The sequence below is a fragment of the Anaerovirgula multivorans genome (genome assembly GCF_900188145.1).
In the GTDB taxonomy this organism is placed as follows: Bacteria; Bacillota; Clostridia; order Peptostreptococcales; family Natronincolaceae; genus Anaerovirgula; species Anaerovirgula multivorans.
The window spans coordinates 1-84,670 of record NZ_FZOJ01000021.1; the positions used below are offsets into that span (position 1 = coordinate 1).

The window sequence follows — 84,670 nt, forward strand, 5'->3', positions numbered from 1 at the left end:
ATTAAGGTAGTTTATCTTTTTTCTTTATTTTGAGCTTCCAGATTTCGTTATATTCTTATGCAATTTTCAAGGAGCTTATTAAGTTGATGACAGTGAAAGATATACACAATATATTGTGGGTAATGGGGATAAAAACACAAGATAGACAAAAAATGTGGATAAACAACTGCATAGTGAATTGTAGAAAGACTTTTTCAACAATGCATTGGATAAGAATAGAACACACATCTAAATAAACTGGCAAATTTTGCCGATATAAAAAATAAAAGGGTGTGTGTAGAAGATGATTAACTCAATAACCTCAATTACGCAGGTGCCTACTGTAACACATGTGGAAGACAAGAAAAAGTCTCAAGATAAAAAAACAACAATAGAGATGGAAAAACAAGACAGCTATGAGGCAAAAGAAGAAAAACAATTGGAAAAGGTTACCTATGATAAGCCAAAGGGGACAGTAGATACAAAGACAATAGCTGCATTAAAAAAGGAAAGCGAGAAGGCTCATGAGCAATTAAAGGAATTAGTGGAGCAATTACTAAAAAGACAGGGATACACTTGGGATAAAATTATCCAAGGAGATTTTGATGACATAAAGGTAGACGATATAGCTGTTGAGGAAGCAAAGGCTCTCATTGCAGAGGATGGACCCCTAGGGGCAGAAAAAACCAGTGATAGAATTGTAGATTTTGCTATTGCTATTTCTGGTGGTGATAAAACAAAGCTTGAGGAATTAAAAGCTGCTATCGACAAAGGCTTTAAGGAAGCTGAGAAAATACTAGGGGGTCTACCGGAGGTTTCAAAAAGAACCTATGATCTTGTGATGGAGAAGTTAGATGAATGGTGCCAGGAAAATGAATAAATAAAACCTCCAGAATCTTTATAAATTGTCCTGCACAAAGGGTACATTTTATTAGGTTCTGGAGGTTTTATTTTTCTAATGTTATTTAATTTTGGAATAAAAGGCTTTGTTTAGTAACCATACAAACCCAATACCGTAAAATCCTAAGACAACTATCATCATAATAATTGATTCTGTAGACATTTTATATTCCTCCCTAAGGGTATCTCTTTACAGTTCCTTGGTAATATCTCGACCTTCTTTAATCCTGTTGGCAAGCCAGTTGTTGGTTAATAAAGCAAAGGTGATAACGATAATAAATTGGAAAATGATTGTACCAAAGCTAGAGACTTCGAAGGGCTTCCACCATTCTCCAGGATACCATGTAATGGCTTGCCATAACCACCAACCAGTGATGACAGCAAAGAAACCTGGGAATAAAAATACAAAAACACTCCACCATTTACCAATTTTAAAATCTGCCCATTCCGTATTGATGACTGTATTTCTTGTTTTTTCTAATCCGAATTTCATTAAAGCAAAAGCAACAAACAATCCGCTTACCAGTAAGCCTATCCCCCAAACCCAATCTTGATTGTCTAAGATATTTAGGCTATAGGCTGAAGGAATACCCAATAAAAATCCAAAAACTATAATCAACAACGTGGATTTTTTGCGTTCAAAACCCATATCCATCAGGTTTCTTACTCCGACTTCAATCATTGGTAGTAAAGAGGATAAAGCTGCAATAGCCATTGCCAAGAAGAAAATTGTTGCTAATAAACCGCCAGCAGGCATTTCGGTAAACAGTTGAGCTAAGTAAATAAATGTAATCCCAGTATTACCAGAAGCAAGGGCTTGGCTAGCAAACTCCTCTGTAGGAGACAAGGCATAGATTGCCGGTAGAACCGTCATACCAGCAATAAGAGCACCTAAATTATCTCCAAAGCCCATAATAAGACAGTTGCCTCCAATATCTTCTTTTTGCTTTGTATAAACAGCGTAGGTGATAATAAAGCCCCAACCAGCTCCTGTCGACCAAGCAGCCTGTGTAAAGGCTTCTAGCCAAATCCTTGGATTACCTAACATTTCTAACTTAGGACTAAAGAGGTACTCCAGCCCTTGAACAGCTCCAGGTAAAGTTAAAGAACGTATAACTGCCGCTATAAGTAATATGAAAAGGGTAGGTATCATGATTTTGCTAGCCTTTTCTATTCCATTAGTAACTCCCTTATAAATAATATATCCTGCTAATAGCATGGAGACAAAGTGAAAGAAAATTGTCTGAGAAGGATTAGTTGTAAAGGTATTCCAAATGGCTTCAGTAGCTTGTGTATCCATTCCTGGTTGAAAAGCACCTGATAAAGCTAAAGTGAAGTATTTAACACACCATCCCATAATAACAGAATAATAAAACATAATACCTAAGCATACAACCATAATCCAAGTTCCCATCCAAGTATACTTACGACCTACAAAGTCTCGGAAAGCACCTATGGTACCTAACCCAGTTTTTCTACCCATTACCATTTCTCCCATAAGCAATGGAATTGCCCATACAAATAATGCAATCGTCCATGCAATGATGAAGGGTCCTCCTCCGTTGGCGGCAGCAACCCTAGGAAATCTCCAAATATTTCCTGTGCCTATTGCCATACCAATAGATGCAGCAATAAATCCCCACCTGCTGCCCCACTGTTCTTTATTTTGACTCATTGGCATCTAACCTCCTTAATAAATTTGTTCTTCAATATTTCACGCCAGTTAAGGCCCACTACTTTTTCTATAAGTAGGCGTTGAATCAGGTGAAGTAGAGCCTCCAACCGATTCTTGATGTTCAGCTTTACACTGAACAAGTTCACTATGTAGAAATTATTGAGTTCAAGAACTTTAATACTTAATATAATAACATATTTTTAACAATTATGCATATAGATATGTGTTTATAAATTTTAATACACAAGAACAATGATGAAGATAAGAAAAAAACAACTAAAAGTAGTTGAAAGAAAATAAGCTTTGTGGTAATATGTTTTTTATACGAAAACAATTGTATGCATATCGGAAACAAAAAAGGAGTGATGACATCATGGAATCTGATGGGACTACTTATTATATTGTAAAATCAGAAGCGCTACCAGAGGTTTTTTTAAAGACAATGGAAGTGAAGGAGCTATTAAAAAGAGGAGAAGCATCTACCATCTTTGAGGCTGTAGAAAAGGTAGGTATTAGTAGGAGTGCCTACTATAAGTATAAGGATTACATATTCCCCCTCTATGAGATGAATACAGGAAGGATGATTACAATTGCTCTTATGCTAGGTCACTCACCAGGAGTTTTGTCAGAAGTATTAAATCAAATTGCTCAATCTGGGGCTAGTGTATTAACGATTAATCAAAACATACCTGTACATGGGGTTGCTAATGTAACCATATCCTTAGAACTTAAAAATATGATGATTGATATAGATAAATTCATACAAACCTTAGAGAAAACTAGGGGGGTAAAAAAGGTAAATATATTGGCAAAAGAATAAATCAAGGGGGACAATCTAAAAATGAAAAAAGTAAAAATTGCACTATTAGGAATAGGAACTGTAGGAGGTGGTGTATGGGAGATTTTCCAAACAAATAAAGAAGAAATCTCTAATAATTGTGGCTGCCAAATAGAAGTAGCAAAAATCTTAGTAAAGGATCCTGCAAAAAAGAGAGACGGATCTATTCCCCAACATCTATTCACCTCTAACTTTGATGACATTATAAAGGATAAAGAAATAGATATGGTGGTAGAGGTAATGGGAGGCATTGAACCTGCTAAACAATATATATTAACTGCTATTGGAGAGGGAAAGCATATTGTAACTGCTAATAAAGCTTTATTAGCCAACCATGGAGATGAATTATTAGAGGCCGCTAAGAATAAAGGGGTAAAATTATATTATGAAGCCAGTGTAGCAGGAGGCATCCCTATTATACATGCTATAAAAGAAAGCTTGGCTGGAAATAAGATTCAACAAATTATGGGGATTTTAAACGGTACTACCAATTATATCTTAACAAAGATGACCAAAGATAAGGTGGACTTTTCAGAGGTTTTAAAGGAGGCACAGGATAAAGGTTATGCAGAGGCGGATCCTACTGCCGATGTTGAAGGCTACGATGCTGCCCACAAGCTTACTGTATTGGCTTCTCTAGCCTTTGGAGCATCCGTTGAGTTTCAAGAGGTCTATAGGGAAGGAATTTCTAAAATAACGCCTATTGACATAGAGTACGCACAAGAATTAGGATATGCCATTAAGCTGCTAGCCATTGGGAAGGAGAAGGAAGGGGTAATGGAGCTAAGGGTGCATCCCACATTTATTCCAGAGAGTCACCCTTTAGCTTCTGTTAACGACTCCTTTAATGCTGTATTTGTAAAGGGAAATGCAGTAGGAGATTTGATGTTCTATGGTAGAGGAGCAGGAGATTTACCTACTGGCAGTGCAGTAGTAGGGGATATTATAGCGATTGTTAAGGATATTGAAAACGTGAAGATAAATGGATACTATGCGCATAAAAAGCTAGAAAAAAAAGTGAAACCTATGGGGCACACAGAGGGAGAATACTATATTCGATTGATTGTGAAGGATAAACCGGGAGTGTTGGGTGCTATTGCAAGCCTTTTTGGTAAGAACAATGTTAGCATATCCTCTGTTATTCAAAAGGGAGAAGGAATACCCGAAGTATCCTTGGTTTTTATTACCCACTTTACTAAAGAAGAAAATGTACAGGCAGCTATTAACGAAATAACCAACTTTCAAGCGGTAGTAGAATTGGCAAATCTTATTCGAGTAGAAAATGGCAAAAAGAGAATGGGGGCATAATCATGTGGAATGGAATTATTTCAAAATATAAGGATTTTTATGATATAAAAGATGGAGAAGCTATTGTTTCACTTAATGAAGGGAATACTCCTTTAATTGTGGCAGAAAATTTAAGCAAGATGCTGGGAGGTATAAAGCTTTATTTGAAATATGAGGGATTGAATACTACAGGTTCCTTTAAAGATAGAGGGATGACCATGGCTGTTTCTAAAGCAGTACAGGAGGGAAGCAAAGCCATCATCTGTGCATCTACCGGGAACACTTCAGCCTCTGCTGCTGCCTATGCTGCTAAGGCAGGGATAAAATGCTTTGTTCTAATTCCCAACAACAAAATAGCTTTAGGAAAACTGGCACAGGCTATACTTTACGGTGCAGTAATTATTCCTGTAAATGGAAACTTCGATGATGCATTAAGAATTGTACGAGAAATTGCTGAAGAAGGAAAGGTTACTTTGGTAAATTCTGTTAATCCTTATAGACTATTGGGACAAAGATCTGGAGCCTATGAGGTATGTGATCAACTGGAGGGTAAAGTGGATTATCTGTCTATTCCCGTGGGCAATGCTGGTAATATATCTGCCTATTGGGCAGGGTTTAAAGATTATTATAAGGCAGGAAAAATTGAACAATTACCTACTATGTTGGGCTTTCAAGCGGAAGGAGCTGCTCCTATCGTAGAAAACAGGGTCTTCGAAGAACCTGAAACAGTTGCCACCGCCATAAGAATAGGAAACCCTGCTAGCTGGGATAAGGCGGTAGCTGCAAGAGATGAATCAAAAGGATTGATTGATAAGGTAACAGATGAAGAAATACTACGAGCACAGAAATTACTGGCATCGAAGGAAGGTATCTTTGTAGAGCCCGCTTCTGCAGCAAGCGTTGCAGGGGTAATAAAACTATATGGAAAAGGATATTTTCAACAGGAGGATAAGAATGTTGTATGTGTGTTAACTGGAAACGGTCTAAAAGATCCTTCAGTGGTATCGCCAGATGAAGAACTAAAAGTCTATAGTGTAAAGATAGATGAGATAAAGGCTATCATTGACAAAAGTCTGGGAAGTGGCCAAAATGGTTAGGGTTACAGTACCTGCCACTACTGCAAATATTGGGCCTGGTTTTGATTGTTTAGGTATAGCACTTTCACTATACAACGAAATTGAGGCAGAGGAAATTGAAAAGGGATTGCTTATAGAGGTAGAGGGAAGAGATAAAGAAGAGATAGAAACTAATGAAGGCAATCTTATCTATCAAAGTATGTTAAAAACCTTTGATAGAATAGGATGGCACCCAAAGGGACTAAGAATAAAGCAGTATAACCGCATTCCTGTATCGAGGGGATTGGGCAGTAGCGCTGCCTGCATTGTGGGAGGTATTATGGTTGCCAACAAACTAAAAAATTCTCCACTTAGCAAGGAGGAAATGTTGAGATTAGCCGTAGAGATCGAGGGACATCCTGATAATGTAACACCAGCGCTATTTGGCGGAGTAGTAGTTTCCTGCCAAGATCAAGGGGAAACCAACTACGTAAGATTCCCTGTTCATGAAGCCTTAAAATTTATTGTAGCCATTCCTGAGGTGCAGTTGAGCACCAAAGCTTCTAGAGGGGCCTTACCAGAGTTCGTACCCTTTAAAGATGCTGTTTTAAATGTTGGAAAGTCTTCTTTATTGGTGGCGGCTTTAATGTCAGGAGAATTAGAAAAGATTTCCTGTAGCTTAAAGGATCGTCTACATCAACCCTATAGAATAAGTTTAATAGATTCTTTGAAAAATATTTTTCAAGAAGCTGAAAAGCAGGAGATCAACCAATTATTTCTAAGCGGAGCGGGACCTTCCATTGTATATTTAACCTGGAATCAAGAAAAGGAAGAAAAGGAAAAGATATTTTATCGTATAATAGAAGGTATGCCGGAGGAGTGGAATATTGTTACTCTAAAAGGGGATAACGAAGGGGTAAAATAAAGGGACTAGCTCAGCTAGTCCCTTATTTTACGTAATTATATCTTAAATTTTTTAACCCCTTGATTAAGTTTTTCGGCTAAACTATTTAAGTCCTCTGCAGCTTTGGCTACTTCTTCAACGGCACTGGCGGTCTGCTGCATGGAGGCTGTTACCTCTTCAGAAGAAGCAGCTGTTTCCTCTGATACTGCAGAAATATTTCCAATAACATTTACAATTTCATCTTTATCCTTGGACATAGACATATCCCCCTTATTGTGGCTTAGTGATGCAAGTATCTTATTTTATCATCTAAAATAAATGAGCATTAACATATTCTACAAGTATTGACAATATCCTCTGAAAATACAAAAGTTTTGTATGAATTATTAAAAATTTTGTAGACTTCATTAAAATAGAGAAAACATCTAAAAAGTGAAAAAGACTCTCTAATATGATGGATGTCCTCGGTTAATTTCAACGATTATAGGAAAAACTATCAAATAACAATTGATAAAGAGGGTGAAACCGTTGAAAAGAAAAAGCTATATTTTAATTATAATCATGCTGATAATAGGAGCTCTAATAGGCTGCAACAGCAATCCCCAGGAGAAAAACAATTCCAATAAACTTCAACAAGTAGAAGAAATTCAAGGGTTTACTTCAATTAATGGGTATAAGGTACAGGAGAGTAGATTTCTTTTTACCGCTGTGAAGAAGAATGAATGGAATATCTTAAGCCTTGATTTAGAAAGCGGAAATATAAACAGTGTTCACCAGGATGTAGAGAAATACGATTTATATATTGCTATAGGTGAAACCGGGGCTGTATACATTGATCTAGAAGGACAGCTTTTCCATAGAATGGAAGGAAAAGAGAGAAAGATAGATGAAAATGTAGTGGGAGTACATCGACCTAATTTGTTACTATCTCCTAAGCAAAATGCTGTTTTATACACAAAGGGAGCAGGAAAAGAAGCAGATGTATATGTATACTTTTTTCAACAGGAAAAGCCAATGCTAATAAAAGAGAACATACCGGAAGATGCTTTTGCTAACTTTTCCTTTACAACTCAATGGAGCAATAAGAAGAACTATTTTATTTATAATAATGAAGAGGTATATAATGATAAAGGAGAACTGTATGACACCATTGAAGCAACCAGTGCCCAATGGTCACCAATGGATCAGCATATAGTGTTTATTAAAAAGCCTGATGATCTTCAACAGAAGGAGATCATGATTGGAAATTGGAGTACCTACATAGGAGAGGAATTGGTATTATTGAATATAGAGAAAAAAAAGGAGGAAATCATTTATGAAAGCCCCATGGGGCTTATTGATCCCATAGATAGTATACAATGGAGTAAAGATGGCTCTAAGGTAGGTGTTTCAGTTGGAGAGATAACAAAAGCTCCCCATGGAGAGTTGGAAAGAGTTAATTATGAGAAGGTATTTGTCTATGATGTTTCAACGAAAGAGGGGGTAGAGATGGAAGAAATGCCTTATAATTATTATGAGATTTTATTTGATAATTACCTGTATGGCAGTTCACTAGGAAGAAGAGATGTACTGGAAATAGCTGCAATTTACCATGAAGACCGAAAAAAATATGAAACTCCTGTATTGTTAAATAGCAAAGATATGTTTGTCATATCCTATGAGGAAGAAGGGTATTTTCTAGATGGAAACAATTTGATAAAAATCACATCAGAAGGGAAGACAGAGTTTCTAATAGAGCTGCCTTGGGAAGTGAATGAAATCTATCTGGAACCAAAAACAAAAACCTTTATCATTACCAATAGAGATATGGAATTGTATCTTTTGAAGCAGTAGGAGAATGAAAAAAAGAATATTCAGTAAAAAAAGGTGCTTAGCTAAAAGAAAAAAGGGTAATTAATTATAGTAGGTTTAAACAAAATCGAGGTGAATAGATAATGGAATACGAAAAACAAGTGGAGCGCATCGCTGAATTTATAAAAGGTGGCGAGAAACCTGAAAATCTTTTTAAAATAGGGGTAGAGATAGAACATATTATAGTGAGGAATGAGAATCTTCACTCTGTTACCTATTATGAGGAAGATGGAATAGAAACCATTTTGAAGAGGTTGATGAATAAGGGATATAAACCTAAGTATGAAGGAGAATATTTAATAGGATTAGAAGGAGTAGAAGGAACGATTACCTTGGAGCCAGGGGGACAATTGGAAATTAGTATTAGACCCTGTTCAAGCCTGCAGGAGGTAGAAGAGATTTATTTGGATTTCCTTAAAAAAATTATTCCTATTTTAGAGGAACAAAATCAACTATTGATGGCCATAGGCTACCATCCGAGAACCTCTATTAAAGACATACCCTTTAATCCTAAAAAGCGATATCGTTATATGGCAGAATACTTTGAAGCTAAAGGTATATATGCCCACAATATGATGAAGGGAACTGCTTCCTTACAGGTAGTAATTGATTATCGAGATGAAGAGGATTTTATTAAAAAGTTTCGGGTAGCTAATTTTTTATCTCCTCTATTCCATTTAATTACAGATAATGCACCGATTTTTGAAGGAAAGATTTATGAGAAAAATAGTATTAGAAGCCAGATTTGGGAAAACACTGATAAAGACCGAAGTGGTGTTATTATGAATTCTTCAGAAGGCCCCTTTGGATACAAGAATTATGCTAAGTATATACTAGATACCCCCCCTATATTGATCATAAAAGATGGGGAAATTATTGGTACTAAGGATAAAAAAGCTAAGGATTTGATAGATATTAATACCACCACAGATGAAGAAATTGACCATATCTTATCTATGGTTTTTCCAGATGTTAGAGTGAGAAGATATATTGAGATTCGTATGGGTGATGCCCTGCCTTATCCTCTAAATCTAGGATATGTAGCCTTAATAAAAGGAATTTTTTACAATGATATTGTTTTAAAATATTTATTTGAAATGACAAAGGGTGTGGAGGAAGAAAAGGTTCGTTTAGCAAAACAAAGTATTGAGGAAAAAGGTTTTGAAGGAAGATTTAAATGTAAATCTGTTAATGATTTCATACCTATTTTATTTGACTTAGCTAAAAAAGGATTAGATGAAGAAGAAAAGAAATATTTAGAGTCATTAGAAAAGCTTACTTTAGCCAAAAAAAATCCGGCTCTTATGATGAAGGAAGAGATACGTCATGAGGGGATGGAGGTTTTAAAGCAGTTTGCTTTAAATGACTATGGGAGGGAAAAAACGGATGGCCTCAATGCATACAATTTATTCTCAATATCAACAGAACATTATAAGAGATAAAGAAGCCTATTTAAAAGACTATAAAAACATTTTTCAAGAAGTGGAGAAATCTCCTGCTAAATATAAGGGAAAGCCTGTGGAATTTTTATATCAGCCAATGTTCTTGGATAAGAAGGATTTTTCCAAGTTTCAAGAGCTAACCAGCCAATTACTGGCTATTTTAAACAAGACGATAGATCATTATCTGCAGGAGGAGGAATTTAGAAAACATTTTGGGTTTTCCCCACTCCTAGAAAAAATGATTTTAAAGAATCCAGGATATGATAAATCTGTACCGATGGGGAGATTTGACATTTTTTATCATTACGATGGCAGATTTCAATTTTGTGAGCTAAATGCAGATGGATCTTCAGGTATGGTGGAGGCTAGAGAGCTGCAGCAAATTATTGGACAGTCCTTAGCCCTAAGGGAGCTAGAAGATCAATATGATTTCACCTCCTTTGAATTATTTGATACATGGGTAGATGCGCTACTTGAAAATTATCAACAATTTAGTGGTAAAGAGGAAAAACCTAATATTGCTATTGTAGATTGGGTTTCTACCACAGTACCTAGTGAGTTTCTAGAATTTCAAAAATCCTTTGAAAAAAAAGGATGTTCCACCGTAGTAGCAGATATTCGAGAATTAGAATACAAGGAGGGAAAGCTTTATTATAAGGACTTTCCTATTGATTGCATTTATCGTAGAGCAGTAACATGGGAAATCATTGAAAACCAAGGAGAAGTGAAGGATTTTATCAATGCCTATTTAGATGGAGCTGTATGTGTGGTGGGGCCTATTCGATCTCAAATTATTCATAATAAAAATATCTTCAGCATTTTACATGATCCTTTAAAAACTCCTTTTCTATCAGAGGAAGAAAGACATTTTGTTGAAGAACATATTCCCTATACTACGATGTTTGACAGCAGCAATAAAGAATTGGTGGAGTTTACTATAAACAACAAGGATGAATTGGTTTTAAAGCCGATGGATAAATATGCTTCCTGTGGTGTATACATTGGAAGAGATTTTACAGAAGAGGAATGGATAAGAATTATAAATCATGATGCTAGACAAGACTATTTATTGCAGCAATTCTGTCATGTGCCTAAAATACCAATGGCAATGTTTACTGATGAGGATGTAGGGTTTATAGAAAATAACTATATTATAGGATTGTTTATGTATAATGAAAAACTACAAGGGGTATATACACGGGTAGGAAGGCAAAACATCATCGGCAGTGTTGTAGAATGCTTTACCATTCCAAATTTTATAATAGAGAAAAAACTCTAACTTATGATTTTTCATAGGTTAGAGTTTTTTTATTTAGTCAATACTATTAGATAAGCAAAATCTTTGATCTTGTTCTTAGGATTCAAGTTAGAGTTTAAGGAAAGGAGATTATAATTTTTAGATGAAGGATTATTACATGGTGTTTTTAAGAATTATAAGCATTATGCCGCTAACAATATTGTTCACGATATTTGTTATGGGAAAGCGGCCAATTGGAGAAATGCCGGTATTTGACTTTTTAATCATTATCACGATGGGGTCAGTAGTAGGAGCTGACATTGCAGATCCCAGTATACATCATTTACCTACTGCATTTGCTGTCATTGTGCTAGCCTTGTTTCAAAACCTAGTTAGTAGATTGACTTTAAAATATAGGGGCTTTGGTCGATTTATATCCTTTGAACCTACTTTGATTATGGAAAATGGAAGATTCATTGTAAAAAACATAAGGGATATTAAATATTCTATTGATGAAATTCTCATGATGCTTCGGGAGAAGGATGTATTTCATTTTAAAGAAGTCAAATATGCTATTATAGAATCCAATGGTAAATTATCCGTATTGAAAAAATCAGAAGTGAAGCCTTTAACCCCAAAGGATATGGCTATTGCTGGTGAGGAAGAAGAGATTCCCTCTGTGGTTATTTTGGAGGGAAGATTAGACAAGAAAAGCATTGCAAAATTAAACATGACAGAAGATCATGTTATAACTATGGCAAAGCAACAGAGTTATCGGATATCAGATATATTTCTTGCCAACTATTCTCCTAAAACGGGTTTAACGATATCTCCCTATAGGGGAGAAGAACCACCAATTAATATTGAACATTAATTCATATTTTACAAAAACAATATTCGACTAATTTTATGAATAACGATAGCCGAATACTGCAAAATCATGTATAATAAAATCTAAAGCAACACTTTAAATGGGGGTGAGGTTTATGAAAGTCCAATGGGATAAACAGTATCTAAAGTATTCTCTATATGCTAGCTTAGCAATTATACTTTCAATTATGTTTTTTCAAGTGCTTGACAATCTAAGTCCTATATTGGACAATGTAACCGGCAGCTTTGGCTGGGTGAGAAGAGTTTTAAGCCCCTTTATTATAGGTGGTTTTATTGCGTATATTTTAAATCCTGGTGTTAGATGGTTTGAAACAACGCTTTATAGTCAAATAAAATTTGTTGCTGAGAGGAAAAAGCTTCATAGAATGATTAGTGTTTTAACGGTATATGCTATTTTAATTAGTTTAATTACTATGTTAATCATATTTGTAGCTCCACAAATCAGCAATAATATCAGAGACATGTTAAGACGGTTTCCTGAGTATGTAAATATAACTAGTGATTGGCTGGAATACTGGTCAAATGATGTAGGCTTAGAGAATCTATATAACGTTACAGATTATATAGAGAAAAATATAAGAGAGATCTTTGATACCACTAGTCAAGTATTGCAATACCTTGTAGATAATATCTTCATCAGTGTTATAAGTATAACATCCGGGGTCTTAAACTTCCTGCTAGGACTAATCATTTCCTTCTATATGCTAGCAGATAAGGAGTCCTTCAAGGTAGCTATCGAGAAGTTTTTAAGAGCCACCGCGAAGGATGATACAGTGGACAAACTGAAAGACTTTGGTAGAGAAGCTGATGATCTCTTTGGAAAATTTATTATAGGAAAATCTCTAGATTCTTTTATTATAGGTCTTATTTGTTTAATAGGTTTAAGGATTATGAACATTCGGTATATCCTATTATTAAGTGTGATTGTAGCAGTTACCAATATGATTCCTTACTTTGGACCTTTCATTGGGGGCGTACCAGTTGCTATCATTACCTTTTTTGATAGTCCTATGAAGGCCCTTTGGGTAATTTTATTTATCCTTGGACTACAACAATTTGATGGTCTAATTTTAGGGCCAAAAATATTGGGAGATAGCGTGGGCTTGAGACCCTTCTGGATTATTTTCGCCATCGTCGTAGGGGGTAAACTAGCAGGAGTATTAGGAATGTTCCTAGGGGTTCCAGTGTTTGCCATTATCAGGCTACTAGTTATCCGTTATATTGATAGACAGCTGGAGAGAAAAAATATAAAAAAACTACAAAATAATGGTAATAGTACAGGATAAAACTTAATGAGGAAAGAAGAAAATAAAAACTTTTTCTAAAAGAGAAGCCTTATTGGCATTGATTCCACAAAAATGGAGCTAATGACAATAAGGCTTTTTTCTTTGCGTCACACCCACTGTATGTGTGCAGGAGAAGAGGTATGTATCTCTATTCGCCCCGACAGTTTGGAGATGGATGAAAAAGGACAACTGGAGGGAATGGTGAAGCAATTCACCTATACAGGAGAAGCCATTGATGTAGTAATTACGGTGACAACATCTCTAGGAAAAGAAGAAGACCTATTGGTACATGTCCATCCTGAGGAAAATGTAAATATAGGTGATGTTATAAGATTTAAAGTTCTTCCAAACTTTGTTGCAGTAGTCAAAAATGATTAACTTCCTAAAATTTTATTAGGAAGTTTTTTTTGTGCCGACAATTCATCGTATTATGCTGCAGTTTGTCGAAGATTTATCCAAGAATTCATAACAGATGGTTTATAATAAAAGAAACCATGGAGAGTTGAATCAAGAGAAAGATGAAACGCTCAATAATTAATAAGAGAATATATATTCATGGCTAAAAGGGGGACAAATATGTATGCAGTAAAATTAGAAAGGCTAAAATCGCATAAGAGAAATCTTGAAGCATATATAGAGAGGGATACAATAAAGCTACTTGAAATGTCTCCAGAGTACAGGGATACTTATGATCCAAAGACTGGGAAAATTACAATTGTTAAAAAAATACATAAAGGAACCTTAAAGCATGTACTGAATTGCATTGATATTGTTTATCAATTAAATGAATTAGAGATGTTTCAAAAATTTTCAATTGATAGAGAATTATTGATGAAAGCTTCCATACTACACGATATTGGAAAGCAACAACCAAAGCTGAAGGTAGGAGAAGTAATTGATCCTAAAAGTGCCTTTGAAGATGGAAAGATTCATGCAGCAAAAAGTGCAAAAATGGCCTTGGAAAAATATAAAATTAGTGAAAGGCTTTATTGGATTATCTATTATCACCATCACATGGAAACGGAATTGCAATGGAATGCTGTAGTTGAAGATAGTCAATGGTTGTTACACTATAGACTATTTAAAATGATTGATGGATTATCGGCGGCATTAACTAGAAGAGATGCTAATATAAATATCAGTTTAGTAGAAGATGGACTATTGGTTTTTGAGGATAATAGAAACCAAGACTATAGTGGCACATGGCACTATAATCTTCATACAGGAAGTAGAGAGAAAATAAATCCCTTCTCTAAATAAACTTTTAAATCAGTATCTAAAATATAACGAAAAAAAGAACCTCAATTTTATGGAAAAGAGGTTTTTTTCGCTAATGCTTTATAAAGTACTAGATAACATACAAACAATAATAAAAATAGTTAAAACCTCGAGGCTGCAAAAGCTAGAAGCTATAGCTTTCCCCTAACTTTAATATCACAACATCAGCATCTAATACCTTAGCTTTAAAGGCTTCCGCTGAAGCGCTAATAATAGGAAAAGTATTATAATGCATAGGAATTACAGTCTTTGGCTTCATAAACTCTACTGCCCTTATAGCATCGATGACATCCATAGTAAAATTTCCACCGATAGGTACAAGTGCAACATCGATTTTCTCTGATGAAAGCAATTGCATATCCATTGTTAATCCAGTATCACCAGCGTGATGGAGCTTTTTTCCCTGCACTTCAATCAGAAAACCACAGGGATTGCCTCCATAAATTATACCATTTTCGGTCTCGATACCTGAACCATGAAGAGCTGGAGTCATTTTGACAGTACCAAATTCCAAGGTAACACGACCACCTATGTGCATAGGATGAACCTGGATACCTTGCTTTTGTAGGTACATACAAATTTCATAATTTGAGATAACAGTAGCACCAGATTTTTTTGCTAATTCAATAGTATTTCCAAGATGATCTCCATGACCATGGGTTACAAAAATATGGGTTATTTCATCTTCTGAGAAATCTAAGGTCTGAAGCTCTTCACTAATAAAAGGATCAATTAAAGCCTTTAAAGTGGAAGTCTCTAAATAGAAAGCAGAATGTCCTAAATATTGAATCTTCATAGAATCCCTCCTTAAAAATATAGTTAGTATTATTATACCAGAAAATGGTGATTTAAGTACTAGTATCTTCCACTACTTCTTTTTTTATGCTTCAGTGTTAGCCATAAAGCTTGTAACCAATATCCTAAGAATTTGGATTGTGATGGTTGAGGGGTATAGTAATCTTTAGATAAGATTATTATCAATAGTTAGGTTGGACTGGTAAATATGCTTCCATCATCGTTAAAGGATATGGTAAATCGAAGGGTAGTTTGTGGGTTAATAAATATAGTTAGTAGGGCAGTGGAAACAACCCTTCTAGTACCTGGAGAAAACGATAAATCAAAGGGAATCCCAGCTTTAAAAAGAAGGGTTTGGATTGCTAAGAGCTGAGAAAACTTAATCTTATTAGAATTAAGCAAACTTAAAAAAAGATCTGTCGATAAAAGTGAGATCAATTCCTTTTCAAAAGGTGCCATAGTAATTCCCCCCTTGTTCAGTATTCTCTCTATATGTTTATTATATGATCGTTTCTTATGTTTCGGTGCAAGGATTAGAGCAAACCGAAGAATCTTAAGTATAATATAGACCCTTATAATCAATTTATATGAGGTCTATTTCTAACTTATTTCATTAAATGAATGGCTTCAAGCAGCATAGGGATTACTTGTTTTTTTCGAGACACCACACCTTCAGCAAAAACCCCCTGATTTCCCTCTACATGAAAGGCAGAAGGAATAAGATGACTATTCTTGCATTGATATAGAATGTATGAACCCTCCTTCAAAATATCTGTAATTAATAATAGCGTGATATCATAATTATTATTTTTATGGGTCTGACCTATAAACTTTATAAAGGAATCCTTTCTATTGAAGACATCCTCTATATCTAAAGTAAATACTTGGCTTATACCAGTCTTCAATGTTTCAAGACTAAACTCCTTAAAATCCTTAAAAAATATCTGTTCAATACTTTGCCCCTCTAAAGAAGTGCCGATTCTAAACATTTCCATTGCAAAACCTTCCACATCTAAACCTATAATATTATTTAGCTCCTTCACAGCTATTCGATCCATAGGGGTGGTGGTAGGAGATTTAAAAAGCAATGTATCTGATATGATTCCTGCCATTAAAACCCCTGCTATTTTAAAGTCGATATCAAGGTTATATTCTCTAAACATCCAATAGAGAATAGTGCAGGTACTTCCTACTGCTGTATTTCGAAAATTGATTGGCATGGAGGTAGAAATATCTCCTAGCTTATGATGATCAACAATTTCTAATATCTCAGATTCCTCTAACCCCTCAGCACTTTGACTATACTCATTATGATCTACCAATATCGTTTTTTTCCTTTGGGGATTGAGAATATGCTTCTTGTTGATAAACCCTAAGAAGGTGTTTTCACTATCTACTACGGGATAATTTCTAAAATGAGTATTAATGATTTCTTCCTTGATTTCTTCTAAATAATCCTCCTCATGGAAGCGAATGATGTTTTTTGTTCGCATGATAGTGGAAACATCGTTACACTGATTAATAACCTTAGAGACATAATAGGTATCCATAGACACTGCTAGCATGGTCACCCCCTGTGCTTGTGCCATATCAATATACTTACTGGGGATCTTTCTTCCACCAGTAATAATAATCAATTGTACCTTTGATTGAATAGCTTCTTCAATGACATCATAGGTATCCCCTACAATAACAATGTCACTTTCACTTAAGGAGCCTGCTATGGTTTTATAATAATAGGCAATAATCGATATGTTTCCATCGAAATAACTGGTAGTACCTGTCAAAACTTTTCCCTGTAAATCCTCCTGCAAATTTTTAAGAGAAGTTTTTAACCGGTAATAATCTCCTTTAATCAAGCCCATGGCGATATCCTTCATACTTACGATTCCCAACAGTTTATTCTCCTGGTTCACAATGGCCACCGTTTGAAGCTGTTCCTTCTCCATTAACTTATAAATGGATAGTATGGAAGCATCTCCAGAAACCCCCTGTTCAAAGCTGTATTGCATATCTTGAACCTGCACCTTTACATTTTGCAGAAACTGGGGTGTGGGCAACTGAAAATAATCCAGCACATAGCTTGTTTCTTTATTAATATCCCCTAGAATACAGGGAATCGTGTCATAGCCTAGCTTGTTCTTTAAGCAGGAAAAAGCGATAGCAGAAGCCACAGAATCCGTATCGGGGTTTTTATGACCAAAAACAAAAATTGACATGGTGATCCTCCTATTTTAGTGTTTCATGAATATAAAGGTATTATATCAGAAAGGTGAAAGAAAAATAACTTAAAATCTCAAACCTTTTTAAAATCTTTTTAAAGGCAACTGTTTTAAACAAATCAAGTTTGAAGATAGACAAAATGAGGATAGAAGTTGAAGATAGGATATTTTCACATAACATGTTCTTAACAAAGCATTAACATTTCTATAACACAATAGATAATGTTTTTAGATATAGTAGTCTATGTAAGAGGCATAAAAAATCGATAGGGGGATTTATTCATGTTTAAAAAGTTTTTAATGTTAGTATTAATTGCAGGACTAACTATATTTGCCGTAGCATGTAGCGGGGAAACCCAAGAACAGCCAGCAGATAATACAACACCTAATACAGGAACGGAAGAAGAAAATGCTTTAGAACTTAGTGGTGCAGTAATTGTTGATGGTTCAGGTACGGTTTACCCTTTGATGGCACATATTGCAGAAGAATATATGACGAATGAACAAAGCAATGTAAGTGTACAAGTGGGTCGTGCTGGTTCCAGTGCTGGTTTCAAAAAGTTCATACCCGGAGAATTAGATTTCGCTGATGCATCAAGGGCCATTAAAGACGAAGAAGCAGCTGAGCTTGAGGAAAGAGGATTAAAGCTTGGTGAAGATGTTTTAGAATTTAAACTAGCACTTGATGGACTAACAATGGTTATTAATAAAGACAACGACTGGGCAAGAGAAATGACAAAAGAAGAAGTTATTGACATGTATCTTTCCGGAACATATAAAGAAGATGACAAAGTGCTTTGGTCTGATATACGACCAGATTGGCCAAAAGAAGAAATTAAATTTTATGGGCCAAATGAAAACCATGGAACTTATGAATTTTTCTATGAAGTAATCCTAGGTAAACAAGATATGGTTAAGACCGCTAACCTTCAACAAGAATACTCTACATTGGTAGACTTAGTTGCTAATGATAAAAACGCTATTGCCTTCTTTGGTTTTGGTTACTATATAAACAACCAAGACAAGATTACTGCAGTAAAAATTGACTTTGGAAATGGTGGAGTTGAACCTACTTTACAAACAATTGGTGAAGATTTACCCTATGCTGGATTTACTCGTCCGGTATTCACATACTTAAATGCAGTATATGCAAAAGAAAAACCACAAGTGCTTGATTATGCCAAGTATGTTGTATCTCCTGATGGAGCCCAAAGGTTAGCGGGAGAAAATGGATTTGCGCCACTGCCTGCAGCACAATATGCTGATTATCTTAAACAATTAGAAGCAATTAAATAATCGGTATTGGAAGATAGCTAAATAATTAAGGTGAGGAGGTCCTATGCTTCTCATCTTAATATTGTTTAAGGTATTTGAGAAATTAATATAGTGTATACTCCAAATTCAACAGTTTTAGAAAGGAGCATTTATTGTGGATAAAACTGTTCGTGTCAAAGATATCATTAAAAAAAATATTAATAGCAATAAAAACAGACAAATAGAAAAAATTATGCCTACCCTTTTCTTTTTAGCAGCTACAATATCTATACTCACAACCATTGGAATTGTGTCAACTTTAGTAGTTGATGCTTACAAATTTTTTAGACAAGTACCAATTAAGGAAGTGTTTAGTACAAAATTAGCTCCTTTAGGTTCCAACCCTTCTTTTGGTATTTTACCTTTAATTAATGGAACCGTTATTACTTCAATCATTGCAATGGGTGTGGCAATTCCCATCGGATTAACTGCTGCAATTTATCTTAGTGAATATGCATCAGAAAATTGTAGGAAAGCCCTAAAACCAATTATGGAGCTTTTAGCTGGAATTCCAACAATTGTTTATGGTTTTTTTGCCTACTCCTTTGTAACTCCTTTGTTAATGACAATAATTCCTGACTTAGGAGCTAAAAATGCTCTTAGCCCAGGAATCGTTATGGGAATCATGATTATTCCTCTTGTTGCTTCACTTTCTGAAGATGCTATGAATTCTGTTCCAAATGCTATGAGAGAGGGTGCTTTAGCACTGGGTTCAACAAAATTAGAAGTTACAATTAAAGTTGTGGTACCTGCAGCAATTTCAGGAATTATTGCTTCTTTTGTATTAGGGATTTCTCGTGCTATTGGAGAGACCATGATTGTAGTGATTGCCAGCGGTAGTTCTAAAAACTTCACATTTGATGTTACTAAATCTATACAAACAATGACTGCATATATTGTGGAATTTACTAGCGGTGATGCTGGTAGCGGTACCCTTGGATATTACAGTTTATATGCAGTTGGATTGATACTTTTTGTCTTTACTTTGTTAATGAATTTACTAGCACGATATATCTCTCGTAGATACAGAGAGGAGTACTAACAATGAATTTTAAAGCTGAAGTTTTAGAGAAGAAAATAATAAATAAACCTAAATATCCAAGAAAATCGGAAGCTATTTACAATACAGAAGCTGGAAGAATCCAAAAACGCATTATACTAGACAAAGCAGCTAAAATACTTTTTTTGCTATCAACATTGTTTGCTTTGTTGGTTTTGGCTATATTAATTTTTAGAATAGGACATCAGAGTGTTGGTTGGTTAAGCCTAAAATTCTTAAAAGGCAACTTATCAATTTTCCCAGAGAAGGCAGGAATATATGGGGTCATCATTGGTTCGATACGGCTAATGGCAGTTGTAGCTCCAGTAACAATAATATTAGGGGTTGCTACAGCCATCTATTTAGAAGAATATGCAAGTAAAGGAAAATTACAAGCATTTATAAACACCAATATTTCTAATTTGGCAGGTGTGCCTTCAGTAATATTCGGACTATTAGGCTTAACTGTATTTGGAAGATTATTGAACTTAGGTTCCAGTATACTTGCAGGAGGATTAACGATGTCCTTGTTAGTTCTTCCGATTGTTGTAGTAGCAAGTCAAGAAGCAATACGGGCCGTACCTGGCTTCCTAAGAGATGCATCCTATGCTATGGGTGCTTCAAAGTGGGCAACAATAAGAACCGTTGTTTTACCAGTAGCATTACCAGGAATTTTAACAGGATCTATTTTAGCGCTTTCAAGAGCAATAGGAGAAACTGCCCCCTTAGTTGTCCTTGGGATCCCAACGTTAATTTTAAAAATACCCACCAGTATCATGGACGATTTTACAGCACTTCCAATTCAAATTTATTACTGGACACTTGATACGGTTCTCACAGCAGAATACGCAAACCTTGCTGCCGCCACGATTATAGTATTACTGGTGATGTTATTCTTGATGAATTCAACTGCAATTTTTATAAGAAACAAGTTTCAAAAACGATATTAAAATAGGAGGACTTACTTTGACAATTCCAATTGATAAAAATAACAAAGGGCAGAATGTCATATATGATGTTAAAAATTTAGATCTTTGGTATGGCAACGATCAAGCATTAAAAAATCTTGATTTTGCCATAGGAGAAAATGAAGTTACTGCAATTATTGGACCTTCGGGCTGCGGTAAGTCTACATTCATAAAAACGCTAAATCGTATGATAGAAATGATTCCAAATGTAAGAACATCAGGCGAAATTCTCTATCGAGGAACCAATATTTTTGATAAATCAGTTAGGGTAGAAGAGCTAAGGACCAAAGTGGGAATGGTATTTCAAAAACCTAACCCATTCCCGAAATCCATCTATGAAAATGTTGTGTATGGACCGAAAATCCATGGAATTCGTAATAAAAAGCAATTAATGGAAATCGTCGAAACAAGCTTGAAGAGTGCTGCTTTATGGGATGAAGTTAAGGATCGCCTACATGACAATGCATATGGGTTGTCAGGTGGACAACAACAGAGACTTTGCATTGCCAGATGTCTTGCAATTCAGCCAGACGTTTTGTTAATGGATGAACCGACTTCTGCATTAGATCCTATTGCTACCCATAGAATAGAAGAACTAATAGAAGAATTAAAGAAAAACTATACAATAGTTATTGTTACCCATTCAATGCATCAAGCAGGACGTATTTCTGATAAAACGGCATTTTTCTTATCAGGAGAGATTATCGAATTTGGAAAGACCACAGTAATTTTCTCAAATCCCAAGGATCAACGAACTGAAGATTATATAACAGGAAGATTTGGTTAAAATAAGGGGGAAGATAAATGAGAAACAATTATTTTCAACAACTAAAACAGTTAAATATACAATTATTGAAAATGGGAGCCATGGTGCAGGACATCATTGAAGTATCTGTGCAGGCATTGGCAAAGCAAGATATAGAGATGGCTAGAAGGGTGTATCAACTAGATGACAAAATAGATGAGTCAGAACTACAAATCGAACATGAGTGTATGAAATTGTTAGCATTACAGCAGCCTATGGCAAAGGATTTAAGGGTAGTAGGAACCATTATGAAGATTATTACTGATTTAGAACGTATGGGGGATCATGCCGTAAATATTGCTAAAATAACCTTAGCTATTGGTAATGAACCTCTTATAAAACCACTTATTGACATTCCTAAGATGGCAAAGTTATCAGAAGATATGGTGAAGAAAAGCTTAGATGCCTTTATGAAGGAAGACATTGATTTAGCAGAAGAGGTGGCCCACGATGATGAAGCAGTGGATGAATTATACGGAGCCATTTATACAGAATTAATTAGTATGATGATAGAAAATCCCAATATTGTGAAACAGGCAACTCATCTGCTTTTTATTGGAAGATACCTAGAACGTATTGCTGATCATGCCACTAATATAGGTGAAAGAGTTATTTATATGGTAACAGGAGAACGAGTAGAAATAAACTAGTCATATTTTAAAAGGATGTAAAAATTTTTTCCTGTATCCTTTATTTATCAAGATACCTAACAATAATTATTATTTAAAAATATTTAAAAAAATAAAGATTTATGTTATTATAGTAGGTGTAATCAATAGCAGGAGGTGTATTTATTTGACAAAACAACAAAAAATTGCAGCAATATTATTGCCCTTGTTAGCACTTGCTATACTTTTCGGTGGGGACATGGTGTTTGGTGGTCCCGAAAGTGCATTCTATGAAGGAGCAGCAGAAGGTTATGCGGGGGAGATTAGAGTAAGAGTAGAAGTTGCAGCTGGTGAAATTTTATCTATTGAGATACTAGAGATTAATGATACACCAGGACTTGGTGATAAGGCAGCTGGAACAATTACTGACAGTATTATTGAAGCCCAGTCTACAGAAGTAGATGTTGTATCTGGAGCTACTATGTCTAGTTTAGGCACAATTAATGCGGTGGAAGCTGCTTTAGCTCAGGCTCCCGCCACCTATCCAGATGGTACACATGAAGGGGTAGGACAAGGCTATAATGGTGATATTAAAGTTAAAGTGAACGTATCAAATGGAGCCATACAATCTATTGAAGTAGTAGAGATTAACGATACCCAAGGTTTGGGAGATGCTGCTGCTGACACCATAGCAGAAAGAATCGTTGAAGCTCAATCTACAGAGGTGGACGTGGTCACCAATGCAACTATGTCTAGTAGAGGTATGATTCAAGCTGTAAGAGATGCATTAGGATTATAAATAACTAACATATGAAACCTCGAGAGATATCTTCTCGAGGTTTTCTTTAGTCTATAAAGGAGGTTTGTTCTGCAATAAAAAGGGAACCCCACATAGGAATTCCCTTTATTTACTAAATAATGTACTTTAATTAGGATGCTGCTGGTTTCTTCTCAGCTTCATCAAGCTTAGTAATACTAAATCCAGTAAAGCCGTAAATCACAGCGATAATTGGATTTAATAGATTTAGGAAGGCATATGGAGCGTAGGCAAAAGGATGAACCCCTAAGGTAGTATGCATAAAAGCTCCACAGGTATTCCAAGGGATCAATGGAGAAGTAATCGTACCAGCATCCTCTAATGTTCTAGATAGAACCTTAGGATGAATACCTCTTTCATGATAAAGGTCCTTGTACATTCTACCTGGTATAACAAGTGATAAATATTGTTCACCTGTTAATAAGTTAACTGCAATACCAGTTAATACAGTTGCAAGGATTAAGGAACCTGTTCCGTGGGCTAGCTTCATGATTGCTGCACCTACTGCGTGTAGCATACCGGTTTTCTCCAATATGCCACCGAAGGATAATGCTATTAAAATCAAGGAAACAGTCCACATCATACCGTCTAATCCACCACGACTTAATAAATCATCTACAATTTCTACACCAGATTCCATAGCAAATCCATAGTGAGCCGCATCGATAACGTCACCAAAGTTTGCACCTTGGAAAACCATAGCGAAAATTGCACCCAATATGGAACCGCCGATTAGACCTGGTATAGCTGGCACCTTCATTACAACGATAAGGATAACAACAATTGGTGGGATTAACAATAATGGAGAAATCATAAAGTTTTCTTGCATGGTTGTTAACATGATATTGATGTTTTCCATATCTAAGGCACGGCCTGCATATTTAGCGCCAATAATTCCATAAAGAATAAGGGCGATAATTAAACTAGGCACAGTTGTATAGAACATATGCTTAATATGATCAAATAAGGTAGATCCCGCCATAGCAGGTGCTAGGTTGGTTGTATCAGATAATGGAGACATTTTATCTCCAAAGTAAGCTCCAGAAACGATGGCACCAGCTACGATATAATCTGGGATACCTAAACCAGACCCTACACCAAGTAAAGCGATACCTACAGTACCTGCAGTTGTCCAAGAACTACCTGTAGATATGGAAACTACACCACAAATAAGACAAGTGGCAACTAAGAAAATTCCAGGAGACAATATTTGTAATCCATAGAAAATCATTGTAGGAACAGTACCACTTAAAATCCATGTACCAATAATCGTACCGATAACCATTAAGATTAAGCTGGCCTGCATCCCCATTTTAATTGTATCAAGAATACCTTCTTCTAACTCACCCCAAGTAAATCCTAATTGGAATATTGCTACAGCAGATGCCACAATAATAGCAAGTATAATCGGGATATGGGGGTCGGCTTCAAACTTAATGATAGACACAGATAAAACCACGATTAAAAAGACAATAGGAATTAGTGCGTGCCAAAAAGTAGCTTGTTTTTTAGATTTCATACTCATACCTTTTCCTTCCTCCTTTATAATTTGATAATTCCATGATTAACATGCTGTAACTGTTTACAATAATATTCTGTCTAATTCTTTGAACAGCATAGGTTTGTATAATAATACCATAAAAAATCAGAAAATTCAAATCTGATTTTACTACCTAAAAAAAATCAATAAATCGTTTGTTTTTTTATATCTATGAAGTGAAAGCAAGTAGTATACCTAGTTTGACCCTGTTTTTTCAGTTGAAAACGAATAGGATAATTATGATAAAAAATACACAACTATACAATGAGAAGAGAAGTCACATTAGCAGTATAATCCATGAAAATTTAAAAAACACTCCAAAGTCAATTATACAGCAAAAAGAATAAAAATTCAAATATTTTGCTGCTTGAAAATATTGACTTTTTTTGTGCTAAAGCATATAATAAACACATACCCCCCTCCTATAGAGGGGGAGTCTAAGAGTGAAGGAGATAAGGAGATGAAAATTTTACTAACAGAAGCTGCTAAGGAAGAAATCCTTAAGCAAAATACAAGAAATAAAGCCATCCGAATTTATGCCGGTGGTTTTGGATGAGGTGGTCCTAAATTTGGATTATCTCTGGATGAGGTTAAAGATACAGATGCTGTTAAGGATGTTGATGGAATGAAATTTGTAATTGAGAAGAGCTTGGATGAACAATATGAAGAAGTGACGGTAGATTTCATGAAAAATTGGTTTAGTAAGCAGTTTGCTGTATCCTTGAAGTATGGTGGCGGTTGTAATTAAATAAAAGCTATTAACAATTAACCCCTTTCAATTTATTGAAAGGGGTTAATTGTTAATAGCAATAGGAACCGCAGAGGTAGTACCATCTTCTAATATTTTAAATATTTGAAGTTCATGTTTTTTCGAATAAAAAATTTCAATAAAGCAATTGCTGCAAAAATATCTAGATTTACTAAGCTTACCAGTATGTTCATTACCGCAGATAGGACACTTCATTGAACTCCCTCCCAATACTATATTTTATAAGTTTTATTTTAATATAGATAGATTCTATGTAAAGTTGATAGCTCACTAAAATTTTAGTCAGTAGGTGTATAATTACAATTATTGCTAATTATAATTATATACGACGAAATATATTTTGACAAGCAAATAATTTGAAAATGAAAACATTATATATTGAAACTATGTTACAAATCGTTATATAATAAATAGCATAAGAAGAAAGGACGGTTGATTAAATTGACGGAGCAACGAATAGCCCAATTACTTCAAAACTTTTATATAGTCTTTGGAGGTTGGATGCGATACCAATATAAGAATATGGATCAAGATAAATGTCTAACTCTTTCTCAGTTTCAAGTTTTGTTTATTATAAAGGATTTTGGTCTTTGCAATATGTCATGTCTTAGTGAAGCCATAGAGGTTAGCAAAGGAACCATGACTTCTATGTTAAACAAGCTGGTGGAGGAAGGCTATGTAGAGAGAAGCACTTCCCCAAAGGACCGAAGAAATGTATACGTTAGTTTAACCCCAAAAGGTGATGATAAAGTAAATTATATGAAAGAAAAACTATTAAAAGCTATTGTTGAAACACTATCACAGCTGGAAGAAAACCAAAAAGAGGAAATAGATAAAGGGCTAGAAACCTTAGGCATTGCTTTTAAGGTAAAAAGGTCTTAAAAATAACCCCGTGCATTTTCAATCTCTTGAAAATATACGGGGTTATATTATGCAACAGAAGGTGGAATTATGCACAAGGAATTAAATTTTTTCATATTATATACTACAGTAATGGATTGAACTAAAAACTATTGAAGACCGTAGGACTCAAAAGAATAAGGGGGTAAAGGAGTTGAAGGAAAGAAATGGATTAATAAATATAACCATATATAATCCCTATGATAAAAAAATAATAATAAAACCATTAGAGGAGTTAGTTAAAGAGTTGGTGGCCTACAGTATGCCGCTAACTTTTCATATAGAGGCCCTGAAATGTCAAAGCATTATTATGAGAACTGTAGTAGCTAAAAAATTAAAGCTATTCGATGCTAAAGAAATAAAAGATCAACCTGATGTAGATATTTCATTAGAGGAGTTTCAAGGATGCATCCCTCTAGAGGAATATCGAGATACTTGGGGCCAACAATATGAAAACTATATGAGAATCTTAAAAAAAGCTGTTGATGACACCAAAAAAATCATTATCTTTTTCAAGGGTAAACCAATAGATGCTAGATTTCATATGGTTTGTGGTGGTGCTACTGAAAACAGTGAAAATGTCGATGGAAACATTGTTCAATATCTACGGAAGGTATTGTGCAGTTATTGTGAAGATACACCCTATTCCTTTAACTATAAAGACATATCTATACAAGACATTCAAGGCAGGCTAGGTGTGCAGTTTATGAAGGGGAATTCCATAAAAAATATGGAAATACAAAATATGTTTTATGATATCGATAGGGATGAAGAGGGAAGAGTCATAAAATTAAAAGTAGCAGGAAAGGAGTTTGAAGGAAAAGATTTAATGAAACTACTGGAATTAAACTCAACTCGTTTCAGTTGGAGGCCTGAAAAAATTCGGTTTTTTACCACTGGTAAAGGAGATGGTGTAGGATTATGCCAGTATGGTGCTAATCAAATGGCATTAGAAGGTAAATCAGCAGAAGAAATACTAAAATATTATTATACTGGTATAAATTTAAGCGAAATTGAAATAAAGGACATGAAACAACCACTAAAAGGGAAAGCTATAATGATTGATGCAGCCCATGGAGGCGAAAAAGGGAAAGACAACATAGGTGCCTCTGGATTAAGGGAAAAGGACATCAATTTAAATATTAGCTGTTATTTGCAGGAAAAGCTTCAGGAGCTGGGAGCAACGGTATATATGACGAGGAGGAAAGATGAATATATTCCGGTTACTGAAAGAGCCAATACTGCAAATGAAGTTTTGCCTCACTTTTTTATTAGCATTCACCAAAATTACTTTAAACATCCTTCTATTTCTGGTACGGAAATATATTATTACAGAGGAGATGAGGAGGCTAGAAGATTAGGTGAGGAGATAATTAAAGAAATGACAGAAAGACTTTCTACGGTGAATAGAGGTGTAAAAACAGCGGAATTTTTCTTGCTTAGAGATGTGAGGATAAGTTCTATTCATATTGAAGTTGGATATATATCAAACCCTCAGGAGGAAATTCGTTTAACACAGGAGGAATTCCAGAGAGAAGCTGCTTTAGCAATTGCTGATGGTATTACCAGATATTATGGATATTTTTATCAATAAAGTTGTTTGCAGAAATTGCATATTCTTGTAACATTACAAAAATCTCAAAGAGTTTTTGTAAAAAATTCTAGAAAAAAAATATTTTTTAAAAAATCTAATAAAGAATAATTGACAACCTAGGTAGAAACATTGTATAATATTTTGTTAAAGCAATTGACAACCTTCTCGAATTATGATATCATATATGTTGTTAGAGATGTGAAAGAAGGTGATGGTTTGGCAGATAAAAATACCTTAAATGAAATAAGAAAGAATATTGAAGGCTATGTAGGACAACAGGTTACTCTTAAGGCCAACAAAGGTCGTAAAAGAACAATGATTCGTGAGGGTGTTTTAGAAAACACCTATCCTAGTATTTTCGTAGTGAGAATCAATGGAGACTATAATTCAGTTAGAAGAGTATCCTACAGCTATTCCGATATTCTTACAGAAGCAGTGGAAGTCACCGTATGTAAAGACAATCATCAGATAAAAGTAAGCTAAAAAAAACCACCTAGACATTAGGTGGTTTTTTTCTATGAGAAAATTTTAATTTTTTTAATAAATATTAAGAGTTTTTGGAAGTTTAAGCTTTAATCCGAACCTTGATGATTTTTTATTAAAATACATTGACCTTATCTTCCTTAATTAAAATACTGTAATAGAAGAAATTTTCCAGCGAAAAAACTGAAGTACAAAGATGAATTTTTATACATACAATGTATAAAATGAGCAAGAACATTGAAAATAAGCCGCTTGATTTATGTATAAAAGAAAGTTATACTATTATTAAAGAAGATCTTTTTTAAAAATTCTGTTAAAATTCTGAAGGTTGGAATTCTTCGGATACACTAAGTCTATAATAATCTACAGAAATATTAAAGTTATTTCTATTGATGCATAAATCATAAATAAAGAAGGGGGATGGTTAAAATGACAGAAGGGTTTTTGAACATTAACTCTGAGATAGGCAAGTTAAAAGCAGTTCTTCTACACAGACCTGGGAAGGAATTAGAAAGGTTAACGCCTCAATATCTACAGGAACTGTTGTTTGATGATATACCTTGGCTAAAAAAAATGAGGGAAGAACATAATAAATTTGCAAAGGTGATGAAAGATCGAGGCTGTAATGTATATTATTATGAGGAATTATTAGAAGAAATTTTAGTAGATAAGGATGTAAAAGAAAATTTTGTTAAGGACTTGGTAAAAAATTGCAACATTGACAATGGTGAATTTGAAGGAACTTTGATTCAGTTTTTGCTTGCAAAAAATAGCAAAGATTTAGTAGAGATTGCAATTGTAGGCTTGCATAAAAAAGACTTTCCAGATATAGATAGGGAACTGCATCTAGTAGATTATATTAGAGTGGATTATCCCTTTTATATAAATCCTCTACCTAATCTATATTTCACAAGAGATATTGGAGCTACTATAGGACAAGGACTTTCTATTAATAAAATGAAAACCCCAGCAAGAGATAGAGAAACTATGTTTCTGAAATATATCTACCAGTATAATCCCCTTTTTAAAGGTGAAAGCACTCCCCTCTGGTATGACTATAAGGAAACCCACAGCATAGAAGGAGGAGATATATTAGTATTAAGTGATAAGGTGGTGGCTATTGGCTGCAGTGAGAGAACTTCTGCCGCTGCCATAGAAACGATTTCCCAAAGATTGTTTAGAGAAGGTAATATAGAAAAGGTAATCGCAGTGGAAATCCCTTTTACTCGAGCTTATATGCATTTAGATACTGTTTTCACTATGATTGATTATGACAAGTTTACGATTTATCCTGGTGTAGAGGATATGGTGAGGGCCTATGAGTTAACGATTGGAAAGACAACCCCTAGGGTAAAACCTAAGGAAAATCTAAAGGATGCCCTAAAAACTGCGTTAGGTCTTCCAAGCGTGGCATTTATCCAAAGTGGGGGTGGAGATGAGATTACCGCTGCTAGAGAACAATGGAATGATAGTACAAATACACTGGCTATTGCACCAGGAGTGGTTATAACTTATGATAGAAATGAGGCCTCTAATGCAACCCTTAGAAAGAATGGTATAGAAGTAATCGAAATTGAGGGATCGGAGCTAGTAAGAGGTAGGGGAGGCCCTAGATGTATGTCAATGCCCCTAATAAGGGAATAAACTTAATAAATAATTAATTTTAAGGAGGAAAAATTTATGCCAGTTAATTTGAAAGGAAGAAATTTTTTAACCCTAAAACATTTCACACCACAAGAAATCCGTTATTTACTAGATTTATCTAGAGATTTAAAGACAAAAAAAAGAATGGGCGTTAAGGGTAATCTACTTGAAGGAAAGAATATCGTATTATTATTTGAAAAATCCTCTACAAGAACAAGATGTGCCTTCGAAGTAGCTGCTTATGATGAAGGAGCTCATGTTACCTTTTTAGGTTCCAGTGACTCTCAAATGGGAAAAAAAGAGTCTCTCGAGGATACCGCTAAGGTGTTAGGAAGATATTATGATGGTATCGAGTTTAGGGGCTTCAAACAAGAAACAGTGGAGATACTAGCAAACCATGCGGGTGTGCCAGTATGGAACGGATTAACAGACCTTTATCATCCGACTCAGATATTAGCTGACCTATTAACCATCAGTGAACACGTGGCAAAGCCATTAAATAAAGTGAAATTTGTCTATGTTGGAGATGCTAGAAACAACATGGGTAACTCCTTAATGATTGGTGCAGCTAAGATGGGCATGGACTTTAGGGCAGTAGCACCTAAGGAATTATTTCCATCGGAAGAATTAGTTGCTGAGATGAGGAAAATAGCAAAGGAAACAGGAGCAAAAATTACATTAACGGAAGACATCGCTGAAGGTGTAAAGAATGCTGATGTGATCTATACCGATGTATGGGTATCCATGGGAGAAGAAGATCAATTTGAAGAGAGGATTAAACAATTATCTCCATATCAAGTAAATATGGAGATGATGAAGGCTACAGGAAATCCTGATGTAATCTTCATGCATTGTTTACCTGCCTTCCATGATCTAGAAACAAAGGTAGGAAAAGAAATCCATGAGAAATTTGGTTTGAAGGAAATGGAAGTAACAGATGAAGTCTTTCGAAGTAAACATTCCGTTGTTTTTGATGAAGCAGAAAATAGAATGCATACGATTAAAGCTGTGATAGTAGCAACCATTTCGTAATAATTATTAAAGGAGGACATAGGATGGCACAACAAAAGACCAGAATTGTATTGGCACTCGGAGGCAATGCCCTTCAGGCAGATTCTAAGGATACGAGAGCAGAGTCTCAGCTTGTAACCGCTAAGGAAACAGCGAAACCCATCGTAGACTTAATACAAGAGGGTCATGAAGTAATTATCGCCCATGGGAACGGACCTCAGGTAGGTCAAATGATAGCTACTTATGAAACGGCTGCCCAAGCCAATGCAAATATACCAGTAATGCCCTTCCCCGAGTGCGGCGCAATGAGCCAAGGCTACATAGGATATCATTTGCAGCAGGCAATTCGCCAAGAGATGATTGCTAGAGGTATGGAAAAAAATGTTGCAACGATTGTAACTCAAGTAGTAGTAGATAAAAGTGATCCTGGCTTTCGAAATCCAACAAAACCAGTAGGCTCTTTTTTCACAGAAGAGGATGCTAAAAAATTAATGGCGGAAAAGGGCTATACCATGAAGGAGGATGCCGGTAGAGGATGGCGAAGAGTTGTAGCTTCTCCAGAACCCATAGATGTGGTAGAGGCGCCAATCGTTAAGACCTTAGTTGAAGCTGGACATGTGGTGATCACTGTTGGTGGAGGCGGTGTACCAGTGATTAATACAGGTAAAGGGGTGCTAGAAGGTGTACCAGCCGTAATAGATAAGGATTTTGCTTCTGAAAAGATAGCAGAAATGCTGGATGCTGATTACTTAATTATCTTGACAGCAGTAGAAAAGGTAGCGATTCACTTTAACAGCCCCCAGCAAAAGGAATTGGACACTATGACAGTTAAAGAAGCACAGCAATATATCGGAGAAGGACACTTTGCACCAGGCTCTATGCTTCCAAAGGTAAAGGCAGCTTTAAAGTTTGTGGAATCAAAGGATGGAAGACGGGCTCTTATTACCTCCTTAGAAAAAGCAAAGGAAGGAATAGCAGGAAAAACAGGAACGGTATTAACCAAATAATGTAAAGAGACGGATGGATTTCCGTCTTTTTTTAATGTATAGGAAATATAGAGCCACATATCTATATTAAAAATAAATATAATAAATAAATGAAACTTTTTAAGGTAATTTTACGTCTAATATAAGAGGTAGATTTTGCCTAATATGGAAAGGATGTGTTTAAATGAGATTTAAAAAAACCATAGGCTGTCTAATGGTAGGGGGAATGTTATTTTCTAATGCTGGTTTTGTCTTTGGAAATGTTAGCGTTGCAACTACACAGGCAGTAAGGGTGGTGGAAGAGGCGGTAGCTTATCAAGTGACAAGTCATAATAATGCATCAGAAATAGCTTCTATTGGTGAAGGTGCAAATATGACAGAAACAGAGGTGCTGAGTTTAGCAGCTGAATATGCAAAAACTTATTTTCAAGTGGATGTTGAAGGAGAAGGACAAAGCTTTAATAACAATATCAGCTATCGTGAGGACTGGAATCAAACTGGGAAGTATGTATGGCAAATAAGCTTTTCAAGACATGGTCGAAATCAGTATTTAAATATTAATGTTACCATTAGCGATGAAGATGGTAAATTAATGGAACTGAGAAAATATGGTGAGGATGAAAACCCTGAAAACCAAATTGCCAGATACACACAAGAAGAAGCAGAGGAAATTGCTCATCAATTTTTATTAAAGGTCAATCAAGATATCTTAAATCAGCTTATACTAGATCCAAGCTATAATGATATGTATTATTATAGTGACAACAGTAATGGACTCTACCCTAGAGAATACTACGTTCATTATACAAGACAAAAAAATGGAATCCCTGTTATACAGGATGGCGTACAAATTGGAGTAAATAGTGGAACTGGAGAAGTTGCCTCCTATAGCTTTAACTGGAGAGAAGAATCCATTCCACAAAGTAAGGCTTCTATCACCCCAGAAGAAGCTAGCAAGCTATTCAAAGATAATCTACAGTTGCAGCTAGCATATTTACCTGCTAGAGATAGGAGCAGTGGGAGAGAAATAGTGGAGGACGTAAAACTGGTATATACTCCAGATTATCAGGGCGGTATATGGATAGATGCAGTAACTGGAAAAACGGTTAACTACACAGGAGTATCTTCTGAGGAGGAAAAAACCCTTGATGTATCAGATAGAGAAAAAGCAGCATTTGAAAACTTAAAGACCACAAGAGAAATTCACACCAAAGAAATCAGCAGGGAAAAAGCAGTGGCATTAGCAACTCAATTGCTAGAAAAGCTTTATGGTGATGCAACGATAAAAATAGAATCTGTTAACTATAATTCAAATAATTACTACGGAGATGCCAGCAGAAGAAAAACATGGAATATCAACTTCAACCTGGATAATGACCGCTATGGAGGTGGAAATTTAACCATTGATGCCTTAACAGAAGAAATAATCCAAGTGAACAATTACAACTGGAGAATGCGGGAAATGATGATGTCTCAAGAATTTGAGCCAACAGTTGAATGGGAGGATGCTTATTATAAGGCAATAGAAGTATTAAAGCTGATCTATCCAGAAAAGTTGAAGCAGCTTGATTTACAGCAAACCTATCGAGAGAATACTCATTATTATAATGACCAAAAAGTGATTAATCCTGAGTATTATTTCAATTTTGCTAGAAGAGAAAATGGTATTGTTTTTAGTGGAAATCAGATCAATGTTTCTATTGACAGCACAACAGGTAATCTACAAGACGTCTATTTCAGATGGAATGATATGAAGCTTCCTGAACAAAAGAATCTCATAGAAGAGGAAGCAGCAATAGACTTATTGACCCAGCAATCGGAAGCAAAATTATCCTATAGTAGAATACCTGTGATAGGCAGTGCTGAGGAAGGTGAAGTAAAACTAGTTTATGTGAATCGTCCAAAGAGTGTTGTACAATATAATTATATTGATGCCCACACTGGTACACTACTGGATTGGAATGGGCAAGAAATACAGCTAAAGGATGGCAAAGTAGAGACAGTAGAGGAAAACTTAAAAGGACATTGGGCAGAACGGGAATTAAAAATCATGAATTCTAACGGTGTCATTGATTTACAAAAACAAGATTTGAAGGATCCAGTCATTAAAAATGAAATTGTAGAAATGATGGTTAAAGCTATGGGTTATTGGTACTATAGTGGCGAAGAACCTGTAGAACTGAAATTTACTGATGTAAATATTAATGATGAATATTATGAATACATACAGACAGCAGTCATGCAAAAGTTTATTGAAAATGAGGCAGTTCCCTTTAACGGATATGAGACTATATCCAAGGAAGAATTTGCACAAATACTAGTGAAAATGACACCACTGGAAAAGGCAGCTGTTGTCAAGGATATTTACAATCTTCCAGTAAAAGATGCTGAAGAAATTCATCCTGACAGATTGGGAGCAGTGGCATTGATGTATGGATTAGACATTCTTAAGGGAGAAGAAGATGGTTATCAACCTAAGGAGAATGTGACCCTGGAAGAAGTAGCAGTAGGGGTTTACCGTACATTTAAATTATTTGGAAGAAATCGTTGGTAGCTAATAGAAAAGAATTCAAGTAAAAGAAGTGAAAATCTTATTTTTCACTTCTTTTTTTTATGGCATCAACATATATATAGTAGAGAAAAAATGGACAGAAGGAGAATTTGACAAACTTTCTAACATATTTTATGGAATCACAAATAAGATATAGTAGGAGTTTAAATTTCAATATTAATGATAAATGAGAGGTGAGAGAAAAATGGCGGTTGAGCTAATGAAGGATTTACTGAAGGTAGACCGATTGGTAGGAGAAAATACTGTTCAAGCCATTATAGAAGGGGATATACTAGCCCCTGATACAAAGCCAGATATTACAAGAGTTGTGGCGGTAGATGGCAATATACAAGTGAGCAAAAAAGAAACACAAGACAATAAAATCCTTGTAGAGGGGGTTATTCAATTCAAGGTATTGTATGCCTCTGAAAAAGGAGAAGAACCATTATACAGTATAGATAGCAGTACTGATTTTAAACAAAGCATTGAAATTGAAGGGTTAACTTCCCCAATGAAAAGTGAAATAGCGGCAGAAATCGAACATATAGACTTCAGCTTAAATAATGAAAGGAAAATAGGTGTAAAGGCTGTCATCAATATGGCAGCAAAGGGTGTGCAAGAAGTACAAGTAGAGATTACTAAGGATTTAGAAGGGATGGAGGATATAGAAGTATTACGAGAAACCCTCCAATATACCGACATCATTGGCACAAATGCTTCCGATACGCTAGTAAAGGATGCCTTTGAACTAGAAGAAGGAGTGCCAGAAATGAAGGAAGTATTAAAATGGTCAGCCATTCCAGTAGAAAAGGAAACAAAGATCACTGATGGCAAGGTAATTATAGGGGGCAGTGTTTTATTAGAGGTATTATACATAGGGGAAGATGAGGAAAGCCCTCTAAACATTGTTAAAAAGGAAATGCCTTTTACACATTTCATTGAGATTCCTGAAGCTTACAGCGATATGGAATATAAGCTAAAGATGAAAATCGATGAAGTATTTACCGATATCAAGGAAAATGCTGATGGTGAGAAGAAAATTTTAGAGGTAGAAGGGATCGTTCACATCGAAGCAGTAGTTATGGAAAGTCAAAAACGAGAAGTTGTAGTAGATGCCTATTCCCCAACCAAACCATTAAATATACAAAAAAGCAAGGTAGAGGTAAAGGAAAATCTAGGGATCCATCGTTCTCAAGTGTTATTGAGAGAAACCCTTGACCTTCCAAGCAATAATCCACCAATGGCACAGATTTTTTCTATCAATGCAAAACCGATTGTGACTGACTATAATCTTATGGAAAACAAAGTTGTTATAGAAGGGGTATTGGAGACCACAGTAATCTATACTTCTCAAGAAGGGTTACAGCCTATCTATAGTTATATGCAGGAGATTCCTTTTAGACATCATGTTGAGATTGAAGGAGTACAAAACCAAATGGAGATAGATATTGAACTTCTAGTACAGGAGCTAGACTATAGTCGAATTAATGAAGAACAGGTGGAAGTAAGAATGAACATAAGCACTACCTGTGAAGCCTATTCTTTAAAATCTATGGATGTAATCTCTGATGTAGAAGAGATGGAGGAAGTCGAAGATATATCAAAACGACCAAGCTTAACGATCTATTTCTTCCAAGAGGGAGATTCTTTATGGAAAATTGCTAAAAAATATTATACAACAGTACAACATATTATGGAGAGCAATGAAATAGAAAGGCCCGAAGATGTAAAGCCTGGAGATCAAATTATTATTGAGAAGGTATATAGTTTCAAATTCTAAGGTTTAGACCACGGTTTTAACACCTGCAGTCACACTGCTGAAAATCATTATCTTTTTTATTGCTTCAAAAACTCAGCACCCTTACGTATCCCTGAATACGCTGTGGTGACTGGGTTTTCTTACGTTTTGGACCTGAAGATGTTTAGATAATATGGAGTTTGTTTAGAAAATTTTAAAAAGTTTGCAGGAAATCCCCTAGATGATATATAATATATACTACTTAGAATATACGAAGGAGTTATTAGGTATGAACAGCATACAATTGAAGTCTAGAGCCAAAATCAATCTGTCTCTTGACGTATTAGGAAAGCGACTCGACGGATATCATGAAGTGAAAATGATTATGCAGCAAATAGATCTTTATGATAACATTACCGTAGTGGAAAGAAGAGATAGAGAAACGATACAAATCTTGACTGAGTGTGAGTTTATTCCAAAGAACAATGGAAATATTGCCTACAGGGCAGCGGAACTAATTAGAAAACAATACAACATTTCCTGCGGACTAGACATTTATATTGAAAAGAATATTCCTGTAGCAGCAGGCTTAGCTGGTGGAAGCTCAAATGCTGCAGCTGTACTAACTGGATTAAATCAACTGTGGCAGTTAAAGCTTGCTCAGAAACAGCTAATGGAGCTAGGGGTAAGTATTGGAGCAGATATACCCTTTTGCATTATGGGAAGTGCTGCCATTGCTGAGGGTATCGGAGAAAAACTGACAGCGGTTGATGGTTTAAAAAATGTATGGATGGTGTTGGCGAAGCCCGCTATTTCTGTTTCAACAGCAGAAGTATATAGTCGTTTAGATTTGTCTAAAATAGAAAATAGACCCGATACATTAAAACTACTAAAGGCTATAAAGGAAAGAGATTTGTATACATTATCCAAAAACATGGCAAATGTGCTGGAGACCGTGACGGAAAGGAAACATCCAATCATTAAAGATTTAAAGAAGAAAATGATAGAATACCAAGCTCTAGGTAGTATGATGTCCGGCAGTGGACCGACGGTATTTGGTATTTTCAAGAAATACGAAAAGGCCAAGGCTGCTTATGAAAATCTAAAAATAATTAATAGGCAAACCTACTTGGTACAAAGCTATAGTAAGGGGAATAATCATGAATAATTTGGAAAAATTGAAAATTGAAAATTATAAACCTTTAAGAGAAATTGTATTTCAATATTTACGAGAGGCTATTTTAGAGGGAAAACTAGAGCCTGGTAGAAGACTCATGGAAATTCAGTTGGCGGAGGAGCTGGGGGTAAGCAGAACTCCCGTGAGAGAAGCCATTAGAAAACTGGAGCTAGAGGGTCTAGTTATTATGGTGGCTAGAAAAGGAGCCTATGTAGCAGATGTTTCAGTAAAGGATATGATAGATGTGCTAGAGATTAGAGGAGCATTAGAGGGTTTAGCAGCATCTCTAGCAGCAGAACGTATGACAGATGATGATATAGAAGCATTAAAGGAGATCGCTAACGAATTTAAAAGATGTCATTTAGAAAAGAACATAGAGGGTATGGTTGAAAAGGACATAGAGTTTCACGAAAAGATTTTTGTCTCCACCCGTAATGAAAAGCTTTATCAAATTTCCCTAAGCTTAAGGGAACAGGTATATCGTTTTAGAGTACGCTATATCTCAGAATATAACAAATCTAAGGAATTGGTGGAGGAGCATGAAAGAATACTTCAAATGATAACAGAAAGAAATGAGGAAAAAGCTTATATCTATGGAATGGAACATATCAAAAACCTCTCTAAACATATGATGCAGCAGGTAGCACCAACGGACAAAGCAAGATATTAATGAATGAAAAGACTGAGGAGGCTGAAGCATGAAGGCCATTATATTGGCAGGGGAAGGAAGAAAGGATAAAAATAGCTTTCTGCAAGACAAAGCAACCATCCCTATAAAGGGTATTCCCATGATTTCTTATGTTGTTAATTCCTTAAAAAACAGCAATTATATTGATTATTTATTTGTAGTGGGAAATCAACAAAGCCTCCAACCTATTATTGGCAAGGAGGTGGATTACATTCTGCAACAGCAATCCTCTATGATGGATAATCTAATGGAGGCATTGACCTATTTTAAAGAAGAAAAGCAAGTGCTGATTGCCACCTGTGATATCCCCTTAATTCATAGTGATGTAATAGATCATTTTATAGAAGCTACTTCCCAAATAAAAGCAGATGTCTATTATCCTATTGTAGAAAAAAATTGCTGTACAAGCTATTACCCTGATGCAAAAAGAACTTATGTGGCTTTAAAGGAGGGGATCTTTACAGGAGGAAATATCATGCTGATGTCTCCCGCGGTCATGGAGAAAATCCAAGTGATAGCAGGAATGCTAATAAAATATCGAAAAAACCCCCTCCAAATGAGCCGGGTGTTAGGTGTAAGGTTTGTCATAAAGTTTTTAATGAAACAGTTAACTATAAAAGAATTAGAGGCCTACATAGAAAAACGATTTGGCATTAGGGCCAGAGCTATCATTAGTCAAGACCCAGAGATCGCCAATGATATAGATAAAATAGAAGATATAACTTTATTAGAAAAGTATTTGTAGAGCAGAGAAATTATTTCTCTGCTCTTTTTGTACTCTGTATAAGCGATTGCCACAAAATCACAGATTTTGGACATCTGCTTGTATAGAACTTTCCAAAAATGCAAACATTATAATAGTAAGTCATGAAATGGAAAAGGGTGAAGAAAAATGCAAGCATTTATGATGAAGTTTAAAGAAATTTATGATGGATATATGTTTGGTTTAGTTCTATTTGTTGGTGTGTTTTTATTATTACGAGATGTTCCCCTATTAAGAAAAAAGAAACTAATGAGAGATATGAAGATAGCAAAGGCTTTAGGATACACTTATATCGTTGGCGGTATTGCATTATTTATTATAGCAAAGGTCTATAGAGGGTAGGAGGCATTCATATGGGATTTTGGGAAAAATTATTTGGTAAAAAAGACAAAACAGCAAAAATAGAAAATGTAAAATCTAATAGAAGCTTAGAAAAAAATCTCAAAATCATTAAAGAGGATTTTCTCAAGGATTGTGATGACATCGTCTATAGGGAAATAGAGCTAGGTAAAGAGGGGAACTATAAGGCGGCCACCATTCATGTGGATGGGATGGCGGATAAGAAGCTTGTAAATGAATTTGCCTTAAACAATCTAATGCTGCTGGCTCGACACATAGATCCAGAGCCAAATGTGTTAAAAAATGGGCTGTATGATCTAATAAAAAAACAAAATATAGCGGTAACAGAACTAAAGGAAGTAGAAACCATCGATGAGGCTGTGCTGAATATTTTAAGTGGTGAGACGGTTCTTTTATTAGACAACTACGAAAAAATCATCATCATAGCCTCCAAAGGATGGCCTGCCCGTACTCCTCAAGAACCAGAAACAGAGGCAGTCATCCGGGGGCCTAGAGATGGTTTGGTAGAAACGCTCCGAATGAACACCACCCTAATTCGTCGTAGAATAAGGGATCATCGGTTAAAGGTAAAAAACTATCAGGTAGGAGTAAGGTCCAAGACGGACGTGTCCGTCATGTACATGGAGGATATCGTTAACAAAAAGGTTTTACAGGAATTAGACAAAAGATTAAATGCCATTGATATCGATGCTATTTTAGACAGTGCTCAGGTAGAGGAACTGATTGAGGACAAATGGATTTCTATTTTCCCTCAGGTACAAAACACAGAAAGACCTGATGTTGCCGCTTCAGCCATTTATCATGGAAGAATTGCAATCGTAGTAGACAATAGTCCCTTCACCCTAATCGTACCCTCCACCATTAATGCCATGATGCAGTCGGCGGAGGACTACTATGAAAGATGGCAAATTGCTTCAGTTATTAGGCTTCTGAGATATTTTTGTCTCCTTATCGCTCTTTTTGCCCCAGCTCTTTATGTGGCCATTACCTCCTTTCATCCCCAGATGATCCCTACGGACTTGGCACTGGCTTTAGCGGCAACTCGGAGAGGAGTACCCTTTCCCGCCATTGTAGAGGCGTTGATTATGGAGGTTACCATTGAAATTCTTCGAGAGGCAAGTATCCGCTTGCCGGGGGCTATTGGCTCCACCATAGGTATCGTTGGAGGTTTGGTTATTGGCCAGGCAGCGGTGGAGGCAGGAATCGTAGGACCCTTGATGGTTATTGTAGTGGCCATTACCGCCATAGCTAGCTTTGCTATCCCCAGCTACAATGCTGCTATCTCTATTAGGATGCTGCGTTTTGCTATCCTATTTTCTGCAGCCGCTTTTGGGCTCTATGGTATTATGCTGGTATCCTTATTGATATTGATTCACCTTTGCGGGCTTAAAAGCTTTGGGATGCCTTATTTATCACCCTTTATTACATTTGTTAGGGATAGCTCTGATCTAAAGGATACGATGATAAGAGCACCACAGCCTGCTATGAACAACAGAGATGTCAATGCTCCCAAGAACCAAAAGAATCGCCTGGATGATAAAAGAGAAGAAACCTTTGATATAGAGGAGCAGGAATAGAAGGCTATAACACTAGACTTTAATTTTAATACACACGTGTCTACGGTTTCGCTCATGGCTAAAAGGCATAGCCATGGACTGCAAATGTAGCCCCTTAGTGTATTAAAATTAAGATTTATGAAGGTATATGCAAAACACGTGTGGAGGGGAATAGAAGTGAATAAAAAAATAGCGTTACTACTTACAATAATCATAACGATATCCACCTTAACCGCCTGCTGGGATGCTATAGAAATAGATGAACGAGCCTATGTAATGTCCCTGGGAGTAGATAAATATGAGCCACCTTCAGGGGAACCTACAGGGGAGGCTGGGGCACGAGAGGATGAAGAAGGTAACAACATCACCGCCGATGTTCCAGAGGAGACCTCTAGAAACAGATTTTCCTTTACCTATGTGGTTCCTAATGTGGAGTTTCTCGTTGGAGAATCCGATATTCCTAATACTCTTTACAATTCTGTAGGAGAAAACCTCTATAGCGTCAGCCGTATATTGACCACTCGCTTGAACAAACAAGTATTTTTGGGGCACATGAAGGTTTTAGTGATCGGAGAAAGTGTTGCCAGGGATCCACAGCTATTACGGGAAATACTAGATGCTGTTGAAAGAGATCAGTTTATCAGTAGAAAGATTAATATAGCCATCGCCCCCGGTAGTGCAAAAAGCATACTGGAGGTGGAACCCCTGATTAATCCATTGACAGGTCAATTTATGGCAGAGCTATTTAAAAATAAGGATCGCTCTCCCCGTTCCGGTGGAGGAATGATGGGAGAGATCCTAGAGGATTTTCATCGATGGGGGAACACAGTGATTCCGAGGGTAATCCCTGGGGTAGCGGACATTAAAGTAGCAGGCTCTGCTGTCTTCAAAAACTATCAGATACAGGGATGGCTAGGGGAAGCGGAAACAAGAGCTGTAGAGATTTTAAGAGGTACCGCCCGACCAGGGGGACTTAGTGTTCGTTATGGAGAAGACCAACAGCCCCAAGAAAGGCATGGCCACGATTATCATATTGTTCCTGTAGACCTAATCTATCTTTCAAGAAAATTCTATCTTAATGAATCTGAAGATAATATCAGCATTACTATAGAGATAAAAACTGAAGGAGAAATAGAGCAATTTTATCTTGATACTAAGCATGATTTGTTGGAACCAGATATGATACGGGAAATTGAGGATAAAATTTGTACGGAGCTAAGGGATCAATTAGAGGAAACCATAGAAAAGCTGCAAAAAGAATTTGAGGTGGATGTGATTGGTATAGATTATTACCTCAGCAGATTTCATCCAAAGCTTTGGGAAGAGGTGAAAGAGGAGTGGGGGGAGATTTTCCCCACCATAGATATAGCAGTAGAGGTAGATACAAAAATACGCCGTATAGGCTTGACAAGGTAAACGCAGGGTAGGAGGAAAGGCATTATGTTTTTAAACAATGACAAAATATCCATTTCTCAGATGATTCATATCGTTATCCTAAACATGGTAGGGGTGGGAATTTTAAACCTACCAAGAGGATTAGTGGAGGAAGGAAGAACCGATGGTTGGATGATCCTCGTACTAGGAGGCCTGATCGTTATTGGATTCTCCACCCTACACGGTTATATTATAAAAAGCTTTCCAGGAAGGAGTTATTTTGAGATTGTCTCCTTAACCTTAACAAAGCCTGTAGCCTATTTTGCAGCGACATATTTTTTTGCCTACTTCATGGGGATCACAGCCCTGGTCACCCGAGTTTTTGTGGAGGTGCTAAAGACCTATACGTTGCCCCATACTCCGAAAGGAGTAATTATTTTAGGAATTTTACTTGCTGCTGTTTATCTGAATAGAAAGGGGATCGAGGTATTGGGTAGAATGGCGGAGCTGATAGGCGTGCCACTGGGGGTGGTGATATTCGCTTTGTTTGCAGCGTCTTGGACAGAAATAAAATTTGACAATCTTCTACCAATTTTTCAAACACCCTTTATGGATATCCTTCGGGGGCTGCCCTTTGTATTCTTTAGCTTTTTGGGCTTCGAGGTTATTTTGGTTTTTGGGATGTTTCTCAGTCAACCGAAAAAATTAGCCAAAGCAGGCGCCGTAGCCGTCTCAATTGTACTCATGCTGTATATACTGATCAACATCTCGGTTTTAGGAAGTCTTGGGGAGCAGCAGGTACAACAGCTTATTTGGCCCTTATTATCTACCTTTGAAACAATAGAACTGCCAGGAGCCTTTATTGAAAATGTTGGAGTTATTGTCATGTCGGTATGGATTTTTGCAATATTTATGACGATTGCTCCCATGTATTTAGCGGGGAATCACATGATTACTCAGCTTCTTCACGGAAAAGAGCACAGCTATTTAGGTTTGCCACTGCTGCCTATCATTCTTTTTATCGCCCTATGGCCTGATAGCGTAACAGATACCTATGAATATATGGGGACATTTACTGACTATACTGGCTATGGCATCGTTATTATTCTTCCTCTGATCATTCTAGCATCTATAGTGATTAAGGAAAGAAACAAAAAAGGAACTAGTGGGATATAGATGCAAAAGTACCAATAGAAAAGGAGAAAAAAGATGCTTCTCAATAACGATCGTATATCCATTCCTCAAATGACAAACATATTGATTTTAACCTTAATAGGGATTGGGATTCTCACTTTACCTCGAGAGTTAGCAGAGGTGGTAAAAACCGATGGTTGGATTGTGCTTATAGCTGGAGCTTTAATAACCATGGGAATTGCTTTCCTCCACGGGTATATTGTGAAATCCTTTCCCGGTAAAAGCTATTTTGAGATTATTGCTCTTACTTTAACAAAGCCTGTAGCCTATTTACTAACAACTTTTTTTGCTATATATCTAATAGGAAGCAATGGCTTTCTCTTAAGGATTTTTGCTGAGGTAGTCAAGACCATACTACTTCGACGAACGCCTTTAGAGGCTATTATCATTATCATGCTGGTTCCCATTGGATATTTAGTAAGGAAAGGGATTGAACCGATGGGGAGGCTAACCAACATTGTATTTCCCACTTCAGTAATATTTGTGATTTTATTATTTGGGTTAACCTTAGGGGAGGCAGATTTTTCAAAGCTGAAGCCGGTTTTTCAGGCCTCTCCACAGCAGCTATTTGGAGCATTAGATATTGTATTATTTAGCTTTTTAGGCTATGAAACCCTATTGGTTTTTGGTTCCTTTCTAAAAGAACCACAGAAAGCCACTCGAGTAGGACCTATTGCGGTATTTGCTGTATTGATTTTTTATCTACTATTAAATATAGCTACCTTAGTAAATTTTGATATATATCAGATGCAGCATCTCATTTGGCCCACCCTAAGTATATTTAAAACCATTGAATTTCCAGGGGCCTTCGTGGAAAATGTAGAGATTGTTGTTATGGCGGTATGGGTTTTTACTATTTTTATGACATTGGCTCCCTTTCACTTGGCAACTACCATGTTAATAGAAGATATGATTATTGCAAAGGAACACAGCTACCTTGTTTTGCCAACACTACCCTTTGTTTATGCTGTTACTTTGTATAGCAGCAGTATCGCTGATGTTTATTATGATTTAGGTGTTTTTACAGATTACACTGCTTATATTGCTATTATCGGAATGCCGGTTGCTATATTAATAGGAAGGGCTATCAGAAAACTATTGAAGAAGGATAAGGAAAACATGTAGGAAAGATAAAGGTAGCTCTGTATATTTTTTCCCCTATTTGTACATACTGATAATAGAACAATCAAATGGAGAATGAGGGGGAAATTATATGTATAAAAGAATTTCTATAGCTTTACTTAGCATAGCACTTATAGGTATGTTATTGATCCCTACTGAAGAAAGTAAAGGCTATGAGCTAGAAAGAAGAGGAGAAAACCTCATAAGATTTCATGTGCTTGCCAACAGTGATGACCCAGAGGATCAGCAGTTGAAGCTGAAGGTAAGGGATAAGATTATAGCAGCTATGGAGGATGAACTGGAAACCTCCAGTGGTATAGAAGAAACAAGAAATATTCTTGAAAAAAGCTTATTTACAATAGAAGAGGCGGCAGAAAAAGAGATTATTGCCAATGGCAAAGACTATAAGGTATCGGCGTCATTAATAGAAGACACCTTCCCCACAAGACGCTACGGCGGCGTTGTATTTCCTGCTGGTAAATACGAAGCCCTAAAGGTAGTCATCGGAGAAGGAGAAGGACAGAATTGGTGGTGTGTCATGTTCCCGCCCCTATGTTTTGTAGATGTAAAAAATGGATTAACCGATGAAAGAACCCAACGGGAACTGAAGGCGGCTTTAACAGAGGAAGAATACACATTGATTTATTCATCCACTAATGATGGTGAACTGCCTTTACAATTAAAATCAAAAATTGTAGAAGTTTTCAAAGCCTCTAAAAATCAGTTAAGTCGTTTGGCAGCATCCTTTTAGTAAATAGAATATAGAAAAGCACTCAGCGGAGAAGATCATTTCTCCGCTTTATTAGTGCTTATATATATTTTATGCTTCAATTTTAATATCCACGATCTACGGTTTCGCCCTTGGCAAAAAAACGTAGCCAAGGACTGCAAATGTAATTCTTAGCATATTAAAATTTATAATAGATATAGAACTTTATACTTCAATTAATTTTTTGTTTCTTTTTGTTAAGAATTGAAAGTTGAATAATAGTTATTATAAGAGTAGAATATTAATTAGATATAAAGGAAGGTGAATTTATGAAAAAAATAAATGTGATGGTGATATTTGGTGGGAAATCAGGAGAGCATGAGGTTTCCTTGATGTCAGTTACTTCTATACTAAAGGTAATGAATCCAGAAAAATACAACATTATGCCTGTAGGAATCACAAAGGAAGGAATATGGAAGCGTTATCATGGACCTATAGATAAAATAGTCACAGGAGAATGGGAGGCTTTAGCAGAAGCTGGAGAAGTGATTTCTCTAGGAAAAAACAATCCAGATGCTATCGATGTGGTTTTCCCAGTGTTACATGGACCCTTTGGTGAAGATGGTACCATTCAAGGATTGTTAGAAATGATAAATATGCCTTATGTAGGTGCTGGAGTTTTGGCTTCTGCTGTGGCCATGGATAAAGCCATCACTAAGAAACTTTGTTCTGTGGAAGATATACCTCAAGCTAAGTATGTGGAGATACTTAATAAGAGCTATGACAAGAATCAAGACCAGTATATAGAGGAAATTCAAGCAAAACTTAGCTACCCTGTATTTGTGAAGCCCGCTAACCTAGGTTCTAGTGTGGGGATCTCTAAAGCAAAGGATAGAATGCAACTGCTAGGAGCTATAAAAGTGGCTTTTCAATATGATAGAAAAATTGTGGTGGAGGAATTCATCAATGGTAGAGAAATAGAATGCTCTGTTCTAGGAAATGATGAAGCTATTGCATCCTTGCCAGCAGAAATCATACCTTCCCATGAATTTTATGATTACAAGGATAAGTATTTTGATGGTACCAGTAGCTTTCAAATACCAGCTGAATTATCAGAGCCAGTGATAGCAGAATTACGAAGGCTAGCTCTTAAAGTTTATAAATTGGTAGACTGCAGTGGATTAGCACGGGTGGATTTCTTTGTGGAAAGGGAAACCAACAAAATCTATTTTAATGAAATTAATACGATGCCAGGATTTACAAAAATCAGTATGTATCCTAAAATGTGGGAAGTTACAGGATTGCCATATGAAGAATTAATTGATCGGCTAATTGTTTTAGCAATAGAAAGATTTAAAGAAAGACCTCAATAACATAAATAGAGAAGGATGGATGAGATGAAGGAAACACGTATGATAAGGGTAACTGGTGTTCAAAAAGATGCCAAGGGAACAGAAAATAAAATTGAATTAATGACAGAAGGTAGCTGCTATGAAAAAAAGGAGCATATTTATATTGTCTATGAGGAAACTGAAATTTCTGGGATGGAGGGTGCTACTACTACCTTAAAGATAGAGGGGGAGGATAAAGTATCGATGCGGCGATTTGGCAGCTCAGACATGCAACTGATTTTCCAAGTGGGAAAGTCATTTAACTCCCAATATAAAACCCAGTATGGGGATTTTGAAATGGAGATATTTACAAAAAAGCTAGACGTAGAATTATGTAGTCAAACCAAAAAAGGAAAGATTGTAATCCAATATGATTTATGGATCGCTGGTTTAGCAGATACGGCTAATGAATTGAATATACAAGTGATGTAGCGATATGAGATTTGGGGACATTCCGCGACGGTTCATCAGCGGTGTGTCCCCATGTTTATTTATCCATGTAGGTCTTTATAGGATTTTATCCCTACTAAAGAGGTAGCCTCCGTTATTGCCCTTTGGACAGCCTCCTCCATAGCCTTTGCTGCCAGAAGCCCCACAACATTGATCTCTGCCGCTACCTTATTGGTGGCCATAGTGAAAATTGTGTCTCCATCCACCATCGTATGTGCGGGGCGCATGGTTCTAGCATAACCATTATGGGTCATAGAAGCAATTTTATTGGCCTGTGCCTTTGAAAGATCTGCGTTGGTAACAATGACACCGATGGTAGTATTGCCATTAAAGAGATTTTTTTTGCTGCTATATTGTTGAACCATAACAGATTCAGTATTGGCAAAGGATTGATAATCAGAGGTTAAGGCTCCTGCAACGATTTTACCGGTTTTGGGATCAATAACATCACCTAGACAATTAACCGCCACCAACGCCCCCACCTTTAAATCTCCAACCTGGATACAGTAGGTTCCTAATCCTCCCTTCATAGCATAATCTCCACCTAAGAACTTACCTACAGTTGCGCCTGTTCCGGCCCCAATAGTTCCTTGAGGACAATGCTGATTTGTTGCGTTTTCACAGGCTGCGTAGCCCATCGCTTTATCAGGTCGTACTTTATAATCTCCTACCGTTAAATCAAATAATACTGCTGATGCTACAATGGGGACTGTAGTTACTCCTACGTCAAAGCCTACTTTTCTTTCTTCTAAATACTCCATAACACCAGATGCAGCATCTAAGCCAAAAGCACTTCCCCCAGCAAGAACTACTGCATGCAGCTTATCTACTAAGTTCACTGGATTTAGCAAATCTGTTTCTCTTGTACCAGGGGCACCACCCCGTACATCAACACCTCCAGTAGCGCCCTTTTCACAAATAACCACAGTACAGCCTGTTGCTGCAGCAAGATCCTGCTGATGCCCCACCTTGATACCTTCTATATCTGTAAATTGAATTTCTTGCAAAACGAAAACCTCCCTCTACTCCAACTATACCAAACAATGTCTTTAACGCTAAATACCCCAGAAGGCTTCGATGATTTTATCCGATGGTTTTTTAGTACAGGAGCTTACAATTATAAATACAACTAGAGAAAAAATTAAAGGTAATCCTATGGTATGCATGCCTAAAGGTCTTACCCATACCTTACTAAAGAGGATATAGGTACCTACTCCTGTAATAATGGAGGCAAAAGCCCCTGAAGCATTGGCTTTTTTCCAATAGAGTCCTAATAGAACTGGCCATAGGAAGGTGGAGATTAAGCCAGCATTTCTGTGTTAACGTAAGTGTTAACATATCTTGGAGTGGCATTTTTCTTTTTCTAGTAAACGCTTCATCTGAAAGCCTTACTATATTATGTATACGTTGATCCCCTAATTTAGAGGAAGTTAAGTTTATTCTATTACTTGATTTCATATTTGAATGTCCTTTTTATATAGTTGCTTCCAAATATAGTGTTCTATAGCTTATCCACTGTTGAATTTCTATTATTTTTCATAAATAGTATTATGTTACTTATTATATATTATATTGATATAAAAACCAATAGAAAAAGCCCAGAGGAGCTTTGGAAATCAAGCGTTATCGCACTTTTATCTCATTATGAAATTAGCTGTATATTAATACTCTCTCTTAAGTTGACAGCATTGTTCTGTCGTCTCTTGAGCTTTCAGTCAGCAATAAACAGTTTATCGGCTATCTTAGCAGTTTACCGAACGTTAATTTGAAATAATACCTAAGTATGTTACTTTTATATAAAGCATACTTAATAGAAAATGCAATAGAGGCTGCTTGTATGACGGCAGGTGAAAAGTGGATTAAGTTTACCATAGATTATCATGAGAATAGTTATGTACTAGAAATTGAAAACACAGGGCAGATAGATTTTGAGCTTATAAATATTTTATATGAGCCAGGGGCTTCCACTAAAGATTCAGTAGCAAGAGGGTATGGACTTCATATATGCAAAAAAATATTAGAGAAATATCATTGTATTTTTGCTAGGTTATGAAAGATTATTTTTATCGCTAATTAGTTTTTTCAGTTTGTTAGGCATCACTCTAGCATTTTTCTTAGCAACACCGTTAGGTAGTAAATTCATTAGGATTATAGTCTGGAGCTAGAAGGGAGGTATAAGAATGTTTAAAAAACTTAAGACTAGCGTTTTATCAGTAGCAGCTATGAGTGGTGTAAGTCCAGCTAGTATGTGGTATATATATGAGCCAGATATACCGAAAAGTATTAAAAAAGAATTGTAGGTTATAGTCTATGGCTAATATATTAATTTGTGATGATCATAAACCTATAAGAAAAATGCTAGAGAAAATAGCCTCTGAAAATCCTTTTGTCAGCAAAGTTTTTGTTGCTGAAGATGGGGTAGAGGCGGTAAAAGTAGTACAGCAAGAAAAAATTGATATTGCATTACTTGATATCGATATGCCTAATTTAAATGGGATTGATGCAGCAAAGCTTATCAATAAAATATCTCCTGATACAAAATTTGTTTTTATAACTGCTCATATGGAGTATGCTATTGATTCCTTTGCTGTTCATCCCTATAACTATTTGATTAAACCAATAGATATTACTGTTTTAAAAGATAATCTTAATGAAATTGTACTAAGTATAATGAATAGTTCCAAACAACCTAGTATCAGCATGATAACTGTAAAAGATAAAAATAATACATTAATACTACCGCTAAAAGAGATAATTTTTTTTGAAAAAGTAGGTAAAGATACAGTTGTTAATACTAATAAAGAAGAGTATGTTATAAATAAGACTTTAGCGGAACTAGAAAGTAAGTTAAATAGCAACTTATTAAGAGTACATCAATCTTTTATAGTAAATATTAATAAAATTGCTAAAATTTAAGAAATAGGCAACAGATCATACAGTATTGAATTTAATTGCACTAAAAAGAATGCTTATATGAGTAGATATAAATTTGAAAAACTTAAAGGACTTTCTCTTTTCAATTAATGAGGAAGTCTTTTTTTGTTTAGTTACTTATACCATAAATATGGTTAAATAATAGCGATATTTGGCTATATACGCTTAAAAGAAAGGTATAATAGCTAGTGCATAGAACATTGAATATAAATAATGGTACCATTAAATCTGACTTGAAGGGAGGGTTGTTTCATGAAATAAAAAAAGAGCTGTATGTTTATTTAGCAATAAGAGAAAACCATACGCTTAATATATTTCATAAAAGTTTAGCAGTAGATACCAATTTTCTATTTAGATTGCTGTATCCTAATTTAATAAGTCTAAATATAAGTTATGTACTAAAGAAAAAAAGAAGGAGTGTTCATATGTTTAAGGAGAATCTTTTAAGAATAATTACATTGATAGTTTTAGTAATGCTTGTAGGTTCAGTAAATGTATTTGCAAATACAGAAGAATGTGCAGATGAGTTAACTAAGGAAGAGATTGCATCCAAATTTGAGGAAATCAACTCAAAATATGAAATAGATGAGCCCTTTAGTGAAGAAGATGCAGATGAGTTAACTAAGGAAGAGATTGCACTCAAATTTGAGGAAATCAACTCAAAATATGAAATAGATGAGCCCTTCAGTGAAGAAGATGTAGAATTTGTTAAAAAATATGCTAAGAAAATAGAACAAGATAAAGAAGATAATGATATAGGAATAATGGGGTATGTAGGAGATTCCTTTAATGTTTCTGGTACTAGCTCAGATGGACTCGTTTCTGCAAATATTTCTGGTAATGGATGGAGTGATATGGGATATATAAACCACTCATACGGTGCAGAGTATGAAACAAAAGCTACTAGAAATGGACATATGGTTACAAAAATAGAGGCCCAGGTAGACCATACAGCTTTTGGTTTAGTTGGATCTGATGGTAATATTGGCAAGGTATATTCTAATTCTTTGAAGGGCTCTGCTAGCAATGTAAGTAGTTATAGATTTAAAAGAAGTGAAAAATATACTGCAGCCGCCTTATACTCTACTACATCAGTTAAGTCAGATATTCATTATCAAAACGGATCTAGTGCGGGCTCATTTACAATTAGATATCCATAATAGCATATCAAAATTTTTTTACAAAGACATTTAGTGATAAAATAATTTCAAGAAAGAACTCTTGTTAAGCTAAGCAAGAGTTCTTTTTCGACTATCTATTATCATAAGTTCATACACTTATACATTTCTCAGATTTGCATATAGTTTCTGACTTGTTAATTTTTTAATATTTAGTTATTTGCAGTGCGCAATAAATAATATTTAAAAAAGAAATATAGATGTCAAAACATAGGCGTCAAGCTAAAAAAGTTGACTTTCAATTTAGTAATAAATCTCCATTGAAAATTATATAAAAAATGAGAACCTCAGTATTGGCTAAATACTAACAAAGAAGGTTCTTATTATGAAACTGGACTATACTTTATCAGCATTTAGCGATTTTATCAAGTACTTTACATCTTGGGAATCAGAGGTAAGCAATTGGTTTAACAGTATTCTTTTCCAATATATAAAAAAATTGGACTAGCTTGGCACCTATGGATATCAAAGTATAAGTACGTTATTTTAAAGTGCTTTTTAATACATATATATGAAAAATAAAGGGTTATTAGAGAAGAGATAGAAATTATTAGTATTGACTAAAGTAAAAATTAAAGCGATTAAAATTCTATGAAAGGTGGTGGAATAGTTGATTTAAAATATATAAGAACTAAAAGATATTAAATATTAGAAGATAAAACCTTGAATAATGGGGGGATTATATGTATAAAAAAAATCTGTATATGTATATTATTATTGGCGGGATTGTAGGAGTATTTTTCGGAGGTTTTTGGCAAGGAATTAGTGCAATGACGTTAATATATATTGCTGAATTATTAGATAAAAAATAATTTTTAAAAGGCTATGAGACAAAGGAGATAAAACGAGCAACCTATCTCTTGTCTTATACAGACCAAGGGTACAGACCAAGGGGACGGTTCTGTTGGTTGAATCACCTCTAAATACATGATAACATAAATTTGGAGGTGATTTCTTATGCCAAGAAAAGCAAGAGAGAAAAGCGAAAGCGGTAACTATCATATAATTTTACGAGGGATCAATAAGCAAATTATATTTGAAGATGAGGAAGATAACACAAAATTTTTACAGACATTGAATGAGTATAAAGATAAAAGTGGATATAAGATTTATGGATATTGTCTGATGGGAAATCATGCGCATATCCTTTTACAAGAAGTAGAAGAGGGAATAGAAACAATCATGCGACGTATAGGGTCAAGCTATGTATATTGGTACAACTGGAAGTACAAGAGGTGTGGTCATTTGTTTCAAGATAGATATAAAAGTGAGCCAATTGAAAATGAAAGCTACTTTTTAACAGTATTACGATACATACATCAAAACCCTGTAAAAGCAGGAATAACAAAGAACATAGAAAGCTATAAATGGAGTAGTTATAATAAATTCATAGACAAAGAAGGAATTGCAGATATAGATTTTGTATTAAAAATATTTGATAGCAATAGAGAAAAAGCAATAGAGAAATTTAAAACATACCATAAAGAAATAAATGATGAAAAATGCTTAGATATCGAAGAAAAAAGAAGATCGACAGATGATGAAGCAATAGAAGTAATTAAAAGGATTTGCAATCTAAAAAGCTGTCTGGAGATTCAAAAAATTGATCAACATACGAGAGACAAATACTTGAAAAGATTAAAAGAAGAAGGCCTATCTACAAGGCAAATAACAAGGTTAACAGGAATTAGTAGAGGTATTGTTCTGAAAAGCTAACCACAAGAACCGTCCCCTTGGTATCTCTGTATTTTAATCGACAGATAAGGACAAATAATGCTATTATTATCGAAATGTATTGAAAAATTCAGAATATATGCTATTGCACCTAAAAGAGATTTCATATAAAATAATAATGAGGCTTATCCAGTATTATCCTTTTCTATATAGATGTTTACCGCTAGATTTTAATTTTAATATACTAAGGGGCCACATTTGCAGTCATTGGCTATGTCTTTCAGTCAAGGGCGAAACCGTAGACCTGTGTATATTAAAATTAAGTTTTATAAGCGTATGTCTATAATATTTCCCAGATGGGTATTTAAGCAATATTTATTACATATTTTGTATTGAGAAGAAATTCACCACTAGTTTTAAAAAACATGGAGGGAGGTATTTCTATTATCGTGAAGGGAGGATTGTGGGAAAAAGGATAAATGGGCTTAACGCTTTATTAAAATTTGCTTAATAAAGGAGGTTTTATTTTGAAACTGACAACAAAAATATTAATCGGTCTTATAACAGGTATTGTTGCAGGTCTAGCATTAGGGGGATCAGCTGAATTAGCTACTACCTACATAGCACCTTTTGGGACACTATTTTTTAATCTAATTAGAATGATTATTGTTCCCCTAGTATTTTCTTCTTTAATTGTAGGCGCTGCCAGTACAGGAGATGTTAAAAAGCTTGGTAGGATAGGTGGAAAAACCATCGGATTTTATTTAATTACGACAGCTGTAGCTGTAACCATCGGACTTATATTAGGAAACCTGTTCCAACCAGGGGCAGGATTAAGCATCCCAATAGATGCAACCGTTGAGCCAGGGCAAGCACCACCACTAGCACAAACCTTAATCAATATTATTCCTAGTAATCCATTAAATGCATTAGTAAGCGGAAGTATGCTTCAAATCATCGTATTTGCTCTATTCTTAGGAGTAGGTGTAACTACTGTAGGAGAAAAGGGTCAGCCCTTCTTAAATTTCTTTGACAGCTTAGCAGAAATTATGTACAAAATTACTGCTACCATTATGAGCTTGGCACCTTATGGTGTATTTGCCTTAATCACACCAGTTGTTGCTCAGAATGGGCCAGCAGTATTACTGCCACTTTTAAAGGTAATTATTGCTGTATATTTAGGAGCAATACTACATTCCCTAATTGTTTATTCTTCATTAGTAAAGATTTTTGGAAAGATGAGTCCATTAAAATTCTTCAAGGGAATTTCACCTGCTGCTACAGTGGCCTTCAGTACCGCCAGTAGTGCAGGAGCCCTGCCAGTGACTATTAAATCTGCCAAAGAAAACCTAGGTGTACCCAATGGTATTGCCAGCTTTGTATTACCTTTAGGAGCAACCATCAATATGGATGGTACTGCTTTATATCAAGGGGTATGTGCACTTTTCGTAGCCCAGGTTTATGGCCTTGATTTATCTATTGCGCAACAGGTAACGATTATTTTGACAGCAACATTAGCCTCTATAGGTACAGCAGGTGTACCAGGAGCCGGCTTTATCATGTTAACTATGGTATTAACCTCGGTAGGACTACCTATAGAAGGAGCAGCATTAATTGCTGGTATCGACAGAATTTTAGATATGGCTAGAACTGCTGTTAACGTAGTAGGGGATGCTGCAGTAGCGGTTTCTGTATCTGCAACTGAAAATGAACTAGAAGTTACAGAGGAAGCGAAATCAATCTAGACTAAATAAAGGTAATAAGCAAATGATCGCCCTAGAATTTTCTAGGGCTTTTTGTGTCATGAAACAGAAGGACTCCTAATAAAAATGTAAAAATAATTAAGTAAATACTACTATAGGGAGTGAAGGCATATGTTGGGTGGTTATATAGGAAAGCTACTAAACATCAATCTTAGATAGGGTTCAAATAAAAAAAGCTTTAGGAGAAGAGGCAATTTCCCCTGAAGCTTTTTACCTTTTAAATGACACTAACCGTCCCCTTAATGACAAGGGTTTTTTCCTCCAGTAGATTTACTGTTCTGTTAACCTTCCTTTTATCCTTATCTATCACTAACTTAATTTCAGGCCGTAAGAAAAATCGACCATTAATCTTTGATACCACTCCGATACTTCCATCGTTTAGCTCAACCAATGTGTTGACAGGATAGGGATTAATATTTAGAATAAAAGCCTTTGTCAACGTTGGGTGAAATAATGTTCCTCCACTACCCATGATGAACTCCAAAACCTCTGAAACTGGTTCAGCCTTTCTATAGGGACGGTGGGAGGTCAAGGCATCGAAGGTATCAGCAACACCAATAATCCTTGAAAATAAGTGAGTGTTTTTATAGGATACAGAGTCCGGATAGCCACTATCATTGTATCGTTTATGATGTTGGAGAGCTGCAACTCGAATGGTAGGGTTCAAATCTGTTTTTGTTTTTAAAAACTCATAGCCTTTTGCAGCATGGGTTTGTATCTCTAGTACCTCCTCTTGCGTTAAAGGACTTCTCTTTTTTAAGATTTCTTCCGGAATAAACATCATGCCAATGTCATGAAGGGCAGCAGCTAGAGCCAACTTTTCCAAATCAAGCTTACTTAATCCAAGGGTAGTCCCCAATACTAGAGAATGAATCATAACATTAACAGAATGCTCGTAAACATAGCCTTCTATAGTTTTTAAATCTAGCAGATCAATTATAATATCTTCTTTAGCAAAAATATCATCTACAATTGTACCTATTGTTGCCTTTGCCATAGTTAAATCTGCATTAAAGGCGGTAACAGTATTTTTACCACCAGCACTGTCCTCTGCTATAATAGATGCCAGCTTACGGATATGACCTATAGCTTTCTGTCTAACCTCTGGTTTAATAATATCTTCAATTTCCTGCTGGCTATATTCATCCTTTATGTAAACCCTAGTGTAGCCTAACTCCAATAATTTTGCAATGAGGGAAGGTTTTAAATGAACCCCGTTTGATAGTAGAATTTTTCCTTGGTCATTGAAAAGAGGAATGGCCAATATGTGATCCTCAGTAGCATGGTACAAGTCTATAACTCTCATTTTAATCACCTTTTCTTAGATTCTCATTATGAATTGGATTTTCTCCATATACTAACATATCATATTTTTTGAAAACAATCTATATAGATCAACAGTAGATTGAATGGAAACTAATAATTGCTCAATGTGAAAAGCCACCGTTATTGGTGGCTTTTTAATCCCTTTATAAACAAGTCGATATATTGGTTGATTTGTTCTTCAGTAATATGATCATCATGAAGAGAAACATGATACATCACCATATAGTTGATTCCTCCAAGGAAGATAATTGCAGCTATCTTTTCATCAATAGGACGAAATTCGCCTTTATTGACTGCTTCTGTTAATACCTCCTCAACCAAGGTAACAATCTGTTTTTTGGCATCCATCATTAGATAAACAATATTATTATCAGATCTCCATGCCTCTTGGGAAAAAATCCGCATGATATCCATATGCTTTTGGGTGAATCGGATAATTAGAAGAAAAAATTCTCTGAGCTTTGATTCAGTAGTAATATTTTGAAACAGTACATTTTTTATGCTTGTTATATAGGTATCTAAAGAAAAATGGACCATTTCTTCAAATAAGTGATCTTTACTATTGAAGTACTCATAGATGGTGCCCTTACCTACTCCGGCTGTTTCTGCAATATCTCCCACCTTAGCCTTATAAAAACCACTACGAGCAAAGACTTGAATTGCAGCCTGTATAATTAGATCCCTTTTGCTTGTTATTTCCGCCATCCGCTGCCTCCTAATTAAACTTCAATTGAAGGTTTTTTTCTCTTAAAGACTTTCACTTTGATGTAGTTGGCTACTCTATCAAAAATGATATACATAACTGGGATAAAGACCAGGGTTAACAAGGTAGCCAACAACAAACCCCCAATAACTACTGTGGCAAGAGGAGCTTGAGCTTCGGCGCCTTCACCTATACCTAAAGCCAGGGGAACTAATCCCAGTACGGTTGTTAAGGCTGTCATAAGAATAGGTCTTAGTCTTGTAGGGCCGGCCTGCAATATGGCTTCTTTCATTTTCAAACCTTTACCTCGTAAAATATTAATATAATCCACCAATACAATGGCGTTGTTTACAACGATGCCTGACAACATGATCAAACCTATGATTGCAGGTACACTAACGGTTCTTTGGGTGATAAACAATCCCAAGGCACCCCCTGCAAAGGATAGGGGTACGGAAAGCATAATGGTAAAGGGATGGAGCAAGGACTCAAACTGAGAAGCCAGCACCATATATACCAGAAGTACAGCCAGGATAATAGCCAAACCTAAACTTTTAAAGGATTCTACAAGATCTTCCATTTCTCCTCCCATTTTATAGGAGTAGCCCTCTGGCATTGGATAATTCTCCAGCTGGCTTACTATATCATTATTAATGCTTCTTACATCCCTGCCTAATATATCAGCAGTAATTTTGACGGTTCTTACCTGATCCTCTCTTGCGATTTGAGTAAGACCCTGACGAATACTTATATCCGCCACCTGCTCCAAAGGTACTGTTATTCCCAGAGGAGTAGCTATTTGAATTTGGCTAAAATTCGAAATGTTTTCCTTTATATAGTTTTGACTTCGAAGAGCTACATCTATTTCAGTACCATCGAATTTATATCTAGTAGCTACTGTTCCTTGAATGTTATTTCGGACGGACTGGGCAATTTGAGCCGCAGATAATCCATATCTTGAGGCAATATGTCTGTTGATAGTAACCTGTATTTCGGGTTTTGCATCTTCAAAGCTGGATTTTACTTCTCTTGTGCCTTCCACTCCTTCAACAAAGCCCAGAATATCGGTGGATAGTTCCTCTAAGAGTTCCATATCGTCTCCGTTGATTGCGATGGACACAGGAGCGCCACCTGTTCCACCCATACCACTTTCCATAGCTTGAACAGATATGAGGGCTCCGGCAATTTCTGAGGTCTGGTCTCTAATCTCATCGGCAATTTCTGCGCTGCTTCTTTTCCTCTGATTTAAAGGCTTTAGCTTCAAATATATTGCTGCTGTATTGCTTATACCACCAGTATCTACATACTCATTCCCTGATCCCCCTAGTATGACAAAGAGAGATTCGGCTTCAGGAATTTCTGCAGTAATTTCTTCAAGGCGCGTTGCAATTTTATCGGTTTCCTCTAGTTTGCTGCCAGTAGGAAGTTCAATATCAATGGTGACATATCCTTCATCCATTCTCGGGAAAAACTCCGCCCCCACTGTGAAGGCAAGCCCTATAGAAACCACAAAAATAACAACAGCTAACAGTACAATTATCTTTTTATGGTCTAAGGACCAGCCTAATATATTTTTATAGGTTTCTTCTATCCTATTAAAAAAGGCTTGAAATCCATCCAATAATCTCTTGGAGAAGGTAGTTCTTCTTGTAATCTCGTGGGAGAGTTTTAATATTTTAGAAGATAGCATCGGTACAATCGTAAGGGATACAAATAGGGAGGCCAGTAGGGAGAAGGTAACTGTCATGGCCAATTCCTTAAATAGCATAGAGGTAATCCCTTCAACAAAAACGATTGGTAAAAATACTGCCACGGTGGTGATCGTAGAGGCAGTAACCGCCATACTCACTTCTCCCGCCCCTTCCTTTGCTGCTTCAATTCGGGAATAACCCTCTTGGCGGAAGCGATAGATGTTTTCTAGTACAACAATGGAGTTATCCACCAGCATCCCCATACCCAGAGCCAAACCACCCAAGGTCATTAAATTAATGGTGACCCCTGAGAAATACATAAGGGAGAAGGTGGCAATAATAGAGATGGGGATAGCAATACCGATAATAAAAGTGGTTCGAATATTCCTTAAGAAAAGGAATAGAATCAATACTGCCAAAATGCCTCCAATAGCAGCGTTCTTAGCAACATTTCTAATGGAGTCATTAATATAGTCGGATAAATCCATAATCATATGAAATTCTATCCCATCCAGTTCATTATCAAGTCTATCCAACTCTCTATTTACCCGATTAGCAACTTGAACTGTATTGGCGGTGGATTGTTTGCTGACAGTTAAGAAAATACTGGGAATCTCATCGGTACGGGAGATTCGATCAGGATCTTTAGCTTCCAAAATGACTTCTGCTATATCCTTCAAGTAAATAATATCCCCGTTACTTAGTATAACAGGAAGATTTCTCATTTCCTCTACACTGCTAAACTCTCCTAAGGTTCTTACCAATAACTCCCGATTTCCTCTTTCTACTAAACCTCCGGGAAGATTAAGATTTTCTCCCTTTAGTGTATTGGCTAAATTATCAATAGATAGACCGTACATATCTAATTTCACAGGATCTACTGTGATTTTCACTTCATTTTCATAGCCGCCCATTATCATAACAGAAGCAACCCCAGGTAATCGTTCAATTCTGCTTTTGATTCTATCCTCAGCTATTCGCTGGGTTTCTGCTAAACCTTTATCTCCAGTAATAGCCATACTCATGATTGGAAAAGCATTAGGATCAATTTTGCTTACTATAGGTGTGGTTGCATCCGCAGGTAGAAAATCCTGTATCATCTCCGCTTTTTCCCGCATATCCAATGCAGCTAAGTCCATATCCGTTCCATCATTAAACTCAACCACGACTACAGAACTGCCTTCACTGGAGGTGGAGCTAATACTTTTCACATTACTAACAGTTGCCAGGACTTCTTCAAGAGGTCTTGTAACCAAAGACTCCATTTCATAAGGACCAACTCCTCTATATTGGCTACTGACAATGGCTACTGGAACATTAATCTGAGGCAATAAATCAATGGAAAGCTTGGTTAAGGAAACAAAGCCTAATAACAGAATAATGAATATCACCATTACGGTAGTAACAGGACGTTTTACTGATATGTGAGAGAGCTTCATTAGAATTCACCTCTCACAATCTTGATTTTATAACCATCCTTTAGAAAATCTTGTCCTTTAACAATAACAGCATCCTCTGGTGCTAATCCAGCTGTTATCTCCACCAGTTCTCCGTTGTCTAAACCAATCTCAACAGCTTTTCTTACTGCTCTTTCTTCTTTGACCAAAAACACATAAAAATCTTTATCCTCTTGAAGAACTGCTGCACTTGGTAGTGTTACTATATCACTTTTTTCGTTGGTATGTATATATACCTGAGCAAACATGCCTGGTTTGATGACATCTTCAGGGTTTTCAACAGTTACCTTCACGGTATAAAGCTGTGACACAGGATCTGGAACAGGATTTACAGCCTTAATAGAACCTATTACTATTTCATCAGAAATAGAGGGAATCATAAGCTGTACATTGCCTGCCGCCATGATTTTGTTAATCGTTGCCTCTGTTACTTTCATAACAACTTCAAGACTGGAAATATCTGTGATGGTTAAAGCAGGTTGAGCAGAAATCAATCCTTTTTCCTGTATATCGATGGAGGAAACAATACCATCGATAGGTGCAGTAATAATGGTATTGTTCAAATCTTTTGAACTGTTGTTATAAGCAAGCTTTGTTTCCTCTAATTGTGCCTCAAGATACTGAAGCTGTGTTTCAGAAGCTTTTTTATTTTCATAGCTTAGCTTGGCCTGTTGATAGGGGATATCAGAAGCCGACAATTTCGCCTGTTCATAGTCCTGCTGAGATGCGCCTCCTGCTTCAAATAGCTTTTCGATTCTTTCAAAGTTTATCTTAGCATTTTCATAGCTCTTTTTAGCATTTTCATATGTAAGTCTGGCATCTTCTATTTGTTCATCCAGCAATTTTTTCTGAAATTTATAGTTTGCCAAATTGGTTTCGTAGGAAAGTTTTCTACTACTCACTTGATCTTCAACAGATTCTGTATCTAGTGTAAATAATACATCCCCCTTCCTAACGAAATCTCCAAGCTGAACAGCCAAGGTTTTTACTTCTAATAATCCTTGTATTTCCGGGATGACAGTTACGGTATCTATCGCCTGAAGCTGTCCACTTAAGGTAATGCTTTGAGATATATCCCCCAAAGAAGGCTTCATTACCTCTACAGCAAAAATATTTTCCTGGTCTGCTTGAGTTTCCAAGGATTTACCACTACAGCCCACCAATAAACTATTCAGTAGTAAAATTAATCCAAAAAGTACAATAAATCGCTTTGACATCATAACACCTCCAATTCAATTATCCGACTGAACGGTCAGTCTCATCAATTATAAGATACTTGGCAATAACTGTCAACTGTTGGAAAAGCCTAAAAATGAAAAAATTATTTTTTTAGAAAAAATTTATCCTTCGGTGTATTGCTAAGACTCCCGCTTCAGATAAACAAATTAAGCGACTAACCCAAATTATAGAGTGTCCTTTGGATTAAGTCTCAATTTATTGTGGATAAGGCACTTTTTATACACAAAATTATTGATCGGCTTGTCCCTTTTAAAATCACATTATCAACAGGATTATCCACATTATACACATAATAAGGACAAATATATCCACAAGTAATTTATTCAAAATAAAAAATAAATAGTTCATATGAAGCCATAGGTCCTTGGATATTAAAATTGAAATATACAAAGACAGCATCTATAAAGCTATGCATTATTCCACATTCTCATTGAAATAATTGCATAGTTTTTTCATTAGATAAACTCTTCTATTTCTATTGCTTTGTTTGCATCAGCGGTTAAATCCATTAATGGATCAACATTCTCTAGCTTAATGATGGGTCTGTAGATATTCCGTTTAGGTATGAACAAAATCTCTCCTATCTGGCCGTTACTTAATTTTACTTTTTGGCCAACAAAATAATCTCCAATACGATTTAAGAATAGATAAAGAATATTGGTATCCAGTTTCCCCATGAACTGGGTTTCCATAATTTTAATTGCTTCAAAAGGAGTCTTTTTATCCCTATAGGGGCGTTTGGCAGTAAGAGCACTATATATATCGGCAATAGCAATAATTCGGGCAAAAAGGGGGATTTTATCTCCCTTTATTCCCATAGGATACCCGCTGCCATCAATTTTTTCATGGTGCAGTAAAACAGCTTGCTTTATTTCAAAAGATATAAAAGTATAGTTTTTTATTAAATCATAGCTAAGGATGACGTGTTTTTGTAATTCCAACCATTCGTCATTAGTTAGCTGTTCTTTTTTATTTAATAGAGTTTGAGGAATTTGGATTTTACCTATATCAATCAGTAAAGCGGCTAAAGATAAATCATTTAAATCCTGTTGCTTCAGATCTAACCATTTACCAATAGAATAGCTGATTAAGGCAACATTGTGGGCGTGAGCATAAGTAATATCATCCAAATCTTTAATTTTTTGCGTTAATTGAAAGATGTTCATATCTTCTTTAAAAACCTCAAGGGTTTCTTCTATTTTATTGACTAAATCCTTTTCTTGAATACCTTCACCTTTAATAATTTTTTCGAACTCATTTTTTAAACCTTCTCTTTTTTTATCAAATTTTTCGACGAATTTCTTTACTTTTAATGAATTAACCGAAGGTTCCACCACAACGATTTCAGGGACTTTTTCTTCTTTAGGTATCTCAATGACTACATCGAAAACATTATATTGTGCAAGCATACTTTGAAAACGTTCTGGATTCCTTATTACAAATTCTTTAGGAACTAGAACAACACCCCTATCATTTGTTATTTCTCGACCTACAATCATATTTTCTTTCACATCACTAATGTGAACTTCATCGATTGGCAATGATTCATTTGTACTCACAGGCATACCACCTTTATTCGTATTGTTAACTGGAAAATCCTTAAGACTTATATTGGCTTCTGAATGCATATAAATATGAAGAAAAAGACAAGGTTAAATGTTATCTTAATATTAAAACAATTTAACCTATTTTTCAACAAAATTTTCTATTTATTAGTATTATGGGTAGAAAATAAAAGACCTACCTTATAAGTAATAAATTAACAAAAATAATTAACTTAACTATAACAATTTTTAAAAGATTTTTGTGTATAATGGAGAAAATTACTATATTAATATAGTATATTAAGGAAATTGATAGAATTTTATGAGGATATGTATGTATTCAATAGGTATAGGATAGAAAACAGTAGAGTAAATAATAACTCTATTGTTTTTTGTTTGTTATTCTTAATTAGAGGGTTGCCCTGAGCTGAAATATGATAAAATATAATCACAAACACAAAAGAGAGGTGATTGCTTTGAAAAACACAAAACAGCAGAAGGCAGATAGGCAAAACAGCAGTGTTATAAAGGATAAGAATAAAAATTTAAGGGAATTGTATAATAAGGGTAAAGTAAACTATATATTGGTCCATGGTGTATTAAGCTGGGGTTTGTCCACCGGTATTATTTTTATATTTTTAACTAGCTTCTTTCAGTATGAGTTTAACTTCAGAGTAATTACTGAGAATCTTTTTTCTAAAAACAACTTAATTACTCTTGGTCTATTTGCAGCAGCAGGAAGTGTATGGGGCAGTATTATGTGGAAAATCATAGTAAAAGAAGTAGAAAAGAAACATTCAAAACACAAAAGATAAGATCTATAGAATAGGGGAGATAGAGTGAGAAAAATTGAATTAATTGCCACTGCTGCCTTCGGTTTAGAGGCGGTTGTAGCAAGAGAAGTTAAAAAATTAGGGTATGAGGATGTAAAGGTAGAGAATGGAAGGGTTACTTTCACTGCTGATGAAATGGCTATATGCAGATCAAATTTATGGTTGCGAACCGCTGACCGAGTTCTTTTGAAGATAGGAGAGTTTAAGGTTACTACCTTCGATGAATTGTTTGAAAAGACAAAGGCTCTCCCTTGGAGTGAATGGATACCAGAGGATGGAATATTTCCTGTAGAAGGGAAGTCCATCAGCTCCCAGCTAGCTAGTGTCCCTGATTGTCAGGCTATTGTAAAGAAAGCTGTAGTGGAAAGCCTAAAGAAGAAATACCATACCAGTTGGTTTAAGGAAGAGAGGGGACAATATACCATTGAGGTAGCTTTACTGAAGGATGTTGCTACATTAACTATCGATACCAGTGGTGCAGGATTACATAAAAGAGGCTACAGAACTCTGTCTAACAAAGCACCACTAAAGGAAACTTTAGCAGCGGCACTAATCCAATTAAGTTTTTGGAATCCCGATAGGGTGTTAATTGATCCCTTCTGTGGTTCTGGTACCATACCGATAGAAGCTGCCTTAATAGGGAAAAATATAGCCCCTGGCATGAATAGAAGCTTTTCATCGGAAGAATGGGATGCTGTCTCAAAAGAGTTATGGAGAGAAGCTAGAAAAGAAACCCATGATTTGGCGGATTATAATCGGCCAGTGAGAATTTATGGATCAGATGTGGATGGAGAAGTATTAAGTTTAGCAAGATATCACATAAAAGAAGCTTTCTTAGAAGAGGATGTGCATATTCAAAAGTTAGATGTTAAAGACTTGGCATCAAGATTTCAATATGGTTGTATTGTTTGCAATCCTCCTTACGGAGAAAGACTGGGGGAAAGAAAAGAAGTAGAAAAACTATATAAAACTATGGGTAAAGTGTTTAGTCAATTGGATACCTGGTCCTACTATATCATAACCTCTCATCCTGACTTTGAAGATTTGTTTGGGAAAAAGGCAGATAAAAAAAGAAAATTATATAATGGCCGTATACAGTGTAATTACTATCAATACTATGGACCTAGACCACCGAAAACTACTCCCACAACCTAAGTCGTTATCCTTCGGTGTATTGTTAAGACGCCCACTTCTATAAGCGGGATATTAAACACTACATCCTCCAAATAAATTCGGCTATAATTCATGAGGAAATAAAAAGTCCTCTGAATTATAGCCGAATTTTATAAGCCGTGTGGAAAAACGCAGGAAATTTTGATTGAAAATTTGTAAGTTTCTAATTTGTGCGTTATAATAGAAATGTGGGTGCTGAAAATTCGGCATAAATGGCCTAAAAGTTGGCGGTGATAAATTGAAAAGAATTCTTTCAAAAAAGAATATGGAACAGGTATTGGACTATATTGGAGAAGGTATTCAGATTGTGAATAAAAAAGGAAAGATTCTCTATTGCAATCTTTCGGCAGCTAATTTAGATAACCTCAATAGAGATGAAACAATAGGTAAATATGTATTAGATATTTACCCCTCCCTAACTGAAGAAACTAGTACGCTGTTAAGGGTGATTAGAACAGGAGAGCCCATCTACAATTTTCAGCAGACTTTTTTAAATTATAAGGGCTATAAAATCACCACCATTAATTCTTCTATACCTATCATAGAGGAGGGGGAAATATTAGGGGCGTTGGAAATTTCCAGGGATATCACCCAAGTAAAGCTACTATCAGAAAAAGTTGTGGAGCTGCAAAAACAGCTATATAACGAAGATGCGGTGAAAAAAAGGGAAAAAAGAGGGACAGCTAAATATACCTTTGATGATGTTATAGGGGAAAGTAAAGAGATTAAGAAGCTAAAGGAAAAAGCCCTTAGAGCTGCACAAAACCTATCATCTATTATGGTATATGGCAGTACTGGTACAGGAAAAGAGTTGATTGTTCAATCTATTCATAACGCCAGTGAAAGAAGCAGTAAGCCTTTTATTGCACAGAACTGCGCAGCTATTCCAGCCTCCCTACTAGAGGGGATATTGTTTGGAACATCAAAAGGAAGCTTTACTGGTGCAGATGATCGTCCGGGACTGTTTGAATTAGCTAGTGGAGGAACACTTTTTTTAGATGAAATCAATTCTATGCCAATAGAGCTTCAATCAAAGCTGCTTAGGGTTCTAGAAGAGGGTAGTATTCGAAGAGTTGGAGATATTCGAACAAGACCAGTAGATGTTCGGATCATTGCTGCCATGAACATGGATCCCTTGGAAACAGTAGAGAAAAAGTACTTAAGGAGTGATTTGTTTTATCGTTTGAATGTTGTATCCTTAAGAGTTCCAGATTTAAAGGAAAGAAAAGAAGATATAGAGCTACTGGTAAACTTTTTTATTATAAAGTTTAATAAAAAGCTTAACAAACAAATATTAGGGGTTTCTTCGAGGGTAATGGAGATATTTCAAAGATATCACTGGCCTGGAAATGTTAGAGAATTGGAAAATATCATTGAAGGCATCATGAACATACTTGAAGGTCGGTTAATTACTGAAGAAGAACTACCCTATTATTTTAAAAGCTATAGTTCACCATCCTTTAATTCAAAAAGTATGAATGAAGTGAAGATTTCCCTAAAAACCAAGCTGCAAGAGACAGAAAAACAAGTCATCGCAGAAGTACTGATGCAGGCAAAGGGTAATATTACTACTGCAGCTAAGCTGTTAGAAATGCCTAGACAGACCCTTCAGTATAAGATGCGCAAATACAAGATAAAGGAATCTTAAACCACAATTCTTTTGAAATTTTATGTAGCGCTTTGTCTTTATACCTATTGAGAGACCTTCTGCTACAGTGATTCATAATAATTGCCGAAAATTCGGCAATTATTTCATTTATTAACCTATCTCTTTTATTCTTTAATCCTTTTTTTTATTGAAAAATCCCCCTTATAGTATTTTTATGAGTGTTAAAATTTTTGGCATGAATATTGCAGTTTTAAATGTAATGACATATGTGATAGAAGGACTTCTATTAGAAAAGTAAGGGTTACTTAATTCAAGATGAATATAACAACCTGTAATAAGGAAGTATGCAAAAACGATGAAACTAAGGGGGAAATAAAGATGAAAAAAGGATGCCCATTCGGTACCCACAGAGTAATTGAACCAAAAGGTGTTTTGCCACAGCCTGCAACAAAGATTGAAAATGACATGGAGATTTATGACAATGAGATATTAATCAATGTAAAGACATTAAATATTGACTCCGCTAGCTTCACTCAAATAAAGGAAGAGGCACAAGGAGATGTAGAAAAGATTAAGGAAATTATGACAAATATTGTAGCCACCAGAGGAAAACACCAAAATCCTGTTACTGGTTCTGGTGGAATGCTGATTGGTACTGTTGAAAAAATCGGGCCAGCCTTAGAAGGAAAGACCAATCTAAAGGTAGGAGATAAACTAGCTACCCTTGTTTCTCTTTCTTTAACACCGTTAAGAATTGACAAAATAAAAGAAGTTCGTAAGGATATTGATCAAGTAGATATTGAAGGGAAGGCTATTTTGTTTGAAAGTGGTATCTATGCTGTTATGCCAACGGATATTCCTGAAAATTTAGCATTATCAGTTTTAGATGTAGCGGGAGCACCAGCACAGACTGCAAAGCTGGTTAAACCTGGAGACAAGGTAGTGGTGATTGGTGGAGGCGGCAAATCTGGATTGCTATGCTTATACGAAGCCAAGAAACGAGCAGGGATTACAGGAAAGGTAATCTGCATAGGACATAGTCAGAAATCTGTAGATAGAGTGAATCAAGCTAATTTAGCAGATGTATGTTTTTCTGCAGACGCCACCAATGCAGTTGAAATAATGAATAAGGTTAGAGAAGTAACCAATGGCGAAATGGCAGATGTTGTTATCAACTGTGTCAACATACCAAATACAGAAATGGCAAGTATCTTAGCGGCAAAGGATGATGGATTGATCTATTTCTTCAGCATGGCCACCAGTTTTACAAAGGCAGCTTTAGGAGCGGAAGGAGTAGGCCGTGATACCACCATGATTATAGGAAATGGCTATACAAAAGGCCATGCAGAAATTGCATTGCAAATTATGAGAGAAAGCGAAACCTTAAGAAAAATATACGAAGAGTTATATGCTTAAAAAATAGAAGGAGGAATTCGATGCGTCACTACAAGGATATACCATTGTGGGAAAATGTTACTGAGGAAGAGTGGAATGATTGGCAGTGGCAGGTGAAAAATAGAATTACTACCTTAGAAGGTTTGAAGCAAGTGATTGAGGTTACGGAAGAAGAAGAAAAAGGCATATTAAAATGTCTCGAGACCCTAAGAATGGGAATTACACCGTATTATGCAGCCTTAATGGATGAAAATGATCCTAACTGTCCTATTAGAAAACAAGCAGTACCTAGAACTGTAGAACTTTTAAAAGGCAGTGCTGATATGGAGGATCCATTACATGAGGATGAAGATTCACCAGTGCCGGGCTTAACCCATAGATATCCTGATCGTGTACTTCTTTTGATAACTGACATGTGTTCTATGTACTGTAGGCACTGTACCCGCAGAAGATTTGCGGGACAAAATGATACAGGAATGCCAGTTGATAAAATAGATGTGGCTATTGAATATATAAGAAATGCACCAGAGGTAAGGGATGTATTGCTATCTGGAGGAGATTGTTTGCTGGCTTCTGATGAGAGGCTGGAGTACATTATCAGTAAATTACGGGAGATTGAACATGTAGAAGTGATCCGTCTAGGTAGTAGAACACCAGTAGTTATGCCCCAAAGAATTACACCAGCCCTAGTAAATATGCTAAAAAAGTATCATCCAATTTGGCTAAATACGCACTTTAACCATCCAAAGGAACTAACAGAAGAAGCGAAGAAAGCCCTTGCTCTTATGGCAGATGCCGGAATCCCACTTGGAAATCAGTCGGTACTACTAAGAGGTATTAACGATTGTATTCATATTATGAGGGACTTAGTACATGGTTTAGTAAGAAATAGAGTTCGTCCCTACTATATTTATCAATGTGATCTTTCTATGGGAATCGAACATTTCAGGACAAGTGTAGCAAAGGGGATTGAAATCATTGAAGGACTAAGAGGACATACCTCCGGATATGCTGTACCAAACTTTGTTGTGGATGCCCCCGGTGGAGGTGGGAAAATTCCTGTAATGCCAAACTATGTATTATCTCAATCCCATAACAAAGTAGTTCTTAGAAACTATGAAGGGGTCATCACTACCTACGTAGAACCAGCTCCCTATGAGGAAAGCTGCAGCTGTGATGTTTGTACCGATAAGAAGTCCCATAAACTACATGGGGTAGCAGGTCTACTACAGGGAAATAGAACAGCGCTAGAACCAGAGCATCTAGAAAGACACGAAAGAAGTAAAAAAGCATAGAGCATTAAGTAAGTAGTATTTTTACTAAACTTTAAAGGAAGGTTTTGGAAGAGGAAGGTTTTGGTTTTTAACCTTAACCAACCTCAACCTTGGCCTTAAGCTTGTTGGGAGGTGAAGGGATGCAACTAATGGATTTAATTCGTTATAAGTATAAAACCATATCTGTAGTGGGGATGGCAAAAAACGCTGGCAAAACTGTTACCCTCAACCGATTGCTAGAGGAGGCCGCAGAAAAGAACGTCATCGTTGGATTGACCTCCATAGGTAGAGATGGAGAAAAACAGGATGTTGTAACCAATACAGAAAAACCAACGATTTATGTCATGGAAAATACCATTATTGCAACTACAGAGGATTGCCTGTCACGAAGTGATGCAAGGTTGGAGATTTTAGAGGTCACTGATTATGCCACAGCGATGGGACGGGTGGTTATTTGTAGAGTGAAAAGTGGAGGCTTGATTGAGATTGCAGGCCCTGATACCAATTCAGAAATTAGAGAAGTAGCTATCAAAATGAGATTTTATGGAGCCGAGGTTGTTTTGATTGACGGAGCCATTAATCGGAAAACAACAGCATCCCCATCTATAACAGAAGCCACGATACTAGCTACTGGAGCAGTGATTAGTCGAGATATTGATAGGGTAGTGGAGGAGACAGCCCATCAAATTAACTTGTTTAATATACCAGCTGTAGAGGATGAAGATATGAAATCTTTGGTAGCCAGTTTAATGGAGGATAAGGGATATTGTATCATCGATCAGAAGGGAAACGTCAAGGTGTTAGACATAAAAACTGCCATTAATAACGGTATGAACATTGGGAGGGCTTTGACAGAGGATAGTGTTTATGTTGTTTTAAAGGGTAGTTTAGTAACAAAGACATTAGAAGATATTATGACAGTAACCGAAGCTTATAAAAATGTTACATTTGTTCTAAAGGATGCTACAAAAATATTTATAGAACCGAAGGATTGGCGCTTCTTTATGAAGAGAGGTTTTAAAATAAAGGTGCTTGAAAAGATTAATGCATTGCTCACAACTTTGAACCCCTATGCTCCACAAGGCTATCAATTTGATCCAAAGGATTTCTGTAAAAGAATGAAGAAAAATCTGACGCTGCCAGTCATAGATGTTATGCTGGAGGAGGAAGATCTTGATGAATAATTATATTACTGAAGAAAATAGAAAAGAAATAGGCTTGAAATATATTTTACAAAAACTTCCTACCCAAACCCCCTATGGTAAAGAGGTAAAAGAAAACATAAATCCTTATTTATCTGATAAAATTCAGGATTTACGTAAGACCTTAAGGGATTTGGGGATTTTTTTGCAGGAGATAGAAAAGGATTATCAACTATTAAGAGGATTAAAAAATCATCTAGGTGAGTTTAAGGATATTAGAGGATCTTTTTATAGAGCTAGAAGTGGGGAATTATTGAACGAGGTAGAACTCTTTGAAGTTAAAAAACAGATGATGGCTATGGAAAAGCTTCGTAAGTTTCTCCTGCGTTATCCCCTAAAAATAGAAGATTTTCACCTACTGAGTGTGGTGGAGGTAGTAAAAATACTAGACCCTGAAAATACTGGTGTTGAAACCTTTTATATATATGATGTATATTCTGAAGAATTAACTATTTTACGAAAAAGAAAGAAAGCGATCGAAGAATCCGTTGCTTATTACAACAAAACGATTAAAGAACAACTATACCAAGAGACAGGCGTTAAACCTAAAATAAATGGAGAAATGATTGTTTTAAAGGAAAATGAAACACAGCTGGAAAAGCTGTTGAATTGTACTAAGGTTTACCAGACGGCAGAAAATGATAAACAATTTATTTTTAAAATTAAGCCCTCCAAGGAACTAAAGAAGCTTCAAGAGGAATTAGATAATTTAAAGCTTCTTGAGGAGGAAGAAGAATTTAAAATTCGTCAAATACTATCGAGAACAATAGGAAACAACGCCAATAATATTTTAATAAACATCGAAAATATAGGGAAAATCGATTTTGTTATGGGTAAGGCCATATTGGCCCTGCAAATGAAAGCTACAGAGCCTGCAATTGTTGAGCATCCTTTTATAGATATAGAAGAAGGCAGGCATGTTGTTATAGAAGAAAAATTGAATGGACAGGGTGCAAAGTACACTCCTATAGACATCATTTTACAAAAGGGAGTTGCATTAATTACTGGTGCCAACATGGGAGGCAAAACCATCACTTTAAAGATGATTGCTTTAATTACCGCCATGGCACAGCTTGGATTTTATGTGCCTGCTAAGAAGGCAGTGATTGGACCCGTAACTTTTATCTATTATTCCTCAGGTGATCAACAATCGGAGGAAAAGGGGCTTTCCACCTTCGGTGGGGAGATTGAAGGTTTGAAGCATGCTGTGGAAAAGGCAGAGGATGAAGGATTGATACTGATCGATGAGCTAGCTAGAGGCACCAATCCACTAGAGGGATATGGGATTTCTAGAGGTGTATTGCAATATTTAAAGAAAAAGCCTTCTATTTCAGTGATTACCACCCATTTTGATGGTCTTAGCAGCATAGAAGGAATTAAACATTTACAGGTAGTAGGACTTAAAAATGCATCAAAGGAAGCCTTAAAGGAGGAACTGCAAAAATCCAAGGGCTATAAAGGTGTTCTTGAAAAACATATGGATTATCGTCTAGAGGAAAATCGACAGAGTGAAAGCACCCCTAAAGATGCTATTATGATTGCTAGACTAATGGGATTAAAGGAAGAGATTATAGAGGAAGCACAAAAATCTATAAAGGAAAGGGAGGGGCAATAATGGTGAGTAAATTAAATTTGGATGAAAAGATGATTGAAAGAGCAAGAAATGCTGCCGACAACATAGCAGAGGATGTACAAAAGTTTATTGATGAACATACGACAGTAGCGGTGGAAAGAACCATAGCGCGACTTTTGGGGATAGATGGGGTGGATGAGATTGATAAGCCGTTGCCAAATGTAGTAGTAGATAATATTAAAGAAGGTGGAAGCTTAGGCAGTGGTATTGCTTATTGGATAGGAAATGCTATTGTTCATTCTGGAAAATCTCCTCAAAAGATTGCAGAAGCTGTTGACAGAGGAGAGATGGATTTAACCCGTATACCTGCACAAGATCCTCAGAAAATACAAGAGGCTATTCATGATATAGCTGATCATAGTATTAATAAAGTAAAAAGCAATCGAGAAAAGAGAACAAGCTATCTGGACACTATTGGTGAAGGGAAAAAGCCTTATCTTTATGTGATTGTTGCAACGGGAAACATCTATGAGGATGTTGTTCAAGCCCAAGCTGCTGCAAGACAAGGAGCAGATGTTATTGCAGTAATCCGTAGTACAGCCCAAAGCTTATTAGACTATGTCCCTTATGGAGCTACGACAGAAGGATTTGGTGGAACCTATGCTACGCAAGAAAACTTTAGAATTATGAGAAAAGCGTTAGATGAGGTAGGAGAAGAGGAAGGAAGATATATTCGTCTTTGCAACTATTGTTCAGGCTTGTGCATGCCAGAAATTGCTGCTATGGGAGCAATGGAGAGACTAGACATGATGCTAAACGATGCCTTATATGGTATTTTGTTTAGGGATATCAACATGCAAAGAACCTTGGTTGATCAATACTTTTCAAGGATTATTAATGGTTATGCTGGTATCATCATTAACACTGGAGAAGACAATTACTTAACAACCGCTGATGCTGTAGAGGAAGCCCATACAGTGCTGGCATCTCAATTTATCAATGAGCAATTTGCCCTAAGAGCAGGAATTCCAGAAGAGCAGATGGGGTTAGGCCATGCTTTTGAAATGAATCCTGATATAGAAAATGGATTCTTATGGGAGCTTGCACAGGCTCAAATGGCTAGGGAAATTTTTCCGAAGGCACCGCTAAAGTATATGCCTCCTACAAAATTTAAGACGGGCAATATTTTCAAAGGACACATTCAAGATGCAATGTTTAACATGATATCCATATGGACCAATCAAGGAATACAGCTACTAGGTATGCTGACAGAGGCTATCCATACACCCCACCTTCACGATCGAGCATTGGCTATAGAAAATGCTAAATATATCTTTAACAACTGTAGAAACTTAGGAGAAGAAATTGAGTTCAAACAGGATGGGATGATACAAAAAAGAGCCCAAGAGGTATTATATAATGCTACCACCTTGCTGGAGCAGATTGAAAAGGAAGGACTTTTCACCACCATAGAGGGAGGTAAATTTGGTGGCGTAAAACGATTAAGAACCGGTGGGAAAGGATTAGAAGGGGTCATGAGGAAGGCAGAAGGATATTTTAATCCCTTTATTGATAAGATGTTAGGAGGGAGACAATAATGGCTATGGAGAAGGTAGATTTAACAAAAATCAAACCCTATGGAGATACATTAAATGATGGAATGACCCAATTGAGCTTTACTCTGCCAGTCCCCTACGGTGAAGAGGCTAAAGAGGCGGCAAGAAAATTGGTGTTAAAAATGGGGTTGCAGGAACCTAGTATCGTAGAGGCCAAGGATTTAGGGATAGGATATACCTATTTCGTTGTATATGGAAAGTGTCAGCATACGGTGGATTACTCTAACATTCAAGTATCAAAGGTAGAAGTAGATACAATGGAGAAGGAAGAAGTAGAGGAATATATTGAAAGCAACATAGGCAGGGATATTGTCATCATTGGTGCCTGTACAGGAACAGATGCCCATACGGTAGGTATTGATGCCATCATGAATATGAAAGGATTTCATGGTCATTATGGATTAGAAAGATATAATGGAGTAGAAGCTTATAATCTTGGCAGCCAAGTGCTTAATGAAGAATTGGTGGCGAAGGCAATAGAGTTAAAGGCAGATGCCATACTTGTATCTCAAATAGTAACACAAAAAGATGTTCATATACCAAATTTAACGCAGCTAATCGAGCTGCTTGAGGCAGAGGGAATTAGAGACAAAATGGTTGTTGTTTGCGGCGGCCCTAGACTTTCTCACGAACTTGCTAAAGAACTTGGCTATGATGCAGGCTTTAGCACTGGTAATTATGCAGAGGACGTAGCCTCCTTCATTGTAGAGGAAATGGTAAAGCGGAAGCTAGTTTAAATAAAAGAATAGGATTGGTTGAAAAGCATAGGGGAGATTTTGTCCTATGCTTTTTAGCTATATCCCCTTGAAATACTCAAGCAGGACTGCCTATTCTGGCAAAAGATGGTTCTGATTTAGAATTGATTACATCTAGTGGTGCTATCGCTAAAAATAAATAGCAATAGAAAAAGATGAAAATCGTATTTTATGCTTGCAAGGTGCATAGAATACGATTTTTTTTTAAAAAATTAAGAAATTTATGTGATTTTGGGAAGTTTGTGGAACTAGTATAGATGAAGAGATAAAAAAGCAATTCTGTAGGTATAAAGGATAGTAGTATAAAGCTGCAGCATATAGGAATGAAATAAAAGTCCATTAGAAAATAATACTGCTGCCTAAGAGTATTAATGAAATTTATTATATTGGAAGGAGGTAAGATTTTATGAGTAATGTTTCTAGAGATTTACCAAAAAAAGTGACTGAAAAGATATCAGCAACAGTTCTTGGAAAGCGTAAACAGGCAATCACCCTAACAGTCACTATAGTATTATTACCATTAATATTTTATCACAAAGAAATAGATATGGGAGGAAACTTAGATATTGCCATTTCCGTCTTCTTGACACCGTCTAAAACAGCAAAAATTAAATTTTATAGGGAGAATCCTTACGATTGTGACAAGAAGATAATAAAGAAAAAGCTTATGAAGAAAGAAATAGGGAATGCGCATGATTGTTTGATTGCTGTTTTTTTATAAGATACTGTCAGATTATTGGTAAGTTGAGTATTGAAAGGAGTTTTGTATATGAAAACGAGAAAACGATTTTTATCTTTAGTGCTTTGTTTGTTAATGATATTTAGTTCTCTTGCTCTTACTTCTGCTGCCACTTCATCATCAGTATCAACCTTATCAAGTAAACAAATTGAGGATATTTTTGAAGAAATTAAGGGACAAATTTTATTTAAATATGGGGGTATTTATGACTTTAATAATTTTTCTTTTGTAATTGAAAACGAAAGATTTGAAGACGGCAAAATATTGATTGATTTAGATATTCTTACGGATATGACCCTGACCAGACATCCGTCTGAAAGCCAAGCGACAAAAGTTTATACTACTGAATCAGCTTATTTCTACAAACCTGATCCATCTATTAAGTTACCAGATTAATCTTTATTTTAGCAAATATGTTAATCATAAGCTTTTCATTAATAAAGATTCCTTGTTATGATTCAGTAGCAAGAGAATTTGTCTTACAATGAACGATTTTAAAATTTAAAAGGATATTCAAAAGTTCTTCAACTAACAGAACATATACTAGATATTGAAATCATAGACTAATTGATTTTAATATCTAGTAGTTCTTTGCTGTAGTTTTGACTTTTAAGATAGCCTCTAAATTTGTTTGTCAGATAGCAGCATACTTTGGAACTATAATAATACTAGCCTATATTTTAGTTAGGGTAAGCTGATATTATTATGAAAGGGATGTGGTATTTATGAAAAAGATATTTATTTTAGCTGTTACTTTATTTTCTGTCTTACTTTTTAATATAACAGTGTCAGCTGACGAAATAATACCTAAGACAAATATCAGTAATGCAAATATTTTCCCATATGAAGGCAGAGATGATACTGAATATTTTATAATATATAATGACTCATCGAAAGAAATAATTGATGAAGACTATATTGGTTTATTTATTAACGGAAGTATAATCAAAAATGCTAACATAATTATTGAAGATAACAAGTGTTTACTTCCTATCAAGTTAATAAGCGAAAATCTTGACGCAACCGTATCTTGGGATGCTCAAACAAACAAAGTAATGGTTCACGACGGAGAAAAAACAATAGAATTGTTTGTTGATAGAGTCACCGCCAAAATAAACAATTCTGAAATAGTTTTAGATACAGCTCCCACAGTAATAAATGCTAGGACTTATTTGTCACTAAGTTCCATTACAGAAATATTAGGTGTACATGTGGAATATTTTGATGGAAAGGATGATACTAAGACTCACATAGTAAAAAGGATGCCCCATGTTATGATTAGTAGGTATACAAATGGAGTTAATGAGCTATCCGAAGTTGAGGCAATTGAGCTATTAAAGGAGCAATTGATTATTGCTTTTAATTTGAAGTTTGGAGAGTTTATACCACTTTTTCAGCTTGAGGACTCTGGAAATTATGATGAAAAAGAATCGCTCAGATATATAATATCTAATTTGAAAGTTAGCTCTGAAAACGATAGATACTATGTAATTCCAGTGGTATTTGATTTTTGGATTGATAAATATACGGGTGATGTATATGTATTTTATAATGGCATCAATATGGTGATAAAAAGTTTTAATCTCTATGATGAAAATGCGTTATCTTTTGCAGGCTAAAAACAGAACAACAATGGGGACGGTTCGTAATTTGAATGCAGAAGAAAGGACTTTTATATGTAAAAAGAGGAAAACAACTAGATATTTTAGAGCCATTTGTTAGCATATGTTTTTAAAGCTAAAAACCTGAGCTGAATTAAAAGGAATAAACCAATAGATATCTTAAAGGTTTTGAAAATGACGAAGATAGATATAAATATGTTAGAACAATAAAGAGATAAAAAAAGAAAGTGATCATAAACTATATAATTGAAGATATTTATTGTCATGTTCAGTCTCTAGCCCATACATTAAGCTATTTAAATATGTGTACACCGGGAGTACTTCCAACCGTCACCAGTGAATACAAATAAAACTATAAAACTTACAAAAAGCATAGGGCAAATTTTGTCCTATGCTTTTTGCGTGGGTGGTTCTTATGAAAGATGACAAAGATAGGCAGAAGCATGTCAAGAAAAATGAAACTATTTACCTAATATTACCTTAATAGGAAGAAAAGCGAAGGATTTTGCAACAATATGTCGAATGTATAATAAACCTATAATTTTACTACAGGAGATATGCTAAAAAGTATAGGTTCCTGTGATTTGATCAAAGGATAACTTTGACAATTTATCCTTCAGTGTATTGCTAAGACTCCCGCTTCTTCTAGATAAACAAACTAAGCGACTAACACAAAATCAAAGATTTTGGTTATCTGCTTATAGATAAACAAACTAAGTGACCAACACGAAAGTTAGAAACCAAACTTTCGGTTGTCTACTTAAAGCGGGAGATCAAGCACTACATCCTCGAAGTAAATTCGGCTACAATTCAGTGGGAGTAAAAACTCCCTCTGAATTAAGTCTCATTTTATGCTGATGTTAAATACTAATATTTGTGACCTCCTATGCTTGAACATAGAACTTTTTATTGATTCACATCTACATCCATAACAGGTATAATAACGCCCTCAAAAGGCGGTCACTTATTTTTTATTCTATAGCTATTTGACTATATAGAAAATACATAACTTGTAGATAGTGTATGAATAAATACTATAAATCATAAAGGGAGGAAAATGTTTTATGTCTTTTGAAAGTGAAAAAACTAATCTATTGTTAGAAAATGAAAAATTCAGTTTGTTTTTAGAAGATGCTGGCAAAATTTTAATATCTGTTCATCAACCGGGCTATGATATAAAGGATTTCGATGAAGATGTACTAAAGAAATATCCAAGAGTTCAAATTACCAATTTCCTTAATCTAAAAGGTGCTTTACAGGTGAGAACAGTCGAGCCTGTAAATATCGGAGTGTTAAAACCTAAAATTGAAGTGATTTTATCTAATGATAAAATGAAAGCCAAAATAAAAATTAATGTCAATGAAACTGAATTTGAAAGTATGAAAAATGACTTAGAAAAAGAAGTTATCCGCGCCTTAGAGGAGCATAATGTAACCTATGGTATTTTATATAATGTCTTAAAGGAAGAACTAAAGCCTCATCAGGAGATTGTTGTGGCAGAAGGGGTATTACCCACAAATGGAGAAGATGCCATAATAAAATATATTCATATATCAGAAAAAAAGCCTCTAATTAGAGAAGATGGCAAGGTAGATCATTATGAGTTAAATTTAATCCAACAGGCCAGCGTAAATGACTGGGTCGGCGAAAAGATTCCAGCTACGGCAGGAGAACCAGGTAAGACGGTAACAAATCAGTTGCTGCCCCCTATGCCTGGTAAGGATCAATTGTTACGCTATGATCATAATTCAATTGCTGAAAGTACAGAGGGTGGTAAAATTGTTTTAAGAGCACTAGTGGAGGGGGCTGTTACTTTTCAGGAGGGGAAAATCAAAATATTAAATCACCTCATTATTGAAGGGGATGTTGACTATGATACAGGAAATATTAATTTTAACGGCTACGTAACGATTAAGGGAATTGTTTGTGATGGATTTAGTGTCAAGGCTGATAAGGATATTTCAATTCTTGGCGAGATGGGTAGCGGTGCAGTGAAGGAGATTATATCAAGGGAAGGAGACATTTACATTAAGGGTGGTATTTCAGGTAAGGGGAGGACTATCATCAAAGCAGATAAAAATGTTTTTGTAAAATATGTTAAGGATTGCACCGTTATTGCAGGTGAAAATATTAATATTGGTCTGTATGCTATAGACGTCGATTTACATGGTAAAAGCATAATGGTTAACTCTGAAAAAGGGAAAATCATTGGAGGCAGCCTTAATGCAGAAGCAAAGATAAGTGTTTATACGATTGGCAATATTTCGGAGAGAAGAACATTTGTTAATGTAAAGGGATTTGATAGACAGACATTAAAAAAAGAATTAGATAATCTACTATTAAACTATAAGGAGTGTTTAATAGAATTGGAAAAAAACAAAAGACAAATGAAAGTATATGAAGCAAAGCTAAAAACAAATCATAAGAGTGTCACAGGACAAGAGTATCAAGTATATATAAAAATCAATGATGAGCTATTAGTTGCAATATCTAAACTAGAGAATAGAAGAAAAGTATTAATGGATTTCTTGAATTCAAAAGGAGAAGGAGAAGTGAATATATTCAAACAAGCTTATCCTCAAACTTTCTTAGAAATAAAAAACATTAAAAAAAGAATTGATAAAGTAACAAGAGGAACATACTTTGCAACAGACAACCAACTACATTTTTCATAGAAGAGGAGGCATCGTTTTGAATGGTTTACATATTACTAATAGAATGTATAGATATGATGCATTAATAAAGGCAATAGACTTTTTTACACAGAGGTTTAGCCCGCAGCAATTAAGTGAATATTCTTTTGATTTTGCAAATGAAATTTTAACGTTGAATGCATCTGCTCTTTTTGTTATACAAGGAAATGAATTTAAGTTAAAAAATAAAAGGTTGTACACATTCAGTGATTATAGTATAAAAAATACGAAGAAGCTTCAGAAAATAGCCACTTTGCATGGCAGTATTTTACTGAATCATTTTGATAGTTACTTTGATGAAGGCGACATTGATTACTTAAATATGAATATTGTAATCCCCTTAATTATTGATGATTTGTTATTTGGATTTATTATTGCTGATGGAAAAGTCATGGGGAGCTTTGATGAAGATGATTATACTATGGCGATGGCATTGATGCGATTATTTAACAATTCACTTGAAAACAGTAGAAATTTTTTAGATTTAAAGGGGAAAAACAAACAATTAGATGAAAAAGTGTTTAATTTGTTTGCTATCAATCAAAGTGCTAAATCCTTATTATCAGAATTAGGGTTAGATAGATTAAAGAGTATGGCGGTAGACGTGTTTAGCGAAATTGCATGTAGTAGAATTACCTCCTTTGGTATGATGGATGATATATCTAGCACGTTAAAAATACTTGCCTATAGAAACGTAGAAAACTTTTCTACTCAATTGACAGAGATTGAAGTGGATCTTTCTGTAGAATTGGACAGTAACAAAATTGTTCTTGACTTGAATAAAGATATTGAAACGATAAAAAAGTTATTTATTAACTGGGAAGAATTTCACCCATTAGGAGCGCGATATATTGTCTTGCTTGTAAGAGATAAACTTCTTGGATTAGTTACCTTGAGCGAGCCAATTAATCAACCCCATTATGATGACAGTATGTTTGAACTAATTGAATCTTTAGCATCATTTACGTATATTGCATTAAAGAATGCCATGATGTTCGAGGAAGTTAGGAAGCAAAAAGAAATCACTGAGGCAAAATATAACACCTTATATAAACTGAATATGTTGATTAATAATATTAATGAATGTATTTCAATTGAAGAATTATGTGACGTGACACTTAAAACTTTGAATATATCTTTTGATATTCAGAAGGCATTTATTGCATTTAAAGAAGAGAATCAATATAAAATCATGTGGAGTATTGAGGATATTGGTGTAGGTGAGACCTTCAAGATAAATGAGGAATGGGAGGATACTTTTGACGGAGATACAATTTATAATTTTGCAACTGAAAGCCTACATAGTTATTTAAACGAAGATTTATGTAAATTATTCAATGATTCAACAGGAATTGTTATTACTCCAATTACTCTAAATAAATTGGATATAGAAGAAAATGTAGGTCCTTTAGCTTATCTAGTCATATTAAAGACTTTAGATAATCTTCAGCAAGAAGAAATATTGTTAATTGATACAGTTGCAAAAAATATTTCTCCGATTATTTATCATATGAATATATTAGACGAATGCAAACAAAAATATTTACCTAATAACAAGAGTTTATTTTATGAATCAATTTCCAGAAAAGTAGAAGATAGAAATAAATATCATGTTGATTTTAATGTTTATTACACAATGTTAAAAAAACATCCTTTCATAGAGATCGACTTATCCATGTATCAAGACTATGAATACTATTTAATTGAAAACTATTTATTTATTATCAGTTATGATGACTTAGGTTTAATGGACTTTAAAAAATTATCTTCTATTAATACTTTCGAGGATATTTTGAAGCATGACTTTCTGGGCTAAGGGTAACCTTAAATATATAAGATGTAGCTAGAAAACAGGGGAATTAATCCTGTTTTCTTTGCTCTTACCAAGGCTCCCGGTGAATCAAGTCGTATTTTATCCCTTAACTGTTATTATGATTGTTGTCATGCAGCACCTGATCGATTACGCTTACTAAAGCCAATATAAAAGGCTGATCTTCATCGTCTGCTATATCAGCACCGTAGGTGTCAGCAAAGGCAAACCATTTTTTATTTACTGTGGCAACCATTTTATTTCCTTTATGAATCTCAAAATTATGGGATAAGATATTTCCTTCCATAGTACAATTACCTATTGTGCTTTCTATAACAAATCTAGGTTTAAAAAATGCAAATTCTTTTTTCACTCAAGCTAAATGTTTTCCTTCACGGTAAATGTTGTACTCTGGAAGCAGTTTAAAAATTTTCTGTTCTATCGCTTTTATCTCATTGTGGAATTAAATATATATGTTAGCACTCTCTCTTACGTTGACAGCATTAGTCTCACGTCCCCTTGGCTATTGAGCTTCTTTGTTCTTGAATAGGGAGTATTAAAAAGAAAGACGTCTTGGATATGATACAATGGGGTATGAAATAAAAACTCATGAAAAATATTTATTAGTTTGAAATTTTATGTCACAAAACGGTTATTTGGATTGTTATAAGGGTACAGTCGGCTGATAAACAAGCAAAGGAGGGAACACATGAGTGACACAGATTTAGGACGGAGGTTCGCCACCGGCGGAGAGGATGAACTGGAAGAGATAATTAATCTCTACGGCGAAAAACTCCTCCGCTATGCCACCGCAATTTTATGCGACTATCAGGAGGCGGAAGATGTGGTGCAGGATGTTTTTCTTTCAGCCTATCAAAACCGCGCAGCTTTTGACGGCGAGAACTTGTCGGCCTGGCTATATAAAATTACTTATAACCGAAGCCTAAACCAACTGAAAAAACGCAGAGTACTTTATTTTAGCGAAATCTGGGATAAGGCGGTTTCACCTGCTGAAGATATAGGTCTGAGTGATGAGACACTCCGCGCCTTGCGGCGACTCAAGCCAAAAGAGCGGGCGTTGCTTTATGGACGGATTATGGAAGAGCAGAGTTATGAGGACCTCTCTCTCCTCTTTGGGCGCTCACCCGTCGCCCTACGCAAACAATACGAACGGGCAAAAAAAAGGCTGGCGGGCTATCTGACTGCCGGGCATTATGGAAAGGAGCAGAAACATGAGTACATTTGACCGAGACGAGCAAAATATACATGAAGCGCTTTCCCAAATAACCGTTGACGCAGCCGGGCTTGCTGGGCAGGTCAAAAGCCGGCTAAATAAAAAAACTTCCTACTCAACGCCACGATGGCAGTCGCGCTGGTCACTGGCTGCAGCCATGATTATAACGATGTCTGCGTTGTTGGTCATTACTGCGGCGGCTGCAACGCTGGGGAGCTTTGATTGGCTTATTAAGAAAGTCAATCCTTCCTTTGGTGAGATCGTGGAGTTGGTTGAGGTCTATTGTGAAGACCAGGAAATACGCATGGAGGTCATCGGTGCCCAAAAATATGACAATATGGCGATTGTCTACCTGTCCCTCCAAGATATAAGCGGGCAAAAGCGATTGACGAAGCAGACAGACTTCCGCGATGGGTTCAGCGTAAAGATGAACCCGCGGACGCAGAAGACAGACGGACAGTCAACCGTGGAAGCCTCCAGTTTTGGGTGGGGGCAAAAACTACTTTATTTTGACGAGGTAACCAATACTGTTTATTACGAGTTCAATATTACAACCGATTCGAATTCTCCACTGTCCGATCCGCTGGAATTAAGCAGCTTCCTTATATACTTCGATGAAAGAAAATATGAGTATGAGCCGGTTTCTCTGTCGCTGTCCAACCTTGGGGAGGCGGAGACTACTCCCATACAGCGAGAATATATTTTCGGCGGTACGAATGTCCCGGACGACCTCAGCGAGTTAACAGCGATCCTTACTCCAGGCCATTATGCCCCTATGCCCCATGGAGAAGACGACCAGTGGATTTCGAATATCGGTATCTTGGACGGGAAGCTGCATGTTCAGATAGGTAACGCTTTTAATAAAGAGTTTGGAAGTAGTGATGCATCGCTCTTTCTTATGACTTTGGACGGCAAATTGATTGAATGCGACTATAAATTGGACTTCCTCAGTGATGAGGATCATCACCTGCTCAATCTCGAAGAAAACAGTTATGATGACGCGGTTTACAAATACAGTGAAGCTGTCTTTACTGTAAATACTGAAGAATTGGGTGACTACACCCTTTGCTTTACCGGTTTAGTTCATTCCGGTGTTGAAGGTCACTGGAAGGTAACCACAAATCTAAGCGATACCAGCCAACAGATGCGTATCTGGACAACCGATATCTCTGTTGAAGGCCATCTCTTTGAACATTTGACCCTTAGTCCTTTAGGGCTTCAAGTCATCGGTACCTACGAAGGAGAAGAGTGCATGGCGAGCGAAATGTCTCTGGCAGTTGAGACTGTCGATGGCATTATTTCGTTAGGAGGTGGCGGCGGAAGCTATAACTCTCAAAAACAGTCCTTTAACTTGCATTGGAACACGGAAACTCCTCTTGATGTTGCAACCGTTACTGCCGTCATTATAAACGGTACTCGTATTCCGGTCGAATAGAAAAGATGACACTGGACTACTTACGGCGGAAAAGCTGAAACCTCTTATTTATCAAGACAAACAGAATACTCTCGGTGATGTGGGGCACAGATAGACAACACCCATAGGAAATAAGAAAAACCTATTTTCCTCAGAATCTCGCTTGATTTTTTGATTATTAAGATTGGTCACACAAAACAGCAGTACTGCTCTAACCGAATAGTGCTGCTGTTTTTACACCCATTCTGATGTGGCGATCTTTTTGGGAAAACATCCCGAAGGCCAAAGGGACAGCATTGGACGGCAGACCGCGCAAAAATAAACTATAAAAACACACAACAAAAACACCTATAATCTTTGAAAAATCAACATTTTAATAATATAATTAAAATAAAAAGAGGTGTTTCCATGTCCAGATATATAAAAGGCGAAGATAAAAACCAATTGTTATACAACAAAAGCAAACCAGATACTAAAGAGAAAGTATATAAGAATCCTGAGGCATGTAATAAATGTGAATATCGAGATGCTTGTACGGAAAATAAGTTTGGTCGATTCATAAAAAGAGGCCCCTATCAAGATATCTATGAAGAGGTGGACAAACGAACAGAACAAAATAAAGAAATATATAAGTAAAGGCAAATAATTGTAGAACACCCCTTTGCAACAGTAAAGCGAAATTTAGGCTTTTCCTATTTTCTTACTCGAGGTAACAAAAATGTTAAGGCAGAGTCTCATATGCACTTTTTTATCTACAACTTAATCAGAGTTATAAATATTATGGATATCAAGGAACTAATCGGGATATTAAGAGCTAAAAAGACCATGTTTTTTTGGTTTTTGAAAGGAATGCGATTAATAGAGATAAAAAGCCAATGGTTGATTACAGTTAATTAAAAGAAACTAGTGAACAGCAGACTGTTATTGCGCAGTCTGCCGTCCAATGCTGTCAACTTAAGAGAGAGTACTAACATGCATATCTAATTCCACAATGAGATAAAAATATAAGAACACTTGAATTTCCAAGA

76 protein-coding genes and 2 pseudogenes are annotated in these 84,670 nt (G+C 35.8%); 63 read left to right on the forward strand and 15 right to left on the reverse strand.

Translation table 11 applies throughout. The features are described 5' to 3' along the window. Nucleotides 1-283: 283 nt before the first annotated feature. Entirely contained in the window at nucleotides 284-859 is a 576-nt protein-coding gene (locus tag CHB72_RS17305) for a hypothetical protein (protein ID WP_089284134.1), read from the forward strand. A 210-nt stretch (nucleotides 860-1,069) separates the two neighbouring features. On the opposite strand, the gene CHB72_RS17310 is transcribed toward CHB72_RS17305, so the two are convergent. Further along, nucleotides 1,070-2,554: a sodium-dependent transporter gene (locus CHB72_RS17310; protein WP_089284135.1), complete on the reverse strand. Its 1,485-nt coding sequence runs from the start codon at nucleotides 2,552-2,554 to the stop codon at nucleotides 1,070-1,072. A gap of 373 nt (nucleotides 2,555-2,927) precedes the next feature. On the opposite strand from CHB72_RS17310, the gene CHB72_RS17315 reads away from it, so the two are divergent. The 4 genes from CHB72_RS17315 to thrB are packed head-to-tail and all read left to right on the forward strand — an operon-like array spanning nucleotide 2,928 to nucleotide 6,659. Next, nucleotides 2,928-3,374 carry an ACT domain-containing protein gene (locus tag CHB72_RS17315; protein WP_242975177.1) on the forward strand — a complete coding sequence of 149 codons (447 nt, stop codon included), beginning with the start codon at nucleotides 2,928-2,930 and terminating at the stop codon, nucleotides 3,372-3,374. Between the two features lie 21 nt (nucleotides 3,375-3,395). Further along, nucleotides 3,396-4,700, forward strand: a complete 1,305-nt coding sequence (locus CHB72_RS17320; RefSeq protein ID WP_089284137.1) for a homoserine dehydrogenase — start codon at nucleotides 3,396-3,398, stop codon at nucleotides 4,698-4,700. Nucleotides 4,701-4,702: 2 nt separating this feature from the next. After that, complete coding sequence (gene thrC / locus CHB72_RS17325; RefSeq protein WP_089284138.1) at nucleotides 4,703-5,776, forward strand: threonine synthase; 1,074 nt, start codon at nucleotides 4,703-4,705, stop codon at nucleotides 5,774-5,776. After that, entirely contained in the window at nucleotides 5,769-6,659 is an 891-nt protein-coding gene (gene thrB, locus CHB72_RS17330) for a homoserine kinase (RefSeq protein WP_089284139.1), read from the forward strand. The genes thrC and thrB overlap by 8 nt, the downstream gene beginning before the upstream one ends. A 35-nt stretch (nucleotides 6,660-6,694) precedes the next feature. Here thrB and CHB72_RS17335 read toward each other — a convergent pair whose 3' ends face one another. Further along, complete coding sequence (locus CHB72_RS17335) at nucleotides 6,695-6,895, reverse strand: hypothetical protein (RefSeq protein ID WP_089284140.1); 201 nt, start codon at nucleotides 6,893-6,895, stop codon at nucleotides 6,695-6,697. Nucleotides 6,896-7,166: 271 nt separating this feature from the next. On the opposite strand from CHB72_RS17335, the gene CHB72_RS17340 reads away from it, so the two are divergent. The 7 genes from CHB72_RS17340 to CHB72_RS17370 all read left to right on the forward strand — a co-directional run bounded on the left by CHB72_RS17340 (nucleotide 7,167) and on the right by CHB72_RS17370 (nucleotide 14,605). Then, entirely contained in the window at nucleotides 7,167-8,471 is a 1,305-nt protein-coding gene (locus CHB72_RS17340; RefSeq protein WP_089284141.1) for a hypothetical protein, read from the forward strand. A 101-nt stretch (nucleotides 8,472-8,572) separates the two neighbouring features. Next, the gene (locus CHB72_RS17345) at nucleotides 8,573-9,931 is read left to right on the forward strand and encodes a glutamate--cysteine ligase (protein WP_089284142.1); all 1,359 of its coding nucleotides are present in this window, start codon (nucleotides 8,573-8,575) and stop codon (nucleotides 9,929-9,931) included. After that, a complete protein-coding gene (locus CHB72_RS17350) occupies nucleotides 9,876-11,210 on the forward strand; it encodes a glutathionylspermidine synthase family protein (protein WP_242975178.1) in 1,335 nt (444 codons plus the stop codon). The genes CHB72_RS17345 and CHB72_RS17350 overlap by 56 nt, the downstream gene beginning before the upstream one ends. 121 nt (nucleotides 11,211-11,331) lie before the next feature. Continuing rightward, on the forward strand, nucleotides 11,332-12,042 hold the full coding sequence (locus CHB72_RS17355; RefSeq protein WP_089284143.1) for a DUF421 domain-containing protein: 711 nt from the start codon (nucleotides 11,332-11,334) through the stop codon (nucleotides 12,040-12,042). Between the two features lie 112 nt (nucleotides 12,043-12,154). Continuing rightward, on the forward strand, nucleotides 12,155-13,345 hold the full coding sequence (locus CHB72_RS17360; RefSeq protein WP_089284144.1) for an AI-2E family transporter: 1,191 nt from the start codon (nucleotides 12,155-12,157) through the stop codon (nucleotides 13,343-13,345). A gap of 81 nt (nucleotides 13,346-13,426) precedes the next feature. Next, nucleotides 13,427-13,723, forward strand: a complete 297-nt coding sequence (locus tag CHB72_RS17365) for a TOBE domain-containing protein (protein ID WP_176431438.1) — start codon at nucleotides 13,427-13,429, stop codon at nucleotides 13,721-13,723. A gap of 198 nt (nucleotides 13,724-13,921) precedes the next feature. Further along, complete coding sequence (locus CHB72_RS17370) at nucleotides 13,922-14,605, forward strand: HD domain-containing protein (protein ID WP_176431439.1); 684 nt, start codon at nucleotides 13,922-13,924, stop codon at nucleotides 14,603-14,605. Between the two features lie 142 nt (nucleotides 14,606-14,747). Here CHB72_RS17370 and CHB72_RS17375 read toward each other — a convergent pair whose 3' ends face one another. From CHB72_RS17375 to CHB72_RS17385, 3 genes are all read right to left on the reverse strand, one after another. Beyond that, nucleotides 14,748-15,419, reverse strand: coding sequence for a metal-dependent hydrolase (locus CHB72_RS17375; protein ID WP_089284147.1), 672 nt, complete (start codon nucleotides 15,417-15,419; stop codon nucleotides 14,748-14,750). A gap of 188 nt (nucleotides 15,420-15,607) precedes the next feature. Beyond that, entirely contained in the window at nucleotides 15,608-15,877 is a 270-nt protein-coding gene (locus tag CHB72_RS17380; protein WP_089284148.1) for a hypothetical protein, read from the reverse strand. A 146-nt stretch (nucleotides 15,878-16,023) separates the two neighbouring features. Continuing rightward, nucleotides 16,024-17,637: a putative manganese-dependent inorganic diphosphatase gene (locus tag CHB72_RS17385; RefSeq protein WP_089284149.1), complete on the reverse strand. Its 1,614-nt coding sequence runs from the start codon at nucleotides 17,635-17,637 to the stop codon at nucleotides 16,024-16,026. 285 nt (nucleotides 17,638-17,922) lie between these two features. Between CHB72_RS17385 and CHB72_RS17390 the strand changes: the two genes are divergently transcribed. From CHB72_RS17390 to CHB72_RS17415, 6 genes are all read left to right on the forward strand, one after another. Continuing rightward, nucleotides 17,923-18,936 carry a PstS family phosphate ABC transporter substrate-binding protein gene (locus CHB72_RS17390; protein WP_089284150.1) on the forward strand — a complete coding sequence of 338 codons (1,014 nt, stop codon included), beginning with the start codon at nucleotides 17,923-17,925 and terminating at the stop codon, nucleotides 18,934-18,936. Nucleotides 18,937-19,069: 133 nt separating this feature from the next. Further along, nucleotides 19,070-19,996 carry a phosphate ABC transporter permease subunit PstC gene (gene pstC, locus CHB72_RS17395; RefSeq protein WP_242975179.1) on the forward strand — a complete coding sequence of 309 codons (927 nt, stop codon included), beginning with the start codon at nucleotides 19,070-19,072 and terminating at the stop codon, nucleotides 19,994-19,996. Nucleotides 19,997-19,998: 2 nt separating this feature from the next. Beyond that, a complete protein-coding gene (gene pstA / locus CHB72_RS17400) occupies nucleotides 19,999-20,943 on the forward strand; it encodes a phosphate ABC transporter permease PstA (RefSeq protein WP_089284151.1) in 945 nt (314 codons plus the stop codon). 16 nt (nucleotides 20,944-20,959) lie between these two features. Beyond that, entirely contained in the window at nucleotides 20,960-21,748 is a 789-nt protein-coding gene (gene pstB, locus CHB72_RS17405; RefSeq protein WP_242975180.1) for a phosphate ABC transporter ATP-binding protein PstB, read from the forward strand. A 17-nt stretch (nucleotides 21,749-21,765) separates the two neighbouring features. Beyond that, nucleotides 21,766-22,416, forward strand: a complete 651-nt coding sequence (gene phoU, locus CHB72_RS17410; RefSeq protein WP_089284152.1) for a phosphate signaling complex protein PhoU — start codon at nucleotides 21,766-21,768, stop codon at nucleotides 22,414-22,416. Nucleotides 22,417-22,561: 145 nt separating this feature from the next. Further along, nucleotides 22,562-23,173, forward strand: a complete 612-nt coding sequence (locus CHB72_RS17415; protein WP_089284153.1) for an FMN-binding protein — start codon at nucleotides 22,562-22,564, stop codon at nucleotides 23,171-23,173. Between the two features lie 130 nt (nucleotides 23,174-23,303). Here the strand turns inward: CHB72_RS17415 and nhaC are convergent, their stop codons facing one another. Continuing rightward, complete coding sequence (nhaC, locus tag CHB72_RS17420) at nucleotides 23,304-24,716, reverse strand: Na+/H+ antiporter NhaC (protein ID WP_330397081.1); 1,413 nt, start codon at nucleotides 24,714-24,716, stop codon at nucleotides 23,304-23,306. Nucleotides 24,717-25,356: 640 nt separating this feature from the next. Here nhaC and CHB72_RS27835 point away from each other — a divergent pair. Beyond that, on the forward strand, nucleotides 25,357-25,479 hold the full coding sequence (locus tag CHB72_RS27835; protein ID WP_278277865.1) for a hypothetical protein: 123 nt from the start codon (nucleotides 25,357-25,359) through the stop codon (nucleotides 25,477-25,479). Between the two features lie 45 nt (nucleotides 25,480-25,524). On the opposite strand, the gene CHB72_RS26690 is transcribed toward CHB72_RS27835, so the two are convergent. Then, nucleotides 25,525-25,695 (reverse strand): hypothetical protein, encoded by a 171-nt coding sequence (locus tag CHB72_RS26690; protein ID WP_176431440.1) that lies wholly within the window; start codon nucleotides 25,693-25,695, stop codon nucleotides 25,525-25,527. A gap of 237 nt (nucleotides 25,696-25,932) precedes the next feature. Here CHB72_RS26690 and CHB72_RS17425 point away from each other — a divergent pair, with 237 nt between their 5' ends. The 19 genes from CHB72_RS17425 (at nucleotide 25,933) to CHB72_RS17515 (ending at nucleotide 47,173) form a co-directional block, all read left to right on the forward strand. Further along, nucleotides 25,933-26,382, forward strand: coding sequence for a MarR family winged helix-turn-helix transcriptional regulator (locus CHB72_RS17425; RefSeq protein WP_141131478.1), 450 nt, complete (start codon nucleotides 25,933-25,935; stop codon nucleotides 26,380-26,382). A 172-nt stretch (nucleotides 26,383-26,554) separates the two neighbouring features. Next, nucleotides 26,555-27,994 carry an N-acetylmuramoyl-L-alanine amidase gene (locus tag CHB72_RS17430; RefSeq protein WP_242975181.1) on the forward strand — a complete coding sequence of 480 codons (1,440 nt, stop codon included), beginning with the start codon at nucleotides 26,555-26,557 and terminating at the stop codon, nucleotides 27,992-27,994. A gap of 129 nt (nucleotides 27,995-28,123) precedes the next feature. Next, nucleotides 28,124-28,477: a Veg family protein gene (locus CHB72_RS17435; protein ID WP_330397082.1), complete on the forward strand. Its 354-nt coding sequence runs from the start codon at nucleotides 28,124-28,126 to the stop codon at nucleotides 28,475-28,477. A 429-nt stretch (nucleotides 28,478-28,906) separates the two neighbouring features. Continuing rightward, nucleotides 28,907-30,121 carry an arginine deiminase gene (gene arcA, locus CHB72_RS17440; RefSeq protein ID WP_089284155.1) on the forward strand — a complete coding sequence of 405 codons (1,215 nt, stop codon included), beginning with the start codon at nucleotides 28,907-28,909 and terminating at the stop codon, nucleotides 30,119-30,121. A gap of 36 nt (nucleotides 30,122-30,157) precedes the next feature. After that, nucleotides 30,158-31,153 (forward strand): ornithine carbamoyltransferase, encoded by a 996-nt coding sequence (argF, locus tag CHB72_RS17445; protein ID WP_089284156.1) that lies wholly within the window; start codon nucleotides 30,158-30,160, stop codon nucleotides 31,151-31,153. 23 nt (nucleotides 31,154-31,176) lie between these two features. Further along, nucleotides 31,177-32,139: a carbamate kinase gene (gene arcC, locus CHB72_RS17450; protein ID WP_089284157.1), complete on the forward strand. Its 963-nt coding sequence runs from the start codon at nucleotides 31,177-31,179 to the stop codon at nucleotides 32,137-32,139. A gap of 163 nt (nucleotides 32,140-32,302) precedes the next feature. Next, on the forward strand, nucleotides 32,303-34,672 hold the full coding sequence (locus CHB72_RS17455) for a YcdB/YcdC domain-containing protein (protein WP_089284158.1): 2,370 nt from the start codon (nucleotides 32,303-32,305) through the stop codon (nucleotides 34,670-34,672). Between the two features lie 202 nt (nucleotides 34,673-34,874). Next, a complete protein-coding gene (locus CHB72_RS17460; protein WP_089284159.1) occupies nucleotides 34,875-36,449 on the forward strand; it encodes a DUF3794 and LysM peptidoglycan-binding domain-containing protein in 1,575 nt (524 codons plus the stop codon). 247 nt (nucleotides 36,450-36,696) lie between these two features. Further along, nucleotides 36,697-37,575, forward strand: coding sequence for a 4-(cytidine 5'-diphospho)-2-C-methyl-D-erythritol kinase (ispE, locus tag CHB72_RS17465; protein WP_089284160.1), 879 nt, complete (start codon nucleotides 36,697-36,699; stop codon nucleotides 37,573-37,575). After that, entirely contained in the window at nucleotides 37,568-38,254 is a 687-nt protein-coding gene (locus tag CHB72_RS17470) for a GntR family transcriptional regulator (protein ID WP_089284161.1), read from the forward strand. Before ispE ends, CHB72_RS17470 begins: the two co-directional genes overlap by 8 nt. 28 nt (nucleotides 38,255-38,282) lie before the next feature. Continuing rightward, nucleotides 38,283-39,017 carry a nucleotidyltransferase family protein gene (locus CHB72_RS17475; protein WP_089284162.1) on the forward strand — a complete coding sequence of 245 codons (735 nt, stop codon included), beginning with the start codon at nucleotides 38,283-38,285 and terminating at the stop codon, nucleotides 39,015-39,017. Nucleotides 39,018-39,164: 147 nt separating this feature from the next. Continuing rightward, nucleotides 39,165-39,377 (forward strand): CLC_0170 family protein, encoded by a 213-nt coding sequence (locus CHB72_RS17480; RefSeq protein WP_089284163.1) that lies wholly within the window; start codon nucleotides 39,165-39,167, stop codon nucleotides 39,375-39,377. Between the two features lie 11 nt (nucleotides 39,378-39,388). Then, a complete protein-coding gene (locus CHB72_RS17485) occupies nucleotides 39,389-40,972 on the forward strand; it encodes a spore germination protein (protein WP_089284164.1) in 1,584 nt (527 codons plus the stop codon). Between the two features lie 156 nt (nucleotides 40,973-41,128). Beyond that, complete coding sequence (locus CHB72_RS17490) at nucleotides 41,129-42,367, forward strand: Ger(x)C family spore germination protein (RefSeq protein ID WP_176431441.1); 1,239 nt, start codon at nucleotides 41,129-41,131, stop codon at nucleotides 42,365-42,367. A gap of 24 nt (nucleotides 42,368-42,391) precedes the next feature. Further along, nucleotides 42,392-43,501 (forward strand): GerAB/ArcD/ProY family transporter, encoded by a 1,110-nt coding sequence (locus CHB72_RS17495; protein ID WP_089284166.1) that lies wholly within the window; start codon nucleotides 42,392-42,394, stop codon nucleotides 43,499-43,501. A gap of 33 nt (nucleotides 43,502-43,534) precedes the next feature. Beyond that, nucleotides 43,535-44,644: a GerAB/ArcD/ProY family transporter gene (locus tag CHB72_RS17500; protein WP_089284167.1), complete on the forward strand. Its 1,110-nt coding sequence runs from the start codon at nucleotides 43,535-43,537 to the stop codon at nucleotides 44,642-44,644. 88 nt (nucleotides 44,645-44,732) lie between these two features. Then, complete coding sequence (gene spoIIR / locus CHB72_RS17505; RefSeq protein ID WP_089284168.1) at nucleotides 44,733-45,392, forward strand: stage II sporulation protein R; 660 nt, start codon at nucleotides 44,733-44,735, stop codon at nucleotides 45,390-45,392. Nucleotides 45,393-45,679: 287 nt separating this feature from the next. Then, entirely contained in the window at nucleotides 45,680-46,723 is a 1,044-nt protein-coding gene (locus CHB72_RS17510) for a D-alanine--D-alanine ligase family protein (RefSeq protein WP_089284169.1), read from the forward strand. A 24-nt stretch (nucleotides 46,724-46,747) separates the two neighbouring features. After that, nucleotides 46,748-47,173, forward strand: coding sequence for a DUF1934 domain-containing protein (locus CHB72_RS17515; RefSeq protein WP_176431442.1), 426 nt, complete (start codon nucleotides 46,748-46,750; stop codon nucleotides 47,171-47,173). Between the two features lie 59 nt (nucleotides 47,174-47,232). Here the strand turns inward: CHB72_RS17515 and CHB72_RS17520 are convergent, their stop codons facing one another. Next, nucleotides 47,233-48,198, reverse strand: coding sequence for a P1 family peptidase (locus CHB72_RS17520; RefSeq protein WP_089284171.1), 966 nt, complete (start codon nucleotides 48,196-48,198; stop codon nucleotides 47,233-47,235). A 70-nt stretch (nucleotides 48,199-48,268) separates the two neighbouring features. Between CHB72_RS17520 and CHB72_RS27840 the strand changes: the two genes are divergently transcribed. After that, nucleotides 48,269-48,397, forward strand: a complete 129-nt coding sequence (locus CHB72_RS27840) for a hypothetical protein (protein ID WP_278277866.1) — start codon at nucleotides 48,269-48,271, stop codon at nucleotides 48,395-48,397. Between the two features lie 20 nt (nucleotides 48,398-48,417). On the opposite strand, the pseudogene CHB72_RS28320 reads toward CHB72_RS27840, so the two are convergent. Next, nucleotides 48,418-48,492 (reverse strand): annotated as a pseudogene (locus CHB72_RS28320) (sodium:solute symporter family transporter); the annotation flags it as partial. A 482-nt stretch (nucleotides 48,493-48,974) separates the two neighbouring features. Here CHB72_RS28320 and CHB72_RS17525 point away from each other — a divergent pair. The 7 genes from CHB72_RS17525 (at nucleotide 48,975) to CHB72_RS17550 (ending at nucleotide 54,722) form a co-directional block, all read left to right on the forward strand. Then, nucleotides 48,975-49,244: a GHKL domain-containing protein gene (locus tag CHB72_RS17525; protein ID WP_089284172.1), complete on the forward strand. Its 270-nt coding sequence runs from the start codon at nucleotides 48,975-48,977 to the stop codon at nucleotides 49,242-49,244. A gap of 127 nt (nucleotides 49,245-49,371) precedes the next feature. Beyond that, complete coding sequence (locus tag CHB72_RS17530) at nucleotides 49,372-49,491, forward strand: cyclic lactone autoinducer peptide (protein WP_089284173.1); 120 nt, start codon at nucleotides 49,372-49,374, stop codon at nucleotides 49,489-49,491. A 10-nt stretch (nucleotides 49,492-49,501) separates the two neighbouring features. Beyond that, nucleotides 49,502-50,107, forward strand: a complete 606-nt coding sequence (locus CHB72_RS17535; protein ID WP_089284174.1) for a LytR/AlgR family response regulator transcription factor — start codon at nucleotides 49,502-49,504, stop codon at nucleotides 50,105-50,107. A gap of 443 nt (nucleotides 50,108-50,550) precedes the next feature. Further along, entirely contained in the window at nucleotides 50,551-51,285 is a 735-nt protein-coding gene (locus CHB72_RS17540) for a hypothetical protein (RefSeq protein WP_207652595.1), read from the forward strand. A 701-nt stretch (nucleotides 51,286-51,986) separates the two neighbouring features. Further along, nucleotides 51,987-52,115 (forward strand): hypothetical protein, encoded by a 129-nt coding sequence (locus CHB72_RS27850; RefSeq protein WP_278277867.1) that lies wholly within the window; start codon nucleotides 51,987-51,989, stop codon nucleotides 52,113-52,115. Nucleotides 52,116-52,260: 145 nt separating this feature from the next. After that, nucleotides 52,261-53,019 (forward strand): transposase, encoded by a 759-nt coding sequence (locus CHB72_RS17545; protein ID WP_089284176.1) that lies wholly within the window; start codon nucleotides 52,261-52,263, stop codon nucleotides 53,017-53,019. 485 nt (nucleotides 53,020-53,504) lie between these two features. Continuing rightward, the gene (locus CHB72_RS17550; protein WP_089284177.1) at nucleotides 53,505-54,722 is read left to right on the forward strand and encodes a dicarboxylate/amino acid:cation symporter; all 1,218 of its coding nucleotides are present in this window, start codon (nucleotides 53,505-53,507) and stop codon (nucleotides 54,720-54,722) included. Between the two features lie 235 nt (nucleotides 54,723-54,957). On the opposite strand, the gene CHB72_RS17555 is transcribed toward CHB72_RS17550, so the two are convergent. The 5 genes from CHB72_RS17555 to CHB72_RS17575 all read right to left on the reverse strand — a co-directional run bounded on the left by CHB72_RS17555 (nucleotide 54,958) and on the right by CHB72_RS17575 (nucleotide 62,715). Continuing rightward, entirely contained in the window at nucleotides 54,958-56,046 is a 1,089-nt protein-coding gene (locus CHB72_RS17555) for an HD-GYP domain-containing protein (protein WP_089284178.1), read from the reverse strand. 140 nt (nucleotides 56,047-56,186) lie between these two features. After that, complete coding sequence (locus CHB72_RS17560) at nucleotides 56,187-56,771, reverse strand: TetR/AcrR family transcriptional regulator (RefSeq protein ID WP_089284179.1); 585 nt, start codon at nucleotides 56,769-56,771, stop codon at nucleotides 56,187-56,189. Nucleotides 56,772-56,785: 14 nt separating this feature from the next. Continuing rightward, nucleotides 56,786-59,899 (reverse strand): efflux RND transporter permease subunit, encoded by a 3,114-nt coding sequence (locus CHB72_RS17565; RefSeq protein WP_089284180.1) that lies wholly within the window; start codon nucleotides 59,897-59,899, stop codon nucleotides 56,786-56,788. Next, nucleotides 59,899-61,134, reverse strand: coding sequence for an efflux RND transporter periplasmic adaptor subunit (locus tag CHB72_RS17570; RefSeq protein WP_176431445.1), 1,236 nt, complete (start codon nucleotides 61,132-61,134; stop codon nucleotides 59,899-59,901). Before CHB72_RS17570 ends, CHB72_RS17565 begins: the two co-directional genes overlap by 1 nt. Before the next feature lie 477 nt (nucleotides 61,135-61,611). Continuing rightward, nucleotides 61,612-62,715 (reverse strand): HD-GYP domain-containing protein, encoded by a 1,104-nt coding sequence (locus tag CHB72_RS17575; protein ID WP_176431446.1) that lies wholly within the window; start codon nucleotides 62,713-62,715, stop codon nucleotides 61,612-61,614. Nucleotides 62,716-63,176: 461 nt separating this feature from the next. Here CHB72_RS17575 and CHB72_RS17580 point away from each other — a divergent pair, with 461 nt between their 5' ends. From CHB72_RS17580 to CHB72_RS17645, 14 genes are all read left to right on the forward strand, one after another. Beyond that, a complete protein-coding gene (locus CHB72_RS17580) occupies nucleotides 63,177-63,515 on the forward strand; it encodes a hypothetical protein (RefSeq protein ID WP_141131480.1) in 339 nt (112 codons plus the stop codon). Between the two features lie 24 nt (nucleotides 63,516-63,539). Then, nucleotides 63,540-64,688, forward strand: a complete 1,149-nt coding sequence (locus tag CHB72_RS17585; RefSeq protein ID WP_089284184.1) for a THUMP domain-containing class I SAM-dependent RNA methyltransferase — start codon at nucleotides 63,540-63,542, stop codon at nucleotides 64,686-64,688. Between the two features lie 256 nt (nucleotides 64,689-64,944). Continuing rightward, nucleotides 64,945-66,354, forward strand: coding sequence for a sigma-54 interaction domain-containing protein (locus tag CHB72_RS17590; RefSeq protein ID WP_207652596.1), 1,410 nt, complete (start codon nucleotides 64,945-64,947; stop codon nucleotides 66,352-66,354). Between the two features lie 339 nt (nucleotides 66,355-66,693). Beyond that, nucleotides 66,694-67,731: an L-erythro-3,5-diaminohexanoate dehydrogenase gene (kdd, locus tag CHB72_RS17595; protein ID WP_089284185.1), complete on the forward strand. Its 1,038-nt coding sequence runs from the start codon at nucleotides 66,694-66,696 to the stop codon at nucleotides 67,729-67,731. Between the two features lie 20 nt (nucleotides 67,732-67,751). Beyond that, on the forward strand, nucleotides 67,752-69,005 hold the full coding sequence (gene kamA / locus CHB72_RS17600) for a lysine 2,3-aminomutase (protein ID WP_089284186.1): 1,254 nt from the start codon (nucleotides 67,752-67,754) through the stop codon (nucleotides 69,003-69,005). A gap of 119 nt (nucleotides 69,006-69,124) precedes the next feature. Further along, nucleotides 69,125-70,168, forward strand: a complete 1,044-nt coding sequence (gene kamB / locus CHB72_RS17605; protein ID WP_089284187.1) for a lysine 5,6-aminomutase reactivase subunit KamB — start codon at nucleotides 69,125-69,127, stop codon at nucleotides 70,166-70,168. Next, the gene (gene kamC, locus CHB72_RS17610) at nucleotides 70,161-71,801 is read left to right on the forward strand and encodes a lysine 5,6-aminomutase reactivase ATPase KamC (protein WP_176431447.1); all 1,641 of its coding nucleotides are present in this window, start codon (nucleotides 70,161-70,163) and stop codon (nucleotides 71,799-71,801) included. Before kamB ends, kamC begins: the two co-directional genes overlap by 8 nt. Beyond that, nucleotides 71,801-73,357, forward strand: a complete 1,557-nt coding sequence (kamD, locus tag CHB72_RS17615; RefSeq protein ID WP_089284189.1) for a lysine 5,6-aminomutase subunit alpha — start codon at nucleotides 71,801-71,803, stop codon at nucleotides 73,355-73,357. The genes kamC and kamD overlap by 1 nt, the downstream gene beginning before the upstream one ends. After that, nucleotides 73,357-74,112 carry a lysine 5,6-aminomutase subunit beta gene (gene kamE, locus CHB72_RS17620; RefSeq protein ID WP_089284190.1) on the forward strand — a complete coding sequence of 252 codons (756 nt, stop codon included), beginning with the start codon at nucleotides 73,357-73,359 and terminating at the stop codon, nucleotides 74,110-74,112. The genes kamD and kamE overlap by 1 nt, the downstream gene beginning before the upstream one ends. Before the next feature lie 424 nt (nucleotides 74,113-74,536). Next, entirely contained in the window at nucleotides 74,537-74,851 is a 315-nt protein-coding gene (locus CHB72_RS17625) for a hypothetical protein (RefSeq protein WP_089284191.1), read from the forward strand. Nucleotides 74,852-74,899: 48 nt separating this feature from the next. Beyond that, nucleotides 74,900-75,265 (forward strand): hypothetical protein, encoded by a 366-nt coding sequence (locus CHB72_RS17630; RefSeq protein ID WP_089284192.1) that lies wholly within the window; start codon nucleotides 74,900-74,902, stop codon nucleotides 75,263-75,265. 329 nt (nucleotides 75,266-75,594) lie between these two features. Further along, nucleotides 75,595-76,488, forward strand: coding sequence for a stalk domain-containing protein (locus CHB72_RS17635; protein ID WP_089284193.1), 894 nt, complete (start codon nucleotides 75,595-75,597; stop codon nucleotides 76,486-76,488). Between the two features lie 1,067 nt (nucleotides 76,489-77,555). Beyond that, nucleotides 77,556-79,166: a DUF342 domain-containing protein gene (locus CHB72_RS17640; protein WP_089284194.1), complete on the forward strand. Its 1,611-nt coding sequence runs from the start codon at nucleotides 77,556-77,558 to the stop codon at nucleotides 79,164-79,166. 16 nt (nucleotides 79,167-79,182) lie between these two features. Further along, nucleotides 79,183-81,000: a GAF domain-containing protein gene (locus CHB72_RS17645; RefSeq protein ID WP_089284195.1), complete on the forward strand. Its 1,818-nt coding sequence runs from the start codon at nucleotides 79,183-79,185 to the stop codon at nucleotides 80,998-81,000. A gap of 103 nt (nucleotides 81,001-81,103) precedes the next feature. Here the strand turns inward: CHB72_RS17645 and CHB72_RS17650 are convergent, their stop codons facing one another. Further along, the gene (locus tag CHB72_RS17650) at nucleotides 81,104-81,367 is read right to left on the reverse strand and encodes an LURP-one-related/scramblase family protein (protein WP_089284196.1); all 264 of its coding nucleotides are present in this window, start codon (nucleotides 81,365-81,367) and stop codon (nucleotides 81,104-81,106) included. 336 nt (nucleotides 81,368-81,703) lie between these two features. Between CHB72_RS17650 and CHB72_RS17655 the strand changes: the two genes are divergently transcribed. From CHB72_RS17655 to CHB72_RS27445, 3 genes and pseudogenes are all read left to right on the forward strand, one after another. Next, complete coding sequence (locus CHB72_RS17655; protein WP_089284197.1) at nucleotides 81,704-82,240, forward strand: RNA polymerase sigma factor; 537 nt, start codon at nucleotides 81,704-81,706, stop codon at nucleotides 82,238-82,240. Beyond that, entirely contained in the window at nucleotides 82,227-83,663 is a 1,437-nt protein-coding gene (locus CHB72_RS17660; protein WP_089284198.1) for a hypothetical protein, read from the forward strand. Before CHB72_RS17655 ends, CHB72_RS17660 begins: the two co-directional genes overlap by 14 nt. Nucleotides 83,664-84,050: 387 nt before the next feature. Next, a pseudogene (locus CHB72_RS27445) lies at nucleotides 84,051-84,539 on the forward strand (transposase). Nucleotides 84,540-84,670 lie beyond the last annotated feature (131 nt).

Excerpts from the sequence above, each read along its gene's own strand:
- nhaC (WP_330397081.1), bottom strand. The coding sequence starts at position 24,716 with ATGAGTATGAAATCTAAAAAACAAGCTACTTTTTGGCACGCACTAATT.
- CHB72_RS27850 (WP_278277867.1), top strand. The coding sequence starts at position 51,987 with ATGTATAAAAAAAATCTGTATATGTATATTATTATTGGCGGGATTGTA.
- CHB72_RS17360 (WP_089284144.1), top strand. The coding sequence starts at position 12,155 with ATGAAAGTCCAATGGGATAAACAGTATCTAAAGTATTCTCTATATGCT.
- CHB72_RS17510 (WP_089284169.1), top strand. The coding sequence starts at position 45,680 with ATGAAAAAAATAAATGTGATGGTGATATTTGGTGGGAAATCAGGAGAG.
- CHB72_RS17545 (WP_089284176.1), top strand. The coding sequence starts at position 52,261 with ATGCCAAGAAAAGCAAGAGAGAAAAGCGAAAGCGGTAACTATCATATA.
- CHB72_RS17625 (WP_089284191.1), top strand. The coding sequence starts at position 74,537 with ATGAGTAATGTTTCTAGAGATTTACCAAAAAAAGTGACTGAAAAGATA.
- CHB72_RS17390 (WP_089284150.1), top strand. The coding sequence starts at position 17,923 with ATGTTTAAAAAGTTTTTAATGTTAGTATTAATTGCAGGACTAACTATA.
- CHB72_RS17350 (WP_242975178.1), top strand. The coding sequence starts at position 9,876 with ATGGCCTCAATGCATACAATTTATTCTCAATATCAACAGAACATTATA.
- CHB72_RS17635 (WP_089284193.1), top strand. The coding sequence starts at position 75,595 with ATGAAAAAGATATTTATTTTAGCTGTTACTTTATTTTCTGTCTTACTT.
- CHB72_RS17310 (WP_089284135.1), bottom strand. The coding sequence starts at position 2,554 with ATGAGTCAAAATAAAGAACAGTGGGGCAGCAGGTGGGGATTTATTGCT.
- CHB72_RS17555 (WP_089284178.1), bottom strand. The coding sequence starts at position 56,046 with ATGAGAGTTATAGACTTGTACCATGCTACTGAGGATCACATATTGGCC.
- pstA (WP_089284151.1), top strand. The coding sequence starts at position 19,999 with ATGAATTTTAAAGCTGAAGTTTTAGAGAAGAAAATAATAAATAAACCT.
- CHB72_RS17485 (WP_089284164.1), top strand. The coding sequence starts at position 39,389 with ATGGGATTTTGGGAAAAATTATTTGGTAAAAAAGACAAAACAGCAAAA.
- CHB72_RS17355 (WP_089284143.1), top strand. The coding sequence starts at position 11,332 with ATGAAGGATTATTACATGGTGTTTTTAAGAATTATAAGCATTATGCCG.
- CHB72_RS17660 (WP_089284198.1), top strand. The coding sequence starts at position 82,227 with ATGAGTACATTTGACCGAGACGAGCAAAATATACATGAAGCGCTTTCC.
- CHB72_RS17495 (WP_089284166.1), top strand. The coding sequence starts at position 42,392 with ATGTTTTTAAACAATGACAAAATATCCATTTCTCAGATGATTCATATC.
- CHB72_RS17570 (WP_176431445.1), bottom strand. The coding sequence starts at position 61,134 with ATGTCAAAGCGATTTATTGTACTTTTTGGATTAATTTTACTACTGAAT.
- phoU (WP_089284152.1), top strand. The coding sequence starts at position 21,766 with ATGAGAAACAATTATTTTCAACAACTAAAACAGTTAAATATACAATTA.
- kamD (WP_089284189.1), top strand. The coding sequence starts at position 71,801 with ATGGTGAGTAAATTAAATTTGGATGAAAAGATGATTGAAAGAGCAAGA.
- CHB72_RS17525 (WP_089284172.1), top strand. The coding sequence starts at position 48,975 with ATGTTACTTTTATATAAAGCATACTTAATAGAAAATGCAATAGAGGCT.
- CHB72_RS17515 (WP_176431442.1), top strand. The coding sequence starts at position 46,748 with ATGAAGGAAACACGTATGATAAGGGTAACTGGTGTTCAAAAAGATGCC.
- kamE (WP_089284190.1), top strand. The coding sequence starts at position 73,357 with ATGGCTATGGAGAAGGTAGATTTAACAAAAATCAAACCCTATGGAGAT.
- CHB72_RS17540 (WP_207652595.1), top strand. The coding sequence starts at position 50,551 with ATGTTTAAGGAGAATCTTTTAAGAATAATTACATTGATAGTTTTAGTA.
- kamA (WP_089284186.1), top strand. The coding sequence starts at position 67,752 with ATGCGTCACTACAAGGATATACCATTGTGGGAAAATGTTACTGAGGAA.
- CHB72_RS17345 (WP_089284142.1), top strand. The coding sequence starts at position 8,573 with ATGGAATACGAAAAACAAGTGGAGCGCATCGCTGAATTTATAAAAGGT.
- CHB72_RS27840 (WP_278277866.1), top strand. The coding sequence starts at position 48,269 with ATGATTTTATCCGATGGTTTTTTAGTACAGGAGCTTACAATTATAAAT.
- CHB72_RS17560 (WP_089284179.1), bottom strand. The coding sequence starts at position 56,771 with ATGGCGGAAATAACAAGCAAAAGGGATCTAATTATACAGGCTGCAATT.
- arcA (WP_089284155.1), top strand. The coding sequence starts at position 28,907 with ATGACAGAAGGGTTTTTGAACATTAACTCTGAGATAGGCAAGTTAAAA.
- CHB72_RS27835 (WP_278277865.1), top strand. The coding sequence starts at position 25,357 with ATGAAATTTGTAATTGAGAAGAGCTTGGATGAACAATATGAAGAAGTG.
- ispE (WP_089284160.1), top strand. The coding sequence starts at position 36,697 with ATGAACAGCATACAATTGAAGTCTAGAGCCAAAATCAATCTGTCTCTT.
- CHB72_RS17385 (WP_089284149.1), bottom strand. The coding sequence starts at position 17,637 with ATGTCAATTTTTGTTTTTGGTCATAAAAACCCCGATACGGATTCTGTG.
- CHB72_RS17480 (WP_089284163.1), top strand. The coding sequence starts at position 39,165 with ATGCAAGCATTTATGATGAAGTTTAAAGAAATTTATGATGGATATATG.
- CHB72_RS17455 (WP_089284158.1), top strand. The coding sequence starts at position 32,303 with ATGAGATTTAAAAAAACCATAGGCTGTCTAATGGTAGGGGGAATGTTA.
- CHB72_RS17500 (WP_089284167.1), top strand. The coding sequence starts at position 43,535 with ATGCTTCTCAATAACGATCGTATATCCATTCCTCAAATGACAAACATA.
- CHB72_RS17475 (WP_089284162.1), top strand. The coding sequence starts at position 38,283 with ATGAAGGCCATTATATTGGCAGGGGAAGGAAGAAAGGATAAAAATAGC.
- CHB72_RS26690 (WP_176431440.1), bottom strand. The coding sequence starts at position 25,695 with ATGAAGTGTCCTATCTGCGGTAATGAACATACTGGTAAGCTTAGTAAA.
- CHB72_RS17305 (WP_089284134.1), top strand. The coding sequence starts at position 284 with ATGATTAACTCAATAACCTCAATTACGCAGGTGCCTACTGTAACACAT.
- CHB72_RS17530 (WP_089284173.1), top strand. The coding sequence starts at position 49,372 with ATGTTTAAAAAACTTAAGACTAGCGTTTTATCAGTAGCAGCTATGAGT.
- CHB72_RS17535 (WP_089284174.1), top strand. The coding sequence starts at position 49,502 with ATGGCTAATATATTAATTTGTGATGATCATAAACCTATAAGAAAAATG.
- CHB72_RS17335 (WP_089284140.1), bottom strand. The coding sequence starts at position 6,895 with ATGTCCAAGGATAAAGATGAAATTGTAAATGTTATTGGAAATATTTCT.
- CHB72_RS17370 (WP_176431439.1), top strand. The coding sequence starts at position 13,922 with ATGTATGCAGTAAAATTAGAAAGGCTAAAATCGCATAAGAGAAATCTT.
- kamB (WP_089284187.1), top strand. The coding sequence starts at position 69,125 with ATGCAACTAATGGATTTAATTCGTTATAAGTATAAAACCATATCTGTA.
- CHB72_RS17565 (WP_089284180.1), bottom strand. The coding sequence starts at position 59,899 with ATGAAGCTCTCTCACATATCAGTAAAACGTCCTGTTACTACCGTAATG.
- CHB72_RS17365 (WP_176431438.1), top strand. The coding sequence starts at position 13,427 with ATGACAATAAGGCTTTTTTCTTTGCGTCACACCCACTGTATGTGTGCA.
- CHB72_RS17655 (WP_089284197.1), top strand. The coding sequence starts at position 81,704 with ATGAGTGACACAGATTTAGGACGGAGGTTCGCCACCGGCGGAGAGGAT.
- CHB72_RS17640 (WP_089284194.1), top strand. The coding sequence starts at position 77,556 with ATGTCTTTTGAAAGTGAAAAAACTAATCTATTGTTAGAAAATGAAAAA.
- CHB72_RS17315 (WP_242975177.1), top strand. The coding sequence starts at position 2,928 with ATGGAATCTGATGGGACTACTTATTATATTGTAAAATCAGAAGCGCTA.
- spoIIR (WP_089284168.1), top strand. The coding sequence starts at position 44,733 with ATGTATAAAAGAATTTCTATAGCTTTACTTAGCATAGCACTTATAGGT.
- CHB72_RS17470 (WP_089284161.1), top strand. The coding sequence starts at position 37,568 with ATGAATAATTTGGAAAAATTGAAAATTGAAAATTATAAACCTTTAAGA.
- kamC (WP_176431447.1), top strand. The coding sequence starts at position 70,161 with ATGAATAATTATATTACTGAAGAAAATAGAAAAGAAATAGGCTTGAAA.
- CHB72_RS17380 (WP_089284148.1), bottom strand. The coding sequence starts at position 15,877 with ATGGCACCTTTTGAAAAGGAATTGATCTCACTTTTATCGACAGATCTT.
- CHB72_RS17630 (WP_089284192.1), top strand. The coding sequence starts at position 74,900 with ATGAAAACGAGAAAACGATTTTTATCTTTAGTGCTTTGTTTGTTAATG.
- CHB72_RS17320 (WP_089284137.1), top strand. The coding sequence starts at position 3,396 with ATGAAAAAAGTAAAAATTGCACTATTAGGAATAGGAACTGTAGGAGGT.
- CHB72_RS17375 (WP_089284147.1), bottom strand. The coding sequence starts at position 15,419 with ATGAAGATTCAATATTTAGGACATTCTGCTTTCTATTTAGAGACTTCC.
- argF (WP_089284156.1), top strand. The coding sequence starts at position 30,158 with ATGCCAGTTAATTTGAAAGGAAGAAATTTTTTAACCCTAAAACATTTC.
- arcC (WP_089284157.1), top strand. The coding sequence starts at position 31,177 with ATGGCACAACAAAAGACCAGAATTGTATTGGCACTCGGAGGCAATGCC.
- kdd (WP_089284185.1), top strand. The coding sequence starts at position 66,694 with ATGAAAAAAGGATGCCCATTCGGTACCCACAGAGTAATTGAACCAAAA.
- thrB (WP_089284139.1), top strand. The coding sequence starts at position 5,769 with ATGGTTAGGGTTACAGTACCTGCCACTACTGCAAATATTGGGCCTGGT.
- thrC (WP_089284138.1), top strand. The coding sequence starts at position 4,703 with ATGTGGAATGGAATTATTTCAAAATATAAGGATTTTTATGATATAAAA.
- CHB72_RS17460 (WP_089284159.1), top strand. The coding sequence starts at position 34,875 with ATGGCGGTTGAGCTAATGAAGGATTTACTGAAGGTAGACCGATTGGTA.